Annotated in this window: 107 protein-coding genes and 1 tRNA gene (1 of these 108 running past the window's edge); 61 read left to right on the plus strand and 47 right to left on the minus strand. The window is 35.5% G+C overall.

Features of this window, described 5'->3' with window-relative positions; all coding sequences use genetic code 11:
* Positions 1-416 precede the first annotated feature (416 nt).
* From EG242_RS00005 to porX, 5 genes are all read right to left on the minus strand, one after another.
* Positions 417-504: transfer RNA gene (locus EG242_RS00005), tRNA-Ser, on the minus strand.
* A gap of 140 nt (positions 505-644) precedes the next feature.
* Complete coding sequence (locus EG242_RS00010; protein WP_124897881.1) at positions 645-1,025, minus strand: DUF4258 domain-containing protein; 381 nt, start codon at positions 1,023-1,025, stop codon at positions 645-647.
* 35 nt (positions 1,026-1,060) lie between these two features.
* On the minus strand, positions 1,061-2,257 hold the full coding sequence (locus EG242_RS00015) for an alanine dehydrogenase (RefSeq protein ID WP_124897882.1): 1,197 nt from the start codon (positions 2,255-2,257) through the stop codon (positions 1,061-1,063).
* Between the two features lie 2 nt (positions 2,258-2,259).
* Positions 2,260-2,664, minus strand: coding sequence for a tRNA (adenosine(37)-N6)-threonylcarbamoyltransferase complex ATPase subunit type 1 TsaE (gene tsaE, locus EG242_RS00020; protein WP_124897883.1), 405 nt, complete (start codon positions 2,662-2,664; stop codon positions 2,260-2,262).
* A gap of 1 nt (position 2,665) precedes the next feature.
* Positions 2,666-4,219, minus strand: coding sequence for a T9SS response regulator signal transducer PorX (porX, locus tag EG242_RS00025; protein ID WP_124897884.1), 1,554 nt, complete (start codon positions 4,217-4,219; stop codon positions 2,666-2,668).
* A 209-nt stretch (positions 4,220-4,428) separates the two neighbouring features.
* Between porX and EG242_RS00030 the strand changes: the two genes are divergently transcribed.
* The 10 genes from EG242_RS00030 (at position 4,429) to EG242_RS00075 (ending at position 12,941) form a co-directional block, all read left to right on the plus strand.
* Positions 4,429-5,424 carry a glycosyltransferase gene (locus tag EG242_RS00030; protein WP_124897885.1) on the plus strand — a complete coding sequence of 332 codons (996 nt, stop codon included), beginning with the start codon at positions 4,429-4,431 and terminating at the stop codon, positions 5,422-5,424.
* 2 nt (positions 5,425-5,426) lie between these two features.
* Positions 5,427-6,011, plus strand: coding sequence for a dephospho-CoA kinase (gene coaE, locus EG242_RS00035; RefSeq protein ID WP_235831836.1), 585 nt, complete (start codon positions 5,427-5,429; stop codon positions 6,009-6,011).
* A gap of 77 nt (positions 6,012-6,088) precedes the next feature.
* Positions 6,089-7,708 (plus strand): sensor histidine kinase, encoded by a 1,620-nt coding sequence (locus tag EG242_RS00040; protein WP_124897887.1) that lies wholly within the window; start codon positions 6,089-6,091, stop codon positions 7,706-7,708.
* Between the two features lie 28 nt (positions 7,709-7,736).
* The gene (locus EG242_RS00045) at positions 7,737-8,453 is read left to right on the plus strand and encodes a response regulator transcription factor (RefSeq protein WP_124898065.1); all 717 of its coding nucleotides are present in this window, start codon (positions 7,737-7,739) and stop codon (positions 8,451-8,453) included.
* 254 nt (positions 8,454-8,707) lie between these two features.
* Complete coding sequence (locus EG242_RS00050) at positions 8,708-9,118, plus strand: Rrf2 family transcriptional regulator (protein WP_124897888.1); 411 nt, start codon at positions 8,708-8,710, stop codon at positions 9,116-9,118.
* Positions 9,119-9,173: 55 nt separating this feature from the next.
* The gene (locus EG242_RS00055) at positions 9,174-9,821 is read left to right on the plus strand and encodes an NAD(P)-dependent oxidoreductase (protein ID WP_124897889.1); all 648 of its coding nucleotides are present in this window, start codon (positions 9,174-9,176) and stop codon (positions 9,819-9,821) included.
* Positions 9,822-9,839: 18 nt separating this feature from the next.
* A complete protein-coding gene (locus EG242_RS00060; protein ID WP_124897890.1) occupies positions 9,840-10,241 on the plus strand; it encodes a DoxX family protein in 402 nt (133 codons plus the stop codon).
* A 206-nt stretch (positions 10,242-10,447) separates the two neighbouring features.
* The gene (locus EG242_RS00065; RefSeq protein WP_124897891.1) at positions 10,448-11,395 is read left to right on the plus strand and encodes an aldo/keto reductase; all 948 of its coding nucleotides are present in this window, start codon (positions 10,448-10,450) and stop codon (positions 11,393-11,395) included.
* 168 nt (positions 11,396-11,563) lie between these two features.
* A complete protein-coding gene (locus EG242_RS00070) occupies positions 11,564-12,358 on the plus strand; it encodes a glucose 1-dehydrogenase (RefSeq protein WP_124897892.1) in 795 nt (264 codons plus the stop codon).
* A 25-nt stretch (positions 12,359-12,383) separates the two neighbouring features.
* Entirely contained in the window at positions 12,384-12,941 is a 558-nt protein-coding gene (locus EG242_RS00075; protein WP_124897893.1) for an NADPH-dependent FMN reductase, read from the plus strand.
* 265 nt (positions 12,942-13,206) lie between these two features.
* Here the strand turns inward: EG242_RS00075 and EG242_RS00080 are convergent, their stop codons facing one another.
* Positions 13,207-14,301 carry a M42 family metallopeptidase gene (locus EG242_RS00080; RefSeq protein ID WP_124897894.1) on the minus strand — a complete coding sequence of 365 codons (1,095 nt, stop codon included), beginning with the start codon at positions 14,299-14,301 and terminating at the stop codon, positions 13,207-13,209.
* A 71-nt stretch (positions 14,302-14,372) separates the two neighbouring features.
* On the opposite strand from EG242_RS00080, the gene EG242_RS00085 reads away from it, so the two are divergent.
* The 3 genes from EG242_RS00085 to EG242_RS00095 all read left to right on the plus strand — a co-directional run bounded on the left by EG242_RS00085 (position 14,373) and on the right by EG242_RS00095 (position 16,825).
* On the plus strand, positions 14,373-15,065 hold the full coding sequence (locus EG242_RS00085; RefSeq protein WP_124897895.1) for a DUF4294 domain-containing protein: 693 nt from the start codon (positions 14,373-14,375) through the stop codon (positions 15,063-15,065).
* A 39-nt stretch (positions 15,066-15,104) separates the two neighbouring features.
* On the plus strand, positions 15,105-16,187 hold the full coding sequence (gene dnaX / locus EG242_RS00090) for a DNA polymerase III subunit gamma/tau (RefSeq protein ID WP_124897896.1): 1,083 nt from the start codon (positions 15,105-15,107) through the stop codon (positions 16,185-16,187).
* A gap of 188 nt (positions 16,188-16,375) precedes the next feature.
* Entirely contained in the window at positions 16,376-16,825 is a 450-nt protein-coding gene (locus EG242_RS00095) for a DNA polymerase III (RefSeq protein ID WP_124897897.1), read from the plus strand.
* Positions 16,826-16,835: 10 nt separating this feature from the next.
* Here the strand turns inward: EG242_RS00095 and EG242_RS00100 are convergent, their stop codons facing one another.
* A complete protein-coding gene (locus EG242_RS00100; RefSeq protein WP_124897898.1) occupies positions 16,836-17,147 on the minus strand; it encodes a hypothetical protein in 312 nt (103 codons plus the stop codon).
* Positions 17,148-17,256: 109 nt separating this feature from the next.
* On the opposite strand from EG242_RS00100, the gene EG242_RS00105 reads away from it, so the two are divergent.
* From EG242_RS00105 to EG242_RS00115, 3 genes are all read left to right on the plus strand, one after another.
* On the plus strand, positions 17,257-18,084 hold the full coding sequence (locus tag EG242_RS00105) for a CvfB family protein (RefSeq protein ID WP_124897899.1): 828 nt from the start codon (positions 17,257-17,259) through the stop codon (positions 18,082-18,084).
* 68 nt (positions 18,085-18,152) lie between these two features.
* Positions 18,153-18,515, plus strand: coding sequence for a KTSC domain-containing protein (locus tag EG242_RS00110; protein WP_124897900.1), 363 nt, complete (start codon positions 18,153-18,155; stop codon positions 18,513-18,515).
* Between the two features lie 92 nt (positions 18,516-18,607).
* Complete coding sequence (locus EG242_RS00115) at positions 18,608-19,435, plus strand: hypothetical protein (protein ID WP_124897901.1); 828 nt, start codon at positions 18,608-18,610, stop codon at positions 19,433-19,435.
* A gap of 42 nt (positions 19,436-19,477) precedes the next feature.
* Here the strand turns inward: EG242_RS00115 and glmM are convergent, their stop codons facing one another.
* Both glmM and EG242_RS00125 read right to left on the minus strand, forming a co-directional pair.
* Complete coding sequence (gene glmM, locus EG242_RS00120; RefSeq protein ID WP_124897902.1) at positions 19,478-20,863, minus strand: phosphoglucosamine mutase; 1,386 nt, start codon at positions 20,861-20,863, stop codon at positions 19,478-19,480.
* Positions 20,864-20,984: 121 nt separating this feature from the next.
* Positions 20,985-21,239, minus strand: a complete 255-nt coding sequence (locus EG242_RS00125) for a hypothetical protein (protein ID WP_203227662.1) — start codon at positions 21,237-21,239, stop codon at positions 20,985-20,987.
* A 727-nt stretch (positions 21,240-21,966) separates the two neighbouring features.
* On the opposite strand from EG242_RS00125, the gene EG242_RS00130 reads away from it, so the two are divergent.
* The 11 genes from EG242_RS00130 to EG242_RS00180 all read left to right on the plus strand — a co-directional run bounded on the left by EG242_RS00130 (position 21,967) and on the right by EG242_RS00180 (position 36,493).
* Positions 21,967-22,569, plus strand: a complete 603-nt coding sequence (locus EG242_RS00130; protein WP_124897903.1) for an acyl carrier protein phosphodiesterase — start codon at positions 21,967-21,969, stop codon at positions 22,567-22,569.
* A gap of 35 nt (positions 22,570-22,604) precedes the next feature.
* Entirely contained in the window at positions 22,605-24,413 is a 1,809-nt protein-coding gene (locus EG242_RS00135) for a chloride channel protein (RefSeq protein WP_124897904.1), read from the plus strand.
* 475 nt (positions 24,414-24,888) lie between these two features.
* The gene (uvrA, locus tag EG242_RS00140; RefSeq protein WP_124897905.1) at positions 24,889-27,720 is read left to right on the plus strand and encodes an excinuclease ABC subunit UvrA; all 2,832 of its coding nucleotides are present in this window, start codon (positions 24,889-24,891) and stop codon (positions 27,718-27,720) included.
* A 68-nt stretch (positions 27,721-27,788) separates the two neighbouring features.
* Complete coding sequence (locus EG242_RS00145) at positions 27,789-28,511, plus strand: LOG family protein (RefSeq protein ID WP_124897906.1); 723 nt, start codon at positions 27,789-27,791, stop codon at positions 28,509-28,511.
* 88 nt (positions 28,512-28,599) lie between these two features.
* Positions 28,600-29,112: a hypothetical protein gene (locus EG242_RS00150; protein WP_124897907.1), complete on the plus strand. Its 513-nt coding sequence runs from the start codon at positions 28,600-28,602 to the stop codon at positions 29,110-29,112.
* A 76-nt stretch (positions 29,113-29,188) separates the two neighbouring features.
* Entirely contained in the window at positions 29,189-29,761 is a 573-nt protein-coding gene (locus EG242_RS00155; protein WP_124897908.1) for a hypothetical protein, read from the plus strand.
* A gap of 73 nt (positions 29,762-29,834) precedes the next feature.
* Complete coding sequence (hutI, locus tag EG242_RS00160; protein WP_124897909.1) at positions 29,835-31,067, plus strand: imidazolonepropionase; 1,233 nt, start codon at positions 29,835-29,837, stop codon at positions 31,065-31,067.
* Between the two features lie 211 nt (positions 31,068-31,278).
* Entirely contained in the window at positions 31,279-32,322 is a 1,044-nt protein-coding gene (locus EG242_RS00165; RefSeq protein ID WP_124897910.1) for an arginase family protein, read from the plus strand.
* 3 nt (positions 32,323-32,325) lie between these two features.
* Positions 32,326-33,474, plus strand: a complete 1,149-nt coding sequence (locus tag EG242_RS00170; protein WP_124897911.1) for a glycosyltransferase family 2 protein — start codon at positions 32,326-32,328, stop codon at positions 33,472-33,474.
* Positions 33,475-33,564: 90 nt separating this feature from the next.
* Positions 33,565-34,869 (plus strand): dihydrolipoamide acetyltransferase family protein, encoded by a 1,305-nt coding sequence (locus tag EG242_RS00175; RefSeq protein WP_124897912.1) that lies wholly within the window; start codon positions 33,565-33,567, stop codon positions 34,867-34,869.
* 163 nt (positions 34,870-35,032) lie between these two features.
* Positions 35,033-36,493: a J domain-containing protein gene (locus EG242_RS00180; RefSeq protein WP_124897913.1), complete on the plus strand. Its 1,461-nt coding sequence runs from the start codon at positions 35,033-35,035 to the stop codon at positions 36,491-36,493.
* A 23-nt stretch (positions 36,494-36,516) separates the two neighbouring features.
* On the opposite strand, the gene EG242_RS00185 is transcribed toward EG242_RS00180, so the two are convergent.
* From EG242_RS00185 to rlmD, 3 genes are all read right to left on the minus strand, one after another.
* Positions 36,517-37,197 carry a DUF6048 family protein gene (locus EG242_RS00185; protein WP_124897914.1) on the minus strand — a complete coding sequence of 227 codons (681 nt, stop codon included), beginning with the start codon at positions 37,195-37,197 and terminating at the stop codon, positions 36,517-36,519.
* On the minus strand, positions 37,172-37,666 hold the full coding sequence (locus EG242_RS00190) for a DUF6452 family protein (protein ID WP_124897915.1): 495 nt from the start codon (positions 37,664-37,666) through the stop codon (positions 37,172-37,174). The genes EG242_RS00185 and EG242_RS00190 overlap by 26 nt, the downstream gene beginning before the upstream one ends.
* A gap of 76 nt (positions 37,667-37,742) precedes the next feature.
* On the minus strand, positions 37,743-39,155 hold the full coding sequence (gene rlmD / locus EG242_RS00195) for a 23S rRNA (uracil(1939)-C(5))-methyltransferase RlmD (RefSeq protein WP_124897916.1): 1,413 nt from the start codon (positions 39,153-39,155) through the stop codon (positions 37,743-37,745).
* A gap of 174 nt (positions 39,156-39,329) precedes the next feature.
* On the opposite strand from rlmD, the gene rocD reads away from it, so the two are divergent.
* Complete coding sequence (gene rocD / locus EG242_RS00200; protein WP_124897917.1) at positions 39,330-40,565, plus strand: ornithine--oxo-acid transaminase; 1,236 nt, start codon at positions 39,330-39,332, stop codon at positions 40,563-40,565.
* A 34-nt stretch (positions 40,566-40,599) separates the two neighbouring features.
* Here the strand turns inward: rocD and EG242_RS00205 are convergent, their stop codons facing one another.
* Together EG242_RS00205 and EG242_RS00210 are read right to left on the minus strand one after the other, a co-directional pair.
* Entirely contained in the window at positions 40,600-41,757 is a 1,158-nt protein-coding gene (locus EG242_RS00205; RefSeq protein WP_124897918.1) for a hypothetical protein, read from the minus strand.
* Positions 41,758-41,808: 51 nt separating this feature from the next.
* Positions 41,809-43,500 (minus strand): RluA family pseudouridine synthase, encoded by a 1,692-nt coding sequence (locus EG242_RS00210; protein WP_124897919.1) that lies wholly within the window; start codon positions 43,498-43,500, stop codon positions 41,809-41,811.
* A 100-nt stretch (positions 43,501-43,600) separates the two neighbouring features.
* Between EG242_RS00210 and EG242_RS00215 the strand changes: the two genes are divergently transcribed.
* Positions 43,601-43,960, plus strand: coding sequence for a DUF983 domain-containing protein (locus tag EG242_RS00215; RefSeq protein ID WP_124897920.1), 360 nt, complete (start codon positions 43,601-43,603; stop codon positions 43,958-43,960).
* A 3-nt stretch (positions 43,961-43,963) separates the two neighbouring features.
* Here the strand turns inward: EG242_RS00215 and EG242_RS00220 are convergent, their stop codons facing one another.
* Positions 43,964-44,848: an AraC family transcriptional regulator gene (locus EG242_RS00220; protein ID WP_124897921.1), complete on the minus strand. Its 885-nt coding sequence runs from the start codon at positions 44,846-44,848 to the stop codon at positions 43,964-43,966.
* 131 nt (positions 44,849-44,979) lie between these two features.
* Here EG242_RS00220 and EG242_RS00225 point away from each other — a divergent pair, with 131 nt between their 5' ends.
* The 4 genes from EG242_RS00225 to EG242_RS00240 are packed head-to-tail and all read left to right on the plus strand — an operon-like array spanning position 44,980 to position 50,528.
* On the plus strand, positions 44,980-46,761 hold the full coding sequence (locus EG242_RS00225; RefSeq protein WP_124897922.1) for an ABC transporter ATP-binding protein: 1,782 nt from the start codon (positions 44,980-44,982) through the stop codon (positions 46,759-46,761).
* A 52-nt stretch (positions 46,762-46,813) separates the two neighbouring features.
* A complete protein-coding gene (locus EG242_RS00230) occupies positions 46,814-49,099 on the plus strand; it encodes a hypothetical protein (RefSeq protein WP_124897923.1) in 2,286 nt (761 codons plus the stop codon).
* A 37-nt stretch (positions 49,100-49,136) separates the two neighbouring features.
* Entirely contained in the window at positions 49,137-49,880 is a 744-nt protein-coding gene (locus EG242_RS00235; RefSeq protein WP_124897924.1) for an SDR family NAD(P)-dependent oxidoreductase, read from the plus strand.
* A gap of 45 nt (positions 49,881-49,925) precedes the next feature.
* The gene (locus EG242_RS00240) at positions 49,926-50,528 is read left to right on the plus strand and encodes a DUF2238 domain-containing protein (protein WP_124897925.1); all 603 of its coding nucleotides are present in this window, start codon (positions 49,926-49,928) and stop codon (positions 50,526-50,528) included.
* 4 nt (positions 50,529-50,532) lie between these two features.
* Here the strand turns inward: EG242_RS00240 and smpB are convergent, their stop codons facing one another.
* The 4 genes from smpB to EG242_RS00260 form a co-directional block, all read right to left on the minus strand.
* On the minus strand, positions 50,533-50,985 hold the full coding sequence (smpB, locus tag EG242_RS00245; protein WP_091519086.1) for an SsrA-binding protein SmpB: 453 nt from the start codon (positions 50,983-50,985) through the stop codon (positions 50,533-50,535).
* A gap of 35 nt (positions 50,986-51,020) precedes the next feature.
* Positions 51,021-52,676, minus strand: a complete 1,656-nt coding sequence (locus tag EG242_RS00250; protein WP_124897926.1) for an ABC1 kinase family protein — start codon at positions 52,674-52,676, stop codon at positions 51,021-51,023.
* A gap of 197 nt (positions 52,677-52,873) precedes the next feature.
* A complete protein-coding gene (locus EG242_RS00255) occupies positions 52,874-55,414 on the minus strand; it encodes an ATP-dependent Clp protease ATP-binding subunit (protein WP_124897927.1) in 2,541 nt (846 codons plus the stop codon).
* Positions 55,415-55,708: 294 nt separating this feature from the next.
* Positions 55,709-56,320, minus strand: a complete 612-nt coding sequence (locus EG242_RS00260) for a hypothetical protein (protein ID WP_124897928.1) — start codon at positions 56,318-56,320, stop codon at positions 55,709-55,711.
* Between the two features lie 280 nt (positions 56,321-56,600).
* Between EG242_RS00260 and EG242_RS00265 the strand changes: the two genes are divergently transcribed.
* The 12 genes from EG242_RS00265 to EG242_RS00325 all read left to right on the plus strand — a co-directional run bounded on the left by EG242_RS00265 (position 56,601) and on the right by EG242_RS00325 (position 65,967).
* Entirely contained in the window at positions 56,601-57,851 is a 1,251-nt protein-coding gene (locus EG242_RS00265; protein ID WP_124897929.1) for a site-specific integrase, read from the plus strand.
* Positions 57,852-58,499: 648 nt separating this feature from the next.
* Positions 58,500-58,877, plus strand: a complete 378-nt coding sequence (locus EG242_RS00275) for a single-stranded DNA-binding protein (protein ID WP_124897930.1) — start codon at positions 58,500-58,502, stop codon at positions 58,875-58,877.
* A 44-nt stretch (positions 58,878-58,921) separates the two neighbouring features.
* A complete protein-coding gene (locus tag EG242_RS00280) occupies positions 58,922-59,995 on the plus strand; it encodes a DUF932 domain-containing protein (protein WP_124897931.1) in 1,074 nt (357 codons plus the stop codon).
* A gap of 52 nt (positions 59,996-60,047) precedes the next feature.
* Positions 60,048-60,530 carry a DUF1281 family ferredoxin-like fold protein gene (locus tag EG242_RS00285; RefSeq protein WP_124897932.1) on the plus strand — a complete coding sequence of 161 codons (483 nt, stop codon included), beginning with the start codon at positions 60,048-60,050 and terminating at the stop codon, positions 60,528-60,530.
* Positions 60,531-60,542: 12 nt separating this feature from the next.
* Positions 60,543-60,797, plus strand: coding sequence for a molybdenum ABC transporter ATP-binding protein (locus EG242_RS00290; RefSeq protein WP_235831837.1), 255 nt, complete (start codon positions 60,543-60,545; stop codon positions 60,795-60,797).
* 102 nt (positions 60,798-60,899) lie between these two features.
* The gene (locus EG242_RS00295) at positions 60,900-61,082 is read left to right on the plus strand and encodes a 3-isopropylmalate dehydratase (protein ID WP_124897933.1); all 183 of its coding nucleotides are present in this window, start codon (positions 60,900-60,902) and stop codon (positions 61,080-61,082) included.
* Between the two features lie 12 nt (positions 61,083-61,094).
* The gene (locus tag EG242_RS00300; RefSeq protein ID WP_124897934.1) at positions 61,095-61,700 is read left to right on the plus strand and encodes a PRTRC system protein E; all 606 of its coding nucleotides are present in this window, start codon (positions 61,095-61,097) and stop codon (positions 61,698-61,700) included.
* A gap of 21 nt (positions 61,701-61,721) precedes the next feature.
* Entirely contained in the window at positions 61,722-61,940 is a 219-nt protein-coding gene (locus tag EG242_RS00305; RefSeq protein WP_124897935.1) for a PRTRC system protein C, read from the plus strand.
* A gap of 17 nt (positions 61,941-61,957) precedes the next feature.
* Positions 61,958-63,124: a hypothetical protein gene (locus EG242_RS00310; RefSeq protein WP_124897936.1), complete on the plus strand. Its 1,167-nt coding sequence runs from the start codon at positions 61,958-61,960 to the stop codon at positions 63,122-63,124.
* Positions 63,121-63,843, plus strand: a complete 723-nt coding sequence (locus EG242_RS00315; protein ID WP_124897937.1) for a PRTRC system protein B — start codon at positions 63,121-63,123, stop codon at positions 63,841-63,843. Before EG242_RS00310 ends, EG242_RS00315 begins: the two co-directional genes overlap by 4 nt.
* Positions 63,843-64,649 carry a PRTRC system ThiF family protein gene (locus EG242_RS00320; protein ID WP_124897938.1) on the plus strand — a complete coding sequence of 269 codons (807 nt, stop codon included), beginning with the start codon at positions 63,843-63,845 and terminating at the stop codon, positions 64,647-64,649. Before EG242_RS00315 ends, EG242_RS00320 begins: the two co-directional genes overlap by 1 nt.
* Before the next feature lie 328 nt (positions 64,650-64,977).
* Entirely contained in the window at positions 64,978-65,967 is a 990-nt protein-coding gene (locus EG242_RS00325; RefSeq protein ID WP_124897939.1) for a hypothetical protein, read from the plus strand.
* 27 nt (positions 65,968-65,994) lie between these two features.
* Here the strand turns inward: EG242_RS00325 and EG242_RS00330 are convergent, their stop codons facing one another.
* The 3 genes from EG242_RS00330 to EG242_RS00340 form a co-directional block, all read right to left on the minus strand.
* Positions 65,995-66,402, minus strand: coding sequence for a response regulator (locus EG242_RS00330; RefSeq protein ID WP_124897940.1), 408 nt, complete (start codon positions 66,400-66,402; stop codon positions 65,995-65,997).
* 273 nt (positions 66,403-66,675) lie between these two features.
* Positions 66,676-66,975 (minus strand): helix-turn-helix domain-containing protein, encoded by a 300-nt coding sequence (locus EG242_RS00335; RefSeq protein ID WP_124897941.1) that lies wholly within the window; start codon positions 66,973-66,975, stop codon positions 66,676-66,678.
* Entirely contained in the window at positions 66,956-67,267 is a 312-nt protein-coding gene (locus tag EG242_RS00340) for a helix-turn-helix domain-containing protein (protein WP_124897942.1), read from the minus strand. Before EG242_RS00340 ends, EG242_RS00335 begins: the two co-directional genes overlap by 20 nt.
* 174 nt (positions 67,268-67,441) lie before the next feature.
* Here EG242_RS00340 and EG242_RS00345 point away from each other — a divergent pair, with 174 nt between their 5' ends.
* Positions 67,442-69,043 (plus strand): hypothetical protein, encoded by a 1,602-nt coding sequence (locus tag EG242_RS00345; protein WP_124897943.1) that lies wholly within the window; start codon positions 67,442-67,444, stop codon positions 69,041-69,043.
* Positions 69,043-71,694, plus strand: coding sequence for a phospholipase D-like domain-containing protein (locus tag EG242_RS00350; protein ID WP_124897944.1), 2,652 nt, complete (start codon positions 69,043-69,045; stop codon positions 71,692-71,694). The genes EG242_RS00345 and EG242_RS00350 overlap by 1 nt, the downstream gene beginning before the upstream one ends.
* 49 nt (positions 71,695-71,743) lie before the next feature.
* On the opposite strand, the gene EG242_RS00355 is transcribed toward EG242_RS00350, so the two are convergent.
* The 14 genes from EG242_RS00355 to EG242_RS00420 form a co-directional block, all read right to left on the minus strand.
* Entirely contained in the window at positions 71,744-73,033 is a 1,290-nt protein-coding gene (locus EG242_RS00355) for a hypothetical protein (protein ID WP_124897945.1), read from the minus strand.
* Positions 73,034-73,117: 84 nt separating this feature from the next.
* Complete coding sequence (locus tag EG242_RS00360; protein WP_124897946.1) at positions 73,118-73,390, minus strand: molybdenum ABC transporter permease; 273 nt, start codon at positions 73,388-73,390, stop codon at positions 73,118-73,120.
* Positions 73,391-73,489: 99 nt separating this feature from the next.
* The gene (locus EG242_RS00365) at positions 73,490-73,939 is read right to left on the minus strand and encodes a DUF3872 domain-containing protein (protein WP_124897947.1); all 450 of its coding nucleotides are present in this window, start codon (positions 73,937-73,939) and stop codon (positions 73,490-73,492) included.
* A 12-nt stretch (positions 73,940-73,951) separates the two neighbouring features.
* On the minus strand, positions 73,952-74,512 hold the full coding sequence (locus EG242_RS00370; protein WP_124897948.1) for a conjugal transfer protein TraO: 561 nt from the start codon (positions 74,510-74,512) through the stop codon (positions 73,952-73,954).
* Between the two features lie 21 nt (positions 74,513-74,533).
* Positions 74,534-75,427 carry a conjugative transposon protein TraN gene (traN, locus tag EG242_RS00375; protein ID WP_124897949.1) on the minus strand — a complete coding sequence of 298 codons (894 nt, stop codon included), beginning with the start codon at positions 75,425-75,427 and terminating at the stop codon, positions 74,534-74,536.
* A gap of 25 nt (positions 75,428-75,452) precedes the next feature.
* Entirely contained in the window at positions 75,453-76,790 is a 1,338-nt protein-coding gene (gene traM, locus EG242_RS00380) for a conjugative transposon protein TraM (protein ID WP_124897950.1), read from the minus strand.
* Complete coding sequence (locus EG242_RS00385; RefSeq protein WP_124897951.1) at positions 76,777-77,064, minus strand: nitrogen regulatory IIA protein; 288 nt, start codon at positions 77,062-77,064, stop codon at positions 76,777-76,779. Before EG242_RS00385 ends, traM begins: the two co-directional genes overlap by 14 nt.
* A 19-nt stretch (positions 77,065-77,083) precedes the next feature.
* Positions 77,084-77,512, minus strand: coding sequence for a hypothetical protein (locus EG242_RS00390; RefSeq protein ID WP_124897952.1), 429 nt, complete (start codon positions 77,510-77,512; stop codon positions 77,084-77,086).
* A gap of 10 nt (positions 77,513-77,522) precedes the next feature.
* Positions 77,523-78,146 (minus strand): conjugative transposon protein TraK, encoded by a 624-nt coding sequence (gene traK / locus EG242_RS00395; protein WP_002978256.1) that lies wholly within the window; start codon positions 78,144-78,146, stop codon positions 77,523-77,525.
* Between the two features lie 18 nt (positions 78,147-78,164).
* Positions 78,165-79,160, minus strand: a complete 996-nt coding sequence (gene traJ, locus EG242_RS00400; protein WP_124897953.1) for a conjugative transposon protein TraJ — start codon at positions 79,158-79,160, stop codon at positions 78,165-78,167.
* A 1-nt stretch (position 79,161) separates the two neighbouring features.
* Entirely contained in the window at positions 79,162-79,794 is a 633-nt protein-coding gene (locus tag EG242_RS00405) for a DUF4141 domain-containing protein (protein ID WP_124897954.1), read from the minus strand.
* Between the two features lie 28 nt (positions 79,795-79,822).
* Positions 79,823-82,327 carry a TraG family conjugative transposon ATPase gene (locus EG242_RS00410; RefSeq protein WP_124897955.1) on the minus strand — a complete coding sequence of 835 codons (2,505 nt, stop codon included), beginning with the start codon at positions 82,325-82,327 and terminating at the stop codon, positions 79,823-79,825.
* Entirely contained in the window at positions 82,324-82,656 is a 333-nt protein-coding gene (locus EG242_RS00415) for a DUF4133 domain-containing protein (RefSeq protein WP_124897956.1), read from the minus strand. Before EG242_RS00415 ends, EG242_RS00410 begins: the two co-directional genes overlap by 4 nt.
* An 11-nt stretch (positions 82,657-82,667) precedes the next feature.
* Positions 82,668-82,973 (minus strand): DUF4134 domain-containing protein, encoded by a 306-nt coding sequence (locus EG242_RS00420; protein ID WP_050378370.1) that lies wholly within the window; start codon positions 82,971-82,973, stop codon positions 82,668-82,670.
* Positions 82,974-83,154: 181 nt separating this feature from the next.
* Here EG242_RS00420 and EG242_RS00425 point away from each other — a divergent pair, with 181 nt between their 5' ends.
* Entirely contained in the window at positions 83,155-84,291 is a 1,137-nt protein-coding gene (locus EG242_RS00425) for a DUF3800 domain-containing protein (RefSeq protein ID WP_124897957.1), read from the plus strand.
* 86 nt (positions 84,292-84,377) lie between these two features.
* On the opposite strand, the gene EG242_RS00430 is transcribed toward EG242_RS00425, so the two are convergent.
* From EG242_RS00430 to EG242_RS00475, 10 genes are all read right to left on the minus strand, one after another.
* A complete protein-coding gene (locus EG242_RS00430) occupies positions 84,378-84,860 on the minus strand; it encodes a DUF6527 family protein (RefSeq protein WP_317124934.1) in 483 nt (160 codons plus the stop codon).
* Positions 84,781-85,959, minus strand: coding sequence for a ThiF family adenylyltransferase (locus tag EG242_RS00435; RefSeq protein WP_124897958.1), 1,179 nt, complete (start codon positions 85,957-85,959; stop codon positions 84,781-84,783). Before EG242_RS00435 ends, EG242_RS00430 begins: the two co-directional genes overlap by 80 nt.
* Positions 85,934-86,635, minus strand: coding sequence for a multiubiquitin domain-containing protein (locus tag EG242_RS00440; RefSeq protein WP_124897959.1), 702 nt, complete (start codon positions 86,633-86,635; stop codon positions 85,934-85,936). Before EG242_RS00440 ends, EG242_RS00435 begins: the two co-directional genes overlap by 26 nt.
* 316 nt (positions 86,636-86,951) lie before the next feature.
* Positions 86,952-87,197: a DUF2188 domain-containing protein gene (locus tag EG242_RS00445; protein WP_078704232.1), complete on the minus strand. Its 246-nt coding sequence runs from the start codon at positions 87,195-87,197 to the stop codon at positions 86,952-86,954.
* Between the two features lie 27 nt (positions 87,198-87,224).
* Entirely contained in the window at positions 87,225-89,705 is a 2,481-nt protein-coding gene (locus EG242_RS00450; RefSeq protein ID WP_124897960.1) for a S8 family peptidase, read from the minus strand.
* Positions 89,706-89,708: 3 nt separating this feature from the next.
* Positions 89,709-90,845: an AAA family ATPase gene (locus tag EG242_RS00455; protein WP_203227665.1), complete on the minus strand. Its 1,137-nt coding sequence runs from the start codon at positions 90,843-90,845 to the stop codon at positions 89,709-89,711.
* A 375-nt stretch (positions 90,846-91,220) separates the two neighbouring features.
* Complete coding sequence (locus EG242_RS00460) at positions 91,221-92,573, minus strand: hypothetical protein (RefSeq protein ID WP_124897962.1); 1,353 nt, start codon at positions 92,571-92,573, stop codon at positions 91,221-91,223.
* A 30-nt stretch (positions 92,574-92,603) separates the two neighbouring features.
* Positions 92,604-93,239 (minus strand): conjugal transfer protein TraD, encoded by a 636-nt coding sequence (locus tag EG242_RS00465; RefSeq protein ID WP_124897963.1) that lies wholly within the window; start codon positions 93,237-93,239, stop codon positions 92,604-92,606.
* A gap of 3 nt (positions 93,240-93,242) precedes the next feature.
* Positions 93,243-93,647 carry a DUF3408 domain-containing protein gene (locus EG242_RS00470; RefSeq protein ID WP_124897964.1) on the minus strand — a complete coding sequence of 135 codons (405 nt, stop codon included), beginning with the start codon at positions 93,645-93,647 and terminating at the stop codon, positions 93,243-93,245.
* Between the two features lie 12 nt (positions 93,648-93,659).
* Positions 93,660-94,427 (minus strand): ParA family protein, encoded by a 768-nt coding sequence (locus EG242_RS00475; RefSeq protein ID WP_124897965.1) that lies wholly within the window; start codon positions 94,425-94,427, stop codon positions 93,660-93,662.
* A gap of 700 nt (positions 94,428-95,127) precedes the next feature.
* On the opposite strand from EG242_RS00475, the gene mobA reads away from it, so the two are divergent.
* The 13 genes from mobA to EG242_RS00540 all read left to right on the plus strand — a co-directional run bounded on the left by mobA (position 95,128) and on the right by EG242_RS00540 (position 112,747).
* Positions 95,128-95,559, plus strand: a complete 432-nt coding sequence (gene mobA / locus EG242_RS00480) for a conjugal transfer protein MobA (protein WP_124897966.1) — start codon at positions 95,128-95,130, stop codon at positions 95,557-95,559.
* Between the two features lie 8 nt (positions 95,560-95,567).
* Positions 95,568-96,854, plus strand: coding sequence for a conjugal transfer protein MobB (gene mobB / locus EG242_RS00485; RefSeq protein WP_124897967.1), 1,287 nt, complete (start codon positions 95,568-95,570; stop codon positions 96,852-96,854).
* Between the two features lie 101 nt (positions 96,855-96,955).
* Positions 96,956-98,959, plus strand: coding sequence for a conjugal transfer protein MobC (gene mobC / locus EG242_RS00490; RefSeq protein WP_124897968.1), 2,004 nt, complete (start codon positions 96,956-96,958; stop codon positions 98,957-98,959).
* A 154-nt stretch (positions 98,960-99,113) separates the two neighbouring features.
* The gene (locus tag EG242_RS00495) at positions 99,114-99,497 is read left to right on the plus strand and encodes a DUF6660 family protein (protein WP_124897969.1); all 384 of its coding nucleotides are present in this window, start codon (positions 99,114-99,116) and stop codon (positions 99,495-99,497) included.
* 129 nt (positions 99,498-99,626) lie between these two features.
* A complete protein-coding gene (locus EG242_RS00500; RefSeq protein ID WP_124897970.1) occupies positions 99,627-103,985 on the plus strand; it encodes a CusA/CzcA family heavy metal efflux RND transporter in 4,359 nt (1,452 codons plus the stop codon).
* An 8-nt stretch (positions 103,986-103,993) separates the two neighbouring features.
* Positions 103,994-105,268, plus strand: a complete 1,275-nt coding sequence (locus EG242_RS00505) for an efflux RND transporter periplasmic adaptor subunit (RefSeq protein WP_124897971.1) — start codon at positions 103,994-103,996, stop codon at positions 105,266-105,268.
* Between the two features lie 11 nt (positions 105,269-105,279).
* Complete coding sequence (locus tag EG242_RS00510) at positions 105,280-105,702, plus strand: Fur family transcriptional regulator (RefSeq protein WP_026711843.1); 423 nt, start codon at positions 105,280-105,282, stop codon at positions 105,700-105,702.
* A 47-nt stretch (positions 105,703-105,749) separates the two neighbouring features.
* Positions 105,750-106,469: a transglutaminase-like domain-containing protein gene (locus tag EG242_RS00515; RefSeq protein ID WP_026711842.1), complete on the plus strand. Its 720-nt coding sequence runs from the start codon at positions 105,750-105,752 to the stop codon at positions 106,467-106,469.
* Positions 106,470-106,474: 5 nt separating this feature from the next.
* Positions 106,475-108,511 carry a heavy metal translocating P-type ATPase gene (locus EG242_RS00520; protein ID WP_124897972.1) on the plus strand — a complete coding sequence of 679 codons (2,037 nt, stop codon included), beginning with the start codon at positions 106,475-106,477 and terminating at the stop codon, positions 108,509-108,511.
* A gap of 160 nt (positions 108,512-108,671) precedes the next feature.
* Positions 108,672-109,010 (plus strand): hypothetical protein, encoded by a 339-nt coding sequence (locus EG242_RS00525; RefSeq protein WP_124897973.1) that lies wholly within the window; start codon positions 108,672-108,674, stop codon positions 109,008-109,010.
* A 76-nt stretch (positions 109,011-109,086) separates the two neighbouring features.
* Positions 109,087-109,461: a heavy-metal-associated domain-containing protein gene (locus tag EG242_RS00530; protein ID WP_124897974.1), complete on the plus strand. Its 375-nt coding sequence runs from the start codon at positions 109,087-109,089 to the stop codon at positions 109,459-109,461.
* A 54-nt stretch (positions 109,462-109,515) separates the two neighbouring features.
* Positions 109,516-111,744, plus strand: coding sequence for a TonB-dependent receptor (locus tag EG242_RS00535; RefSeq protein ID WP_124897975.1), 2,229 nt, complete (start codon positions 109,516-109,518; stop codon positions 111,742-111,744).
* A 175-nt stretch (positions 111,745-111,919) separates the two neighbouring features.
* Positions 111,920-112,747: an RteC domain-containing protein gene (locus tag EG242_RS00540; protein WP_124897976.1), complete on the plus strand. Its 828-nt coding sequence runs from the start codon at positions 111,920-111,922 to the stop codon at positions 112,745-112,747.
* A gap of 16 nt (positions 112,748-112,763) precedes the next feature.
* Here EG242_RS00540 and EG242_RS00545 read toward each other — a convergent pair whose 3' ends face one another.
* Positions 112,764-115,343, minus strand: partial view of an N-6 DNA methylase gene (locus EG242_RS00545; RefSeq protein ID WP_124897977.1) — the 3' portion only. It continues 2,829 nt past the right edge of the window; only the last 2,580 of its 5,409 coding nucleotides appear in the window; its start codon lies off the right edge, out of view; it ends in the stop codon at positions 112,764-112,766.

A 115,343-nucleotide genomic window follows, 5' to 3' on the forward strand; every position in this document is an offset into this window, starting at 1 on the left:
TTCATACGTCAAAAATAAGATTTTATGCTTAACTTTAACTAGAAGCTAAGTTAGTATATCCAGTAATCCGTAGATAAATATATCGCAAGTCAGATCCTTTGTGATGGGTTTTTAAATAAAAATTTAACCCGTAGCTTGATTCTATCATAATGTAATTTTTAATATTTATAAATATCGTATTACAATATCTTTAATTCAAGTCGTTAAAGTATTTTACATGTTGATAATCAGTGTTTTAACTATCTATTCGTGGCAATTTTTTTTTGACTTCAAAATTGCCACGAATTTGCCACAGAATTATGAGCGTTTTTGAAAATTTTAGTGGTTCTTTTACCAATAAAAAAAACCTGCAAATCTATTAGATCGCAGGTTTTATAAGCCTTTAAGCAAAATTATAAAGTGATATGCTTAATAACTGGCGGAGAAAGAGGGATTCGAACCCCCGGACCTGTTACAGTCAACAGTTTTCAAGACTGCCGCATTCGACCACTCTGCCATTTCTCCTTGGTCTTACAATTAACGTTCTTTACGTTCCTTAATTGTGATGCAAATATAGAGTGAAATTCTTATTCTGCAAGGGCTTTTAGATGTTTTTTTTTACTTTTTTTATAACTGTTTCATTTTCAGAAATAAAAAAAATGAAATTATTTTTTAGTTGGATAAACGTCTTTAATAAGCACTTTTTCGCCGTAATTAATCATTTCTACCGTAATTGCTTCTTTCTTAGTGTTTTGTCCTTCAATTACATATAATTTACCGCCTTGTTCCATAACATTGCTTTTATCAAAGTCAACATCGCCATGTGTTAAACACATACGTATATCGTTCATGTTTATTAAAGAATCATTAAAACTAATTTGAGCTTTATCGGAAATAGTAATTGGTTTTGTACGCAGGTCTTTTAAAACTCTACAATTAGGTAGGTAACAAAATTGAGTGTCTTTGGCATCAAAAAAATAAAAAACAATAATTCCGCCAATTAATAATCCTAATAAATAATATGCTAAACGCTGTGAAAATTTCATGAAAATAATTTTGTGCAAAAATACACTATTATTAGTTATAGAAATATTAAATTAAGATCTTTAAACGGAAGATTAAACCATTTTGCGATGGGTTCATTAACTAAAATTCCTTTATACATATAAATTCCCGATCTTATGGTGTTATCGTAGCTAATGGCATCGTCTATAGAACCGTTCTCTGTTAAATCTAACAAATAGGGCGATATAATGTTGCTTATGGCTAACGATGCGGTTTTAGAATATTTTGCTGTAATATTTGGCACGCCGTAATGAATAACGCCGTATTTGGTAATGACAGGATTTTCGTGTGTAGTTACTTCAGAGGTTTCAAAACAGCCGCCATTATCAATACAAACATCAATAATAACTGAACCGGGTTTCATTCGCTGAACCATTTCCTCAGAAATCACAATAGGGGAGCGGTTGCAACCTTTAATGGCACCAATAGCAACATCGCAACGCATTAATGCTTTGGTTAGCACTCTTTCTTGTATGGTTGATGTGAATATTTGTGTAGGCAATGATTTTTGTAAACGTTTTAGTTTATGAATATTGTTATCGAACACTTTTACGTTTACGCCTAATGCCAATGCGGTTTTTACTGCAGCTTCGCCTACCAAACCAGCTCCGATTATAACGACTTCGGTTGGTGGAACGCCCGTGATGTTTCCAAAAAGCAAACCTTTACCGCCATTCATTCTACACATATAATCACTGGCAATTTGTATAGATGCTATGCCCGCAATTTCGCTAATGGCGTGTAAGAAAGGATAAGCGCCGTAACGATCTTTTATAAATTCGTAACAAAGTGCTGTTATTTTTTTCTTTTCTAACGCTTCAAAATATTCTTTTTTTTGGGTTTTAAGCTGTAATGCCGAAAAAAGATACGTCTTAGGTTTCATCAACCTTATTTCGTTGATCGTTGGTGGATCAACCTTTAAAATAATAGGGCAACCAAAAACTTTTTCTTTATCATGTGTTATGGTTGCGCCGGCTTCGCTGTATTTTTTATCGTCATAACTGGCTTCTGTACCCGCACCGGCTTCCATCAATACTTTGTGACCTGCTTTTACCAACATATTTACCGATTCTGGTGTAAGACAGATTCTTTTCTCTATTTTAAAATCTTCTTTTGGAATACCAATAAAAAGTTGTCCGCGTTTTCTACGAATTTCTAATTTTTCCTCTTGCGGAATTAATTGCGATTTTGAAAAAGGGCTTGTAATATCCATAATTAATCAAAATTTAATTCACGTGTGTTTTCATCGATAATTGTAATGGTAAGCTTATGCACTTTTTCTGGTAAAATACTTGTTGCCATTTCGGGCCATTCTACAAAACACCATGCGTTTTCATCAAAATATTCGTCTAAACCCATATCGTATGCTTCTGCTTCATTTTTTAATCGATACAAATCAAAATGATACACTTTATCTTTCGTTCCTAAATATTCATTCACAATTGAAAAAGTAGGACTGCTTGCCATTTCGCTAACACCTAATTCTTTAGCCAGCGCTTTAATTAAAGTGGTTTTACCTGCGCCCATAGGTGCATAAAAAAGCCACGTTTTATAAGTACTATTTTTAATTAATTGCTGCGCAATATTGTTTAATTCGCCAATAGAATAGGTCACTGTCATTTTACTTCTTTGGTGTTAAGGTTATAAGTGGAACAATCATTTCTTCTAACGAAATACCGCCGTGCTGGTACGTATTTTTAAAATAACTTACATAATAATTGTAATTGTTAATATACGCTAAAAAATAATCACTTTTAGCAAAAATATACGAACTACTCATATTTATTGCAGGAAGTTGCACTTTTTTAGGGTCTTTAACCACATAAACATCTTTTGGTTCGTAAGTTAACGACTTTCCTGTTTTGTATCTAAGGTTTAAACTGGTATTTTTATCGCCAATTACCTGCGACGGATTTTTACAGTTTATAGTTCCATGATCTGTAGTAATTATTAATTTAAAACCTGCTGTTTGTGCTTGTTGGATAATTTCTAATAAAGGCGAGTTTTTAAACCAACTTTGTGTTAGTGATCTGTAAGCTTTATCGGTTGATGCCAGTTCTTTTATAACTTCCATTTCGGTTTTTGCATGCGAAATCATATCAACAAAATTATAAACCAATGCAATTAATTTGTTGCTTTTTAATGATTTGAAATTTTCGGCAAGCTTTTTACCGTCTTTTAAATTGGTAATTTTATGATATTCGTATTTAATATTTAAACGCAAACGTTTTAATTGATCTTCTAGAAATTCGGCTTCAAAAAGATTTTTACCGCCATCATCCACATCATTTTTCCAATATTGAGGCAGTTGTTTTTCCATTTGTAGTGGCGTTAAACCTGAAAAAATAGCGTTTCTAGCGTATTGAGTTGCCGTTGGAAGTATGGAATAATAATAATCTTCCTTATCTACCTTATAATGCTGGTTTACAATAGCTTCGAATGCTTTCCATTGGTCGTATCGCAAATTATCAATTACTACGAAAAGCACGTTTTCCTCGCCGCGTAATTCTGGTACAACCTTACGCACAAACAGTTTATGAGAGAAAAGAGGGGCGTCGTCATCGTTATTAATCCAATCTTCGTAATTTTTTTCTACAAATTTTCCGAATTGAATGTTTGCTTCTTCTTTTTGTTTTTCTAGAATTTCGGCTACATTTTGATCTTCAATTGTTTCTAATTGCATTTCCCAGAAAATCAATCTTTTGTATAAATCGGCCCATTCCTGATGCGAATTTGCTTGCATCATATCCATTGCAATTTTTCTGAATTCTTTCTGATAGTCTAACGACGTTTTTTCTGATACCAATCTAGAATGATCCAAGTTTTTCTTTAAACTCAATAAAATCTGATTTGGATTAACAGGTTTAATCAAATAATCGGCAATTTTAGATCCAATCGCTTCATCCATTATAAATTCTTCCTCACTTTTAGTAATCATTATAATAGGTATGGTCGATTTTTTCTCTTTCAATTCCGCCAAAGTTTCCAAGCCTGTAATTCCCGGCATATTTTCATCCAAAAAAACGGCATCGAAATTTTCTTCACCAAATAAGTCAATCGCATCTTGTCCGTTAGTAGCTGTAGTTACTTTATAGCCTTTCTTTTCTAAAAAAAGTACATGTGGTTTTAGTAAGTCAATTTCATCATCAACCCACAATATTTTTATTTCATTCATAGCAATAATTTTTTACCCCATTTAGTAAAACAGGTAATTAGATTTTAAATTTAGTAAAAACAAGATATAATTTTCTTAAAATAATAATAAGAAATTTAAAAACCTTATTTACTACAAAAATGATATAAATATTTTGTTTTTTAGGTACTTTTGTATGTTTTATTAATTAAAATAACGGCAATTAAGCTGTGGGTTAACTAAATTTTTTAATGTATTTTTCTTTTATAATTCCTGTATACAATAGACCCGATGAAATTAATGAGTTGTTACAAACTTTAACCAAACAAACTTACACAAGTGATTTTGAAGTTGTTGTAATTGAGGATGGATCTACTATTAATTGCCAAAGTGTTGTTGATGAGTATATTAACAAACTTAATATATCTTATTACTTTAAAACTAATTCGGGACCAGGTGATTCACGAAATTACGGAATGCGCGTTGCAAAAGGTGATTATTTTATAATATTAGATTCTGATTGTTTGATTCCCGAAAATTATTTGGTTGAAGTGGATGCCTATTTAAACAATAGTTTTGTTGATTGTTTTGGTGGACCTGATGCAGCGCACGAATCTTTTTCTGATGTACAAAAGGCAATTAACCAAACAATGACATCGGTTTTAACAACAGGTGGAATCCGTGGTGCTAGCGAAAAATTAGGAAAGTTTCAACCACGAAGTTTTAACATGGGAATTTCAAAGGAAGCTTTTGAAGCATCGGGCGGTTTTGGAAAAATTCATCCAGGCGAAGATCCTGATTTATCAATTCGTTTATGGAAAATGAATTTTAAAACGGCTTTAATTCCAAATGCTTATGTTTTCCACAAACGCAGAATAAATTGGGAAAAATTCTACAAACAAGTGAATAAATTTGGTAAAGCGCGTCCAATTTTAAACCAACGCCATCCAGAATATAGTAAACTTACCTATTGGTTTCCTGCTGTTTTTTTAGTTGGCTTTTACATTTCTATTCTATTTCTTATTGTTGGAATTAATGTACTTTTTTACTGCTATGCCTTGTATTTCCTAGCTCTTTTAATAGAAACATTAGTTAAAACCAAGAACTTAAAAATAGCATTTTTAACAATAATTGCAACCTTTATTCAATTTTTTGGATATGGGGCAGGGTTTTTGTATAGCTATTTTTTGTTAAATATTAAGAAACAAGATCCACAAGTAGCAATGCCCGAAATGTTTTTTAAATAATTATGAAAATAATAGGAGTTACAGGCGGAATTGGTAGTGGTAAAACAACCATTATCAATTATATAAAATCGAAAGGTTTTACGGTTTATATTGCAGATAATGCTGGTAAAAATGTCATGCAAAAACCTGAAATTATAAAACAAGTAAATGAATTGTTTAACCATCAAGTTCTTTTGCCTACTGGTTTATTAGATCGATCTAAAATAGCTTCCCTTGTTTTTAACGATACTATTTTGTTACAAAAATTAAACAATATTGTACATCCAGCTGTAGGTTTAGATTTTGAAGAATTTTTAAAAGAAAATGTTTCGCAAAAAATTATTTTTAAAGAAACAGCTGTTTTGTTTGAATCTGATTTGTATCATGATTGTTTTGCAACAATTTTAATTACAGCACCAATTGAAGAACGTATTAATAGGGTTGTTAAAAGAGATGGCATTGCAAGAGAACAAGTTTTAAATAGAATTAAAAATCAGTTATCTGATGAGGAGAAGGCTAAATTAGCCACCTACGTAGTAGAGAACGTTGATATTTTAACTGCATTTAAGAGTATTGACGATATTATCGATAAAATTTTAATTAATTAGTCATGATGTTAACTTTAGGTTAAAAGCATTATTTTTAATTGTTAAAATGTTAAATTTGAACATATTTTAATCATATAATGAATAGATATAGATTTCAGTTTTTAGTTGTTTTAATGAGTTTAGCGCTGTTAGGAATAACTTTAATACAGCTTTACTGGATTAGTACAACGTACGAAAATAAAGACGATCAATTTCAGCACTTAGCCAACCAAACAATAGGTAAGGTTGCCGATAGAATTAAAGAAAAAGAACGTTATGAGTTTGATAAAAAGCTTTACGAATACCGTACAAAAACGGGTAAGGTTCCAGATAAAACAACAATAAAAGAAATTTTTTATATTGAAAAAGACAACAGAACAAACGAAGAAATTGTTTATTCTAGCATTATTTCTGTTGAAAATTTAGCCGACTTTAATGTTGGTAAAACGTTCATTGACAGTGCAAGTGGTTATAAAAAAGATTATAAAAACTACGTTAGTAGTAGGAAAACCGAGGTTTACCACGGTAAAAAAAATATTACCGATGGTTTAGAAACACAACATAGATCCTTAAATAATCAAACACAACCAGATTTGGTAATTGAGAAAAAAGGAACTTTAAGCGATTTAGAAGACCGTATTGGTAATGAGTGGACTTATAACGATATAGTGTCGGTTTATCCTATAGAAGATCGTTTAGATAACAAAGTTTTGTCTAATCTTTTAAAACAAGAATTAAACATTAATAAAGTTTCTACCGATTTTGAATATGCTGTTTTTAACAATGGATTAGCAACCACAATTAAATCGGGAAATTTCATTTATAATGAAAAAAATACGTATGCGGTTCCTATATTAACAGATATCGAAAACAATTCAAAATATCAATTATACGTTAGTTTTCCTCAGAAATCTAAGTTTATCGTATCAGATTTGTTGCCGTTTATTTTAATATCATTGCTGTTTACAGTAGTAATTATCGCAGCATATTACAGCGCTATTCGTCAGTTAATAACACAACGACAAATTTCTGAAATAAAAAACGATTTCATTAATAACATGACGCATGAATTTAAAACCCCTATTGCAACAATAAACCTTGCTTTAGATGCTATAAAAAACCCTAAAATCATTAATGACGAAGAAAAGGTTTTAAGATATGCACAAATGATTCGCGATGAAAACAAACGAATGCATGCGCAAATTGAAAACATCTTAAGAATATCAAAATTAGAAAAGAAAGAGCTAGATATTCCTAAAGAAAAAATTGAATTAACAGATGTGTTAGAAGCTGCAATTGATCACGTTTCATTACTTATTGAAGACCGCAAAGGAACATTAAATATGCACTTTAATACAACAAGAGACACCGTGTTAATTAATCCAACACATTTTACAAGTGTTTTTGTGAATATTTTAGACAATGCCATAAAATACTCGCCAAGTGCACCAATAATAGACATATATACAGAAAATGTTAAAGACACTATAATTGTTAAAATAAAAGATAAAGGCAGTGGAATGAGTAAAACTGCTACAAAGAAAATATTTGATAAATTTTACAGAGAACATACCGGCGACTTGCACAACGTAAAAGGTCATGGTTTAGGTTTGGCGTATGTAAAACAAATTGTAGACGACCATAATGCCCAAGTGTATGTAGAAAGCGAAAAAGGTAAAGGAAGTACCTTTATTATAAAAATACCCCTAATTAATTAATTTAAACAAACAACAAATAATTAAAATGATGGAAGTAAGTAATAACAAAAAGATTTTACTGGTAGAAGATGACCCAAACTTTGGATCAATCTTAAAAGATTATTTAATGATGAATGATTTCGATGTAACTCTTGCCAAGAATGGAATGGAAGGTTTCGAAAAATTCAAAAAAGATACATTTGACCTATGTATTTTAGATGTAATGATGCCTTATAAAGATGGTTTTACGTTAGCACGTGAAATACGCGACAAAAATAAAGAAATTCCTATTATTTTCTTAACTGCTAAAACAATGAAAGAAGATGTATTGAAAGGATATAAAGTAGGTGCCGATGATTATTTAAACAAACCTTTTGATTCTGAAGTTTTGTTAATGAAAATTAAGGCAATCATGCAGCGCAAATCTTCTGAAGTTAAGGCAGAGAATACGAAATTTGAATTCCAAATTGGTAAATTCAATTTAAACTCAAAACTTCGATTCTTAACTTTTGAAAACGATGAGCCTATTAAATTGTCGCCAAAAGAAAACGAATTATTAAAGATGTTAGCACTTTACGAAAACGATTTAATGCCGCGTGAAGTAGCTTTAACTAAAATTTGGAGAGATGATAATTACTTTACCTCTCGTAGTATGGACGTTTACATTGCTAAACTTAGAAAATACCTAAAACCAGATGAAAACGTTGAGATTTTAAACATTCACGGCGAAGGTTTTAGATTGGTTATTAAAAATAAAGATAAATAACATAAAAGCTTGAGAATTTTCTCAAGCTTTTTGTTTAAAAAAAATCAGTAACCAACCAATTTATAAAGAATAGTTTACTACAGAAGGAAACACCATAACTAACAATTAAGTAATGGTATTTTTCACATTTATTTTTAAATCAATAAGGCAAAGACGTTAAAAAAGCGTAATAAAAATCCATTTTCCAAAAGATTAAAAGTTAATTGTAATAAAAATAGTTACAATTAAAAAAATATTCTTACCTTTGTACCATTATGAACAACACAAGATTTGCAACCATCATTCATATTCTTACGCTTTTGGCGAAGTATCCCGACCAATGGATGAGTTCGGAATGGATTGCCGAAAGCATCAATATCAATCCGGTGATTGTTCGGAAAGAGCTTGCTGTTCTGCACAAAAATGGTTGGGTGCAAAGTAAAAAAGGAAAAGAAGGCGGTACGATGTTACAAGTGTCGAGCTGTGAAATTTCGATGGCAGATATTTTTAATACCGTTAAAAATTCCAATGTATTGGGCAAGAAAAATAGTTGTACAAATACGAAATGTCCAATCGGAAAAGAGATAAATACAGAATTGGAAAAGTTGTTTGATCACACGGATGAAATCGTTGTGAATTATTTGAAAACTAAATCCTTAAAAGATTTTGTAGATCCATTCAAATAAAAAAATTTATCCATAAATGTAACAAAAGTTATTACAAATTAAATAAATATAAAAAATGAAAGTAGCCATTATTGGAGCCACAGGATTTGTAGGTTCAAAATTAGTAAACGAAGCCCTTAACAGAGGTTTGGAAGTAACGGCAATCGCCAGAAAAACTGAAAACATCTCGGCTGAGAACATCAACAAAGTTGCTGTGGATGTGAACAATGTAAACCAGCTTTCGGAGGCTCTAAAAGGTCACGATGCCGTGATCAGTGCGTTCAACGCAGGCTGGACCAATCCTAATCTATACAATGATTTCTTGGCAGGTTCAAAATCCATTCAGCAAGCGGTAAAACAAGCCAGCGTACAAAGAATGATTGTAGTGGGTGGTGCCGGAAGTTTGTATGCTAATGAAGAGCAGCAATTGGTGGATACTCCAGATTTCCCCGCCGAAATCAAACCCGGAGCAACTGCTGCAAGAGATTACCTGAATATGTTGAAAGAAGAGACAACCTTGGATTGGGCGTTTTTTAGTCCGGCTATCGAAATGCACCCTGGAGTAACCGAAGGGAGAACGGGCAAATATCGCTTAGGAAAAGACCAGCCTGTTTTTGATGAAAATAACATTTCTAAACTTTCACCGGAAGATGTAGCGGTGGTTTTATTGGACGAAGTACAAGAGCCAAAACACCACCAAGAACGTTTTACAGCAGCATATTAAAATTTTAAATTAAGAAAAATGAAAAGAAATATAGATGCAGGCTTATTGATCTTTCGCTTAACATTAGGCATATTAATGCTGATGCACGGCATCCACAAATTGATTAATGGTGTGGATGGCATCAAAGGAATGCTGGCAGAAGTGGGACTTCCCGGATTTCTGGCTTATGGTGTGCATTTGTGCGAAACCATCGCCGCTCTGCTGCTGATTGTCGGCTTCAGAACGCGGTTGGCAGCGGTTGCGTACACAGGTGTCATGGTGGTTGCCTTTCTAATGGCACATATAGACCCACTTTTTGCCCTCGGAAAATCGGGTGCATGGCTACACGAAGGCATCGCATTATTCTTATTCGGTGGCTTGGGCTTGATTTTTACAGGTGGTGGTAAATACGCATTATCTACTAACAATCAGTGGGATTAAATCAATAAAATTTAACCAGGCTCTTAGAACACGATAATTTTTTGGGCATTCCCCGCTGAGGCGGGTCGGGCTTTCCGCTACAATCTTTTTGTGCCGTTAGCACTCCACAAAAAGAATTTTCGCTGCAATCCCTAATGCAAACAAGCAGCCCAACAGTTGCTATTTCAAATTTTATCGTATCGCAAACAACAATTAAATATTTTATCATGAAAAAAATAAAAATCGGACAGACCAATTTAGAAATAGCACCATTTAATTTAGGTGGAAATGTTTTTGGCTGGACCATAGACGAGCAAAAATCTTTTGAAATATTGGATGCTTTCGTAGCAGCAGGATATAATTTTATCGACACCGCCGATATGTATTCTTACTGGATAGATGGTGGTACAGGCGGACAATCCGAAGCTATTATTGGAAAATGGATGAAAGCAAGAGGCAATCGTGAACAGCTGATTATTGCCACAAAGGTAGGTGGACCAACTGGCGAACACGGTATTGATACCAGCCGCAAACATATTTTGGAAACTGTAGAAAAATCTTTAGAAAGACTACAAACAGACTACATTGATTTGTATTACCTACATTACGACGACGAAAATACACCGGTCGAAGAAACATTAAGAACCTTCGATGAATTGGTGAAATCCGGAAAAGTAAAACACATTGCTGTTTCCAACATTTCAGCAGAACGATTAAAAGAATCCTTGGAGTTTTCGGACAAAAATAACATGGCAAAATACCAAGCTTTACAACCGTTGTATAATTTGGTAGAGCGTGAAAATTATGAAACAAACTATGCTCCCATTGTAAAAGAGCATGGCTTAACCGTGTTCCCATACTCTGCTTTGGCATCCGGATTTCTTAGCGGCAAATACAGATCAGAAGCCGATTTTCAAAAAAGTCCACGTGGACAAGATGCGGCAAATTATTTGAACGAAAAAGGATTGAATATTTTAAATGCTTTAGACCAAATTGCCGAAAAACACCATACCGTTCCAGCAGCTGTTTCCTTAGCTTGGTTATCGGCTCAGCCCAGCATTGGTGGTCCTGTAGCCAGTGCTACTTCTGCCAATCAGTTAGCTGAAATTCTATCCAGTACATCTTTGACTTTAGACAAAGCTGATTTGGAATTATTGGATAAGGTAAGTAAATAAATGTCTTAACGTATTCCTAAAAAATGAGGAGAACAACGCAATAATAACAATAATATAATGTAGGAATTGCAATAGAAAAATCGTAACTTAACAACATCATTTCATTGACTATTAATCGCTTAGAATAGATATAAAGCATGTTATTAATAATTAATAAAATTAGAAATTATGAACAAAAGATTTGAAAATAAAGCAATCATCATCACAGGTGCCGGAATGGGACTTGGATTAGCTACAGCAAAAGAATTGGCTTCAGAAGGTGCAAACCTTGTATTGGTTGACTACAACGAAAAAAGTTTGGCAGATGCCAAAGCGGAAATCTCTAAAAAATTTCCTGATGTAAAAATAATCCATGTAGTAGCTGATGTATCGAAAGAAGAAGCCGTAAAAAACTATGTAAATGAAGCAGTAAAAACGTTTGGTAGCATTGACGGACTTTACAACAATGCAGGCATAGAAGGCAAGCAGGCAAGCATTACGGAATATGACGTGGATATGTTCAAAAAAGTAATCGACATTAACCTAATGGGGGTTTACTACGGATTGCGATATGTGATTCCTGTGATGCAGCAACAAAAATTTGGTCGTATTGTGAACGTAGCTTCTGTAGGTGGTATCCGTGGCGTACTGAATCAAATGCCTTATGTGGCGAGTAAACATGCGGTTTCGGGTATGACCAAAAATACGGCTTTAGAGTACGGTAGAGATGGAATTTTAACCAATGCCATTGCTCCGGGAGCTATTCTTACTCCCATGGTTGCAGAAGCATTTAAGCAAGTAAACCCAACAGATCCTAAAGCGGCGGAATCAGAATATGCACAACGCAATCCGACTAAACGCTTGGGATTACCACATGAAGTAGCCAAAGTAGTGGCATTTCTTTTAAGTGAGGAAAACGGATATGTAAACGGACAAACCATCGCCATTGACGGAGGCGAATCTAACATTTACGGAAATTCTTAATATTAAGCCCAATAAAAAGTCAAAAATGAGAAAATTTAAAATAGCAGCCTTAGTAGGCTCATTACGCAAAGATTCGTTCAATAAAAAAGTAGCGGAAACATTAATTGGTTTAGCACCAGATAATTTAGAAATGGAAATCGTTGAAATTGGACAGTTAACCCATTACAACGAAGATTTAGACACAGATACACCACCAAAAGAATGGACTGATTTTCGTGAAAAAATCAAAGGATATGACGGCGTATTTTTGTTTACACCAGAGTATAACCGTTCTGTTTCGGGCGTATTGAAAAACGCATTGGATGTAGGTTCACGTCCTTATGGCAAAAGCGTTTGGAATGGTAAACCTGCTGCTGTAGCAAGTATATCGATGAGTCCGCTTGCTGGTAGTCTTGCCAACCATACAGTACGTCAATCGTTGGTCTTTTTAAATATGCCGGTGATGCAACAGCCCGAAATATACATAGGCAGTGCCCACGAATTGTTTGATGAAAACGGGAAAGTATTAGAAAGTTCTGCTACTTTCTTAAAACAAGTGATCGGTGCTTATGCTGCTTGGGTGGAAAAAAATCTTGGAAACTAAAATAAGTTTCACCAAAGTAGAAAGAATTATCAATAGTTCAATACATCGGCATTCCTGACGATATAATATTTTAAGAACAACAAACCAAAAGCTATTTTATATAATAAAGACACCTCTGAGTAAATCGGAGGTGTCTAATACTTAATAGCCTAAATTTATTATTTTAAACCCAAGATCTATAAATACTTACCTAAAAACTTTGATAAGTTTTAATTAAAAAAAAAGCGGTAATTATTTGGCTTATTTTTGCCTTTTAATAATCTATTTATTTAAAGTAATTAAAATTGTGGTTGTTATCAATTCTTAATAAGGTTTCGTAAATTAATTTAATAACGTTTTCAACATCGTTTTTATGAACCATTTCTACGGTGGTATGCATGTATCTTAAAGGTAATGAGATTAATGCCGAAGCTACACCACCATTACTATACGCAAATGCATCAGTATCTGTTCCGGTAACGCGAGACGATGCCAGTCTTTGAAAAGGAATTGCATTATTTTCTGCCGTATCAATAATTAAATTACGTAGGTTGTTTTGCACAGCAGGGGCGTAGGTAATCACCGGACCTAAACCAATTTTTGTTTCACCTTCAATTTTTTTGTCAATCATAGGTGTAGTGCTGTCGTGACAAACATCTGTTACAATAGCAACATTGGGTTTAATGCTTTGTGTAATCATTTCGGCACCTCTTAAACCAACTTCTTCCTGAACAGAATTTGTAATATATAAACCAAACGGAAGTTTTACATTGTTTTCTTTTAACAAACGTGCAACTTCGGCAATCATAAATCCGCCCATTCGGTTATCTAACGCACGACAAACAAATTTTGTATCATTTAAAATTTCAAAACTGTCAGGATATGTTATTACGCAACCAACATGAATGCCTAAAGCCTCAACTTCTTCCTTAGAATCGCATCCGCAATCAATAAAAATATTCTCTAATTTTGGTGTCGGTTCGTCTTTACCAGCTCGCAAGCGTGTATGGATAGCAGGCCATCCAAAAACACCTTTAACAATTCCTTTTTTTGTATGAATGTTCACTCGTTTAGATGGGGCGATCATTTGATCGCTTCCGCCGTTTCTAATTACGTAAATCATTCCATTTTCATCAATATAATTTACATACCACGAAATTTCATCTGCATGCCCTTCAATAACAACCTTAAATTCCGCATCTGGATTAATTACCCCAACGCAAGTGCCATAGGTATCGGTAAAAACGGTATCTACATAAGGTTTTATGTAATCCATCCATAACTTTTGTCCTTCTTTTTCAAAACCTGTTGGCGATGCATTGTTTAAATAATTCTCTAAAAACCTTAGTGAATCATTATTTAGTATGGTTTTTGTAATCATATTTTTTGTATTAATTTTAGACGAAATTACTAATAATTTTGTTCTATATTTACTTTAAAATTTAGAAACTAATGAGAACATTTTTTATAATCTTTTTTTCTGTTTGTGCACTTCAAATAAACGCACAAGTAAATGATTGGGAGAAATATGCCGATTCTTTACGCACAAATGTTTTAGACGATGGTGAAATTGAAAAAGAATTTGTGCTTCCAGAACTTCATATTAATTTTTCGAAGGAAGAATTAGAACGTATGAAAATTCAAAGTGTTTTAAAGCGCAGAATTATCAGAGTGTACGGTTATGCAGTTCAAACCAGTGATAATTTGACAAATTTGAATGAAAATATGGCGAAGATGGAATCAAATTCGCAGAAAAGAAAATATTTACGTCAAACCGAAAAGTACCTTAAAAATCAGTTTGAAGAACCTTTAAAAAAATTGTCGAGAAAAGACGGGCAAATTTTATTAAAGTTAATTAACAGACAAACCGACCGTACTACTTTTGAATTAGTAAAAGATTTAAAAAGCGGTTGGAGTGCGTTTTGGAATCAACAAGCAGCAAAAATGTTCGATTTAAACCTAAAGTCTAAATACGTTCCTGCCGATGTATTAGAAGATTTTTACATAGAAATGTTGATTCACGAATTGGCTGCCGAAGGAAGAATAGAATACAGACAACCTGCTAGAAATCTTAAAATGGAGCAGGTGAAAGCTAAATGGAAATCTAAATTAGGTAATTCTGGATATTATCCAGAAGAAAATTAATCAAACATTTTTGGTATATTTGCAACAAGCAGTTAATTCATGGAACAATTTATAGTATCGGCACGTAAATACCGCCCGCAAACGTTTAAAGACGTTGTTGGTCAGCAAACAATTACAAGCACTTTAGTTAATGCTATAGAAAACAATCATTTAGCACAAGCATTATTATTTACGGGTCCGCGTGGTGTTGGTAAAACAACATGTGCACGTATTTTGGCTCGAAAAATAAATCAAATTGGTTACGATGATCCAAACGAAGATTTTGCTTTTAATGTGTTTGAATTAGATGCTGCTTCGAACAACTCTGTAGAAGATATTCGTAATTTAATTGACCAAGTACGTATACCACCACAAACAGGAATTTACAAAGTTTATATTATAGACGAGGTGCACATGTTGTCATCGGCAGCTTTTAACGCATTCCTTAAAACGTTAGAAGAGCCGCCAAAACATGCCATTTTTATTTTGGCTACAACCGAAAAACACAAGATCATTCCAACAATATTATCTCGTTGTCAGATATTTGATTTTAAAAGAATTACGGTTAACGATGCAAAGGAATACTTAAAGGAAGTTGCTGTTAGCCAAAACATTACTTTTGAAGAAGATGCACTGCAAATTATTGCTCAAAAAGCAGATGGTGCCATGCGTGATGCATTGTCAATTTTTGATCGTGTTGTTTCATTTTGTGGAACAAATTTAACCAGACAGGCAGTTGCTGAAAACCTAAATGTTTTAGATTACGATTATTATTTGCGTGTTACCGATTTAATTCTTTCAAGTGATATTCCTAAATTACTATTAACTTTTGATACTGTTTTAGCGAAAGGATTTGACGGAAATCATTTTGTAACTGGATTAGCATCGCACTTTAGAAATTTACTGGTATGCAGAAATCCGGAAACTTTAAATTTATTGGATGTAAGTGATGAAAACAAAAACTTGTTTTATCAACAAGCCCAAAAATGTTCACAAGAATTATTAATTGAAGCAATTAATATTGCAAATACCTGCGATTTAAAGTACAAAACATCGGTAAATCAACGGTTATTGGTTGAGTTGTGCCTAATGCAATTGGCAACGTTGATGCATCCTGAAAAAAAAAATTCAAATCTGAACTAATTCCGGCAGCATTTTTTATAAATGTTAGTAAAAATAGCAATCATTCTATTGTTGTAGAAGAATCAAAAGAGGTTATTGTAAAGCCTATCAGTAAAGAAGACGATGTTGCAACTGTTTCTGATAATACGGAGTTAAATACCCAAAAAGTTACCATATCAAAAGAAACGGGTGATCATCAAATTTCTGCATTGTCATTAAAAAGTATCAAGAAAAAAAGAGAGTTAGAAGCTTCTATAAATCCAGTTCAAATAAATCAGGAAGACCTACCTAAAGATGATTTTACTTTTGAAGAACTTAAAAAACATTGGGATTATTGTTCGGCTCAATACTATGCTACAGGTAGAATGCTTATGTCGTCTACCATGAATATGGCAAATTTAACGTTAAATGATACCTTACTAACAGTTGAATTTCCAAATGAAGGAAGCAAATTAAGCTTTGAAGAGAATTTATACGATTTAGTATCTTACATTCATAAAAAATTAAACAATTACCATTTAAAAATTGATGTTAAGGTAAATGAGGAAGTTCAAATTAAAAAAGCTTATACCATACACGATAAATTAGATTATTTAAAAGAAATTAACCCAGCATTAGATGTTTTAATTAAAACGTTTGATTTAGAGGTGAAACCATAAAAAATGAAGACTAAAAGTCTTCATTTTTTCTATCGTCAATTTCTAATTTCATTAAAATTTTAGCAACATCATTTTCTGCAAAAGATAAATTTCCAGCTACAAAAACACCACGATCTCCTGTTGTAAAATCCTGAATTCCATATACAGTAGCTTCATCGTCTGGGTTACTCATGCCTTCATATCGGTAAATTTCAACAATTCCAAAATTTACTGGTGCACTAAGTATTTTATCTTCTTCAATATTGTAATCAATAGAAAATCCTTTTTCTTTTAATTCTTCTAACGCTTTTTCAACAGTTGCGTAGTGATACATTTTCTTCATAGTTTTAATTTTTTACTTAAAGTTAATAAAATTTGATTTAGAAGCCTTAAAAATTATCATAAAATCTAATAACTACTTTTTTGTTTGTACTTTTGTAAAAAATGTAATTATGATATCAATAGGAAACTTCAATACGTTAAAAATAGCAAGAAGAACTAATGTTGGACTTTTTTTGACCGATGGAACTGAAGATGTGCTTTTACCTAAAAAGTATCTTCCTGAAAATTTTGAAATTAACGATGATATCGAAGTTTTTGTTTATTTAGATCAAGAAGAACGCCCTATTGCAACAACTTTAGAACCTTATATTATTTTAAATGAATTTGCACTTTTAAAAGTAAATTACATGAACGATTTTGGAGCTTTTATGGATTGGGGCTTAGAAAAAGATTTGTTTGTACCTTTTAGAGAGCAAGCAAGACCAATGACTGTAGGCAATTATTACATTATTTACATGCATTTAGACGAGAAAACCAATAGGTTAATGGGGTCATCTAAACTAAATCAATTTTTAGATAATAATAACCTAACCGTTGAAGTAGGCGAAGAGGTTGATTTAATTGTAACGCATATTACCGATGCCGGAATTAATGTTATTATTAATGAAAAACATAAAGGTTTAATGTACCAAAACGAGGTGTTTGAAGATCTTAGAACGGGAGACCGTATCATTGGATATATAAAAAACATAAGACCAGATGGTAAAATTGATGTTTCGCGCACTAAAATTGGTTTTGAAAAAGTTACGGATAGCGCAAGTAAAATTTTAAGTGAATTAGAATTTAACGACGGCTTTTTAGGATTGAACGATAAAAGTCATCCAGACGAAATTAAAACCATACTTGAAATGAGTAAAAAAACGTTTAAACAAACCATTGGGGTTTTATATAAGGAAAAAAAGATTTTAATTAAACAAGATGGGATTTATTTAGTTTAGTGTTAAATATTTCATAATGCCAATTAATTTGGTTATATTTATTTTGAATTATTAAATAGATATGTATTATGAAAAACAGTTTACTTTTAATTTTGGCTATTACAGGTTTAATATCTTGTAACAGTAAAACAGATTGTCAAAGTCTATCAGGTAACTACACTACTTTTGTAGAAGCTAGAAAAGAAATTACAAAGGCAAATTTTCCTGTAAAAAATATACAGCTAACCCCAGAAAGTTCATGGATAAAACGTATTGAGTTTTACAGCTGTAATGAAAAAGATGGCTATTTAATAATTTATACTACTCGTGCAGAAGAATACATTCATGCAGAAGTTCCTTTAAAAATCTGGGAAGAATTTTCTACATCAAAATCAAAAGGATCTTATTATAACACCAATATTGTAAACCGTTATCCGTTTAATTTAAAATAAATTAAAAAAATGGTATGTTAGTTGTATATTAAAATGTATTAATATTCGTTTAGATAAATATTACATTAAATTTGCACAGCAATAATATACAAATGAAAAAATACCTATATATACTTTTTGTTTTTCTTTTCTTAACATCATGGAATGCCCGGGCACAAATTGATGATACAGATTTAGAAGAAATAGTAATTGATAAATTATCGCGTACAAGTATCATTGATATTATTAAAAAAGTACGTAATCAAATGTATAATAATTACGATAATAACAATTATAATTATCTGGTAAATCATAAAGCATCTATTAACGATACTGCTCAGTTATTGCAGTCGCAAACGGTATTTGATGTTTCTATAAACCTTAAAAGTAAAAAAATTAATAAAAGCATTGTAAAAGATTCTAGAAATACGGTTGCAATGGATACTGTTTTTTTTAATAGATATTCGGGTAACGATTCACCTATGTATTGGCTTACCGAAGTTGTTATTAGAAAATATGTGAATGTTCCGGAACTAGATTTCTTTAATAATTTCAAAGATTATTCTTTTGAACGTAAAAGAACAGCAGACGGACAGTATATCATTGAATTTTATTCGGAACAATTTTATGAAGGATATTTTCAGTACGATAAAAATTTCAATTTAAAGAAAATGGAATTTGTTTTGCTAAAGCCTTACATTATAGATCATAGTCAGTCTAAAAACGGTAAGTTTATGTTTGAAAAAAACTGGATCTATAAAAAAGAAAATGTTTCTATAACTTTTGATACAAGTAAAGACGGAAAGAATTTTGTTGATGAACTTAAAGCATCAGAAGAAATTCAAGATTACAACTTTACCAGATTCGATTCTAAAGGAGGAGTAGTGATAAAAGATATTGATTTAGATTTTAAATCGAATTTAATATTTAAGAAGTTATAAAAAAGTCGAGTTCTACAACTCGACTTTTTTATGATTATTTTATTACTGCACAATACTTTCTATTTCGTTAAGTATTTTTTGCGCTAAATTATCAGCATCATTTTGTGTCGGTGCTTCGGTATAAATGCGGATGATAGGTTCTGTATTCGATTTTCGCAAATGCACCCAAGAATCTGCAAAATCTATTTTAACGCCATCTACAGTGCTTATTTTTTCTGTTGCATAATGTTTTTGCATTTCTTCTAAAATAGCATCAACATTAATTTCAGGCGTTAGTTCAATTTTATTTTTACTCATGTAATAAGCAGGATAGGTGGCTCTTAGACTCGCAACGTCCAAATCTTGATTTGCTAAGTGTGTTAAAAATAAAGCAACACCAACAAGCGAATCTCTACCGTAATGCGTTTCAGGGTAAATAATACCGCCATTGCCTTCGCCGCCAATTACAGCGTTGTTCTTTTTCATTAATTCTACCACATTTACTTCGCCCACTGCCGATGCTTCGTATATGCCACCATGTTTTTCGGTAATATCTCTCAAAGCACGTGAAGACGACATGTTTGAAACCGTGTTACCAGGAGTTTTGCTCAATACATAATCGGCAACAGCCACTAAAGTATATTCTTCACCAAACATTTCACCATCGTTACTAATAAAAGCCAAACGGTCTACATCTGGGTCAACCACAATACCAAAATCGGCTTTTTCCTTAACTACCAACTCACAAATATCTGTTAAATGCTCTTTTAAAGGTTCGGGATTGTGTGGGAAATGACCGTTTGGTTCGCAATATAACTCTACTACTTCAACGCCCATTTTCTTTAACAACGCAGGAATTATAATACCGCCAGACGAATTAACGCCGTCAACAACTACTTTAAACTTTTTTGTTTTAACTTTTTCTGCATCAACTAATTTCAAATTTAAAACTTCGTCGATATGTCGGTCCATGTAATCGGTAATTTCGGTAATCGTTCCCAACGAATCTACATCGGCAAAATCAAAACTGTCTGATTCTGCAATTTCCAAAATCAAAGCACCTTCGGCTCCGCTTAAAAATTCGCCTTTATTATTCAGTAATTTCAGTGCATTCCATTGTTTTGGATTGTGCGATGCTGTTAGAATAATACCTCCATCGGCTTTTTCCATTGGTACAGCTACTTCAACCGTTGGAGTAGTAGACAAGCCTAAATCAATCACGTTAATTCCTAAACCAATTAATGTTTGCATGACCAATTGATGAATCATCGGACCAGAAATACGAGCATCACGACCAATCACAACGGTTAATTTATCTTTTTGTAAACTGTTTTTTAGAAAAGTTCCGTAAGCAGCGGCAAATTTTACGGCATCAATCGGGGTAAGGTTATCGCCCACATTTCCGCCGATAGTACCACGAATACCAGATATTGATTTTATTAAAGTCATTTTATTTGTTTTAATATGGAAAACAAATATAAAGATTCCTTTGTAAATTTAAGTAGAGGGAAGGTGAAAAGTATAAGGAATAAAGTCGATTGATTGATGTTTTTAAGCAGATTTTGCACTGTCATAGTGCAAAAAATGCCAAAAGTTGCACTGTGATAGTGCAAAATTTCATACTTTTGAACAAAGTAAAATAGAATAAGTTAAGTTTGTTCTTTATTTCTGTCAGCATTTCTTCTGCGCTCTGTTTCTCAGCCCAACCACTTTCCTCTTCTTTCTTAATCTTCATTCGAACATAATCATAGTATTCGTCACGTTCGCGTGCCTGCTTAATTAAATAATTAATTAATCGCTTTGCTTTTGTTGCTAAACTCTTCATTTTTAATCTGGTTTTTTAGCCACTCGTCTTTTTTTTGGGTTAATGTTATGCTTTGACGTGTCATAATTTAATCTTCTTTTGATGTACATTATACATCAAAAGAACTAAAAAAGAACTAAAAAAGAACTAAAAAAGAACTAAAAAAGAACTAAAAAAGAACTAAAAAAGAACTAAAAAAGAACTAAAAAAGAACTAAAAAAGAACTAAAAAAGAACTAAAAAAGAACTAAAAAAGAACTAAAAAAGAACTAAAAAAGAACTAAAAAAGAACTAAAAAAGAACTAAAAAAGAACTAAAAAAGAACTAAAAAAGAACTAAAAAAGAACTAAAAAAGAACTAAAAAAGAACTAAAAAAGAACTAAAAAAGAACTAAAAAAGAACTAAAAAAGAACTAAAAAAGAACTAAAAAAGAACTAAAAAAGAACTAAAAAAGAACTAAAAAAGAACTAAAAAAGAACTAAAAAAGAACTAAAAAAGAACTAAAAAAGAACTAAAAAAGAACTAAAAAAGAACTAAAAAAGAACTAAAAAAGAACTAAAAAAGAACTAAAAAAGAACTAAAAAAGAACTAAAAAAGAACTAAAAAAGAACTAAAAAAGAACTAAAAAAGAACTAAAAAAGAACTAAAAAAGAACTATTAATAACTAAAAAAATCAATATAATTTCTTAGACATTGTCCTCAATCTTAGTTACTTTTGACTATAAGACTTTTAAACTATCAACTTAACTATGAATTTTCTAGCACATATATATTTATCGGGAAACAACGAGCGCATACAGATTGGCAATTTTATGGGCGATGGAATCCGTGGTAAAGATTATAAAAATTATCATACCGACATTCAGATAGGTGTTTTGTTGCATAGATCTATTGATAGCTTTACCGATTTTCATTCAATTTTTAGGAAATCAAAATATAGGTTAGTACCAAAGTTCAATCATTTTTCGGGAATTATTATTGATATGTTTTACGATCATTTTCTGGCAAAAGAATGGAAACTATATCATCATGAAGATTTAGAGGTTTTTACACAAAAATTTTATCAAAACTTAGAAAAGCATTATTCAGAATTAAATCAAAAAACGCGTAATCTATTACCTTACTTAACAAAACAGAATTGGCTGCAACGCTACGCTAACTTAACAGATTTACAACAAATTTTAAAACAAATGGATAATCGTTTCGCAATGAAATCAAATATGAATGAAGCGGTAGAAGATTTGTACCAACATTACGATGATTTTCAAAGAGAATTTCATTTGTTCTTTAAAGATTTAATGATTCATGCAAACGCTGAAAAAGTGCGATTAGAACAAGAGTTTAAAAAATGATTGGGTTTTAATTTTAAGTAAGCTACTTTTGCAGTATGGATGCACCCCAAAACAAAAAAAACCGAATAAAAAAAACGTTTCGATACCTTGAAGGAATATTGTATTTGCTTAAAACAATAATTTCCGATCGTCAGTTTTTATATATTTCATGTGTTCTGGTGGGTATTTCATCTGCATTGGCGGTTATTCTTTTAAAATCTTTTGCCCATTGGGTTTATCAATTTGTCACTTATTTAGATGCTCTTTACAAACTGCCATATTTTAATAGTATTTTGCCTGTTGTTGGTATTTTACTTACGGTGTTAGTGGTTAGAAAGTTTTTAGACGGATCTATAGAAAAAGGCACAAGCCAAATTATGATTGCTGTTGCTAAAAGATCGGGCTATATACCACGTAAACAAATGTATGCGCAAATTATAACCAGTTCGTTAACGGTAGGTATGGGTGGATCTGCCGGACTGGAATCTCCTATTACCATTACAGGTGCCGCATTTGGATCAAACTTTGCACAAAATTTCCGTTTTAATTATAAAGATAGAACCTTGTTATTGGCTTGCGGCGTTGCATCGGGTATTGCAGCTGCGTTTAACGCACCAATTGCCGGAGTGCTTTTTGCTATTGAAGTTATTATTGCCGATATGAGCGTAACTGCGTTTATTCCGCTAATGATTTCGTCTGCAACTGGTGCTATAGTTTCGGCAGTGGTTTTAAAAGAAAGTATTTTACTTAATTTTAAAGAACAGTTTGTTTTTGATTATTCTAATACCTTTTATTACGTTGTATTAGGAATTATCGCAGGTTTGTTTTCATTGTATCATGCACGTATGTTTCGTAGAATAGAAACATTTACAGCAAAAATGCCTTACAAACCTTATAAAAAAGCATTGATAGGCGCTGGCTTGCTCGCTATTTTAATCTTCCTTTTTCCAACGCTTTTTGGTGAAGGTTATGAAAGTATTAAAGTTTTAGCACATGATAAAGCTGCGGGAATCTTAGATAACTCGCTCATAGAAAAATTCAATGAAAATAAATGGGTAGTTTTTACCTTTGTAATTTTAACATTGTTTGTAAAAAGTATTGCAACCGGTTTAACATTAGGTTCAGGTGGAAACGGGGGTAATTTTGCGCCGTCTTTATTTGTGGGATCTTATTTAGGTTATAGTTTTGCTAAGTTTTTTGAATTAATCGGCTTTAAAGAATTGCCTATTACCAATTTTACAGTCGTAGGCATGGCAGGTGTTTTAAGTGGTTTGTTTCATGCGCCTTTAACAGCTATTTTCTTAATTGCCGAAATTACGGGTGGTTACGGTTTAATGGTTCCATTGTTAATTGTATCGTCTATAAGCTTTGCTATTTCAAAACATTACGACAAATATTCAATGGATATTTTTACAATTGCTGATAAGGGATTGGTGTTTACATCAGACAAAGACAAAAATATTCTGAATAAAATTGAACTGCATAACATATACAGTAACGATGCCGAAGTTTTAACAACAGAGAACTCTATGTACGATGTTAAAAATCTGTTTTTAACTAGCAGTCAAACATTTATTCCTATAATTAATGAAGAACGAAATGTATTGGGAATTATTTATTTGAACGATGTTCGATCTATATTGTTCAATAATTACAAATTAAGTTCCACATTTATAGAAACCGAAATGAAGCCCGCTTTTTCGGTATCGCTTTCAGAAAATACAGGAAATGCACTTCAACTGATTGACGAAAACCATCTGTCTGAAATATTGGTTACGCAGCAAGACAAATTAATTGGCTATGTTACCAAAGTGAAAATTTTAGAAGTATATCGGGAAAATTTAAAGAATTTAAGGATTGAATAGTTTATGAATGTGCCATTAGTTATTTTAATATTTTTTGGATTATCAATATTTTTCATTTTTTTATTCAAAAGAGAACTTTTGGTTCATAAGAAATTTACTACTTATTTTATAATTTACTGCTTGATATTAGGTATATTAGGTTTGTTTCTATATTATGATAGTGTGAAAGGTGGAGATATTCTGATATTACCCATTTTTCAATTTATTATTTATAGAATTTTTTATAAAATTTTTGTTTCGATTTATAAAAGAGAACCTAAAGATACTTTTTGGAGTATGGATTTATCTTTAATGAAAGACGGAATCTTTAATTTCTTATATGTCATTTCTTCACTTTGTATTCCTTTATTTTTAGAGCATTATTTTTTAAAATAAATCAAAATCTGTATATCTGTAGTAGAAATAAAAACTTTTTACCAAAGCTTTAATATCTTAAGAACAAAGCAATTTGTATATTTGCACTTTGAATTTTTCTATGCAAAACTCCGATGATAATATACAGGTTTTGGGCGCACGCGTTCATAACTTAAAAAATATAGATGTTACCATTCCCCGCGAAAAACTGGTGGTTATTACGGGCTTGTCGGGATCCGGAAAATCCTCTTTAGCCTTTGATACCATTTATGCCGAAGGGCAGCGCCGTTATATTGAAACATTTGCTTCGTATGCGCGTCAGTTTCTTGGTGGATTGGAGCGTCCCGATGTTGATAAAATCGACGGACTTTCGCCGGTTATTGCCATCGAACAGAAAACGGTAAACAAAAATCCGCGTTCAACCGTTGGAACCATTACCGAAATTTACGATTTCATTCGTTTACTTTTTGCTCGCGCTTCCGATGCTTATTCCTACGAAACGGGTGAAAAAATGGTCAGTTATTCCGATGAGCAAATTCAGCAGCTAATTATCGAAAATTATTCCGGACAGCGAATCAATATCCTTTCACCTGTAATACGTTCTCGTAAAGGTCATTATCGTGAATTGTTCGATCAAATAGCAAAACAAGGGTTTGTAAAAGTTCGTGTCGATGGTGAAATTCGCGATATTGTTCCAGGAATGCGATTAGATCGTTACAAAACACACGATATTGAAATTGTGATTGATCGTTTGGCTGTTGATGATACTGAAGATACGCAGAAACGACTGGCAGAAAGTATAAAAACGGCAATGTATCACGGTGAAGACATCATGGTTGTTCTTCCTCATGAAAGTGAAACACCACGTTTTTTCAGCAGACATTTAATGTGTCCAACTTCGGGAATTTCATATCCAATTCCAGAGCCAAACAGCTTTTCGTTCAATTCGCCAAAAGGCGCGTGTCCGGTTTGTAATGGTTTGGGAACAATCAATGAAATCAACCTTAAAAAAATTATTCCAAATAACGAACTGTCTATAAAAGCAGGTGGAATAGAGCCTATTGGCGAGCAAAAAAGCACTTGGATTTTTAAGCAGTTGGAAATTATTGCACAGCGTTACGAATTTAAATTGACCGACCCTATAAAGGATATTCCTGCGGAAGCGTTGGATATTATTTTAAATGGCGGCAAGGAAAGTTTTTCGGTTGCATCGAAAATTTTAGGTATTACCAAAGATTATAAAATTGATTTTGAAGGAATATCAAACTTTATAAAAAATCAGTTTAACGATGCGCCAACAGCTGCTATTAAACGTTGGGCTGGCGATTTTATGGATGAGATTGTTTGTACTGAATGCCACGGATCTCGATTACGTAAAGAATCGCTTTATTTTAAAGTAGGCGAAAGAAATATTGCCGATTTGGCAACCATGGATTTAGATCAATTATCTGATTGGTTTGGCGGATTGCACGAAAATTTAAGTTCTAAACAACAAGTTATTGCAGGCGAAGTTGTCAAAGAAATATCAAGCCGATTATCTTTTTTGTTAGATGTAGGTTTGAATTATCTTACTTTAAACCGATCTTCTAAAACGCTTTCGGGTGGTGAAGCACAGCGTATTCGTTTGGCAACACAAATTGGTTCGCAATTAGTCGGCGTTTTGTATATTTTAGATGAACCGAGTATTGGTTTGCATCAGCGTGATAACGAAAAACTGATTACTTCGTTAAAACAATTGCGCGATGTAGGAAATTCGATTTTAGTGGTAGAACACGACAAAGACATGATAGAAGAAGCCGATTATGTAATTGATATTGGTCCGAAAGCCGGTTTAAACGGCGGACAGATTATCAGTGCAGGCACACCGGCAGAATTGTTAAAAGAAAATACCATTACCGCGCAATTTTTAAACGGCAAATTAAGTATTCCTTTACCCGAAGAACGCAGAATAGGAAACGGTAAAACATTGAAACTTTTTGGTGCAAAAGGCAATAATCTTAAAAATGTAACGGTTGAGTTTCCTTTAGGAACCTTAATTTGTGTTTCTGGAGTTTCAGGTTCGGGTAAATCAACATTAATCAATGAAACGCTGTATCCGATACTAAACGAACATTTTTTCAATGCGATTAAAGTTCCACAGGCTTTTGATAAAATTGAAGGATTAGAAAATATTGACAAGGTTATAGGTATCGATCAAAGCCCGATTGGTAGAACACCTCGTTCTAATCCGGCAACCTATACCGAAGTTTTTTCTGAAATTAGAACGTTGTTTACAAAAACTCCCGAAGCTAGCATTCGTGGTTATAAACCCGGTCGTTTTAGCTTTAATGTGAAAGGCGGTCGTTGTGAAACCTGTGAAGGATCGGGTTTACGTACCATAGAAATGGGCTTTTTACCTGATGTTTATGTAGAATGTGAAACCTGTCAAGGCAAACGTTTTAATCGCGAAACTTTGGAAATTCGTTATAAAGGAAAATCTATTGCTGATATTTTAAACATGACCATTGATGAAAGTGTACCGTTTTTTGAAAATATTCCTAAAATTTATCGTAAATTAAAGACCATTCAAGACGTTGGTTTGGGTTACATTACGTTGGGTCAGCAAAGTACTACATTATCAGGTGGCGAAGCACAGCGTATTAAACTAGCAACAGAATTGTCTAAAAAAGATACTGGAAATACGTTTTATATATTAGACGAACCTACTACTGGTTTGCATTTTGAAGACATAAGGGTGTTAATGGAAGTTTTACAAAGATTAGTAGATAAAGGTAACACGGTTTTAGTAATTGAACACAATTTAGATGTTATTAAAATGGCAGATTACATTATAGATATTGGTCCGGAAGGGGGAAAAAATGGGGGTGAAGTAGTAGCGTTTGGTACACCAGAAAAAGTATCTAAAAGTAAAAAAAGTCATACAGCACGCTTTTTAAAGAAAGAATTAATTTAGAAAATATAATAGTTTCAGGTTTTTAAAACAATTAAACCTAAAACACATCAACAATTAAACAAAAAAATATGGAAGAAAATTTATCAGAAGACGATATCAGAATTCAAGATAAATTGACACAAAAATCTTGGAACGAGATTAAAACCAATGATTCTTGGGCAATATTTAAAATTATGTCTGAATTTGTAAACGGATACGAAAAAATGGGTCGTATTGGTCCGTGTGTATCTATTTTTGGTTCGGCACGTACAAAAAACGACAATCAGTATTACAAACTGGCAGAAGAAATCGCTTTTAAAATAAGTAAAGCAGGTTACGGAGTAATTTCTGGCGGTGGTCCCGGAATTATGGAAGCTGCTAATAAAGGAGCACATTTGGGCGGTGGCGCATCGGTTGGATTAAACATAGATCTGCCATTTGAACAACATTTCAATCCGTATATTGATCACGATAAAAACCTACAGTTCGATTATTTTTTCGTTCGTAAAGTAATGTTCGTAAAATATTCGCAAGGTTTTGTGGTTATGCCGGGCGGTTTTGGAACTTTAGATGAGTTGTTTGAAGCAATTACCTTAATTCAAACTAAGAAAATCGGTAAATTTCCTATTATTTTAGTCGGATCAGAATTTTGGTCAGGCTTGATTGATTGGGTAAAAACGGTAATGTTAGAAAAATATTTCAACGCATCACCAGAAGATATGAACCTGATAAAAATTGTAGATACATCAGACGAAGTTGTTACAATTATCGATAACTTCTATAAAAAATACAATTTAAGTCCGAACTTTTAATACATCAATCCGTTTTCAAAAGAAACGGATTTTTTTATATAAAAGATTTAATTATATTTGATATAATTAACTCTTAAAACAAACTATTATGATGAAAATACTTGTGTTAGGTTGTTTATTACTAACAATAAATAGTTATTCGCAAACATCAGAAGAAATTAAGTTTTTGGAACAAGCAGAGGCTGCAATGAATGATGATGTATATACAGATTTTCTTGATGAAGTAATAAAATTCAGATTGTCAGAAGATAGTTTGTACGAAATATATTATACGAATAGTTTTACTGAAAAAATTAATTCTGTTGAAAATAGTAGAGAAACGTGTAGTTTAAGTGATTTTGAATTTGAAAAGTGGGCAGAGCAGAATCTAAATAAAACAAAATTTTCTTCTGTTAAAGAAGCTGTTGATTTATTTATAAATCTTAAAAAATATACTCGCTTAAATGAGTCGAAAAATAATGAAATTAATCTAAAACTACAGGATTATAAAGAGAAATACGGCTTGTTGTTACATAATGAATTTACGAACGGTTTAGCAAGGGCAGAAATGAATGCTTACAATAAACTTTTTCAAAGTACTAATAATCTTACAAGCATTTAGTAAGATAAATCAACATACAAATCCGTTTTCAAAAGAAACGGATTTTTTTATATATTACATCTAAAAAATAGTGCTTATGAGAAACTTCTTCACAAGTTTAATTTTATTTTTTACAAATATTTTGTTTGCTCAATCAATTGAAGAGCAAAAAATGTTTGTAAACACTATTTCTAATCACAATCAAAATAGAGAAATCCCTTATGTTATAGAAAGATATAATTATGATTTAGCAAGTATCCTTAAATATAATCCATTAAATTTATCTAAAAAGAACATCAGAGAAATCATTAGAAAAAACAAACGAATTACTTTAGATACCATTCATTTTTCTCGAATTGATTCTTTTACTTTTATACGGTTAAAACAAGAAGAAATTTTTAACTACTTACAATCAATAAAGATAAAAAAATTAGAAAAAAGACGATATTTCAACGAACAAAATGATATAGAGTCTATTAAAAAATTAGATCAAAATCTGTATCATTATGTGTATTATTTTGGAATGCCTATATATTTCGATAACAATCAATCGTGTTTAATAGAAAGTGCCGAATATTGTGGCGGTTGCGGAGTAACAAAAATATCTGTATTTAGTAATATTGATAACGGTTGGGAATTGATAAAATCTGAAACTATAGGAGAATTTTAGAAATAAGAAAAATCATTTTTGTTAATAATTCTAATTCGATTTCCTAAATTAGCATCAAAATTAACCATCAACAATGAAAATCCTATTTTACAATATAAAAGAACTTTTTCAGGTTCGCGAAAACAATACTTCCATTTTAAAAGGAAGTGAAATGAAAGAACTTCCATCTATTAAAAATGCTTTTTTAGTGGTTGAAAATGATCTCATTGCAGATTATGGATCAATGGAAAATGCACCGACAGACTTTGATGAATCGGTTGATGTTTCGGACAAAATGATTATGCCAAGTTATATTGACAGTCATACGCATATTGTTTATGCTTGCAACCGCGAACAAGAATTTGTTGATAGAATTAATGGTTTAAGTTATGATGAAATTTACAAACGTGGTGGCGGAATTTTAAATTCGGTAGAAAAACTGCGAAAAACTTCAGAAAACGAATTATATAAAGATGCAGCAAACCGTTTAGAAGAATTAATTGCTTTAGGAACCGGAGTTATCGAAATTAAATCGGGTTACGGTTTAAGCTTGGAAGCCGAATTAAAAATGTTGCGTGTTATAAAGAAATTGCAAGAAAATTATCCTGTAAAAATAAAAGCCACTTTTTTGGGTGCACATGCTGTTCCACCAGAATTTAAAGACAATCAGACTGCTTTTGTAGATGAAATTTGTAATGTAATGATTCCTGAAATTGCAAAATCGGGCTTGGCAGATTATGTAGATGCTTTCTTGGAAACCGGATATTTTACCGTTGATGAAACTCGAAAAATAATTAAAGCAGCCACAAATAACGGCTTAAAATCTAAAATACACCTTAATCAATTTACCGCTATTAACGGAATTGAAATGTGTGTGGAAGAAAACGTGCTAACGGTAGATCATTTAGAAATTGTAACAGACGAAGATATTGAAGCTTTGAAAAAAGGAAAAACCATTCCGGTAGCATTGCCAACGTGTTCGTACTTTATATCGATTCCCTATACACCCGCACGTAAATTGTTAGACGCTAACTTACCATTGGTAATAGCATCAGATTATAACCCGGGTACCACACCAAGCGGCAATATGAATTTTGTAGTAGCTACTTCGTGCATAAAAATAAAATTAACACCAGAAGAAGCGTTTAATGCCGCAACTTTAAATGCTGCCTATGCTTTAGAAGTTCAAAACGAATACGGAAGTATTACCAAAGGTAAAAAAGCATCATTTTTTATTACAAAACCACTGCATTCTATCTATGCAATTCCTTATAATTTTGGAAGTAATTTAATTGAAACAGTATATTTACACGGAATTAAACAGTAAAAAACACAGCGTCAATTGTGAATTGACGCTGTGAAAAAAAATAGTTATGAAAAAGATTTTTATATAATCGATTTAATATCGATTTATATTTACCTATTACAAAGTTAGTAATAATTCGCTAATTTTTAATAAGATACAACATGTTAAATTTTAAAAAATTACTAATTATTCTCAAAACTGTTGGTTTTACTAAGATTATCATACGCAACAAATGGAAAATTTTGAATACTTTAACACCACAATCTTATCTCAACATTTAATTTTAAGAAATGAAGAGACCAAATTTGGTGAAAAAATTAAATATCCTGCTAATGAAACAATTAGCTTAGCAGATTTTATAAATGAAACTAAAGCATCGTTTATAATTTTTGGTATAAAAGAATTTGCCGGAATCAAAGCAAATCATGGTCGGGTAGGAGCTACACACAGTTGGGATATTTTTTTAGCATCGTTTTTAAATATTCAAAACAACAAATACCTTAAAGGATCAAAAGTAGCGGTTATTGGTTGTTTAAATTATGATGCTTACAACACAGAAATAACTAATTTAGATACAAATAAACCAGCAGATTTAGAACGTTTGTACGAAATTGTTGCTGAAATTGATAAAGATGTTACCTACTTAAATACGTTGATTCATAGAGCCGGAAAAAAAGCAATTGTAATTGGCGGCGGACACAATAATGCCTACGGAAACATTAAAGGTTTGGCTTTAGCAACGGGATCAAGCATAAATGTAGTAAATTTTGATGCCCACACCGATTTTCGTTTATTAGAAGGTCGTCACAGTGGCAACGGGTTTTCGTATGCTTTTAATGAAGGTTTTTTAGATACTTATTGCGTGTTTGGTGCACATGAAAACTATTTAAACAAGCACATGATTCATCAGTTTAAAAATAATACAGATAAGTTGCATTTATTTACTTTTGAAGATATTAAGGTGCGTTTTGAAAAAGACTTTTTTACAAGTATCAACAATATAAATAAACTCATAAAAAACAAACCTTACGGTATTGAAATTGATGTTGATGCAGTTGAAAATATTTCAAGCAGCGCCATGTCATCAAGTGGTTTTACAGTTACAGAAACTCGTCAGTTTGTGAATTTAACGGCTAATAATGCACACGCAAGTTATCTGCATTTGTGTGAAGGATCTGCAAGTTTAGGCACATCGCCTGCTAATATGTTGGGTAAATTGTTAACTTATTTGGTAACAGACTTTGTTAAAGCACAATTACCTTATGTAAAAAGTTAAAGCATGCAGTTATCAGTCATAATTTTAAATTATAACGTAAAACACTTTTTAGAAATTTGTGTAAAAAGTGTTCAAAAGGCAATAGTAAATCTAGATGCCGAAATTATTGTGGTTGATAATGCTTCTACCGATGGATCTAAAGAGGTAATGCAAAACATTTTTCCTGATATTACTTATTTGTATCAAACAGAAAATTCAGGTTTTCCCAAAGGAAATAATATTGGCGTTCATGTGGCTAAAGGCGAATTCATTTGTATTTTAAATCCGGATACCATTGTGGCAGAAGATACTTTTGAAATTTATTTGAAGGAATATCAAGTACTGAAAAATCCTGGGATTTTAGGTTGCAGATTGATCGATGGATCGGGCAAATTTCTTCCCGAAAGTAAACGTGGAGTACCTACGCCTTGGGTTGCTTTTACAAAAGTAGCATCGTTATATAAAATCTTTCCAAAAACAAAATGGTTTAATAAATACTATGCGCAACATATTTCTGAAAACGAAACAGGAAAAGTAGATATTTTGGTGGGAGCTTTTATGTTTATGAAACGTGATTTATATTTAAAGCTTGGTGGTTTTGATGAAGGATGTTTTATGTATGCCGATGATATTGATTTAAGTTACATGGTATCAAAAACAGGTTTGCAGAATTATTACGTTCCAAAAACTACGGCGATTCATTTTAAAGGCGAAAGTACGTTGAAAGACGGAAAATACATGATGCGCTTTAAAGAAGCCATGCAGTTTTTTTATCAAAAACATTTTAAAACGTCGTGGTGGTTTAACAGCATTATGAATATTGGTATTGCCGTTTTTGCCTTTAAAAAAACCACCGAAACAAGCAATTCGCAAAACGTAATAGACCATTACATATTGGTAACTAACAATGCAGAACTTTACCAAAAAGTGAGCACAAGCGTTAATAAACCGATAGATTGGGTTTACTTTTTAGAAGATATAGAAGAAATTAATCAACCCGATAAAAATATCGAGGTTTTAATTGATAGCGAATCAGTTAGTTATAAAAATTACATCCATTATATCAGCGAAAACAAAAACACGAATAAATCGTTTAAAATTCAAGCTTTAAAATCAAATTTTTTTATTGGAAGCAACGATAAAAACGATAGAGGAGAAATTTTATCTATTTAAACAGTAAAAATTTTTAATAAATAGGAAAATACACTTAAAAATTATTATTTTTGTAATACTTTAATCTAAATACAACTCTTTACTAAAAATATGGCAAAGTTTGAATTAAAATTACCTAAAATGGGCGAAAGCGTTGCAGAAGCAACCATTACAAATTGGGTAAAAAATGTTGGAGATACTGTTGAACAAGACGAAACTATTGTTGAAGTAGCTACCGATAAAGTTGATAGTGAAGTACCTACGGAAGTTAGTGGTAAAATAATTGAAATTTTATTTCAGAAAGATGATGTTGTTCAAGTAGGACAAACCATTGCTATAATTGAAACTGAAGGCGGTGATGCTGCGCAACCAACAACTGCATCTGCACCACAAGAAGCATCAGTTGCAAAAGTTGAAAATACAGTAACAGCTGCCAAAGAAACGGTTGAAGTTGCAGATTTTAATGCATCGGAAAAGTTTTTCTCTCCTTTAGTTAAAAACATTGCTAAAGAAGAAGGCATTTCTATTGATGAATTAGAAAAATTAAACGGCACAGGAAAAGACGGTAGAATTACCAAAACAGATATATTAGATTACGTTAAAAACAGAGGTTCGCAACCAGCTGCAGCACCTGTTCAACAAACATCAGCTCCGGCAAAAATAGTTCAACCAGTTGCAAGTAAAGCAGCACCAGTTTCTGTTAACGGTCAAGACGAAATTGTAGAAATGGATCGTATGCGTAAAATGATTGCGCACCACATGGTTCAATCTATTCAAACTTCGGCTCACGTACAATCGTTTATTGAAGTTGATGTTACGAATATCGTAAACTGGAGAAATAAAAATAAATCTGTTTTTGAAAAGAGAGAAGGCGAGAAGCTTACTTTTACACCAATCTTTATGGAAGCTGTTGCAAAAGCGTTGAAAGATCTTCCAATGATGAATATTTCGGTTGATGGTGATTACATTATCAAACGTAAAAATATTAATTTAGGTATGGCTGCTGCATTACCAAACGGAAACTTAATTGTTCCGGTAATTAAAAATGCAGATCAGTTGAATTTGGTGGGAATGGCAAAAGCAGTGAACGATTTAGCAGATCGCGCAAGAAAAGGAAAACTAAAACCAGACGATACACAAGGTGCAACTTACACCGTTACAAACGTTGGTACTTTTGGCTCTGTTTTTGGAACACCAATCATCAGTCAGCCACAAGTAGGTATTTTAGCTTTGGGTGCTATTAGAAAAGTACCTGCGGTTATTGAAACTCCTGAAGGCGATTTCATTGGAATCCGTCAAAAAATGTTCTTATCACATTCTTATGACCACAGAGTTGTAGACGGATCTTTAGGTGGACAATTTGTACAAAGAGTAGCTCAGTATTTAGAAGCTTTTGATCCAAATAGAGATATTTAATATTCTTTATATATTATAAAAAAGTTCGGTAATTAAACCGAACTTTTTGTTTTATAGGTAGTTGTAATTTATTACTTTTTTTTAGTGATACAAACAGTAACAATTTATAATAAGTAGTATCTTGTTCACTTAAATAAAAAACCAAAAAAGAACATTTAACTTAATGATTAACTATTATATTGTTTTAGAGATTCCTAACTTTTCTAACGAAACGGTCATAAAAAAGGCATATAGAACAATGTCTAAAAAATACCATCCCGATGTAAATAGTGATCCATTTGCAAGTGCTTACTTTCAAAAAATAAACGAAGCGTATAATTTTTTAATGGATGATAACAAACGGATGTTGTTACATCAATTTTTAACGTATCAGCAACCTAATCAACCTAAAACAAATACGCATCAACCACAATACCAACAAAAAACAGAACCTGAAACAGTTAATTTAAAACCTAATATCGAAGTATTTTATTGCGATCGTAAAAGTTTCTCATTGAACGATTATATTTCTGTGCATTGGCAAGTTAGTAATTGTAAATCTGTAAAAATAAATGTGTTTGGTGATGTTTTGTTGCAAGGATCGCAATATTATCAAGTTACAAAATTTGTTAACGAATTAAAGATTGAGCTGGAAGTTTTAGGTTTTGATGACAAAATTTATACAAGTACAATTGTTCTACCTTATTTTAATGAAATTCCTGCTCGCAAAGCATATCACCAAATGGTATCAAATGATCCAAAAACAAAAGAAATTCATTTTAGAAGCGAACGTATTTTTCATTCACATTCGCGCATTAGTAGGTTAACATTTGTAAATAGAATAATTGTTTTAACCGTTTTGCTGTTGCTTTCTTTTATTGGTTTTATGCATGCCGATTTTCCGCACTTTTACTTTATTATTGTTTGTGCTTTAATTGCAGGTATGTGGGTGCAATTTGTTAAACGCTATCACGATTTAATTCCTATAAATAAAACCAATTACAGTTCAATTTTTGGTGTTGCAAAAGATTTATTCTTTACAGATAGTGTAAAAACCATTAATAAGTTCGGGATGTATCCAGAACAAGAACAACTCAGTTTTTTTCGTTGGGTAAAATCTTACTTTGTGAAATTTAACAAGGAACGAACAATTATTGAAAAAGCTTCGGTATTATTTTTTGGTCTTGTAATGTTGTGTTACAGCTACCAAAGCATAAGGAATTATAATGAGTTTGAAATTTATTTAACCAATAACCGTGTGGATGTTAACCGCGTTCAAAGTAAAAGTTCATCATACGATGTTTACCAACTACAATTTGATAACAGTATATGGATTGATGTTACCCAAAACGAGTATTATGCGGTTGTTGAAAAACAATTTGATTCATTTTTAATTGGTGTTACTAATGATAATGAAATTAAATATGTAAAGGCTATTAATGCTGAAAAGAAAAGTTCACAAAAGTTAGGAACAGGTCTTATGAGCAATGCCAATCCGTTAATACTTATTTTAGCTTTAATGTTTTTAGGACAAATTTATGTATTAACCCAATTTAAACAAGCAGACGAAAAGTTTTATGGCTCCATTTATTTAGGCTTTACCATTTTTGTTTACATTGTTATTCTTGTAGGATACTTAATGTAATAGACAACGGATAGCTTTATAAATTAAAATTTCTTTTTAAAAGGAATCATGTAACTAACGGTGTAACCAAAACCAACACCAATATTTCCGCTGTATTTTTGATCGAAACCTGGGTAGTAAAGATTTTCAAAACCTTCTGGTTGTGTTTGATAAACCAATCCTTTTAAACGAACATTCATACCAATGTACAAATTGTTAGCAACTTCGGCTTTAATTCCCACCACAAGTTCTAACCAATGTGCCATTAATCCGGTAGTTTTTAAGTTAGGATACTGCATTTCTTCATCAAAATACGCATTTCCGGTATTCACTCGATAACTGTGAAGGGTTTGGTTATGATAACTTAAGCCATAACGTCCGCCAACGTAAATTAAATTATCCATGTCTAACCAATTTTGATGAAAGTTTTTATCGGCACCAATTTTTAAAAACATTCCGCTGGTTGTATAAGTAAGCTGATCGTCTTCTTTAAAACGATCTTCAAAACCGGCTTCAGCAGCTATATACCATTTTTTGTTGTAGCGGTAATCAGCATTAATTTCAAAACCTGTATAATTTTTATCCCAAAAATTGCGCGATGCTTTTACCAAATCGGTTCCTATGCGAAGTACGTAAACATCGGGATAAATTTTCTGAGGTACATCTTGGGCAAATACATTTGTACAGCCTAAAATTAAACTAATAATAAAGCTGAATGTGCGCATTGTTGGTATTTGAAATTTCGTTTGTAATTTTATAAATACTTTGTATCCACGAAGTAGCTGAAGTATTTGATGTTTTAACCGCATTAAAATCGTGAAAAATAGTTTTATAACCACACGCTTTAGAAACATATAAAGCTTCGGGTGTATAATTAAACTTTAGCTGATCTTTTCTCAAAAGGGTATCATTGTTTGCTGTTGGTATGTATAACACTAAATCCCAAACGGTTTCTGTAGTATTTATTTGTAATGGCAAATCAATTTTAGACCTGTTATAAAAAAACAATGTGTCTTTAAAATCTTGTGCAATAATTGCTATTTTAACAGCCGATTTTAAATTTTCGGTTTCTAAACGATCGTATAAATCAATAACCACATTGGGCGTTACCGATTCACCACCGTCACAAATATCGTCTTTTTCACAAGCCGATAAACTTAATGCAAGCAAGCCTACAAACCAAATTTTCCTCATACCATTTTTAATAGACCGTAAAAGTACAAAATCATTTTGTAAAAAAAGAGCAGCGATAAAGCTGCTCTTGTAAATTTTATTTTTTTTCTAACAAAACCACATTTTCTACGTGGTGCGTTTGCGGAAACATATCAACAGGTCTTACTCGAACCACTTTATACATTTCGTCCATTAAAGCTAAATCGCGTGCTTGCGTTGCCGAATTACAGCTTACATAAACTACACGTTCCGGAGCAATTTTTAAAATTTGCGCTACAACATCTTTATGCATTCCATCACGAGGCGGGTCGGTAATAATTACATCAGGCTGACCGTGTTCTTCAATGAAAGCATCGTTAAAAACGTTTTTCATATCGCCCACAAAGAACTCGCAATTGGTAATATTGTTACGTTCGGCATTTACTTTTGCATCGGCAATTGCTTCAGGAACAGCTTCAACACCAATCACTTTTTTTGCATTTTTCGATACAAACTGCGCAATGGTTCCGGTACCTGTATATAAATCATAAACCAGTTCGTTGCCTGTTAAACCAGCAAAATCTCTAGTAATACTGTATAATTCGTATGCTTGATCTGAATTGGTTTGATAGAACGATTTTGCATTAATACTAAATTTCAATCCTTCCATTTCTTCCAAAATATAATCGCGACCGTGGTAACAAATTACGTTTTGATCGTAAATAGTATCGTTCAATTTGCTGTTAATTACATATTGAAGCGATGTAATTTCTGGGAAACGATTCTTTAAGAACTCAAGCAACAATTCACGTTTTTGCTTATCTTCTTTAAAAAACTGAATCAACACCATAATTTCGCCTGTTGATGCTGTTCTAATCATTAACGTACGCAAGAAACCAGTAGTTTCGCGAGGATTGAAAAATTCTAAACCATTTGCATTCGCAAAATCACGAATTTCATTGCGTATTGCGTTAGAAGGATCTTGTTGAAGATAACATTTTTTGATATCTAAAATTTTATCCCACATTTTAGGAATATGAAAACCAAGTGCATTTTCTTTACCTAATTCTTCGCCCGATTTAATTTCATCATCAGTTAACCAACGAGCGTTAGAGAAGGAAAATTCCATTTTATTGCGGTAGAAAAATTGTTCTTTCGATCCTAAAATAGGTTCAAATTCAGGAAGATCAATCTTTCCAATTCTCTTTAAATTATTTTCAACCTCTTGGTGTTTGTATCCCAATTGAAATTCATAACCCATGTTCTGCCATTTGCAGCCACCACAAGATCCAAAATGCTCACAAACAGGTTCTACGCGTTGTGCAGATAATTTGTGAAAAGCAACTGCTTTACCTTCAAAATAAGCCTTACGCTTTTTAAAAGTTTGAACATCTACCACATCACCCGGAACAACATTCGGAATAAAAATTATTTTACCATCGGGAGCTTTTGCTACCGATACGCCTTTTGCGCCTGCATCAAGGACTTCTACGTTTTCGAATACGATTTTATCAGTTTTTTTTCGTGCCATGCTGCAAAAATACTAATTGTTTGTCTAAAATTTTAATGTAGCTGTTATTTAGATTGTTTATAAAATTAACTCTTAATGTTTTTATAAAATTTCTATTTTTAGTACCTTGCACCTTTGGATGATTTCTCTCCGTTAAGAAGGAATTGCTTATTTTAAATTTATAAACTAATAATAATGAGTAGTTTATTAACAAGTAACGATGCAATTGCATTAGAAGAAAAATACGGAGCACATAATTACCATCCGCTTCCGGTAGTACTAACAAAAGGAGAAGGTGTTTATGTTTGGGATGTTGAAGGTAAGAAATACTATGATTTTTTGTCGGCATATTCGGCAGTAAACCAAGGACATTGTCATCCAAAATTGGTTGCAGCTTTAACAAATCAGGCACAACAGCTTACACTTACTTCACGTGCATTTTATAATGATAAATTAGGCGTTTACGAAGAAAAAATCACCAAATTATTTGGTTTTGATAAAGTTTTACCAATGAATTCTGGTGCAGAAGCTGTGGAAACAGCTATTAAATTAACCAGAAAATGGGCTTACGAAGTAAAAAAAATTAAGGAAGAAGAAGCGGTAATCGTTGTTTGTGAAAATAATTTTCACGGACGTACAACTACAATTATTTCTTTTTCAAACGATCAGGACGCTCGTAAAAACTATGGTCCTTATACCGAAGGATTTGCGCGTATTCCTTATAATGATATCAATGCTTTAAAAAGTGTTTTAGCTAATAAAAACGTTGCAGGATTTTTAGTTGAACCTATTCAGGGCGAAGCTGGTGTATTTGTTCCGGATAGCGGATATTTATCGGCAGCGTTTGAATTGTGTAAGCAAAATAATGTGTTGTTTATTGCAGATGAAGTACAAACAGGAATTGCACGTACAGGTAGAATGTTGGCAGTTGATCACGAGAACATTAAACCAGATGTATTGATTTTAGGTAAAGCATTATCTGGTGGAATGTATCCGGTTTCGGCTGTTTTGGCAGACGATGAAATAATGAATGTAATTAAACCGGGGCAACATGGATCTACTTTCGGAGGAAATCCTTTAGCAGCCGCAGTTGCAATGGCAGCTTTAGATATTGTACTTGATGAAAAATTGGCTGAAAATGCCGAAAGGTTAGGAGCAATGTTCAGAGAGCGTTTAAATGATTTCATTCAAACATCGAACATTTGTTCGCTTGTACGTGGAAAAGGATTGTTAAATGCGATTTTAATTAACGATACCGAAGACAGCGATACCGCTTGGAATATTTGTTTACGCTTACGCGATAAAGGATTGCTTGCAAAACCAACACATGGTAACATTATTCGTTTTGCACCACCCTTGGTTATGAACGAAGAACAATTATTAGATTGTGTTAGAATTATTACAGAAACGTTGAAAGAGTTTGAAAAATAAGATAAAATAAGAAAAGAGGCGAAAGCCTCTTTTTTTATTTTAATATCTTATGTAATTCTACTGGTTTTGAAGTATCGAAATGATATCGGTAGGTTCTTAATTTCCTGCTTAAATCTGCTCCTAAGCTTTTAGCTACATTAATCATTTTTGGATTAAAATCGCCAATCCATTGCATTTCATAATCGGTGTAAGACAATTCTTTATCCATTATTTTTTGACCTTCAATCATCATATAATTATCTACGCCTTTACCTTGCCATTCAGGAACCACTCCAAAAGCAATGCCTATAATACGTTTGCTTTTATTGAAGGTTTTGTGCCACATAAATTTAAGTTTGTGAAAAATATCAAATTTTCCGTTCAAGTGCTTAAAGTACTGGTTTAAATCGGGTAAGTTCAACCAAAAAGCAACAGGTTCATCTTTATAGTACACAAACCATACAATTTTTGGGTCAATAACGGGTTTCATTGTTTTAAAAATCAATTTTCCTTGTGATAACGAAATATCTTTACCACCACCATGGCTTGCCCATGCTTTATTATAGATCGAAACAAAATCTGCAACATATTTATCTAAATTTTTAAGGTTTAAATATTCGGCTCTGAAATTTTTGTCTTGCGCAATATGTTCGTGACGTTCATGCAATTTAGGTGTTAACTGGTGATTTATAGCAACCGAAAAGCATTCCTGATTAAAATAGGTTTTAAAACCATATTTTTCGAACAAATCAATATAATACGGGAAATTATAGTTCATATTGTACAAAGGTTCATAAAAACCTTCAATCAGCAAGCCCCACCATTGGTCACGTTCACCAAAATTTATCGGTCCGTCCATGGTTTCCATATTATGCTGTTTCAACCATTCTTTTGCTTGATCAAACAAATAATTTGCTGCAGTTTGATCATTAATACATTCAAAAAAACCAATACCACCAACAGCCGCTTTTCCTTCGTATTTAGGATTTACAAAAGCAGCAATTCTTCCAATCATTTCATTGTTTGCGTTAAACAAATTCCAGCGAATGGCTTTACCGCCGCGTTTAAAAAGCTTGTTCTTTTCTAGATCGAAAACTTTCTCAATGTCCTGATTTAAAGGTTGAATCCAATTTTTATCATCTTGATATAATTTTACCGGAAAATCTAAAAATTGTTTGCGCGTTTTATTGTTTTTAACTTCTACTGTGTACATAACCGTGAATAAGCAAAGCAAATGTACAAAAAGTTTGCGAGGTTGATTTGCTTAAAAAGCAGGATCTACCTGAAAAGAAACCCATTCTTTTGTTATTGGATGAAAAAATTCCAGTGTATGTGCGTGCAAATGTAAACGGTTTGCTTTTGTTCCATACAAATCATCGCCTTTAATAGGTGCGTTTAACCCTAAATTATGTGCAGAATGTACACGTAATTGATGCGTTCTGCCTGTTATTGGAAAATATTGAATTCGGGTTGAATTTTCGGTTTTCGATAATACTTTAAATTCTGTAATGCCCATTTTTCCATAGTCATAACATACAACTTGTCGTGGACGATCGTCTAAATCAACACGTAAAGGCAGTTCAATTTTTCCAGAATCTAATTCAATTACACCATCTAACAAAGCAATATAACTTTTTTTAACCTTGCGTTTTATAAACTGTTTTTGAAGATTTTCGTGCGTATCTTTATTTTTGGCAAGAACCATTAACCCGGAAGTGGACATATCTAACCTGTGTACAATTAACGGACCTGTTGCCTGCGGATACCTATTTTTTATACGCTCATACACCGAATCGGTGATATTGATGCCCGGAACCGATAAAAATTCGGCAGGTTTGTTGATAACCACAAGATAAGCATCGTCGTAAACAATTTCCAGTTCTTTATCTTTTGCCGGATTTTGTAAAAACGGATTTTCATCTACCTGCAATCCTTTCAACATGTGACTTAAAATTGGCTCGCATTTTCCCCAGCACGACGGATAAAACTGCTTGTGTTTGCGTACTTCGGATTTTGGCGATTGTCCCCACCAGAATTCAGCCAAAGCAATGGGTTTTAAATTATTTTTGTACGCATACTGAAATAATTTTGGCGCGCAACATTCGCCAGCACCAGCAGGAGGTTGGGAGTGAAGTGCTGTTTTAAAAATATCGAGCAATGATTTTTCTTCACTTTCGGCATTTAAAAAAGTGTAATTTGTAAATAGCCAGTTTTGTAATGCGTTCGACTTTGTTTTGCGAAGATTTTTTAATATTTCTATTTGATCTGTTAAGATTGAAATTTCTTTTTTGATCGAATTTATTTCTGTTTCAAAAGTATTGGTTAATTCCTTCAGCAAATGTTTGTCATACAAACTCTGTTTGATTAAATCAGCTTCAAATTTTTGGTATTCTTCAATTGAAAGTATTTCCTTTTTTAAGGCACGATCTTGTTTTCGTAATTGTTTATTGATTTTTATTTTTTCTTTAAAAGAATCAATTTCTAATCCCGCAATTATTTTTAAATCAGTAAGTTTTTTTTGATCATTTTTTAAATCAGAATTATTTTCCAATGTTTCAATTTCACGGTTTATGGCATTTAACTCATCTTCTTTCCGTAAAAAATAACTGTTATCTGTAAGCATATCAAAAACAGGCGGAACAAAAAATGCAACCGAATTACTATTTGCTAGTTTGCCAGAGTAAGCAGCTAAAAAACCTATTTTGCCTTTATTTTCAACAACTAAAACTCCAAACATTTTACCAATTGGTGCTAAATTATTCGTTGTATGTAAACCGAAATTATGTTGTAAATCATCTGTTTTTTCTAAGAAATACTGTACTTGTTCAGCAGCAATTTCACACAAAGGATGCACATCATAATAAAACGGAAAATTTAATTTTGCAGGTAATTTTATCTGTGATACATCTTTTTTAAAAGAAATAAAACAAGGTGATTCTGCTGAATTTATATTCATGTAAAAATTAGTTAAATGTCTGAATTGTGCAATTATTTGCGTTTTTTTGAAACTGTTTACAACGGTAAATAGCCGTATATTTGTACAAAATTAATAAGAAATGTCTTACGTAAGTAAAGTTTTAGATGGTACTTGTCCTAAATGTGGCGGAACAAAAGTTTTTAAAGCAAAAGGGAATCCGTTTTTGTTTAAAATGCCGGTTATGAATGAGCGATGTTCAAAATGCAATTACTCATTTCATCGTGAACCTGGGTTTTACTTTGGCGGTATGTACATGAGTTATGCTTTAACGGTTGCAGAAATGGTAGCAGTTTTTGTTTTGGGATTATTGTTCAACGTAGGTTTTTTAAGTATTTTCTTAGCGGTTGTTTTAGTTGTACTGTTATTATCTACATTTAATTACCGTATGTCGCGCTTAATGTGGTTAAATTTATTTTTTAAAGAAGAAGATGAACTTTAAAAGTTATGATTCTTTCCTATAGCTTTTTCTAAAATCGGAAGCAGTAATAGTAACGTATTTTTTAAACAATCGCGAAAAATAAGTATAATCTGTAAAACCTAAATCTAAAGCAATTTCATTTAAGGTTTTATCGGTATAAAGTAACTGTCGTTTAGCTTCTAAAACAATTCGTTCGGTTATAATTTCGGTAGTTGTTTTATGGGTGATAGACTTAACTATTCTGTTTAAGTGTTTTTGTGTAATATTCAATAAATCAGCATATTCGGTTGCTGATTTTTTTCTAGTAAAATGTTCTTCTAACAGTTTTATGAATTTAGAGAAGACAGATTGATAATGTCTTAATTCGGTATAATTTATAATACTTTCATGTTCTATAAATCTATTTAAATAAATATAAATTTGAGTGATATATGATAAAATTAATTGCTTCTGTTTCCATTCATTTTTGTTTGATTCAATTAAAAGCTTCTTAAAAAGATCTTCTATTATTTCACGATTTTCCGTATTCAAATAAATACATTTATCAGAATAACTCGATTCAAAAAAAGGAAAATCTTTAATAGAATTTGTTACATAAGCCATTTCATAAAAATCTTCGGTATGAAAAAAAATATAGCCCTCAATATCGTCTGAAAGTTCCCAAGAATGTGTTTGTCCAGGATACAAGAAAAAGACCGATCCTGGTTTAACATCGTATTTTTTAAAATCAATTTCGTGTTTTCCAGATCCATTTATAAACAAAAAAACAGCATAAAAATTATGTTTGTGAGGCTTTTCAATACGTGTGTGATGTAATTGCAAATGACTGTTAATTGTATTAGTATAAAAAGATACTTCGGACTCTTTATTTTTAAAATCATTAATCTTTAACAGTTTTATATCAGACATTTTTAAAAAATATTTGTGTAATTAATTAATTATCAATACATTTGGTGTATTACAAAATTAAACTTTGTATTTCATATTTATTTAAAGATTGCCGAGGTTACTTGGCAATCTTTTCTTATTTTTAAATAAAAATGAAAATTTCAACTTTATTTAAAAATTTACAACCCTATGTAAAACCTTACCGAACCTTAGTTACAGCTACTTTATTGTTAACTTTAATTGGTTCACTTACGGCACAAATTAACGCTTGGGTTTTACGTTACACGGTTGATGAGCTTACTTTAATTATTCCACAACAAAATGCGTTACAGTTAGGCTTAAAATTACTGCTTTTTATTTCTATTGTATTAATTAGTAAAGAAATTTTAAATGCTTTTATAACTTTTGGACAAAAATATTACGGTGAAAAACTACGAATATATATTTCTAAAGATTTAGCACAAAAAATTATTGAAAAAATATTAACTTATCGTTTATCATTCTTTACAGCTAACGATAATGAAGCCGGTAGGTTACAAACCCGTATAGATCGAGGAATAGAAAGCTTAACACGCTTGGTTCAAAACTTTTTTATTGATATTTTACCGCTTTTTGCAAATGCCATTGTTGCCTTATTTTTTATGTTTCAGGCAAATTTTTATGTTGGTTTGGTAGGTTTGTGTATTGTGCCAATTTATTTTATAGTTACAAAAAAACAAGCACAGAAATTAAGTGGTTGGCGTAGAAATTTACGTGGCTTTCGTGAATCTAAATCGCAAGGAATTATTAGTATTATTGATTCTATTACGGTAATTAAATCGTTTAACAGAGAAGATATCGAATCAAAAAAGCAGTTGCAACTTCAAAACGAATTAACTAACAACCAATTACAAACACGCAAAACCAGTTTCTTTTTTGACGGATTGAAATCGTTTATTGAACAATTCGGCGTGGTAATCATTATTATTTTAACAGCTTATTTTGTACTTAATGGTAGCATGACTATTGGTACTATTATGTTTCATATTTTATTGTTTAACAATGTATCGGCACCAATTAGGCAGTTACACCGAATTTACGATGAAATGAACGATGCCATGATTTATTCTGAAAGTTATTTTGAAATTTTAGAAGCAAATCAAGAAAAAGAAGCATCGGGTATCGTTAAAAATACCGACTTAAAAGGTCATTTTAAATTGAATAATGTATCATTTGCTTATCCAAACGGAACTAAAGCACTTTTTGATATTAATATTGATATTCAACCAAATAAAATTACAGCATTAGCAGGTTTGTCGGGTGCTGGAAAAAGTACCATTATTAATCTGTTAGATAAATTTTATGTTCCATCTTCAGGTGAAATTCTTTTAGATGGAATTCCGTTAGAAGATTATGATACCCATTTTTTACGGGAGAATATTGGTTTGGTACTTCAAAAGAATCATATTTTTAATGGATCAATTGCAGATAATATCCGCTATGGAAAAGTAAATGCCACAGACGAGGAAGTAATTGAAGCCGCAAAACAAACTTATATACACGAACAAATTACAAAATTACCAGATCAGTATCAAACCAAAGCAACAGCATTATCGGGCGGGCAACAACAACGCATTGCCATTGCACGAATGTTTTTAAAAAATCCGCCAATAATTTTCTTAGATGAGCCCACAGCAAGTTTAGACGCTATTGCTACCGAACAAATTAAAAATAGTTTAGATGCTATCAAGAAAAATAGAACGGTTGTTATTATCTCGCACAGTATTTCACAGATCATAGATGCCGATATTATTTACGCAATGAAAGAGGGTAAGATAACCGAAGTAGGTAAACATGAAGAAATTTACAAGCAAAACGGTGTGTACAAAGAAATTTTTGATGCTAGTGCAAGAAGCATGAATATTGAAAAAATTGCAAAAACATATGATAGTTAAATTTCTTTAAAGTCAGATTTTTTTTCCTACATTTAATAAAAAATGTACGTTTATGAAAATCACCAAACCTGTAAAAATCATAGGTATTATTGCCTTGTCGGTATTATTGTTGGCAGTTTTAGTAAACGTTGCAATAAATGTTATCATTAAAAACCAGGTTCCTAAAATATTAGAAGATAAAAACGATACCGCATATAATCTTGTTTATAACGATATAAATTTTTCTATCTTCAGCAACAGTTTGTCTATAGAAAATGTAGAATTAACCCCTAAGAAAGATACAGATATTAAAAAAGATATTGACTTTTTTGGAAAAATAGGTCGTGTAAGTGTATCGGGGGTAAATTTCTACGAACTTATAAAAAATAAAAATCTAAAAGCTTTTACAATTTCTATAGTAGATCCCGATATTACTGTTTTAAAACCTGCAGTACGCGATACTTTGAAAAGTGCGTCCAAATTATCATCAATAATTGATATTGATAAAATAAGCGTTAAAAATGCGCATTTAAAAATGATGACTACCGGTAACGATACCTTATTGCATGAAGTTTTTAATTTTAACGCAGAGGTTAACGGAATTCACATGGGTGAATATACTGCTAAAAAAGATATTCCGTTTACGTATACCGATTATCATTTTAAAATTGATTCTCTTTACAGCTTGGTAAACGATTTACAAATTATAAAATCTAAGGAAATTGAAATTGATAAAGACAATATTTCGGTAACTAATTTTAGAATGCTTCCTTATAAAACATCTAAAGAATTTAAACAAAATAGTACCGAAACAAACACTCGAATTTTAGTTGATGTACCTAAATTAACATTGAAAAATACCGATTGGGGTTATCATAACTCGGATTTATTTGTTAAAATAGAAACAATTTCTATAGATTCTATAAACGTAAATATATTAGATCAAAAAGAACAAACCGTTTTACAACAAGTGCAAAAAGATGCCGAAAAGGTTATTAAACCTTTAATCCCATTTCAACTAGATATTAATGAAATTGACATTAAAAAATCGACGTTTAATTCATTGGGAATTTTAAATGTAAATAATGTAAATATCAAGATCAAAAAAATATCGAACAAAGTAAAAAAACACTTGCTAATAGATGAATTTCAGTTGAATAATCCGCAGTTTGTCCATGTTCCAAAGAAAAACCCTACTAAAAAAACGAATCAAAGAAGTAAATTAAACGATCTTATTATAATCAATAAAGTATCGGTAAATAATGCAGATTATACCTTAAAAGATAAATTAAACAAGTACAATAAATTAACGGTTTCTAACTTTAATCTTACATTAAACGACATTAAAGCAGATGATCAATCGGTTTTAGAAAATGTTCCATTTAAATACAAAAATCCTCATTTATCAACAGGAAAAATAAAATACGATACAGGTAAAGATTATGTTATTGATGCAGGTGGAATTGTGCTAAAAGAATATAATGCATCTGTAAAAAGTTTTAAAATGACACCAAAAATGAGTCGAAAACAACATGCTGCTAAATTAAAATACGCACAAGATTACTACAATTTATCGGCAGATATTATTAATTTTAATGACTATAATTGGGGTTTTACAGCTCAAAACGATTTCTTCATCAAATTTAAAGAAGTAGCGTTAAATAATTTAAACGCACATATTTACCGCGATATAACTGTTCCACTAAACCCGAAAGAAAACCATTTGTACAGTTACAGATTGCGTAATGTAGATTTTCCGTTTGAAGTGCAAACGCTTAAAATTAAAAACTCTAAACTTACTTATGAAGAAGATACTGCAACCACAACGCAACCGGGTAAACTTACTTTTGTAAATTTTAATTTAACGGCTTTAAATATTTACAGTGGATATAAACGTAATAGCGGACCAAAAACTCAAATTCTTGTAAACACTAAATTTATGCAACAAGGTGATTTGGTTGCTAGTTGGCAGTTTGATATTATGGATAAATCTGAAAAATTTAATATTAATGGCGAATTAAAGAATTTCCCGGCTCCGGCAATGAATCCGTTTTTAAAACCTTATCTTAAAGTACAAGCAACCGGAACAATAGACCGTATGTCGTTTAATTTCAGTGGTAATAACAACACAGCAACCGGGCAATATGCCATGGATTTTAAAAATCTTAAAATGACGTTGTTTAATAAAGAAAATAAAAAACGTAAATTGTTAACGGCAGCGGCAAATATGGTGGTTAGATCTGATACAGACGGATTTAAAAAAGTAGATATAAAGCCGGTTGATCGTACCATAGAAAAATCGTTCTTTAATTATTTGTGGTCATGTATTATGCAGGGCTTAAAACAAACCGTAATTTAAAAATGTGTTTTACCTTTGCTAAAAAATTTCGTTAAAAATGAAAACAATACTTATTACAGGTGCCAGTTCGGGAATTGGTTATGCAACTGCAAAAATTTTAGCCGAAGGAAACAGATTAATTTTGTGTGGAAGAAGGGCAGAGAGGTTACAAGAACTTCAATTGCAGTTAAAAGATACACCAACATTGTTATTACAGTTTGATGTTGCAAAGAAAGAAGAAGTTTTTGCGGCATTTGACTCGATACCTGTTGAATGGCAAAATATCGACGTATTGGTTAACAACGCGGGCAATGCGCATGGTTTGGCTAGTTTTCAAGATGCAGACTTAGATGATTTGGATGCAATGATTGACATTAACGTAAAAGGGCTAATTTACGTTACAAAAGCATGTTTGCCTTTTATAAAAAATTCTAAAAACGCTCATATAATTAATCTTTCATCAATTGCTGGTAAGCAGGCGTACACCAACGGAACTACCTATTGCGCATCAAAATGGGCGGTTGAGGCACTAACAAAAGGTATGCGTTTAGATTTTCTTCCTTTAGGAATTAAAGTTACAGGTATAGCTCCGGGTGCTGTTGAAACCGAGTTTTCTTTGGTTCGATTTAAAGGAAATGAAACGTTAGCCGAAAATGTTTACAAAGGATACGAACCTTTAAAAGCAGAAGATATTGCAGCCAATATTGCCTTTGCAATAAATCAGCCTAAACATGTACAAATAGCCGATATTACAATTCTGCCACAAGCACAAGCCGATGCTACAACTATTTTACGTTCATAAGAATAAATTAAGGTTAGTGCGAACTACATAACATTATAACGAATTATGAAACTATCATTTAATAAATCACTACTTTTATTTACAATTATTTTTTGTGTAGTTTGGGTTGATTCTTTTATTGGAACGAACGATTACGCAAATTGGTGGATTGAAAATATATTAACATTCGTTTCTGTTTTAGCATTAATTGTTACATACAGATATTATCGTTTTACAACCTGTAGTTATTTTTTAATAATGCTGTTTATGTGTTTGCATGTATATGGTTCAAAATATACTTATGCCGATAATATATTGGGCTATTGGCTTAAAGATACTTTAGATTTGAGTAGAAATCCATATGACAGAATAGTTCATTTTTCGTTTGGTTTACTATTATACCTCCCTTTAAAAGAGTTTTTTAATGAGTGGTTGAAATACCCAAAAAGTCTTTCGATTTATCTTCCAGTTGTGTTTGTTCTTGCATTAAGTGGAGGTTTTGAAGTTATTGAATGGCTTGTTGCCGACATATTTTTTACAGAACACGGTGATACCTATTTAGGAACACAAGGCGATGTTTGGGATGCACAAAAAGATATAGCATTAGCGTTTGTTGGTTCTATTATTAGTTTTGTAATTATGATCTTTAAATCAGAAAAAGCTTATTAGTTTCCTAATAAGCTTTCTTTAATCGGGCTAAATCAATTTTGTTGTCACGGTCCTTAATGGTTTCGCGTTTATCGTACAGTTTTTTACCTTTTGCCAAAGCAATTTCAACTTTTGCCAAGCCTTTTTCGTTTGTAAACAAACGCAGTGGCACAATGGTTAAACCCTTATTCTGCACACTTTTATTTAACGATTTTAATTCTTTTTTATTTAAAAGCAGTTTACGCTCGCTTTTTGCTTTATGATTGTAATGAGTTCCAAACGAATATTCTTCTACATGCGAATTAATCATGAATAATTCGCCGTTTTGAAACTCGCAAAAACTATCTGCAATAGAAGCTTTCCCTAAACGTATCGATTTTATTTCGGTTCCAGCCAAAACAATTCCTGCCGTATATTTTTCAATAAACTCAAATTCAAATTTGGCGCGCTTGTTTAATATGTTTATACTTTTCTGCATAATGCAAATGTACTAAAAGTTGGTGTTTTGTAAAACTATTTGTCTTTTTTCCAGATAGAATAAATAATGACGATGCCTAAAATTCCCGAAATTAAAAAACCTACTAATCCTAAAAACGAATTGCCAAAGAAAAGCGGCGGAATTTTCGCCATCATTAAAATAGACGACCCAATAGATAAAGCCGCAATAATAATGGCGTAAGTTAAACGGTTTGAAGCATTTTGAAGGGTTTTGCGCATATCTTCCAAGCCTTCTACTTCAAAATTAACTTTTAACTTGTCGTCTTTAATTTTTTCTAATAAAACCGTTAAATCATCTGGTAAATTTTGCAGGTTTGCTGCAAGAATTTTTAAATGTTTTAATGACTTTTGCGCAATCTTTTTTGGACCATATTTTTTTAAAGCTAATTCATTTGCATACGGTCTAATGCTTTCCATAACATTTAATTCAGGATCTAACTGCTTCCCAATTCCTTCAATAATAGATATTCCGCGTAATAATAAATAAATAAATTCGGGCATTAAAACATGGTTGTTTGCCATAATAGACTTTATTTTGGCAACAATATCTGCAACATTTATTTCGTTTAATGCGGTATGTTCCAACATGTGGAAAATATCATAAATGTCGCGTTCTAATGTTTTTTCATCTTCAATATGGTAATCAATTGCTAAGCGTTTCGTTAGGCGAATAATTTTTTTAGCGTCTTGTAATAAAAAGTTTTCAATGATTTCTTCTAGTAATTCCATATCGCCTTTCATGATCTGACCCATAGATCCGAAATCAATAAAGCAAAACTTTTGATCGTTCATGATAAAAACATTTCCCGGATGCGGATCTGCATGAAAAAAGCCGTCTTCTAAAACCATTTTCATAAACAAAACAATACCCGTTTGCGCAACATCTTTAGGTTGCATACCTATTTCTAAAATTTTATCTTTATTATTAACCTTAAAACCATCGATAAATTCCATGGTTAAAATGTTATTGTTTGATAGCTCTTTAAACGTTTTTGGAACGTAAACTTCTGGTCTTTCTTTAAAGTTTTTTCGGAATTTTTCTATATTATGCAGTTCGTTTGTAAGCGATAATTCTCGATACATATTGTTTTCAAACGAATTTATCAGCTGCGTTAAACTCATTTTTCTGGCAGCATCATAATTTTTTTCAAGAATTTTAGCCAGATCCTTCATAATCATGATGTCTGATTTGATGATTTCATCAATTGTAGACCTCTTGACTTTAATTACTACTTTTTCACCATTTATTAAGCGCGCAACATATACTTGGGATATAGAAGCAGAAGCAATAGGAGTGGGGTTGATGTATTCAAAATGATCTGTTGGGTTAATAAGTAGTTCATCGGCTATTTTTTGGTCAATGTCTAATTCTTCTGGCGGAACATTATCTTGTAATTCAGCTAATTCGGCAATCATTTCGGGTGGTAAAATATCTTCGCGATTGCTGAACATTTGCCCCAGTTTTACGTACGTTGGTCCTAATTCTTCTAATACTAAACGAACACGTTTGTATACGCTTAATTTAAAAATTTCTTCGCCACGTTTAGATCGAACAAAACCTTTAGGTAAATATTTCTGTGCGCTTGTTCTAGCAATAATATCATCGAATCCGTATTTTGATAAAATACTGATTACATTACCAATACGCTTAATTTTTCTGATTTGATTCATAGCCTTTTTCTTGATTAAAAGGTATAAAAAAGCTGTTTAAAAAACATTATATTCTGCCATTACGGACTTGATCCGTAATCTCATTATTCTGAAACCAAAATTATGAGAAGCCAACTAGAGTTTACGAATTCATCGCAGTTTATCAAGTTCAGCTCGACCAATAATTGCTATTTAAACAGCTTTTAAAATAAATTGTTTTATTTTTTTAACGATGAATTAGCGTTTTTAATAGTAACCTTTAAAGCTTCATCGTCTTTAATTTTATCCATTAATAAAACATCGTTCTCCTGAATATTTCCATTGATGATTTCTTCTGCCAATAAATCTTCTACATATTTTTGGATGGCACGTTTTAACGGACGCGCTCCATATTGTTTGTCAAAACCTTTATCTGCAATGAAATCTAATGCTTCTTGCGTTAATTCTAACTGATAGCCTAAAGCCATCACACGCAGGTACAGTTTTTCAATTTCAATGTTGATGATCTTGTGAATATGTTCTTTTTCTAATGCATTGAACACAACCACATCATCAATTCTGTTTAAAAATTCAGGAGCGAAAGCTTTTTTCAGTGCGTTTTCAATAACCGATTTTGTTAAATCATCTTGTTGATCTTGTTTAGATTTGGTTCCGAAACCAACGCCTGTTCCAAAATCTTTCAACTGACGAGCACCAACATTCGATGTCATGATAATAATCGTATTTCTAAAATCGATCTTTCTACCCAAACTGTCTGTTAAATGTCCGTCGTCTAAAACCTGTAACAACATATTGAAAACATCGGGATGTGCTTTTTCAACCTCGTCTAACAAAATAACCGAATATGGTTTTCTGCGCACTTTCTCTGTTAACTGACCGCCTTCTTCGTATCCAACGTAACCCGGAGGTGCACCAACTAATCGTGAAATAGCAAATTTTTCCATGTATTCGCTCATGTCTATACGGATCAAAGCATCTTCAGAATCGAAAATTTCTTTTGCGATAACTTTAGCCAACTGTGTTTTACCAACACCCGTTTGACCCAAGAAAATAAACGAACCAATTGGCTTGTTAGGATCTTTTAAGCCCGCACGGTTTCTTTGAATTGATTTTGCAATTTTTGCCACCGCTTCATCCTGACCAATAACTTTTCCTTTAATAGCATCTGGTAACTTCGCCAGTTTTTTACTTTCGGCTTGCGCAATTTTATTTACCGGGATGCCTGTCATCATTGAAACTACATCAGCAACATGCTCTTCGGTAACGGTGATTTTATTGTTTTTAGAATCTTCTTCCCAACGTTCTTGTGCAACTGCTAAATCTTTTTCAATGCGTTTTTCATCGTCACGTAAAGCCGCAGCTTCTTCGTATTTCTGACGTTTAACAGCATCTGATTTTTTATCACGAACTTCTTCTAATTCTTTTTCAAGATTTAAAATATCATCTGGAACATCAATATTTGTAATATGTACACGCGATCCTGCTTCATCCAACGCATCAATAGCCTTGTCTGGTAAGAAACGCTCGCTCATATATCTGCTTGTTAATTTTACACAGGCATCAATAGCTTCTGGCGTATAAATTACATTGTGGTGATCTTCGTATTTAGGTTTAATGTTGTTTAAAATAGTAATTGTTTCCTCTTCTGTTGTAGGTTCTACAATTACTTTTTGAAAACGACGTTCCAATGCACCATCTTTTTCAATGTACTGACGGTATTCGTCTAACGTTGTTGCACCAACACATTGAATTTCTCCACGAGCTAATGCAGGTTTAAACATATTTGAAGCATCTAATGAACCTGTTGCACCGCCGGCACCAACAATGGTATGAATTTCATCGATAAAAAGAATAATATCGTCGTTCTTTTCCAATTCGTTCATAACGGCTTTCATACGCTCTTCAAACTGACCGCGGTATTTTGTACCAGCAACCAAACTTGCCAAATCTAAAGTTACCACACGTTTGTTGAACAAAATGCGAGATACTTTCTTTTGAATAATGCGCAACGCCAAACCTTCGGCAATCGCAGATTTACCCACACCAGGCTCACCAATTAACAACGGATTGTTCTTTTTACGGCGCGATAAGATTTGCGAAACACGCTCTATTTCTTTTTCACGACCCACAACAGGATCCAATTTTCCTTGTTCAGCTAGTTCCGTTAAATCGCGACCAAAATTATCTAATACTGGAGTTTTAGATTTTTTGCCTGCTTTGTTCTGTGCTGACGGATTGTTGAAGTTGTCTGACATACTGTCACCTCCTTCATCGTCAAATGCACTGTTACGTGGCTGTTCACTTAAAGATTCTGAACTAGACAATAAACTTACAAACTCTTCTTTTGAGTTATCATAATCTACCTTACAACGATTCAAAAGAATGGTTGTAGGATCTTCGGTATTTCTAAGTATCGACATTAGAATATGTCCCGTATTTATTACATCGGTTTTGTAAAGTTTTTTCTCAAGAAACGCTCTCTTTAAAGCGTTTTCGGCTTGTTTTGTAAGATGAATGTTCTTTTTATCTGTGTTGATAAGCTTATTAGGGTTTTCTGGAATCAATGCCTCAAATCGATTTCTAAGAAATTCCAAATCAATTGATAAGTTTTGTAATATCGTGATAGCTTCGCCTTGGCTTTCGCGCAAAATACCAAGCATGATATGCTCTGTACCAATATAATCGTGCCCTAAACGTAAAGCTTCATCTCTACTAAAGGTAATTACTTCCTTTACTCTTGGTGAAAAATTGTCGTCCATTTTATAATATTTAGGGTTCTTTTATTTTAACATATCAAAATCTGTACCTTTATTTAGTGGCAGTGTCTTTTTGATATTAACTAATGTAATAAAGTAATTTCTATTTTCCTACAATGTTAAAAGAAAAAAGATAGCTTAATTGCTATCTTGATTTATAGAGTTGATGATTGATGCTTCTGATGCAGCCTCAGTAGTTTCTTCTTCGTAACCTTCGTCATAATATTCTTCAGGTTCGTTCATCGACCTGATATCATCTTCGGTATATTGATAATGCGAATTGAATTTCTTTGTTTTTTAGTTATAAACTAAGGCTTCTTTTCTATAATCAGTTTTAATTATTAAACCTCCGCAAGAAGCAGGTGTAAGTTTGGCTTCGTTTTCGTAGATTTTTGCACCTACTTTAAAGGAATTAATCACCGGAAGTTCGCCTTCAAAATGTTTAATATACAAACCTTCGCCTTTGTGATTGAAAATAACCAGCATACTGCTCGTATAGTCATTCTTTTCAAATAAGACCGCTAAATCGTCTTCGTCATTATCGTCATCGGTGAAATCACCAAAAGCATAAACCGATTTTGCTCGATCGGCTATTTTGGTTAAAAAGTATGTGCCGTCTAAGTAGCTGTTATATTCTAAAAAATTGTAAATATGTTCGCGGTAGTTTTCCGGAATGTTTTCATACTGAGCTACAGAGAAAATACCGTTGATGGCATCTATGCGGTTTTGTGAATATTCTAATTCAGAATTATTATTTTCTTTATATTTTTGATATCCTAGATAAAAAATTATTCCAGATATTAAAACAAGTATACTTAAAATCGTTAATATAATATATAAGCCTTTATTAGATTTCTTTGGTTTAATTTCTGTTTTGCTTTTCTGAAAATCTTCATTATTTGTTTCCATGTCTTTTATAATTTTAAAGAAAAAAGATTAGTAAAAAGCAAAGTTAAGCAAAACGATTAAAACCGTTACTATACAATGCTTTGTAAAAGATTAGTCCTAGTTTGGAACTCGGTGTCTGATAGATTTTGGTCTTGAAATGACAAGCTTAGGTTACTAATCCGTTACCGATTGATAAAGGTAACTATATAGCTTAACTGGTTTTATTTCAGTGTTTTGCACCCTTTTTTATATTCCCTTGTAACTCATTGTAAATTAATTTTAAACATTAAACATTTGAGTTATGACGCAGACAAAAAAATCAACGTTCAAACTGCTTTTCTATTTGAAAAAGAACGAACCAAAAAAGAACGGTAATTCCCCGATTATGGCGCGTATTACTATTGACGGAACACCTAAAACTTTCGGGACAAAGTTAGAAATTAACTCCAATAATTGGGATTTAAAACACGGAAGAGTTTTGGGCAAGAGTGCCATCGCATTGAACATCAACCAAAAATTGGATAACATACGGGGGCGTATCGACAAGATTTATGAAGATATGCTGAAGCACGAGGGCTTTGCTACGTCCCAAAAAGTAAAGCTCTCATTCTTGGGTGTTGGTGTAATGGATGATGCAATACTAAAAGTCTTCAATGATCAAAATGAGGGTTTTAAAAAATTGGTTGATAAGGAAGAACGTTCACAAAGCACCTACAAAAAGTACATCACAGTTTACAATCATCTTACCACTTTTATAAAAGAACGCTATCATCGTGATGATATGGCTTTTAGGGAACTGACTGGAGATTTTATTAGGGAGTTTGACTTTTATCTCCGGTACAATTTGCAGTCTACACATAATACGGTTTGGGTTTACACAATGCCTATATTAAGTTTAGTGGAATTGGCTATTAAAAAGGGGTTAATACGTTATAATCCGTTTCAAGATTATGAAATTAATATGGAAGAAACCGACAGGGGTTATATTCTTAAAGAAGACGTAGAAAAACTTATGATGTGTGTACCGCCACACCCAAGGTATGAACTAGTAAAAGACCTTTTTATTTTCAGTTGTTTTACCGGACTTGCCTATGCAGATATTAAAAAACTGACAATGAACAACATTCAATCTTTCTTTGACGGTCATCAATGGATCATCAGCAGAAGAAAGAAATCAGATATTGCTTCCAATGTTCGGTTAATGGAAATCCCTAAACGCATCATTGAGAAATATCAAGGTACTACAAGGAATGAATTTATCTTCCCGGTTCCAACTAATGTAACCTGTAATACCCACATCAGTAAATTGATTGAAAAAGCGGAAATAATTACAGAGCAAAAAGTAACCTTTCACACCGCAAGACATACATTTGGAACAATGTTTTTGACCGAAGGTGTACCACTGGAGAGCCTTAGCAAAATGATGGGGCATAAAAACATTTCTACTACACAGATATATGCTAAGATTACCAGCCAAAAGATTAGTAAGGATATGGATTTGGTAGCTCCTAAATTTAAGGAGATTGAAGAAGCGTTTTTACAGGTCATATAGTCGATCACAATTTGATAATAACGAGCAGAACTTACTGGTTCTGCTTTTTTTATGTCCATACTTTTTATAGCCAAAGCACATTTACTTTTCTTTCCTATTCCCCTTCTGTAAAAGAGCTTTTGGCTAATTCTGGAACAGAAGATTAAAAAATGTTGCCATCTACTCCTTCCACACAAAAACAATATTTTAATCCTCTGTTAGTGTGGCTTTGATAGCCCCAAAGCTTTAAAAAAGTGTTTTAAAAATTCAGCGAATTGGAAGTGTTATTTCAATTCACTCTGAACCATTTCTCAATGCCATCTTCTTGGCTTCCACAGTCATTTTATCCAAAGACCCGTATGCTTTTTTGTCCCATTTCAAGAGCAAAGGTATTTCCGTGTTCTTAACGCATCACAAAGGTCAAGCAAGTTTGGAAAATAATCTCCACCCGTTGGGTAGTATTTTTTTCCAAAACCTTGGTACTGCTAAACACGAACCTTTTATGCTCGTGAAACGAAACATAGCATACTCCGGCTCTTTAAACGAATAAAAAAAATGTCAGATATGAAGATTAAAAACATTGGAAATGGTAATGAAACGAAACAGTACCTCCTCTCATTGCCGAATAAATCTAAAAAAATCAAAATCAATAACTAAAAATTAAAGAATATGAACATCACAGGAAGATTGACAAGGGATGCGGAAGTACGTACAACGTCACAGGACAAACAAGTAGTAAACTTTTCAGTAGCGACCAACGACAGCTACCGTAACAAACAGGGCGAACGCATAGAGCAAACAACCTATTTCGATTGCTCCTATTGGATAACCCCGAATGTAGCCAAGCTACTCACAAAAGGTGCTTTGGTAGAACTATCGGGACGAGTAAGCACAAGGGCGTGGACAGGTAATGATGGAGAACCAAGAGCAGGACTGAATTTCCATACCTCTCAAATCAAATTGCACGGAGGTGGCAAAAAATCGGAAACAGCACAAGCTACCACAAGCACAAACAATAACAAGGCAGAAGATGACCTCCCATTTTAATCAAGAAAATTCAATCATTTTTTAACATCAAAATTTCTAACATTATGGCACATAATATCAATTTCAACGAGAGAACAGGACGTTATTCATTTTTTAGCGTACAACAAAAATCGTGGCACAACTTGGGGCAAATCGTGGAGCAATACCCGACAAGCGAGGAAGCTATCAAACACGCAGGGTTAGATTACGAAGTCGTAAAATCCCCACTATTTACCAAAGGTTCGGGCATTATCGAAACCAGCAACGGCATAGAGATAGGTAGTAGTGAATTGGAAGTACCCAACTATTTCGCCAACATACGCACCGATAACAATAAAGTATTGGGTGTAGTCGGCAAGGATTACCATATCGTACAAAACCGTGAAGCCTTTAATTTTTTTGATGCCATTGTAGGTGGTGGCGAGGGCATTCTGTACGAAACCGCAGGAGCATTAGGCAACGGAGAACGTATTTTTATCACAGCCAAACTGCCTGACTATATCCGTGTAGGCAATGGCGATGATGTAACGGAAAAATACATTTTCCTAACGACTTCGCACGATGGTAGCGGAAGTATCACAGCCGCATTTACACCAATCCGTATCGTTTGCCAAAACACCTTAAACGCTTCGTTACGCAGTATGACCAACGTTGTCCGCATCAAACACACTTCGGGAGCAAAACAACGTATTGAGAACGCTCACAAGATTATGGGACTTGCAAACACATTGAGCAACCAATTAGAGGGCATTTTTAATGAGTGGGCAAAAGTAAAGGTAACAGACCGAGAGGTTAAAAAGCTAATCCAATTGGCACTTTGCCCGAACAAAGAAACGCTTGACCTAATCAAAAAAGATGCAGAAGATGAAATCTCCACCGTATTCAAAAACACCGTTGAAGATGCTTTTGCGTATGCGATGATAAGCGACACCCAACAAATGAACACTACTAAAGGTACATTGTTCGGAGCATATAATGCGGTTACAGGCTACTATCAGAATGTACGGAATTACAAAAACGATGAAGCCAAGTTGCAGAGCATTGTATTGGGTGGTACTGCCCAACTCAAATCTCAGAAAGCATTTGAATTGTGTAATGATTTTGCATTGGACGGTGCCGAAATTCTAAACCTTAACTAATTAACAATTGGCTACCGCTTTAATCGGTGGTAGCCTACTAAAAATATTCATTATGGCAAATTGGTGCAGTAACACGGTTGTATTCGAGGGAACTCCCGAAGCAATCACAGCGATACAGGAACTCTTTCAATCAATGAAGGAAAAGGAAGAAAAAACCGAAGAGGGACAATTACCCGAATTTATTTCTAAAGATAGTGGAGGTTATTTCTTCAATATCTATTGGAACGAAGGCGATGAAGGACAATTTCAGTATGAAACAAAGTGGTCGCCAAATATGGAAATCATTCAAAAGATAGCGGAGCATTACGAAGTGAATTTCACACACGACTATGAAGAAATGGGCAATCTTGTATATGGCAGGGCAACATTTTATGACAAGCTACTCACAGATGTTTATTTGGAAGACGTGGATTTTGAGCAATACGAGTTTGATGAAGAAACCGATACCTACCATTTTGAGGGTAATGCTTACGAAAGCGATTACGAGATATTAGAAAACTTGTTGGAGCGGAAAATTAAAATTCAAGAAACTTAAAAACCAAAGGCAATGGAAACAAAAACAATAGCCACAAAGTTTGTACGCCAAGATGTACCCAAATTGGCAACCCTGCAAAATGCAAAGATTTACCAATTAAGGGAAAAGCTGAACAAAGGCGACAAGTTGAACCGAGCCGAAAAAAATTGGCTTGCCGAAGCAGTAAACCGAAACGCCTATTTCAAAAGAGCCGTACCGCTTATGGGTTATCGCTTTGGATTTGAGGATGTTTTAAAATCCTATATCGTAAAGCAATACGGCAGTTGAGCAGAATACAACGCTCCCGATAAAACAAGTCTTAGAAGTATCATTTATGGTAGGATTGACCAAATAGCGGAAATCAGCAAATAACACTTAAAGCCAAGTACGATGAAAATCATAGATAAAAAAGGGAATTGGATTGAAGTTACCGACCTCATAAAAGCTATCCAACAAACAGGTTGGTATAAAGAATATCAGCACGACCCACCAACAGAAACAGACAAGGAAAGACAGGAATATTGGGCAGATATGCACGAGAAACTTAAAAAAGAAAAAAGTAATAACAATTAAAATTTAAGAACGATGAATACAAATTTTTTCAATCAGATACAGCAGTTGGACTTTACGGGAGTATTGCAACTGAACATTTCAAAAGGAATAGAAAGCAACCTAATTGTAACGGTATTGCTCAACAACGAAGCGTGTGGAGATAGTGCAAAAAATCTAATTCCCCCATTGACATTTAACGCCACGCCCCAGGAGTTTGACGAGGGATTTTTTGAGCAGATAACTACACCCATACAAAAGGTATCGGGCTTAATGGTGGATATGGAAAAATTCCAAAAGCAATTGGACGAAGCCAAAGCACAATCGGCAATAGAAAAGGAAAAAACCGAGAAAGCGATAAAGGACAAAGAAGCCAAAGACAAGAACTTTAAAGATGCTATGGCAAAGGCGGACGAGTTGGAAAAAGAAGGCAAATTCCGTGAAGCGTGGATAAAAGTACCCGATTTAACGGAGTTTCCCGAAAAAGCGGACGAGATACGCAAACGCAAAACGTCATTATCCGACAAGTTTGCCACACCGAGCCTTTTCGGAGCAATGGACGAAGCAAAACCCGAACCACCAATAGAGCAAATTACTGCCGATTATCCTATTGATGGAACGGACGAAGATGAAGACGAATAGTAATCATTAAAACAGAACATTATGTTATTAGCAACGCAATTAGAAAGAGTTTTTATACTCAAAGATAAAGGACAGGACATAAGACTGACCGACCCTGAACCACGTTGGAGCGTGGAAGCCGTAATGAGTTTTTACGCCAATATGTACCCGATTTTGACAACCGCAAAAGTATCTGCACCACAAATAAAAGATGATACAGTCGAGTATAAATTTGAGAGCGTAATGGGTACAAAAGGTTAAACCAAAATAATAAAACGATGAATTATGCAACGCAACATTATATCGGGATTTATCACAATACCCGAACAGAAACGGCAACAGCAATTGCACCGACAGTTGGGCGAGTTCGCGAATTGGCTACAAAGACCAAAGGACGCAAACCAAGTACAGAAAGACAAACAGAAATCCGTACCCATAGCAATGCTACCAATGGTATTCTAAAGTGTACGTTTCTGCCTAAACTGAAAACAGCACCATCCGCACAGGCTTGTCAGAAAACGGAGGGGGATTTTTACAAGTCCCTTTCCAAACTTGCCGAGCATTACAGCATTGAACCAATGGAGACACAAGATTTTGATTTTCCCTACAATATGGCATTGGCTATGTGGGATATGAAAACCAAAGTGAAACGTACCAATAGCAATTGGGATGGCTTCAAAGTGGTTCAGGACAGTGAGAAAACCTACTTCACAAGTGAGGAACGATACAATACAGGTACAACCTTTTATTATATTCCCGTTGCACCGCTCTTTAAAATGCTCAAAGACCCGAAGCGTAAAAAGACGGCACAGCTTTTACTATCGGTATGCAGTTATCTGTGCCACATCGCCCAAATTCCATATTACAGACAGGAAGAAAGTTACTTGTATTGGCTTTACGAAATGATGAACGATTGGGTGGAACAGGACGAGGAAACGGAAGAAACGGAAAGCTACAAACGTGAGTTAAGAAATGCCGAATACATTGGAGACAAGATTGAACAAAAGCTATTCAACCGTAGCAATCTAAAGGTATTTGAACAGCGTTTGAATCGATTTAAAAGTGTTGATACGTTCGACAAGGAATGTTGGCAAGTGGCTCACAATGCGTTTGCACTTCTTAAAAATTATCCGAACGTAACCATTTTCACAAACGCCACATTGCCCGAAAAAGACCCTTATAATGATGATGACGAAAATGAAATAATCGGAATGGAAAAATACATTTCATTTATTGCAGACACCAAAGGTTGGTTATACGAAAGCCTTTCAGATACCATCAACAATGAATTTAACGAGTACGGAGCAATGGAAGAACCTACTATTTCCAAGCGGTTTGACGGAAGCGAAATACCAACAGCCAATCTTGATTTTGAGAACCGTTTGTTTGGTTTATTGAATGATTTGAGTGGATTATTATACGAATACAAAACGATAGAAAAATGAACACAACAACAGACATAACAGACCACTTTGGCACATTGTATTATCCGAAATCCGCATTGGTTTTCTATGAAGCCAAAGGTACTGAAACCGATGTGTATGTGGAGCATTTCGATATGGACAGCAACGGAACGCCTATCAATGCCCATCCATTAACGGTAAAAGAAGCCAATATTTTGGCTAAGTCCTTACAGACCGATGAAGAAAAGAACCAAGCCTTTTTAAAACCAAAGGGGATTTTGCCAACCAATATCCTGCATATCAATCCAAATGCTGAAAAAGGCACAGTATTATGGTACACCAAAACACAACAACGGAAACTGTATTTTTTGGATAGTTTGGGCATACCTAACGGAATGGCACAAGTACCGCCAATGCTATGGTTAGCGAGCAAAAGCAGTCTTACCGTATTTGCTTTGGCAAATGACAGAAGACCCACCGAGAAAACGCCATTGCATTATCCACCTTTCTTCAATATCTACGAAAAGGGCAATGTATGTATGGGTACTGTGGGTATTGACATTAAAAATTCGGCTTCGGTTGAGGAATTTATACAGGCGTGGGAACATTATTTTTTCAATTCCTATTTCAGCCATTCATTATCCGAAAACTTGACTAAAACAAACATTGTAAACCTTTGGAAAGACCTTATCAATACTGATAAACCCTTTCCGAAAGAAGTATTGAAAAAGAATAACAAAATCCTTAAAAATCTATTGTGATGAATACAGAAAAAACAGCAGTCCATTTTACGGACAACTATTTACTCAATCCAACAAACCCGATTTCGGTAAACCTTATCGGAGCAGGTGGCACAGGCTCAAAAGTACTGACCGCTTTAATGGAAATAAACGAAAGTTTGATAGCCTTGGGACACGCAGGAATGCAAGTCCGCCTTTGGGATGATGATGTTATCACGAGTGCTAATTTAGGCAGACAGCGATTTGCAGATAGTGAAACAGGATTGTACAAATCCGTTGCTTTAATCAACCGTTGCAACCGTTGGGCAGGAACAAATTGGAAAGCTGAAACTGTAAAATTTAAAAAAGACAATTTTGGCAAATTGCCCGAAAAATCAAGGGCAACTATTACCATTACGTGTGTGGATAATATACAGGCGAGGTTTGGCGTTGCTGAAATTCTTAAAGTAACAAGCTACCGCAGACACTACCAAGACGAGCCAAAATATTGGCTGGACTTTGGCAACAGCCAAGATACAGGACAAGTGCTACTATCTACTATCGGAGAGATAAAGCAACCCAATTCAGAGAAATACCAAACGGTGGCAAGCCTGCCATTTGTTACCGATGAATTTGGTGAATTGTTGAAGCAATCGGAACAAGAAGATAATACTCCAAGCTGCTCACTTGCCGAAGCATTGGAACACCAAGATTTGTTTATCAATTCATCATTGACACAAATGGGTTGTTCTTTACTGTGGAACTTGTTTCGCAAAGGAATGACCGAATACAGAGGATTTTTTCACAATCTGAAAGATTTCCGCACCCACCCGATAAAAGTCGCCTAAAAGCCGAAATCGGCGGGCAAAAATGCAATTCCTCGCTTCGGTCGGAAACGCATTTTTGCATTTAAAATTGGTGCAACCCCTTTCTCAAAATGCACCGCTACACATTGCCCTTCCCTTACATTTTGCCAAACAGATTGCGGTATTTTTCGTGGGATATTCTTTATCCCTTTTGTTGTATTTACCCCTGACTTCTTTTCTTTCCAGACTGCGACCAAAGAAAAGAAGCAAAAGAACGTCGCTTTATTGATTTGGATTTTGTCTTTTTGAAAGTTACATAACCTCTTAATTTGAGTAAATTTGAAGTCTGTTAGTAACTATAAATTTCAAAATGATTGAAACAGAAATCTCAATAACCGTAAACAGGAAATCCGATATTACTTTATTAGAGCAAACAATTGTCGGGAACAAGTTCCAATTTCCGGTTTACATTCGGGAATATGAATTTAGCTATCAAATAAATTTTACAAGTGATTATGAGGAATGGGAATTAGACACGGCTATTCTCAATTCTTTTCCTGGATATGAATTTACCACCGACCTTGAAAAAGGACGAAAAGAAATACGAGTTCAATTATCCCGATACCAATCTGAATTATCGACTGATGGCTGGGGAAGACGGATTGAAAATCCTTTAGATGAAACGAAATATCTTGTAAAAACATCGGTAAATAAGCCGGAAAAATTCAACTCTAAAATCAAAGTTTTGTTTGAAGATAAAGAGCAATACTACTTTGTAAATATTGTGGACGGTGTTAACAATGCTACTGAAGAAAAAGGTTTTTTGCTTCTGGATCATTTTAAAACCAATGAAAATAATGAAGCAACATTTTTTAAAGATAGACTGTATAAATCTCCTTTAGAAGCCTTTCATTCAGGATACTATAAATTATCTGAATTAGTGGACAAGGATTTTAGCACTTACCTTGAAAACAAAAAGAAAGAAATCAGGGAAATTCAAAAGTACCCACGAAAAATCATCAGAGATTTTATAAAGGCCTGTAACAGTTCCGATGAAAGTAGTATTCTGAAAAATCTTGACAAAAATATCGGTTTTGAAGTACGCAAAAACTGGAAAACTTTATTTGAAACCGAAAATATTTCAAAATTCAAAGAATATCTGAACTCATCCGAACAACAATTATGCAGTAAGAATTTTAAAATTCGGTCATCTTGGAGTTTTAGTTTACCAAACGTGACTATCGGTGTAAAATATTTTCCACCAGCTACAGAACAGGATATGCACCCTACTCAAAAATATGAGCAGATAAGGTTTGTACTAAATGATAAAAAAATCGTCAGTATTCTGTATGAATGCTAGTCAAGTATAGCTAAAGTCCGAAATTATTTAATATTTCTCTTGTCCTAAATTGAAAACGGCTACAATTACTTTTCTAAAATCTTCGGCATCACTCCCAATGAGTAAATAGTTAGAAAAACCAATATCTAAAAGATCTTTACTAACTTTTTTATCATCATTTTCACTATGGGCAATCAGTTTTATCGTTGGATATTGTGTTCTTAATCTCTGAAGTTGTACCAGAATGTTGTTATCGTAAAAATCAAGGTCGATAATACAAATTTTTGGGAGTTCATTTAATGAAAATAATTGTGATAGTCCATCTTCAATGCTTTCCGAACGAAATAAGACTTCAGTTCCTGAAGCAATGAGGTCTTTGCAAATGAAATCTAAAATAAGGCTTTTGTCGTTGATAAATGCGAGAGTAATTTTTTGTTGTGCTGTACCAGTTTCCATAATATTGTCAGATTTTGAGTTAATGGAGTTTCCTGCACAAAAAAGAAAGCGCAGGCAACTACACTTACCGCACATTGAGGTACTGGTATACCCGACAACGAATAAGCGAGCGCCCACGCCTATGGCATGAGCGTTCTTCCTTATCGTCCCGTTGTCTAAAAATTACCAGTTTTCAATGTGGGACTTAAAGTAAAAACACTTTAAGATTTCTATATTTTACATAGCAAAGATACTAAACTCGTTGCTATTGGATGTATTAATGCTACAAAAAAGCTAGCCTGAATTTGTTTTGTGATTGATATAATTCTGCTCCAGTACCTTCATCAAATCTGTTTCTTTATAAATAATTTTACCACCAATTTGAATGTACGGCAGGATATTGTCATCACGGTATTGCTGTAAAGTCCGTTTGCTGATATGTAGCAGTTTGCATACATCTTCACCCGACAAGTAAATTTCACCATTCATTACAGGACGATAGTTTTTTAATATGTTTTCAATACGGTTTCTCAACTGCATCATCATTTGCTGTTGTTCGATTACTTCTTCCGTTTCATTCGTCAGTAAATCCATTATTATTTGTATTGTACGGTTGTCCGGCTTCGAGCAAAGCCTGTATATCCGAAAGTTTATAATAATTCTTGCGGTTCAGTTTGGAATATGGCAGTAGCCCTTTGTCCTTATAGGTCTGCAAAGTCCGTTTGGTAATGTTCATCATCAAACACACTTCCTGGTTATCGAGCCATTTTTCTTCTTTGAAAATTGAAGTGTATTTTTTCGTGGCGTTTTCGGTCATTTCTAAAAGTGCTTTCAGTTCCTTTTTCATTCCGTCCAATGCGGATTTTTGTATTGCGATAACTTCCATAGATGCTCAATTTTTCTGTGGAAGTCTAATTTATAAAGGATTATTGTAGTGTTAGGAGTTTTGGTATTAGTTGGCGTTGAGAGGTAGTATTTGTCGCCACGATATAAATTTCAAGATAGTTTATTTTGTAAATTTGAAAAATATAGGTTACTAATAAATCAATAGGAATTTTTAATGGCAGTATTACAAAAAGGCAAATCAAATTATCCATTTTGGGGAGCATCCATAAATCTAATCACTGGACTAGATCCTTTAGGACTGCAAACTACATCAGAGGCTACCTATGCCACTATGTTGCCAGGTATTTCTAACTTGACAAACCGACTTCGTTATTATGGTTTTTATTGCTGGCTATTAGATTTCTATTTCAAAAAGGAAAAGGAAGGAAACTCAAAACAACAATACCGTTTTATCCGCAGAGCTGAATTGATGATTGCCATAATTATGCAAAGCGAGCGTAAAGGAGTTCAACAGATAACAGGAAGCAACTTTGCTTCAAACCTAATTAATACAACTGAGGAAACTTATTTTGACTTAGCAGAAGGAGCAGACAAAGACAACACCGACAAAACTGTTTATTGGAAATATCCGTCTGGTGCATTCGGACAATATTATTACGGAGCAATGCAGGCACTTTCCTTAATTATTACAGCAATAAATGATGATGGCGATGTTATTTACAACATTAGTAAACCACACCCAAGACAAAAAGTTTCTGGGAAACAATTAGCCGAGGCTTTTGAAGTTTCATTATCACCACAAATAAAAGAATTGTTTTACAGTAACATCAAAAAAGGGAAACTTTACCAATCTGATATTTCAGAACTGATAAAATATTTTGCGATTGAGACGATAGAAACAGGAAATGCTGAATGGCAACTATATGTGGAAATGCTTTTGGACAAAGACGAACCAAGTCAAGAAATGGAAGAACGTTTTACTTTTCACAGAAAAGAAACAATTTTGTCGCTCTTAAATACAGCTGTTGAAAATGAAAATAATTACGACTGGTATAGATTTCTATTGGAAAGTTACCGAAAGAAATTGGGCAAAAGTAGTAATCCAGAAACGGAAACTAATATTGGTTGGTACTGCTACCAATTAAATGAGTATTGGCAATACAGTTGCGGAACAATATTTTGGGCTGTATTACAACATCTTTACGATTTTCAACAAGATCAATATCTGCCATTGTTTGTAAAGAATTTTTCAAGCAGTATTACAAATGAAATATGCAAAGAGATAAATCAAGCAATAGCGCCAACAAGTTCACTTGCAGAAATTTTGGTGTTGATCAGTGACACAGAAAACGAGGAAAACATCAAAGGGGAAATTGATGCAACAAACGACCCTGTTATGGTCGCAAAATATGGCTTTATGCTTTTGCTTCAAATATTCAAAAACAATAGGGAGCAACTTCATCCATTGAAAGAATTTATGAGCAGAAAAAAGATAGAAAGGGATGGGAATATGGTTGATGGCATCTTGACAGTTCACACGGCAGAAAACGAAACGCTTCAAGATTTTGTTGAACAATTTATTTTACGCAAAATTATTTACAGGCACTCAATGGTTGCACTCAGAAAAATGGGCAACGGCTCACAGGCTACCCACAAATTTTTTATTGAGGAACAATACATCCGTTTCATAGATACATTTCCACCAAGAAACACATCGCCAAGAATGAACGCCTTGCAAAACATAATGTTTGATTTACAGGTAATCAACAACCAAAGGATTTTATCACCATTACATAAAAAACTTTTGGTTGACTGATGATACTAGAAAGAGAAAACATACTAACATTGATAGGAAGCAGAAGATATCATTCTGCAATTCTTACTACCTTCAGCTTTGACTTTTATTTTTTTGAAATGAAAGCAATGAAATGGTTGCGTTCTTGTGGCGTGAGAAACATCAACGTCTTTATTGACGGACATTATTATTCAGAGTTAATGCAACAAGCCACTGGAGAAGAAATGCAACTTTCTGCTGGCTATTCACTTTACCCCGTTTTCCAAAAATCAGTATTCCATCCAAAAATTTGGATGTTGTTTGGTGAAAAAGAAGGATTGCTTATTGTTGGTTCCGGAAACCTTACAAATTCTGGAAATGGTAACAATGATGAGATTTGGGGAGCGTTTCATTTTGATATTCGTTCAACCGAAAATGCATCAATCTTTTCGTCAGCTTGGGATTATCTATCAACTCTTTCATCGTCAGTTAAGGGACAGATGAATGAAAAAACTACAAAATGGATACTTGAACATTCTAAATGGCTGAATGAATTACCAAAAACAAAGCCATTTCAATTTTTTGAAACGTCGCAAAAAGAGAAAGTTGCTTTTCTGTTTAATACAGAAACAACTTCTATTTGGAACGAACTTTCAAAACATCTTAGCAGTGAGAAAGTAGTAGAAATAACTACCATTTCTCCATATTATGACAAGAAAGGAAAAGTATTGCAAGAACTCAATTCTCTTTTTCCTTCAGCAGTAGTATATGTAATATTGGATGAAAGCGGTTTAATTCCTTCTTCAATGCAGGTTAGCAAAGCATTTACATTCTACGATTGGTGTGATGCAGGCGTAAGCAAAGTGCAGTATGTAAAATCCGGAAACTCAAAATCAAAACTTCATGGGAAGATTATTCATTTCAAGACAAAAAATGGAAAAGAATTTTGCTTGTTCGGTAGTGCCAATATTACACCTGCAGGGTTGGGATTATTGGGCAAAAATTCAAATGCAGAAGTTTCACTTCTTATTCAGTCAGAAAAAGGTGGATTATTAAATCAATTAGGCATAAAACTGAAAACAAGCAATAGTAAAAGCCTTGATGAATTTGCAATAACTACAAATAAATCAGTTTATGAAACTATAATCGAGAATAATCAATTCAAACTGCAACTGCTATCGGCAGAGTTGATTTATGATGAATTTATACTTCATTCTAATGGCACTTATACCGATGAATTTAAGGTTGTTTTCTTCGATAAGCAAAACCGATTTTTACATACCCAAACATTCTCGAATTATGAGAAAGAGCTAAAAATAAAAGTCAATTTAGAATTAGGCAGTTTCAAATATGTGCAATTGACAAATGTTAATGATTGGATTATCTCAAATAAACTATTGATTTCAGATTACTTCCTTTTGGTGAAAACGCATCCTAACCCAAAGACAGAGGAAATTGAAAAAATTTATAGCGAAATTCAAAATGGAGAGCTGAGCAAAGTTCTCGACTTGTTACATTATGCAATCTTTGATGAAACAGAAAATGAGACAGGAGCCAGTTTTTTAGATAGTAGAAGAAACCTGGTTACAAAGCTGAATGACGACAAAGAACTTGAAAAACTTTACGATCTCTCTTCTTATAAACCAATCGAAAATTCTGGATTTGAAAAAAACCTCTTACTCTCTTCTCTTTCCCTACGTGTTTTAGATGTTTTAAAGTTCATCAATTTAAATGGAATTTCAACAAATAAGCAAGCTGATATAAGTATTGATGAGCAAGAAGAAAATTTAGGTAACATAAATGGAAATGAGGAAGGAGAAGTAGCAACGGTTCGTAACCTCTCTTTTGCTGTGCTTAAGACTGAAAAAAGAAAATTGATGAGTTACTTTGATAATCTTTACAATTACCAACAAGAAATTCTTTACGGGAATAATCGACCAAAAACATATAGGCCTACACTTACAGATTTGACTAAATATCTAATCGCTCTTGAGTTGATAACTGAATATGGTGGGAAATTTGCAAAGTATGACGAACAAGACACACAGCATTTTTTTAGTTATTTGCCTTTTGTAGATAACTATGATAATAACAATATAAAAGGTTGTTGTTTAAACTTAATTGGCGACTTTTTGATGCTGGCAAGAAGCGGATTTAAAGCGTATGAATTTGACTATACCAAAAAGAAAATTGAGGAACTAAAAAAAGAGGCGCTCATAAGCACAATTGTTTGCTTGGTAAACAATCGCTGGAAAGATGATGAATTGCATTACTTTTTTACGATGGTTTTAAATGCACTTCATTATTTAGGTTGCAAAAATGCAGATGATTTCATTGCCAACTTCGAAGAGTTGAAAACCAAAATTAACGGTAGAATTTCTGAGTTGAAAAACAGGACAAAGGGATTTGAAAAAAACTTAGAGATATTTTACGGAAAACTTTGTCCATCGTTTATAAAAGTAATTAAACAGATTGAAGATAAGACCTTTTATACCTCCGCAGTTCAGGGTCAAATTATTTATAAATCGCCTTGGGGCTATAGCTACGTTCAGTCTGTAACAAAAACGAACGATTTCAGTTTAATCAGGCCAGGCTTTATGTGGGATGATAATAAGGAAGATTACATAAAGCATAGCCCAGACGAAATTTATTTACCTCTAAAGCTTACATCTTTTATATGTACTGATTTATGACCCCATAAAAAAAACGGATAGCGATTTGGGCTATCCGATTTGATATTTATTAATTAAAAAAAATCTTTAATTTCTCTGGGATCTCTACATTTTCAGTTTGTAAAATGTTCTTATAATCATCGGTAATGGCACTCCCATTTACAAAGACATTATTAAGTCTTCCTATCAACCATTCAGAATTATTCTGTTGCTGATAGTGTTCAACTAACCTCATAATTATGTCCTTATCGGCAGGATAATTTTTAATAATTCCTGCAATAATGTCAACTTTTTCATTTACATATAAGTATGATTTATTTCCGATAAAACTGCTGTTATTTAGAATATCTTGTTTAAAAGTATTTAAGAAACCATTTCCAGATAAAATTTGATGCTCATTGTTAGTCGGAGAATATTCTCGAATGGCACTCAAAATAGTTTTATTTGCTTCTGCTATTTCATTTGGAGGAATTAGACCGTTTCTTAAAAAAGAAGTGTATAATCCTAAAATATTGTTGCCAGTGATTAATTGTGTTTTCCAAAATCTTCTAACTTCTTCATCATTGAAATTAAAACTCAAAACTTTATCTGGATGGTTCGAGAGAAAATCTTTTAAATGGTACTTGTTAGCTTTGACAATCGCAATCAAACTATCATTTACGAAATCTCTATTTACCTCTAAGCTCTTATTAATTAGTTCTTGTTTTCTTTGAGATAAATCAAAATCAAAATCACCACTATGCAACAATGCTTCCCAGAAATTTTTCAGTTTCGACCTTTCTACCGAAAATTCAACCTCTTTAATTAGTGGAGTAATGTCTTTATTTGGAGGCGTAATTGTAGGATCAAAGTGTCTATAAATCTTATTAATTAAAGATTGCATCCCGCCCTCTATTGTTATTTTAGACATATTACTTTCTATAAATGCCCAAAAAGCATCTGTATGGAAGGTTTCAATAATATTATCTTTGTAGTGAGCACAATCATTTCGTCTATCTTTCCAATATTTTATTTGAGATCTCAGATCCTCATTGATATTAAAGATTGGATCTCTCGTACGTTGTTTCGTAGCCTGATCTATTTTTTCTCGTTGTTGAGTTGCTTCAAAGACATTAGCTTCCCACAAATTCTCGTTTTGCAATTTTGTAATTAAACTGTTCCAGTTTCCTTGTTCAAATGTGTTCGGTTTGGTTCCTCCAATTATTCTTTCCTTCAATATCGTCAAAAAGGCCAAGTATGAAAATAATAAAGAGGCTCTATTTGCTCCAGCTTTATAGCAAGTAACAGCATCTGTAAATAACACTTTTACATCTTCTGAAAAATTATTATTATCAATCCAATTTTCAATTCGTAATTTCATTTTAAAATATATTTAGCACAATGCTGTTTAGATGTTACGAAATTATGCAAATATTCTAATTGAAAATTTGAAATAGCATATTGTTTATCGAGGATTTTGTATTTCAACTTCAGGTCTTTCCTTATCATTTTTCTCACGAGAATAAACCCAAAGCGACAATAGTCCAAAAATAATCAGTGCATAAGCTACCCATTTACCAAACTTTTCAAGCAATTTAATAATAACCGAACTTTCATAAGATGAAAAGCCTTCTGCTCCCATAGGGCTACGTCTGTAAAACTTTCTGCGGTTAATCCAGTAGCGAAGTCCCAAACCGGCAACCAAAAATATTATTCCTATAACCAATGATGCAACCATAACAAAAACATTTAAAATCCATTTTAAATTTACAAAAAAATAGCTTTAACACACCTTAAAAAGAGAAATCCTGCTTTTTATGGCAGGATTTCTTTCTTTTTAATCAGCACTATTAAACTGAAAACTTATCTGTTTTTCATTTCCGAAGCTGTCTGAAATCCAAACCTCAAAAGATTGTGATACGGTAGATGTTGAAGTGTAGTACAATCTAAACTGCTCTGTCGGTAACGGGTATAAATCGTTCGGTAAATATGGTTGTTCATCGTAATACCGCAACGTGCCTTGTCCGTCAAATTGGAAATAGCGAAGAAAATACTGTGTATTGCTGTAATAGCCTGTTCGCTCTATGGCAATGCGTATTTCAACGGTCTGCCCGTTGGATACATCTTTTGGAACAGGCATCAGTTTTACCTCAAAAGGAAAATCGTTCTGTATTTCCAGTTCATCATCTTTACTACAAGACACCATAGAAACCGAAACTGTGAGGATTGCCAACATTACATATATCGAGCTTAATCCTATTCTGAATTTATTGAATATTGCTATCATTGTTTTTAAGTTTTAAAAGTTAAACCTTAATCCCGCACCTGCGGATGGTCGGAATTGCTCTAAGTCCGTACCCCAAAATACCTTTGTACGCCCTTGCAGGACGAGTACAAAACGGTCTGACAGGTACGTTTCAAAAGTGAGACGACCGCCTGTTCCGTAGATAAAATTATCCTCGCTCAAAATCTTTGCTCCGTCATATAACATAGTTTCGCCACGGTTGATGCTTTCATAACCGACCACACCTGTTATCCCGAAGTTGAGTGTGATGTTTTTACGGGCATCGCCCAACAGAAAGAAACTGTAACCGCCTTCGGCAGTATAGGTTTCCTGCGGTATGCTGAGGTCTTTATAATTGTGGTATTGGTGCGTGTATTCCAATGCCCAAAGTTGGTAATTGCCGTTTTTACTGTTCACGGTCATTCCGATGTTGAGGTAATAATCATTACCGATCTTGTCATCGGATAATATACCTGCACTTATTTCCAATCCTTTCTGTTTTGGGAGCATTCTTTGTGCCCGTGTAACCGTGATGGCCATCAAAATGAGCATCACGGTATAGATATACTTTTTCATATAATTATTTTAAAATGGTTATTAAAATTTCAGGTGCATATCGTTAATCAAACGAGCTTTGATTAAGTCTGAATTTTCGACCTGCAAAGTTTGATGTCTGCCACCGTTCTTCTCGAAAATCTCAATCAACAGCACCTTGTCATCGGCAATGGTAAATTGGTCTAACAGAAAAACGTTTTGTTCGGTTAGTTTTCCGCCAATCTCGTCCAAAGGTTTGTAAGTTCTAAGCGGTATCATCGGGTGTTCCTGAACTACGGTACGTTTTGCCACCTTTTTATCTACCACCTTGAAATTGATAAAATCAATTTGAAAAGGTACATTGGTTTTATTTCTCAATTCCGTATGGAAATAGTATTTGCCATTGTGGATATAAATGCCTTTGAGAATAAACTGAATACCGAAACTCTTTGACCCGATATGCTTTACAATCCGCTTATCATTTTTGTAAATTGTTTCTAATAGCAAGCCTGCTAGTGAAGGCGAATTATTGCCCAATTCTTCAAAAAGCACATCGTTTCCGTTGGCTTTATCCACTGCCTTTTGCATTGTGAGTAGGTCGTAACTCATTGCCTCCGGGTAAGAACTGTAATACACATTAAAGCTGTAAAAACGTCCGTCATTCGTAATGACTGAAAAATTGGTTTCAGGTTCAAAATCCCTTACTGTTGCTTTTACACGTAACACATTTTCTGCATCTTCTGCTTTTCCTGCAATCAGGTATTCGCTTCCCAAATCCACGTAACGGATAGCAGTCGGAAAAATCAGATGTGAAGTCTTATCATAGGTAACTTCCATTCTATACGGTTCTATCTTGCCCAATGCAAGCGGTGTTCTGATGCTGTCCTGTGCATAAGATTGTACGGCAAAGCCGAGTATCAGGACAATAGCCCAAAAGGTTTTTAAATTATTTTTCATTGTTTTATTTACTTGAATTCAACATTTATTGTTTAGATACAAGAAAGACCTGATGTCCTGCTTTCAGCGTAACTTTTGGGGTTCTTACCTTTTTGGCGAAGTAGCCCGAAATTCCCTGTACCACGCCACGGCTAAGGTCTGCTGCAACCTGCTGTCCGGCATTCTGTGTAAGCATTACGCTCGTTCCGCCAGTCTGGCTCATATTACCTGCCATTTCAGTAAGGGCATTCATTTCGGGCGAATAAGGAACGTACAAGCCTTGCTGTCCGTCCAAATCGTAAATGGTTATATCTACCGGGATGATATTGCCCTCCAGTTCTATCGAGGTAACTTTTAGTTGTAAACGCCCTCCCTGAAATTTCGCATTAGCCGTTAAAATCGTTCCTTTTGGAATGGTACGGCTCGGTGTTTTTGCAGGCTCTAATAATCGTAAACGCACACCTGTTTCGCCAACTACTGTTTGGGCATCGTGTACACAGGCTTTGATACTGTTTTTGGGTTGTGCCATTTGTTCCACAGAACCAGCAGTATAAAATTCACGGTTCTTTGTTTCGCTCCAATCTGCTAAAAAAGCACTGTCCGATGGTTCACGGTAAAGGGCTGATACTGTATTTTTTCTTGCAGACGTGAACGATACAAAATGCTCTTTCTGATTAGCACCAGCAGCAGGAGTTGTACCATTGGCAGGAGTACCGTTCTCGGCATTTTCATTCTTCGGAAGATATTTTGCTGCCATTTCATAAGATTTCTCCATTAGCTTCAATTGGTCATCAACTGTGGCCACAGGTGGCACATCCTTTTCTGATAATTTTTCTTTCAATTCGTCCACCTGCTTACGCAGTTCCATTGTCTCAGCGTTATCATCTTGATAAAAGGAACTCAATGCGCTTTGGCTATTTCGATAGCTGTTCAAAGCAGGATTACTGCTTCTTCCCGAATTTCTCCCACTACCGCCAAAGCTGTCGTTTTCCTCATCTTCAGAAAACGGTTCGTCGGTTGGCTCTTCTTTGTCTTCGGTATTCCAGTAGTCTGAAAGTATAGCCAATGCATTGCGTTTTTCTTGCTCTTTACGTTCTAGCATTTCCTGCTCGTATGCCTTGGCTTTGTCGTCTGGCATTCCTGCTCCCGTAGCTTGGGGTACTGCATCGTTCAGACCGACATTTTCAATTGCCTTTTTATCTTCAGATGGTTTAAATATGAGGTACATACAACTCAGAAAGACAATTGCCATTAAACCAAATATGAGCGGTTTTTTCAGCTTTTCAGCTTTGTTCTGTGTACCGTCTTGCAGTACATCAGTATTTGCGGACGGGTTACCTTCAGTTACCCGAACAACCGATTTTTTATTCTCATTTTCTTTCATAAATCTGATTTTTTAAAATTGTTGATACACTATCCTGCAACATTGCAGGACTTCCATTTTTTTTGAGAACTGGATTTTCGATATGCTCAATGACCATATCGTTACCTGACTTTGAGGTGTCATACATCACTTTCCCAATGACGGCTACAGTTAGCAGCAAGTAACACACAAAAAAGTAGAGGGTATATTGGTGCTGTTTGCGTACTGGTAACGTCTGCCAACGTTCATCAAGCTTGTCAAAATACCTGTCCATATTTGCTCTTAGTTTTTTCATATTCTTATTATTTCTGATGTTAGAGCTTGAACCGCTTTGAACTTGAGCCCAGATTTTGTTTCTGTTCATCATTGACCAGTGCGATCGCTTCCGTTAATTTGGGTGCAGATATGACTGACAGGTTTGTCAATTCCGATTTTTTAAGCAGTTGCCCAAAGCTGTCTTTCTTGGCTATTTCCATTCGGCTCAATGAGAATTTGCCGTTCAGGTACTTTACCCACATACTGCATTCTACACGGGGCTTGTCTTCTCCCGACCATTGCAGATAGCCTGTCAACAATAAATCCTGTTTGGGTAAACTGTCTGTACCTTTTTGGTAACTTTCAAGGTAATCGCTGATACTTTCTTTCAACTTTCCTGCATACGCTCCCTGCGTATGGAAATAGCCGTTATATCCTTTATCGTTAAGGATTTTTGCAAACGTGTTTAAATCTGATAATGCTTCCATAAGATTGTTTTTAGCGTTCGATGACTTCGATATCCCTGTTTTCCACGACTGCAAATTTTTCAATATTGAAGCCTTGCGGGTTGTTGTCAGAACGAACGGAGTTGACGAGATAGCAGGAGGTAATCAGGTTACGCCTGGTTACATTGCTTGAACGGATGATGAATTGTTTGGCATAAGTTCGTACCGCATAAGGGTGGGTGTCGAAATTGCAGACCACGCTGTCCACTTCTATACGTTGCTGTACGTTTCCTGATATAATACGGCTGTAATAGCCTTTTTCAGAAAGGTCTTTGTAGTAATCAAAGGCACTTTTATCAGCAAGGTTGAATGCCCTGCTCATATTGCTTTCTATAGCATTCTTATCAGGAGCGAGTGTAAAGAACAGCTCGTGAAAACGTCTGACGTGTTCCCTTGCTTCTACAGGTCGGTTGATGCTAGCATCCTGCGATAAGGCAAGCATCAAAGATTTGCCGTTATCCAGCACATATATTTTTTGGCGTTGTTCTTCTGCAAAACGGTAGGACTGCCATACGGCATATCCTACCACGCCAATGCAGAGAACCGCAAACACAATAGCATACAAACGTATCTGCCTAAAGCTGTTTTCGATATTTCTTAGCGTTTTAAATTCCATTTTTTTAATGATTTATTGTTATTTATTCATCAGTTTACCGCCGATGTTACCTACTGTAGATCCTGTACCTGCTCCAGCAAGATTTCCGGCTTTCATTGCTGTTTGGTTTACATTTCGGGTAAAATTCCCTGCACCTCCGGCTTGGATTACCCAACCTGTTACTGTTGGAATTGTGAAGTAGCCAACGATACCGATAATCATAAAGATGATGTAAACCGTATTGCTCGTATCGGGTATGTAGGTCGGATCAGCAAGCATTGCTATATCCCTTTCTAAAATGAGGGATTGTATTCTTGCCAGCATCGAGCTGAACAAATCTGAAACAGGAAGCCACAGGTAAACACTGACATACCTTGTAATCCATTGCGTGAGTGTGGACTGAAAACCGTCCCACACAGAAATAGCAAAAGCTATTGGTCCCAGTATGGAAAGAACTATCAGGAAAAACGTTCGTATGGTATCAATGACCAAAGCTGCCGCCTGAAAGAGTATCTCCAGTAGATTACGAAACCAATCCTTTATAGCTTTTTCAATCTTGTAAGCTTGTCTATCCATATACATTCCCGCCATTGTACCAACGTCGGATGGCGACCATCCCAATTCGTCCAGCTTTTTATCAAAATCTTCGTCTGATACCATATAGGCTGTTTCTGGATTTCGTACCATTGCTTCGTATTCCAATTGGTCTTTCTGTTGTTGGAGTTGGTTGAGGTCAAGCACTTGGCCTTCCAGTATTTGGTGGGTTCCTGTAACCACAGGGCTTAATACTGCATTAATGGTTCCCAACACGATGGTTGGGAAAAACATTATACAAAGCCCCAAAGCGAACGGACGCAGCAACGGAAACACATCAATAGGCTCGGCTCGGCTTAAAGCCTGCCAAACCTTTAATGCCACATAGAACAGCGCTCCCAATCCTGCCAAACCTTTAGCTACTGCCGCCATATCGCCTGCAAGCGGCATCATATCGTCGTAAAGCGAACGCAGGAGTTCGTGAAGATTATCCCATTCCATTTTACCAGTATTTTTGGTTAGAGGTTCCGTAGAGATCAAGCACTCTTTGTGCATCGTTTTTCTTTTTTGCTCTTAGGTAGCTTACAGAAATGTTCTTATTGGTATAGTAGCGAACAAGGCTGTGGTAGTCCTTAACCTCTTTGTACACACGGTCAATTACATCCATACGTTCTTTGTCGTTCAGCGAGAGACTTGATGATGTTATAATCTGCTTTAACTCTTTCAAAAGCTCGGTACTTTCATTGAGTAGTGCTGAATAACCATTGCCGATAGCAACCAATTCCTGTGGTGTGAAATTTGGGTCGTTCATCATTTTTCCAAAGTTTTGCACATATATTTCGGACACATCGCCCACCAACAAAACCGTTTGCTGTACTTTACGGGCATCTTTCACAAGGTTGTTGATGGCTTTCAGCTTATCGTAATATTCCTTGCCCTGATCGTACACTTTCTTCACTTCGTTGAAGTTCTTTACGACATTGCTTACGGTGGAAGAAGTCTGTATGATTTCGTTCGCACTGTTGATAATTCCTGATGCCAGATTTGCAGGGTCAGTTACTACAAATTGAGCTTTCGCTGACGGTGCTACGGCGAGCATTAGTGCCGTACACACCAGATACAATACTTTTTTCATTGTTTCTAAATTTTAAAATGTTAATTGATTATTGATTTACTTTGTCACGCCTTTGCATTGCGATATGCTTAATGGCGAGTTCTACATTGCCGTCGAGTTCAGCAGCAAGCTGCATCACTTCCATTTTTTCGGTTTCTTCAGTGGTGTAAGCAAGGTATTCTTCCAAACTAACTTCGGTGGCATAGACTGCCGAGTGCGTACCACCTAAGCCAATCCAAACCTCCTTGTAAAGTCGGCTTGCATCGTTGTTCATATTAATTGAAAGTACCTGTCCTTTTTCTTTATCCGTAAGCCCCAACATTGCCTGTATGTCATCGAATTTGTTCATATACTTGCGTTGGTCTAAAAGGATTTTACAGTCGGAATTGTTGATGATACTTTCTTTCACAATAGGTGACTGGATAATATCATCTACCTCTTGCGTTACGACGATTGCTTCTCCAAAAAATTTTCTGACGGTCTTAAACAAATACTTAATGTATTCCGCCATTCCTTCTTTGGCAATTGCTTTCCAGGCTTCTTCAATCAGGATGAGCTTACGGATGCCTTTCAATCGGCGCATCTTGTTGATGAACACCTCCATAATGATGATGGTCACAATAGGAAAAAGGATTTTGTGGTCTTTAATCGCATCAATTTCAAACACGATAAAGCGTTTGGAAAGTAGGTCTAACTGTTTATCGGAATTGAGTAAATAATCATATTCGCCACCTTTGTAATAAGGTTCGAGTACGTTCAGGAAATTGGCAATATCAAAGTCTTTTTCCCTTACTTGTTTTTCTTCGAGTACCTTGCGGTAATCGCCTTTTACATACTCATAGAAGCCGTTGAATGATGGGTAAACATCTTCTTGTTTGATGCGTTCGATATAGCCTGATACAGCATTTGATAATGCTACTTCTTCTGAGCGAGTTGGTGGTTCATCATCACGTTTCCAAAGCGTCAATATCAAAGTCTTGACACTTTCACGCTTCTCAATATCGAACACACCATCATCGGTATAGAAAGGATTAAAAGCAATCGGATTATCTTCGGTATAGGTGAAGTAAACACCGTCTTCGCCTTTGGTTTTACCTTTAATGAGTTCGCATAATCCTTGATAAGAATTACCAGTGTCAACAAGCAAAACGTGAGCGCCTTGCTCGTAATACTGCCGTACCATATGGTTTGTGAAGAAAGATTTACCAGAACCTGATGGACCGAGTATGAACTTGTTACGATTGGTAATAATTCCACGTTTCATCGGCAAATCTGAAATATCCAAATGGATAGGCTTCCCGGTTAATCGGTCAGCCATTTTTATCCCGAATGGCGATGGCGAATTGTGGTAATTGGTTTCTTCTGTAAAAAAGCACAAAGCTGGCTCTATGAACGTGTAAAAGCTTTCCTCACTCGGAAAATCGCCCGCATTGCCCGGCATTCCTGCCCAATACAAAGTGGCTACGTCCGTAGTGTTATGACGTGGCTTGCATTCCATTAAAGCCAAAGCACTACCGCAATCATTCTTCAACTGTTTCAGTTCAGCAGGGTCTTCCGACCACGCCATAATGTTGAAGTGTGCCCTTACGGAAGATAGACCAAACGAATGTGCTTCATTGAGGTACCTTTCTATCCACTCTTTATTGATTTGGTTGGCACGGCTGTAACGAGCCAGTGAGTGCATATTCCTTGCGGACTTCTCAAACTTTTGTAGATTGGCTTCGCTGTTATCCAAAAACAAATATTGGTTGTAAATGTGGTTGCAGTTTAACAACAAGCCCACAGGTGCGGCGAATGACAAACGGCAATCGCTACGGTCGGTAGATAGCTTTTCAAAACGGGTATCAGCCGATACCGTTCCGGGTAAATCGTCAGTATCGGACAAGGTGTGCAGGCTTAGCTTTTTGTTCCCGATACGGACTTCTTCCGTTCCGAGAGCGATGTCCTGCATCGGTGTTCCGGCTTCCCTTGATAGCGTAAGGTACTGTTCCAGTAGTCCCTGTGTATCTTCTGTGCCGATGATTTCATCTTCGGTCATTCGTTTCAGGGTTATGAAACCGCTATCGTTTACGATACGTTCAAACTGTGCCACCGCTTCCATAAAGCGATGTATCGTTTCCTTGTTCCTGATTTCCTTTGGTATCAGTGAACCTTTGCAAAGCGATGAAAAATTACTTTGGATACGCATACGCTCTTTGGTTGTCTTGGTTAAAAAGAGGTAGCAGTAATGGTTTAGGAACGGTCGCTCATTAAAATGACGTTGATAGGATTTTGCCAAAAAACTCTGGTCTTCCTTTTCCAAATTGGGAGCGTAGCTTTCCTTGATGTACCAATCCTGTTTGTGTACGACCGTAAAATCAGGCAAAGTTTTAATAGCCTTATGCCAGGCGGAATGAATGGCTTCATATTCCGCAGAAGCTACAGTAAAAAGTTCCGGCAAACGCACTTCAAAGCAGGCGGTAATATCTGCATCTTTAGATAGGATACAGTTGTTTTCTACCGCCAACAAAGGAAATTTGTTCTCCAGCGTTGTTGTTTTAGATATATTTCTCATACTGCATTCTGTTTAGATGTGAATTTTAAATAGCGGTGTACAGGCTTGCGACAGATGATGTATCGAGGATGCCTTTTATTAGCGGCTATCTTCATTAATCCGTGTTCGCCGTATTTTCTGTTCAGCGAAAAGGTCTGCCACACAATCAGCGAAGCACCGCCTGCTCCGAGCAGCAGGCAGATATAAGAGTTTACGCCTGCCATATATAAGATCATGACTAGGATAAGTGTTCCAAGCAGTCCGCCTGCGAAAATGAACAGATATTGCGCTTTCAAACCTTTAAATTCCACCGTTCTTCCGACACCTTTGTTTATGTTGTAATTGTTCATAAGGCACAGGATTAAAGGAAGAATGAACGCAGGATGGTAGCCGCAACAATCAAGAAGATACATGCACCGAACCACGAAGCCGCAGTTTTCGATGTATCGGGGTCGCCCGAACTGAATTTGTTGTACACCTTAACACCTCCGATTAACCCGACGACCGCACCGATGGCGTAAATTAATTGAGTTGCGGGGTCGAAATAAGAAGTTACCATTTGGGTAGCCTCGTTGATACCTGCTGTACCGTTTCCCTGTGCGAAAGCACCAATTCCTGACAGCATAGCAACGGCTGCCAGCAATACTTTTTTTCTTTGTTTTTTCATAATTGAAACACATTTTTTGTTACTATTTTCCCGCACCTTGCGGACTTTCAGGACAAAGGTGTTTCAGAAATGAAGGCGTTATAACAAAGTGGCAGTCAGAGGAATTGTTTGGCGGTGAGTGGAAGTATTAGGAGGTGTTTTTATAACTTAGCCACATATTTATTTTTAATAAGCTAACACTATGATTGATTTTGAAATAGCCGAAATTGAGGCCGCTAATCAATTTGCCCGATTGCTAAATCCAAGGGTAGATTTTACAACACCATATACATTCTATTATGATGAGACTAATAATATAAAAACATTCTATGTAAGGGAAAACGATTTCAATTATACTTTTACGGCAAACTTCGTTTTGGGAGGACTTCTACATCAAGGAGCAATACCCGATGTACAGCCATTGATGGATAGTTTTAAATTGCAGAAAACAGCCAAGGAAGTTAAATTCAAACATATCGCATTTGGAGATTTTCTTGATTGTCTCAAATCCCAGAAGTTAAATCTCTTCTTTCGCTTTTTAAAAGATAGCGATCTTTATGTCCATTATTCAAGCTTAAATATTCTGTACTGGTCTGTAGTGGATATTGTAGATTCTGCGATAATGAATTCGGACGCAGCTATGCAATTAGGACCTGGACTTGACAATCGAATGAAGAATGACCTTTACAAACTCTGTCGTCTTGAAATAGATGCTGTCGTTCAACTTTTTTATTCTTTCGAATATCCTAATGTTAAACCTGAAAAAATTGGTGATTTCATAGAAGCATTGAGTAATCTTTTTGAAGCATATCTTGAGTTACCTGAATTTCATTTTGGGTTGGAATCGTTACGGCAGATATTGAAAGAGTCTAAAAAGAAAGGCGAACTAGCTTTTGTTATGGATGAAAAAGATTATGTTCTGCTGGCAGATCTGACACATTTTTATCTTAGACCCATCTACACTTTCAAGAATTCAACTCATATATTCGATAATGAGGATTCCATCCGAGAAGCTTTGAACGAGTATAGAATGGTAGATAAAGGAGTAGAGTTTAAAAACTATTCTTTTGTTGATTCTCAGGATAGCCATTTGACACAACTATCTGATATTTTCGTTGGTTTCATGGGTAAATATACCAATTACAGGAATACACACAATATGGAAGAAATTAAAGCAGATATCGACTCTTTCTCAGCTTTGCAATTAGAAAATATGAAGTTATTTATAGATATTATTAATAAATCAGACCATAAAAACCCTGCCTTTCTACACGCAACAGATAGTTATGAAGAGGTAATGAAATTTGGGGAGTTGTGCGAGATTATTGCTGGAAAATAACCTAATTAATATCAGATAACCTAAAAACAATTATATAAATAAAGCCGAAGAATTACCCTCGGCTTTATAGAGATAAAATTAAAGTTCTACAATCGGAAGAGTTTGGAGATTTTCTGCCAAATAGTAGGTTTAGGGATTTCTTGAACAACAGGTTCTTCTTTTGGAATATCTGGCATTTCAAAATATTCTTCTTTATGTTTTAGATCATTTTCTCTACCTAAGTGGATTTCTCTTTCTGTCCAACGACCAGCAAACTCAATTTTATTGTTCCTTATCCAGTAGTGGGACTGACATTCAAAATTCCAATTGCCTATAGAGGGGTGAAGCGTAACTGCTTTACCATTAAAAGTCAGTTTCCAATCTGTAGGAGATAACGGGGTCACCACTTCATTACCGCATCCGCATACACATTTGTGTATTGCAGTACAGTATTCTATTGAGACATACAAAACGCCTTCCTCAACCTTTTCAGGAATGAACTCAACAAATTTATGGTGTAACATCCTCATTGAAAATTTTAGACACACTAATGGAATATGAGCTGTGATGTTCATTTTCCAGATCAACATAAATTCCAGATAACTTCTTCCATTTCAGGATAGCAAAAACAGCATTTAATGCATTCAGTTCAGCTATCTGAATGTTGGTAGCGTATTCATTATTATCAGAGTCTTCCGAAAAAATGCGGAGGGGCAGATGATCATTTTTATCACGAGAAGCAGAAGTAACCCTTACAGCACCTGTAAGTTTATCATCAACTACATTAACTCCTAGACCTACATCGGAAAAAGCGACATCTACACTTACCAAATGATCCGTTATTATCTTCCTTACGGCATTCTTGTCTACACATACAAATACATAATCCATTTGATCCAACTCTTGTAAGTTCTCTTTCTTTACATAGTAGTTATGCCCATGGATATACTTGCGCATGTTTGAATACAACTTTTGATAATAAGACACCTTTCTCGGGTTTTCGTACAGATCATTCATTGACGCTGCACCAGGAGAACGGAAAGCATTGTGCTGGTCAAAGGTATCCCCATCGTATATATGGATTTCTTTTACCGGAGTTTTAGCTACCAAATCCAAAATATATGCTCCAGTACCGCCCAGCCCAATAATTGCTATTTTCTGCCTTTCTAACTTTGCATTAATCATTTCGATGTTTGCGCGGCTGGAATTGGTATCAATGTATTCAAATACTGTTTCATTAGCACTGTCTGGTATGACCTTAAAAGTCTTTTCCGCAACTGAAGGGTCGAGATATTTCGCAGGTGCGGAAATGATGTCTGCGTACCTCTTGACTTTTTCATAGTAGTTCGGATATCCGGAAGCAGGCTTATTTGAAAAAGATCTATTTACCGTAACCTGATGGTTTAGTACAGAAGTAGTATTACTATGCTGGATTGCTGTAATGACTGTACCATCAATTTCACAGGGGTTATCCCCGATAAAATGTATAACATGGTTATCTGGAGTTCCCGTTCGTTCATTACAACTTAATGTAAGCGTAGTTACCAATATTCCATATTGGATTTGATTGTTTTGATCTACAAAGGGTATATGGTGGATAAGTAAATATCCACCACGTACCTCGATCTCATAACCTTCGTCTCTTAGACGTTTAAGGTCAGGACTATGATTTATCAGTTGCTGTGACATCGAAGATCATTTTATTTTTTACACGAACAATTGAACCTTTAACCATAGTACCTTCCGGTTTTGGTTCCCAACCTCTGCTATAAGTAACCGTATAACCCTTGTTTGGGTTATTATCGTATGATCCGAAAGCCAACACAACCAACTGCTCAAAAGAGATGTATGCTTCTTTCCAAATATGTGGACGAGCATTCACAATGATTGTAAACTCCGTTGGTTTAGGCTTAGAGAAAAACTTCTCTTTACCCGGACGAGCTAAATCAACGACTTCATCATCTAATATTTGATCGTCTTGCCAACCTTCCTTGACATCAAGGAAGATATCATCTTCAACAGGTATATTACCCAGTTCTCTGATTTGAGCACCTCTGATGTATTGCTTATACCAGGTAAAGGGCTTGTCATTAATGAAGAACTGAAGCTTTTTCTTTACAAAGAAATACTCGGTTTCAGGTCGAGCCAAGTTAACTTGTTTCTCATTTTCAATAAGCTCATCCTGATAAGGTTTGCTAATAGACAAAAACAACTCGGTATCTAAAGGTATCCCAGCAAGCTGTTTTAATTCTGCACCTGTTTTGTACTGGTCAAAAGCTTCATACTCTTTACCTTCTATTACAAATGTTAGAGGTACTTTTGGATTTTGGGAATGTGATTCCCCTTCATGTTTATTTGAATTCATCTTGAATTTAAATTGATATTAATTAATATTTAATTGCTTATTGCTTATCATTTCGGCAATAAATAAGGCGTACCCTACGATAGTTTAATTCTGATGCAATTGAAATTTTATACTATTAATACCAAGCCCCACTACCTGAATTGTACTGGCAGGAGGTTTAAAATCACGAAAAGCTTGTTTATTTCAAATAAAGGAGGTAGTTTTGAAGTGCAAAAACATTACTACCAAGAGCCTTGCAAGGGCTTTTGTTTCCTTTAAGGAATCAAGCCAGGTGATTTTCGCCTGGTTTTTTATTTTCTTACCTGCCTCTTTCTCATTAAAATTTTGTGTCTTTTACTGATTTTGGATCGTTTCCGGGTTTAACAGTGTCACTATCTCTAATTGGTCCACCATTTGGTCGATGTATTCTAACTTCTCCTCCGCCATTATTTGATGAAAACTGTTTTGCTAGTTGTTCAGCTTGTTTTTGAGTACTGGCAATTGCTGAAGCTTTCTTGCCGCCTTCCTTCTGGACATTCCATCCGTCTTGCCCTTTCTTTTGTGTTACATGGTAATTTGCCATAATTATATGTTTTTTTAAATTCTTAAATTAAACTCTTGGTACAATTCGAGCTGCAGTTTTGATGTCAACCGACTGGACTCCAAGCGACTGTAGCATTTGTCGCATGTCATTAAATACTGGTTTCTCACTACTAGGATCTGAAATTGTTAGTATTGCTGTAAATGGTACACCCGCAGCTGGTATAGTTACACCATCTCTTGACAAGTACTCTACATCTAGTTTCCATTCTGTCGATGGTCCAACTCCTCGGGGGAAAGTTTTTTCATAAACTTTCACTGGACTCCATTTGAAAGAATGTTCAATCTGATCTTTCTCATATAAACTTCCGTCACCATCTTCTGGCGTATAAATTGCATTCAACCTTCCTTTATAGTTACCATTATTTTGTAGCTGTCTCAGAGCTGCGTCGATATTTATTCTGACAAACTCAGATCCAAATCTGTAATCAAATCTTGGAGTGCTTACAATAGTGAGTTTTGCGTGCCCAAAGCATTTACCATCCCTTACTAAACTTGACGGCCATGAAAATTTAAAACTCATTTTATGGCCACTTATGGCTCGGTTTGCAAATACTAATGTTATTGCAGATGAATTTCCGTTCAAAAAGTCTTCAGAACCATCCGGCATACCGAATCCAACCAAGTGTTTGGAGACATTTCTCAAATTTTTGTCGTTGAGGGACTCTGGCAATACAGCATGATGGATTCCAAGAGCGATTAGTGTTTCCCTTGAAACTATACCTTCAATCGAATGATCAAGACTTGCTAAAGTCTTTGCTACATTAGGAGCTGCGTAACTAGTTCCGCAACCATCTACAATATTACTCGTTGGGTCTAAAGATAGAAGACCATGTCCTAAAGTTGGGTGACTAGTCCCAGAACCACCAATATGAGCAAAATCAGGTTTGAGTCCTACTCGTAGTCCAGGTCCTCGACAACTGTAACTGCTTAGAGCATAAGGAACAACACCTTCAAGATGCGGAGGGTTTAAAGCTGAAACACTAATATTACGACAGCTTTCAGCTGGTTTTTTAATAGCGTCATTTCTCGAAGAAGCTAATATTTTTAATGCATCAAAATGATCCACAGGCCATTCTTTTCTAATATCTCTAGGATGCGTATTACCCGCCGAAATAACAAAAACGACATCGTTTTCTTCTGCAATTTTGTCCAAAATTTGTGCAGGAACGCTATAGCCTGTAGTGGATGCATGCTCTTCTATATTCAGGCTGAAATTAAATATTCGAACTCCAGTTCTAGCTTTTAATTCCTGAACAGCAGTTTCAAGTTCATTAAAAAATTCTAGAGGTTTTGAATAGTACGAGCTATATCTATCAGCACGAGGTAATATATCAAGATCTATAATTTTACAACCATCAATTTCCCGGCAAATAGCGTTCCCATTTAATTGTTGGCCAAATATTGCTAATCCAGCTATAAAAGTACCGTGATTTTCGTCTTTGTCCATGCTGCTAATTAATCCCCAACGATCTTCTATCCAGTCGCCATAAACATCTGAAACACCTCCGTCTACAACGCATATTTTTGGATATGACCCTTTATGATCAGGAGCAAGAACAATAAAGTTTTCACCTTTGACCTGAGACTTGACAGTTGAGCTTTGTGTAATGATGGGAGGAAGAGTAACTTTTTTTACCAATGGATGATTTCCCAAATATTCTAATAATTCGTTATGTCTCTCCAAGTTTAGGTCAATAGATTTTTTCTCTCCTGATTTGCCTGCTGTTGATGATGAGTAAAGCTGTATTACGGGAGTTGAATCGGTTTTTTCTAATTTGACACCAAACACAACAGATGAGCCCTGACCGGTAGTAATTCTTGACACAAATAAGCCTGTGCCTAAAATGGTTAACCCGCCAAAAAAGCTATCAAACAAATCGAATTTGTATTTACTTAGTAAATCCCAATCTTGCCTCGCCGGAGGAGCTTCAAACAATTCTACCATATACGAACCGCCAGTTTGGGGATTAGATAGCCATTTTACGGCTTCTTTAACAGAAAAATTCCTTTTGTCACTTGCAGTATATGGGCTAATTCCTTCAATTGCACCGACTTCACTTCTTAATCTTGAAGGATTAGGTTCATTCTTCCCATTCTTTTCTTTATATCTTGTTTCAGGTTCAGCCTGTCCAACTTTAGTATTTATTTTATCAATACTTTCTGGCGTCAGTTCGACAAATAATTCTCCCAAATCTCCAGCTCCAATTATAGGAGCAACATCCCTTTTAAACACTTGTGAAGTTGGGCGATGACTTTTTGCTAATGCCGTTTGCTTTAATGTAACTTTCGCATAAGAAACCTTAGCAAAACTATTTACCAATTGCATGCTCTTTATCTCACTAAGCTGATTTTGAATATTATCTCGATGCTCGATGAATTCAGTATCATTTCCGGCAAAAAAGTCTTTAGAACCACCGCCTCCATTATTTTCTAATGCCTCGATAAAAGCATCGCTATTTAATACTATTTGAACAGGACTATTTGCCATAACTTATATTTTTTCAGAATCTTTAAATTTCGATAGCTGCTTACTCAAAGTTGACGGGGTCATTCCGAACAATGATGCTAGATCTTTCTGTTTAAAAGAGTAAACCTTATCGTTTAATAGCATGTTGATAAAATCTTCATCATTGTGAACCATAACATTTCTCTTTTTTGTGTCTACCCTTCCAGAGTTAAGTACAGCAAATTGCTTCATTACTTCTACTATATTGCTTTTCTTTTCTAAGACAAAAGCTCTCTTTAGCCATTTTGAAAGCATTTCTGCATCAGCACCTGATGAACCATCTAGGCACCATGCTAAAAATTTAATCTCACTTTCGTTAAATTCTAAAGGTGTAATAAAATTCTTGAGTAATTGGATCATTACTTCGGGGGAAGGTTTAGGAATTTCAACCTGTATATCAAACCTTCTCCAAATAGCGGGATCAAGAAGACTTTCATGGTTGGTTACACCAATGGTAAAACCTTTTTCATGACGTGAATCTAGACTTTGCAACAACGTATTGACGACTCTTTTTACTTCACCAACCTCCTGCGGATCGTTACGGAGTTTAGCTATTGCATCAAACTCATCAAGAAGTAAGATGCATTTATACCTATTAGCAAAAGCGAACAGATTACCAATATTTCGAGATGTAGTTCCTAAATACGAAGACATAAGCCCTTCTAACCTTGCCAGTACTACAGGTAATCCAATTTGTTTTGCAATCCATTTTGCTAAATGTGTTTTACCAGTTCCTGGCGCACCATAAATTAAGCAGGAGCTAGCAGGAGTAGCATTAATTTCTAAAAGTTGATCGAATTTACTCCATTCATTTACAATTGAGTGAATAGCAAGCTGGATATTACCATCAAACATTGGGGCTTTTTCTGGTAGATCATCAGGGAAAAAAATCTCTGCCAATGGTGTTGATGTCTCCTTATCTACAGGAATCGATGTCTTAGGAGTTACTTCCTCGCCTTTTAAAACAACGAAAGATCTTTGGATTTTACTTGGAGACATGTCAAGCGATGATTCAGAAGCAGTCAACAAAGCCTCCAATGATTTTGCCTCTTTAGCAAACCCATCTTTTTCCAGACTTTCTTTTAATCTTCTAATTTGATGCGTGACAGCTTCATTCGGCATTGCCAATGCGGATCTGCTTAGAGCTTGTACTATACTGAAATATTTGAGCATTTGCTTATTTGTTTCTTAAGTTATAAATGCAAATATAATAATAAATTTCCAAAACGAGGTTTTTATTTCCGTTTTTTGATATAAATTTCCAAAAAAAGATTTTAGTTTCTATTTTCTCTTAAAAACAAGTTTAACAACATGAAAGTGAGTATGTTTCATGAATATTAATAAATGGGGAGCATTGCAAATAGAAAAGGGAGCTTGCTATCAAACAAACTCCCAATATCAAAATTCTCCAAAATCATTTTCCACAAAACAAAAGAATAAACTTCAGTTTCAAAGAAAAGGTAACTACCCAATAGCTGGCTTTTTAGCATGCTGAATTCACATTCTGCGACCTTTTCTTTTGCTGAATTCACTTTCCTCTGGCTTTGGACTAGTGGATTTTTTTTGCCCTACCTTTACTTCTTGTCCATTGTTTTGCTTTACGGTTTCCGCAAAACGGGTCTGATGCCACGGTATTACTTTGGCGTCAAATTTCAGTTGCACTCCATGTTTTTTTAAATAGTCTGAACTATTTAAGTCATCCGCTTTGTTTTGGCAAATTGGATCAAGGGTACGTTTGCCTGGAATTTGTACAACAATTAGGTCTTTGGGGATCTCCTTGACATTGAGGCTCACTTCTTGAAAAGTATGCGTCCTTTGATTGTAAGGAATGGTATAGGTGTCGTCTTTGTGCGAATAATAATGTTTGAGTTCGGAAAAGATGATGCCCCGTGACCAGATATCATCTGTTGGGTGCAATTTGTCATTAAATAAGTCAATATGAAAAGTGTGTCCCGCAATATCTATCGTTGGGATAATACCTTTGTAAGCAATTTTATCGAACGCATCCTGATCAACCATCAGTTTGAAATCGTCCATTCCCGCCATAATATCTTCGGAAATATTATGTTTCTTTGACATCCCAGTTGGGTCGAGTTTTACAAAGTCGGGTATCTCTGCTAATTTTGCTCCTGGTTCGGCGTATGTCGTCAAGTCCTTTGTGTTTAGGCTGTACCAAAATCTGTAGCCCTGTACTGCTTTTTCTTCCTTATCGGATAGAGAAATTACATTTTTCGGATTGGCTTTTTGACGGAGTTCCAACTGATTGACATCGACGATAAATTCTGTTCCGAATACTTTATATGTCGGAAGTACTCTTTGTGTGTCGGTGGGTATCTTATACAAATTGTTCTTTGGTCCGCTAACAATATATTCTTTTTTTGGCTGTAGCTGTTCGGCAACATTACGTTTTATATGCTCAATCACATTGGTGTCTACCCACGGAAGGGTACGGGCTTCAAAGTGCATTTGCTTCACATCCTGATCAGTAATGCTATTGCCATGCTTTCTATTCCATCCCACTATATCCAATTCATAATGATTTGGAAACTGCACTATGATAATATCCGTAGGCAGTTCGGTCATTTTAGAAACATCGTCCTGCTGAAATTCGCGTTTTGTTGGATTATAGGGAATAACAAATGCCCGTCTGTCACGATCATAGTAGTCTTTTATTTCAGTAAAGTCTATGCCTTTGGATATAAAGTCGTCCTTTGGCCGTAGTTTGTTCATGCGTAAATCCACATAGAATGTATGACCTGCAATATCAAGTGTAGGTAGTATGCCTTTATTCAAACGCAGGTCAAGCAAACTGCCCGGTTCTATATTAGTATTTGGCAATCCATTTTCCATATTTTCTTATTTTAAAAGACAAAGGGAAGTCTATACAAACTCCCCAATGTCAAAATCATTCAAATCATTTTTCCGCAAAGTGGAAGAACCGGCTTCCGTTTCAGATGAGAGTGTGCTATCCAAAAGCTCGGCAATTTTTAGGGAGGCACCCTCGATGGAATTTTCCAGCAGGCTGAATAATTCAGTCCCCTGTAATCTTTGAACTATATCTACCGCTGTTTCCTTTTGTAATTGTTCCAAATTCTCTTTTTGGAGCAATGCACCTACGGAGCTTAGTTCTTCAAATGTAACCCCTTGGGCAAGACTGTTATCGCCACCAAATATTCCGTACCTGTTCCATTCTTCTTCCTCTTCCTCCAAATCAGGCATATTTCTGAAAACTTCGTCCAGCTCTTCCTTGCGGATTTGAATGCCGACGTTTTCATTATCGTCGTATTCAATGTCTAAATTAGCAGGGTTTATCTCGGGTTCCTCAATTTGGCGTTCATTGGCAGTGTTTGGCACTGAAAGGCGTTCTACGGGTTTAGGTTGTCCCATAATATCGGGCAGGTTCGGATTGACTTTCTTCTGCGAAGGTTCTTGCTTTGAACTTTTCTTTATGACAATCTTATCCTGCAAAAGGAGGGCTATGACTATCAGCAGGCATATCACAATTACTGTTTCCATAGCTTATAAAATGGGTTTAAAATGTTCATTGAAATAATCTGTAATATCGTCCCCGTACTCCCTGAAATGATGTTCAAGAATGTTGTCAATGTAAGAGTAGAGCGTTGTTCTTTCTTCCCTTGTCAGTTGAACGATGCGTAGCAATCTTTCGTGATATTCAGGGCGTATGTAAACCACCTTACCATTACGTCCCGATGGAAACCGATTGACCAAAAATGTTTCCTCGTAGTCCACTTTCTTTGATGAACTGTTCCTGGCTTTTTCTCTGGGCTTTGTTTCCTTTGGTACATCCTGCTGTTTATTATTACTCGGTGGGGCAACAGGCTCGTCGCCGCTTATGATGTTCATAAGGTATTCCTCATCAACATTGGGCTTTTCAAAATCGTTATTTTTATTATCTGAAGCCATACTTTACTGTTTTTATAGATGCGTGATTTTTAAAAATTCCTCGACAAACAAATCCATTTTGGTTGCTTTCATCAACTGTGGTTCAGCAGGCAACAAACTTGATCGGAATACATAGCTGCCCGTATCATCTGTTTCCTTTCGGAAACGTTTGCTATCCATTATCCTTGTTTCCATTATGGGCAGGTTTAGTTCCTTGATGACACTTTGATACGCATCATACAAACCTGTTTTTTCCCTGCCGTCCACTTGGTTCCAGAACAGCCACATCTCTTGTTCCATATTGCCATCGTCTGTTTTTGGAAGTCCGAGAAAGGCTTTGGTAAATCCCAATGTACTTTCCACTACCAAACGGTCGGCAGTAATAGGCGAAAAGATAAAGTCCATTTTTTTTAAGGTCGTCAGTACGCCTTTGGTATTGGCTGTTCCCGGCAGGTCGAAGAATATTACATCTGGCACAACCGCCGATTGGCTTCTGTATTCCGATGCTTTCTCAAGAGCTGTTTCAGCCTTGCATTTAATAATCGGGTACGCTTTTTTGTTGATGGTCTGGAACTGCTTCATTGCTGCCTTTTTATGGTAGTCGTTCTGCATTATGGTTCTCTTATCCCTTTCACGCATATTGTTTAGGCTGTGTTGTGGAAAGTCGCAGTCCATTACAAGCACATTAAAACCTAAACGGTAGTGAAGCACACTTGCCAGCAAAGTGGTCATCGTAGATTTTCCAACACCACCCTTTTGGGTGGAGAAGCTGATTTTTAAAGTTTTCTTTGTTGTTTCCATTATTTAAAAATTTATTGTTACACACTTTATTTGTTTTGCAGGATTGAATATTTGTTTATCTGATTATAACTTCATTACTATATTCCTGCATTCTCTTTTGGGTACTTTCCTGCACAGGTATTTGCTTTCATTTTTGCCTTGTCAGGCACATTCTTTGGCAAGTGACAAAACTTGCAACAGGTAAATTACTTTACCGCTTTTATGCTTTTACACTTTTATTATTTTATGCTTTTAAAACCTTATGCTTTTATTCTAAACTGTCTGTTTGCAAACCTAATTTTCTTCTTTGTTTAGATACATTTTTTACTACCTGCACTAAAATTATACGGCAAATAAAGTGATTGATTTGTCCGCTGATTGTGGTGTGGCAGTTTTTGGCGTTCAAAGGCAGTGTTTGGCACTGCTATACAATACACTGCTTTCGTAAACAGGGCTTTACTTTGTATTGTGATTTTTATTAACAGATTTATGCAAAAGTCTTTTGACAAATCGGAGGGTAATGGGAACGGCATCGAGCCGTTTTTCCCTGTTACATTCAATCCGTCCCGCAGGGCGGATTTTTGTGTTCAACAGAACACGGCAAGTTGTGTTTTGAGCATCTCGGAATGATTTCCGATGCTCAAAACAACTTGCCCTTTGCAGGGGGCAGAAAACACCTTCCGAAGTCAGGGTTTTGTATGGATTTTAAAATGGATTAGTGATGAACGATAACAACAAAAAGCAATTGAAAAAGACCGGACGCCGCCCCAAAGAAAACCCGGCGACCATCCGCTATACAATTTCCTTTAACGAGCAGGAACACGCCCGCTTTCTTGCCCTGTTTGACAAATCAGGTATGCAGGTAAAGGCGCATTTCATAACGTCCTGCATCTTTGACAAGACCATAAAGACCATTCAGATTGACAAGGGAACGGTTGATTTTTATATGCGGCTGACCTCATTTCACAGCCAGTTCCGTTCCATCGGTGTGAACTATAACCAAATTGTAAAACTGCTGTACAAGAATTTTTCCGAGAAAAAAGCCGCAGCGTTCCTGTACAAACTGGAAAAACAGACGGCTGAAATGGCAATGCTGTGTAAGAAAATCATCCAAATAAGCGAGGAATTTGAAGCCAAATACCTGAAAAAATAGCGGTAGAAATGATAGCAAAAATTGGAAGAAGCGCAAATTTATACGGGGCATTGGCGTACAATCAGCTTAAAGTAGAGAATGAAAACGGGCAGATTTTGTTTGCCAATAAGATGATTGAAACGGCAAGCGGTCATTATTCCGTGGCACAATTAGCCCAGTCTTTTGCCCCTTACCTGATAGCCAACCGCAATACCGAGAAACATACGCTTCATATTTCGCTCAATCCTGACCCGAACGACAAGGTAAGCGATGATAAGTTTAGGGAAATGGCAGAACAGTATATGCGGGAAATGGGTTACGGCGAACAGCCTTTTGTGGTGTTCAAACATACCGATATTGACCGCAGCCATATACACATTGTATCGGTTTGCGTGGATGAGCAGGGCAAAAAGATTTCGGATAAATTCGAGAAAATGCGGTCTATGAATGTGTGCCGTGAACTGGAAAGACAACACGGATTGATACCAGCAACCGACAAAGAGCGCAATCAAACGGATAAGGTTTTCCGTCCGGTAGATTATCGGGCAGGCGATGTTAAGAGCCAAATCGCTTCGGTCGTTCGTCACCTGCCGAACTACTACCAGTACCAAACATTAGGCGAATACAATGCCCTGCTTTCCCTGTTCAATATTACCGCCGAGAAAATCGAGGGCGAATTGCAGGGAAAGGTGCAGCAGGGCTTAATATATATTCCGCTAAATGAAAAAGGCGAAAGAGCCGGGCATCCGTTCAAGGCTTCGCTGTTCGGAAAGAGCGCAGGGCTTCCGGCTTTGGAACTGCATTTTGCGAAATGCAAAACGGCTTTGAAAGATAGCCCCACCAAACAGACCCTAAAATCTGCCGGTACCATTGCCCTGAAAACCACGAGCGATGAACAGGCATTTAAAAAGCAGTTGGCGGAACAGGGTATTAACGTTGTGGTGCGCCGAAATGATACAGGGCGTATTTATGGCATCACATTTATAGACCACAATTCCAAAGCAGTTTGGAACGGTTCACGTTTGGCAACAGAACTTTCTGCCAACACCTTTAATGATTATTGGAACAATAACATCAAACCGAATATTAAAGAACCTGCCGTTTTACAACCCAAATTATCCACATCAAATGATGCGGATCTTCCTGCGGAAGAACCACACCATTTGTTCGACTTCTTACATACTGAAAAACACGAAGACGGTTTGATTGAAGCACTGGGCGGCTTGCTTCCCGAAGCCCAGGGCGAAGATTACGAAGAACAGGACTTTGCCAATAAAATGAAGAAGAAAAGAAAACGCCAAAGAGGTCAGAAGTAATATTCAGCCAAACACTGCCACAGAACGCCACTGGCTGCCACATTCTTAGAGCCACTCCATAGAGCCTTTAAATTCACGCCCGAACATTAAAACTTTAGATAATGCAGGGAGAAGACGATTTAAGAGGGCTTGCCAAGATAATGGCTTTTATGCGGGCAGTCAGTATTCTTTTGGTGCTGATGCACCTTTATTGGTTCTGCTACGGTTTCTTTTTAGAACGTGGTTGGACGTTGGAAGTAATCAACAAGATATTAGGCAATTTCGACCGAACGGCGGGTTTGTTTTCACACACTCTTTACACCAAAGTATTCGCTTTGGTCTTACTGGCTTTAAGCTGTTTAGGGACAAAGGGCGTAAAGAACGAAAAGATAACCTGGACTAAAATTTACGTGGCGTTGGGCGTTGGCTTTGTGCTGTTCTTCCTGAACACACCTTTGTTAAAGCTATCTCCGGCAACAGGCACATTCCTGTATATGCTTACTATCTCATTAGGTTATATCGCCTTGCTGATGGCGGGCGTATGGATGAGCCGCCTGCTTCGTACCAACCTGATGGACGACGTATTTAATAATGAGAATGAGAGCTTTCAGCAGGAAACCAAACTGATGGAAAACGAGTATTCCGTTAACCTGCCCACCAAATTTTACTACAAAGGCAAATGGAACAACGGTTGGATAAACATTGTAAATCCATTCAGGGCATCAATAGTGTTGGGTACTCCCGGTTCCGGTAAATCTTATGCCATCGTAAACAACTACATCAAGCAGCAGATTGAAAAAGGCTTTAGTATGTATATCTACGATTTCAAGTTTGACGACCTTTCTACTATTGCCTATAATCACTTACTGAAGCATCGGGATAAATACAAAGTTCAGCCGAAATTTTACGTGATAAATTTCGACGACCCACGCAAGAGCCACCGTTGCAACCCACTCAATCCCGATTTTATGACGGACATTTCTGATGCTTACGAAGCGGCATATACTATAATGCTAAACCTTAACAGGTCGTGGATACAGAAGCAAGGGGATTTTTTCGTGGAAAGCCCAATTATTCTTTTGGCTGCGATTATTTGGTATCTGAAAATCTACGAAGATGGTAAGTATTGTACGTTCCCTCACGCCATTGAATTACTGAATAAAAAGTATTCGGATGTATTCACGATTTTAACTTCATACCCGGATTTGGAAAATTATTTGTCGCCCTTTATGGATGCGTGGCAAGGTGGAGCGCAAGACCAGTTACAAGGACAAATCGCATCGGCTAAAATCCCATTGTCAAGAATGATTAGCCCGCAATTGTATTGGGTAATGACGGGCGATGATTTTACGCTTGACATCAACAACCCGAAAGAACCTAAAATTTTGTGCGTGGGTAACAATCCCGACCGTCAAAATATTTATTCCGCAGCTTTGGGTTTATACAATTCGAGGATTGTAAAGCTGATAAACAAAAAGGGACAGCTAAAGAGTTCCGTTATCATAGATGAGTTGCCCACAATTTATTTCAGGGGACTGGACAATCTTATCGCAACGGCGAGAAGTAATAAGGTAGCGGTATGTTTGGGCTTTCAGGATTTTTCGCAATTAACAAGGGATTACGGCGACAAGGAAAGCAAGGTAATACAGAATACTGTCGGTAATATATTCAGTGGTCAGGTGGTTGGCGAAACAGCAAAAAGCCTTTCGGAACGTTTCGGTAAAGTATTACAGAAACGCCAAAGTATGACCATTAACCGCAACGATAAATCTACCTCTATTTCCACACAATTAGACAGTCTTATTCCAGCTTCTAAAATTTCAACGCTTACGCAGGGTATGTTTGTCGGTTCTGTATCGGATAACTTTGACGAACGTATTGAACAAAAAATATTTCACGCTGAAATCGTAGTAGATAATGAAAAGGTAGCCGCCGAAACCAAAGCGTATCAAAATATACCGCAAATTTTATCTTTTGTTGATGAAAATGGCGAAGAACAAATGAAACAGCAGATTGAAAGCAATTACCGTCAGATAAAATCAGATATTCTGCATATCGTTGAAAACGAAATGCAGCGTATCAAGAACGACCCGAACTTACAGCATTTGATACAACAAGAGCAATAAAGTCACAAGTGGGAGTTTTTAATATAGACTAAGAATATTGGCGATACTTCTTCTTAAATTTAGATGGAGTGTTGCCAATATTTTTTTTGAACAGTCTGTAAAACAAATATTCAGAATGAAAAGAATGCTTATAAAACAATAATTAATCAAAACAATGCAATGGCATTGCATTACTTTTTTACTAACTTTGCGAAAGAATATGAAAGTCTTTTTTTCCATATTGGCAATTTATATGATGGCGGTGTTTTTAATGCCGTGTACCGATATGTATGAAAAGGAGAGTTTTCAAAACCATAACCATTCAGAAGAATTAGCCCATAAAGCAAGCCACGACCATCAGGAAAAGCCTGATATGTGCAGCCCGTTTTGTTTATGCGGCTGTTGTGGAGTTGTATCAGGCATAGTGCTTCAATGGAATGTTTATAACTTAGTTAAGGCGAAGACTTTTGAACTGTCTAAGCCTGAAATATATTACAAATCTATCTTTATCCCTCGCTACTTCGGGAAAATTTGGCAACCGCCAAAGGTTAATGCTTAATTTTTAATGTTTTAGTGATTACAGCTTAACGCAAACAGCGTTAGCTCGGCTTTTAGGCTATTTATATTGCCTAAAAACATAATCATTATGATTTTATCATTATTAATTCATCATTAATCGTAACAAAAAGTGTTAGATAATATTATAAAATTCTCCATAAAGAATAAGTTCATCATAGGATTGATGACCTTGTTACTTATCATTTGGGGGGTGTGGAGTGCCACCAAAATCCCTATTGATGCCCAACCTGATATTACCAATAATCAGGTTCAGATTATTACACTCTGTCCTACATTGGCAGGACAGGAAGTAGAGCAATTGGTTACTTTTCCCGTTGAGCAAAGCATCGTCAATCTTCCCAAAGTGGAAGAAATAAGAAGTATTTCGAGGTTTGGACTTTCCGTTGTCACCGTTGTATTTCAAGATGATGTAGATATTTATTTTGCCCGGCAATTGGTCAATGAAAAACTGAAAGAAGCAGAGGAACAGATACCGGAAGGCATCGGAACACCTGAACTTTCCCCTGTCAGTACAGGTCTTGGCGAAGTGTACCAATATATTCTCCACCCCAAAAAAGGCAGCGAGGATAAATATTCCGCAATGGATTTGCGTACAATGCAGGACTGGATTGTTGCCCGACAGCTTTATGGTACACCCGGGGTTGCGGAAGTCAATAGTTTTGGCGGTTTGCTCAAACAGTATGAGGTATCTGTTGACCCTAACCGTATCAAGGCAATGGGCGTTAGTATCTCCGACATTTTTACCGCACTCGAAACCAACAACCAAAATACCGGAGGTGCTTATATAGACAAAAAGCCCAATGCGTACTTTATTCGTGGAGTTGGTCTGGTCACTTCATTGGAAGATGTCGGAAATATTGTTATTAAAAGTACAGGGAGTGTTCCGGTATATATAAAAGATGTAGCTGAAGTAAAATTCGGGAACGCTACCCGATACGGTGCAATGACCTATAATGGCGAGGTAGATGCCGTTGGGGGAATTGTAATGATGCTTAAAGGTGACAATAGTGCCGCCGTTGTGAACCGTATCAAAGAGAAGCTCCCTGTTATCCAACAATCTTTACCAGAAGATGTTGTGATTGAGGCTTATTTGGATAGAACTGATTTGGTTGATCGGGCAATCAGTACTGTACAAAAAAATCTAATAGAGGGTGCCTTAATAGTTATTTTTGTGCTTATACTTTTCCTTGGAAATGTAAGGGCTGGTTTAATCGTAGCATCAGCCATACCGCTGTCAATGCTATTTGCATTAGCGATGATGCGGTTGTTCGGTGTTAGTGCCAACCTGATGAGTTTGGGAGCTATTGATTTCGGATTGATAGTAGATGGTTCCCTGATTGTCGTTGAAGCGACAATGCACCATTTGGGATTGCGGAAAACCACGCATAGATTAACCCAAAACGAAATGGACGAGGAAGTTTTTGACTCAGCAAGAAAAATCCGTACGAGTGCCGCATTTGGAGAAATTATCATTCTTATCGTATATATTCCTATCCTTACATTAGTAGGTATAGAAGGTAAAATGTTTACACCGATGGCACAGACCGTAGGTTTTGCCATTTTGGGAGCATTAATTTTATCCTTTACCTATATCCCGATGATGAGTGCTTTATGTCTGTCTAAAAAGCCGATTATCAAAAAGAATTTTTCAGATAAAATGATGGATTATCTGCAAGGCATCTATAAGCCTTTGTTAGAAAAAGCCATTCGGATAAAATATGTGGTGATAGCGGTTGCCGTTGGTCTTTTTACCATCAGCTTATTCTTTTTTTCACGAATGGGCGGAGAGTTCCTGCCAAAATTAGGCGAGGGCGATTTTGCTTTCCACTGTATCCTGCCACAAGGAACATCCTTAAGTCAAAGTCTGGAAACTTCTATGCAGGCATCTAAGATAATCAAAGAGTTCGACGAAGTGAAAATGGTCGTAGGTAAGACAGGTGCAGGAGAAATACCGACAGACCCGATGCCTCCGGAAGCTACCGACCTGATGATTATCCTGAAACCACAGGACGAATGGAAAACAGATAAATCCTATGACGAGCTTGCCAATGAAATGATGGAGAAGCTCGAAGTTATTCCCGGCGTGTTTTTTGAAGCGAACCAGCCGATACAGATGAGGTTCAATGAGCTGATGACAGGTATCAGGCAAGATGTCGCCGTGAAGATATTCGGGGAGAACCTTGACAGTTTGTTGATTTATGCCAATAAAGCCAATGCCATTATTCAAACGGTAGAGGGTGCGACCGCTCCGCAGGTAGAACGGGTAGCGGGTCTTCCCCAAATCAATATCGAATACGACCGTACCCGAATAGCCAACTATGGCTTGAATGTACAACAGGTAAACGATATTGTAAGTACAGCCTTCGCAGGCAAATCAGCAGGCGTAGTATATGAAAACGAACGTAAGTTTGATTTGGTGGTACGGCTTGATGAAGCACACCGCAGTTCCATCGAGGACGTAAGTAATCTGTTTATTCCGCTTCCAAACGGAGAGCAGGTTCCGCTTTCGCAGGTAGCCAACATCGACTACAAATTAGGTCCTGCACAAATCAGCCGTGAAGACGGAAAGCGCAGGATATATGTCGGCTTCAATGTGCAGGGACGGGATATAGCAAGCGTCGTCAATGAAATTCAGGATAAATTGGCGGAACAAGTCAAGCTTCCGACAGGGTATTATTTTACCTATGGCGGTCAGTTTGAGAACTTGCAAAAAGCGACCGACAGATTATTGATTGCAGTGCCTATTGCACTACTTCTGATTTTTATCCTACTGTATTTCACGTTCCATTCGTTCAAGGAAGCCATTTTGGTATATACGGCTATTCCAATGAGTGCTATCGGAGGTGTGTTTGCACTTATGATAAGGGATATGCCATTCAGCATATCGGCAGGTGTCGGGTTCATCGCCCTGTTCGGTGTTGCCGTTCTGAACGGGATTGTATTGATTGCCACGTTTAACAGGTTGGAAAAAGAGGGTTGGAACGAGATTGTTCCGAGAATTATCGAGGGAGCTAAAACAAGGCTAAGACCCGTATTGATGACAGCATCGGTAGCAAGTTTAGGTTTTTTACCAATGGCGTTAAGCACAAGTGCTGGTGCAGAAGTACAAAAACCGTTGGCAACGGTAGTTATCGGCGGATTGATTTCAGCAACGGCATTAACGTTGTTCGTACTGCCTTTGCTATACCTTGTATTTATGAGAAATCATAAGCCTACAAAAAATAATAAAATGAAAGCCATAACACCTGTATTATTGCTGTTTACGTTCTTAGGCTTTTCTCAAAACAGTAATGCACAAAATCCGGTAAATGTAGATAGAGCTATTGAGATAGCTGTGGAGAATAACCCTCAGCTTCGTTCCAAAAATTTGGATATTCAATCTGCCCAAAGCCTAAGTAAGACAGCATTTGAACTGCCGAAGACCAATGCAAATTTCCAATATGGGAATAACGAGGGCTTTGAGTACAACGACGGCTTCCAAATTTCGCAGACCATACCCTTTCCAACACTTTTTGGGGTAAAGAAAAACCTTGTCAAAGAGCAGGTCAAAGGTCAGGAATGGTCAAAGGCTCTTACAGAAAATGAGCTAAAAAAGCAGGTAAGAACATATTATTATCAGTTAGAGTATTTGGAACATAATGCTTCGGTATTGAAGTATTTGGATAATATTTATTCAGACTTTATCCGTGTGGCGGAACTGCGTTATAAAACCGGAGATATAGGACGTATTGAAGTCAGTACGGCTGTTACCAAACAGGGGGAAATCAATTTATTGCTCCAGCAAAATGAGGTTTTCAGGCAAAATGCCTATCAGAACCTTAAAAACCTGATGCAGACACAGGAGGATTTTGCCATTGAACCCCAATCCGACTATGTACCATTACTATTAACTTCTTTCATCGACAGTTCAGCTATTGAAAACCACCCAAGCATCCAGCTATTGTATCAGGAGGCTAAAATAGCTGAACAGAACAAGAAATTGGAACGGGCGAACAGCCTGCCTGATTTTACGTTCGGTTATAATAATATATCGCTGATAGGAATGCACAGTAGAAACGGCGTGGAGCAATTTTACGGCAGAGGACAGCGATTCAGTTTTGTTGATGTAGGTATAACCATTCCACTCTTTACAACAACCAGAGCAAAAATCCGTTCCCTTGACTATCAGAAACAATCATTGGAACTGAATGCCCAATGGCAGCAGGAGCAGCTAAAAACGGAGCTGGCAAATGCCCTGAAACAATACGAACAGAATGTTTCACAGTTTACCTATTTCAAGGAGCAGGCACTTCCGAATGCTGATGAAATCATCAATGCGGCAAAGTTAGGGTACAGTACCGGAGATATTTCTTATGTGGAATACCTCTTTGCATTGCAGACAACAACCGATATTCAGCTTAATTTTTTAAAGAGCATACAGCAAATCAATGAGGCTGTAACGCTTATCCATTCATTAATCAGCAAATAATACAATATATGAAACGTATCATAAATAATATAGTTTTCAGCGTTTTTGTCCTCGTAGCAATCTTTGCTTTGAACGCTTGTACAAATAAACATTCGGAGGGCGACGGACATAATCACGGTGCGGAAGCAGCAACAACAACGGACGAACACGAAGAAGAAGAAAACGTTGCCATACTGACCGATGAACAAATGAAAGCCGTAGGTATAGAAATCGGGATGATTAAACAGAAACAATTGTCCGCAACATTGAAAGCCAACGGTGGATTGAGAGTACCCAACAGCAACAAAGCAAATGCAACTTCAATGTTTGGTGGCGTTATCAAATCCCTCAATGTGGAGATAGGCGATTTCGTGAAGAAAGGTCAGGTCATCGCCACTATTTCCAATCCGCAATTCATACAGTTGCAGGAAGAATACCTAAGCATCAATAGCCGTATAGAATTTGCAGAGCAGGAAGTGGCAAGACAAAGAGAGCTAAACGAGGGAAATGCAGGTGCAAAGAAAAACCTTCAAAGTGCCACTACCGAATTGAACACGTTGAGAACACGAAAAGCATCGTTACAACAACAAATCCAAATGATGGGCATTAATCCGGCTTCCTTGTCAAATTCCAGCCTTAAATCCTCGTTGGTCGTTACAAGTCCGATAAGCGGTACGGTAAGTAACGTTTTCGCCAAAATCGGAAGCTATGTAGATGTGTCTTCGCCTATTGCCGAAATAATAGAAAACACAGCATTGCACTTGGACTTACAAGTTTATGAAAAAGATATTCCCCTAATCAAAATAGGTCAGAAAATAGATTTTGTCGTAACCAACAATCCCAATAAGACCTATTCTGCCGAAGTGTACAGTATTGGTTCATCTTTTAGCGGAGAGAGTAAGACCATTGCCGTTCACAGCAGAATTACAGGCGATAAAACAGGATTGATTGACGGAATGAGCATAACCGGAACTGTCAGTTTAGATAATGTACTAAGTACGGCTGTACCCAATGAAGCGATTGTCAATGCAGACGGGAAGTATTACATCTTTTTGGTCAAGGAGCAGGAAGAAGAACCACACGACCATAAGGAGGGCGAAGAACACGACCATAACCACGACCACGGTTCGGAAAAAGGAACTCAATTTGTAAGAATGGAAATAGTTAAAGGTGCTTCTCAATTGGGTTACACGGCGATAACGCCTGTAAATGAAATTCCACACGGTACGCATATCGTGATAAAAGGTGCGTTTTTTGTGAATGCAAAAATGAATGATACCGGAGAACACGGTCACGCTCACTAAAATAGTATATAATGAAAAAGAGCATTGAACAAAAGCTGTTGTCAAAGAACACCAATCCGACCAGTATGCGGATATTGGTGTACGATTTCTTGGAGCAACAGCAAACAGCGATGTCCTTATCTGAAATCGAAAGCCATTTTTATAAAGCAGACAGGGTTACGATTTACAGGACTTTGAAAACTTTTGAGGAAAAAGGTATTGTACACAGTATTCAGGAGAACACTACGGTTAAGTATATTTTGTGCCACGACGGGTGTGATGAAGAAACGCACAAGGATTGGCACTTACATTTCTATTGTAAGATTTGTAAACAGACAACCTGTAAGGAGGATTTTATTATACCGCAGAATGGAAGTCAAAATTACCGTATTGACGAAATAAAATTATTTGGTAAAGGTATTTGTGAGAACTGTTTAAAGGAGAGTTTGCAATAGCATTGCAAGCTCTCCCTGTGTACCTTTGTTATAAATATAAATGTGTTATGGACAACTATCTTAAAGAAACAAAAATCCTTGACTACTCAAACGTTTCTATACAAGAGCTATTGGAACAAAGAGGGTGGAAAGATTTGGACACTGTTTCAAGAGTTAAAGCCATTTACAATTTTGTCAGGGATGAAATAAAATTTGGCTACAATGTTTCGGACGATATACCTGCATCAGAAATTCTGAAAGACGGTTACGGACAGTGCAATACCAAAGCAACTTTGCTAATGGCGTTATTAAGAGCAACGGGAATACCTAATCGCATTCACGGTTTTACCATTGATAAAGCCTTGCAAAAGGGAGCTATTACGGGTATTTGGTACAAACTTTCGCCGAAAAACATCTTACATAGCTGGGTTGAGGTATTGGTAAATGAACAGTGGTATTTTTTAGAGGGCGTGATTTTGGATAAACCTTATCTCACAAAATTGCAGGAGCAGAACAGCGATTGCAAAACCACGTTTTGTGGTTTCGGGGTTTATACAGATAATTTTGAGAACCCACCGATTGAATGGAACCTCAACAATACGTTTATTCAGGATAAAGGCATCAATCAGGACTTTGGTGTTTTTGATACGCCAGATGCGTTCTATGCAAAACATCAGCAAAAGCTGAACGCTTTCAAGAAGTTTATTTTTCAGCATATTGTGAGGCATATAATGAATAATAACGTGGAAAGAATAAGAAATAAAAGTGTAACGAACCTAAAAAATTAAAGGCTATGATAAATACAGACAAAAATCACAAGCATACTTACGATGCACAAGGCAAAATGACTTGTTGCACACAGGAAGAAAAAATTTACACCCAAGCAGGTGCAAAAGAGCTGGTAAATGAAAAGCATCAACACGACCACAGCGATGATGACGGACACGACCACAGCCATAGTGAGAGTAGTCCAATTAAAATGTTTTTGCCGAGTATAATATCATTGGTATTGTTGCTTGTTGCCATAGCATTTGATAATTGGCTTCCACAGCAATGGTTTACGGGTTGGGTAAGGATTATTTGGTATGTGGTTGCGTATGCCCCCGTTGGGTTTCCCGTATTGACAGATGCCGTGAAAAGCATCAGAAAAGGGGAAATCTTTTCAGAGTTCTTTTTAATGGGCATTGCCACCATTGGGGCATTTACCATTGGCGAATACCCGGAGGGTGTTGCCGTGATGTTATTCTATGCTGTTGGAGAAGTTTTTCAGACAATGGCTGTTTCGAGGGCAAAAGCAAACATCAAATCATTGCTCGACCAAAGACCTGATGAGGTAACGGTTTTAAGAAACAATCAGCCGGAAACCGTAAAGGCTGAAACTGTAAACATCGGCGAAATCATACAACTGAAACCGGGCGAAAAATTAGGTTTGGACGGAGAACTGTTATCTGAAACGGCATCGTTCAACACCGCAGCACTCACAGGCGAAAGCAAGCCCGACACCAAAGCCAAAGGCGAAACGGTTTTGGCGGGTATGATAAACCTTAATACCGTTGCACAAGTGCAGGTTACAACCGCATATACGGATAGCAAGTTGAGCAAAATTTTGGAATTGGTACAAAATGCTACTTCACAAAAAGCACCAACGGAATTATTTATCCGCAAGTTTGCGAATATATATACCCCTATCGTGGTACTGTTAGCGGTCGCTATTTGTGTGCTGCCTTACTTTTTCGTAGCTGATTATGAGTTTAAGGATTGGTTGTACAGAGCTTTGGTATTCCTGGTTATTTCTTGTCCTTGTGCATTGGTTATAAGTATTCCATTGGGTTATTTCGGAGGAATTGGAGCAGCTTCAAGAAATGGAATATTGTTTAAAGGAAGCAACTTTTTAGATGCCCTTTCCAATATTCAAAACGTGGTAATGGATAAAACAGGTACAATGACGGAGGGTGTTTTCAAGGTTCAGGAAGTGGTATTTGACAAAGCGTTCAATCAAGACGAAATCCTGCAATTGGTCAATATATTGGAAAGCCACAGTACGCACCCCGTAGCGACGGCTATTCACGAATACGTGGGCAAACCGGATAATACAATCCGCTTGGAAAACACGGAGGAAATTGCAGGACACGGGTTGAAATCAACCGTAAATGGTAAAGACTTATTGGTCGGGAATTTCAAGCTGATGAACAAGTTCGGGATACAATACGATTTAGACCAGAACAGCATCGTTTATACGACTATTGCCGTTGCTTACGATAACAAATTTGTCGGTTACATCACTATTGCCGACAGTATCAAAGAAGACGCACAGGAAACCATAAATCTATTGCATAAGCTCAATGTGAAAGCTACTATGCTTAGTGGAGATAAAAATACAGTGGTAAAGTATGTAGCGGAACAGTTGGGGATAGACAATGCTTTCGGGGATTTACTGCCCGAAGATAAAGTGAACAGGGTTAAAGAAATCAAAGCCAAAGGCGAAAGCGTTGCTTTCGTCGGCGACGGTGTGAATGATGCTCCCGTTGTGGCATTGAGTGACGTAGGTATTGCAATGGGCGGTTTGGGAAGCGATGCCACTATTGAAACGGCGGATGTGGTCATACAAGACGATAAACCAAGCAAAATTCCTTTGGCAATCAATATCGGGAAACAGACAAAGAAAATAGTTTGGCAAAATATCACATTGGCATTTGTAGTAAAAGGTATTGTATTGGTGCTTGGTGCAGGTGGATTGGCTACAATGTGGGAAGCCGTTTTTGCAGATGTAGGCGTAGCATTATTAGCAATTCTAAATGCAGTACGAATACAACGAATGAAATTTGTTTAGGTGGCAATAAAATTGAAGCATTAGTAATAAAACAAACATAACAAGTTAAAAATTATAGATAAACTTCGGGAAGATGAGATATTTATCACAAATTAGATTATAACGTTTTATAACTCGATAGGAAAAGATTATCCAAAATAAAGTGTATTTTTGCAAAGCAATGAAATTTTTGGCATACATATTAGCGACATATATTTTATTCCTTGCGATTAAGCCGGGAATAGAAGCTATCTCATTGCAAACAGGGACAGAACAAGGTTGTTGTGGTGGAGAATGTTCCCCAGTTAAATCAAACGACCATAATCAAAAGAAAGAAAATAGCGAGAAAAGCTGTAATCCTTTTCAAGTCTGTAGCTCTTGTCTTTTACAAGTCGCTTCAGTCCCTTTTTTCAAAATATTGCCTAAGCCCGAAATATCAACAAAACAGTATTTCTCTTATAAATCTGTATTCTCTTCACAGTTTTCTTCTGATTTTTGGCAACCGCCAAAGTTTATTTAATAATCCTTTACAATAATAATGTTCCAAGATATTTGGGACTTATTCGTATTTGTTAAATAAACTCAAAATCAAAAAAATGAATTTCATAAAATTATTCGTTGTGGCATTGTTATTAACAGCCACAACACAAATTGCATTTGCACAAACATCTTGTTGCAAAGGCTCTGATAATAATAGTCAGTGTACAACAACTGGTTCAACTGATAGTATAAAAACTGCTTCTGTTAAAGTTAAGGGTGTTACCTGTTCAATGGACGTGAAAATGATTTCTTCCAACGTAGAAAAGCTAAATGGAGTGAACAGTTGTAAATCAGGAAAACAAGGAACAACAACAACTTTTGATGTGAAATTTAATCCTGCATTGGTAACTGAAAAAGAAATTTTTGCAGTCATTGAAAGCACAGGAAGTTGTGAAAATCCCAAAGAAAAACCTTATAAAGTAAAACAGTAAACAATACAGGGCAAAGCAAGTTTGCTTTGCCCTGTATTTAAAAAAAATTAAACAATGAAAAAATACATCTTCATTGTTGGTTTACTGTTTCCTTTTAGCATTTCAGCACAAACTATTTTAGGAAAGGTAATCAACGATAAAAAAGAACCGTTAGTCGGTGCTAATGTTTACTGGCTTGGTACAACTACAGGTACATTAACAGGCAATAAAGGGGAGTTTGAAATATCAATTAAAGATGTTTCCGATAAACAACTCATTGCTACTTATGTAGGACATTCTCCCGACACGATTAAAATTAATAATCAAACATTTGTTGAGTTCGTATTAGAAGAAACCCAAACTCTTGATGAAATTATTATTTCAAGAAAACGTGATGGAGTAATAATTTCGGATATTAAGCCGATTAAAACAGAACAGATTACAAAAACAGAGCTTGGGAAAGCTGCTTGTTGTGATTTGGCAGGTTGCTTTGAAACACAGACAACCGTACAACCGCAAACAACCAATGTAATAACAAACTCAAAAGAACTTCGCATTTTGGGTTTATCAGGTGTTTACAATCAGGTGTTGATTGACGGTTTCCCGATGATACAAGGTTTGTCATACACTTATGGTATAAGCAGTATTCCGGGTACGTTAGTTGATAATATTTATGTTTCAAAAGGAGCTAACAGCGTTATTCAGGGGTATGAGAGCATAAGCGGACAAGTCAATGTAGAAACAAAAGACCCTGACAATACAGACAAATTGTTGCTCAACCTGTATGTGAACAATTTTATGGAAAAGCATTTAAACGCCAACTATGCTTTCAAACAAGGCAAATGGAGCAATCTTACAGCTTTTCATACTGTGCAGCCTGCTAATAAAATAGACAAGGATAATGACAACTTTTTAGACCTACCGTTGCTCACTCGCTATATGATTTTTAACAAATGGAAGTATGGTAATGAAAAAGATTGGGGTTGGAACAGTAGAATTGGTTTACGCTTCTTTAATGAACAACGAATTGGCGGACAAACCTCTTTCAATGCAAAAAGTGACAAAGGAAGCACTAATGTTTATGGGCAATCTGTAAGCATCAATCAACCGGAGTTTTGGACAAAAACAGGATATCGCTTTAACGATAAACACAATATTGTATTTTTTGCTTCGGCTTTTCATCAAGAACAAAATTCGTATTTCGGAACGGTAAAATACAACGCTCAACAAACCAATTTTTATGGTAATATTCAGTATGAGTTAAATTACGACCGAAATGATTTAAAAGCAGGTATTAGTTATCGTCATCTGAATTTAAATGAAGACATAGGCTTTACCGATACTTTTTTACATCGAACTTATGCCGGAAAATATCAGAGATTAGAAAATATTCCCGGACTGTTTGTTGAAAATACAATGAGGTTTTTTGATGACAAGCTAACTTGGATTGCAGGAGTTCGTAGCGACCATCACAACCAATTTGGCTTTCAGTTTACGCCACGAACACTTGTAAAGTATGACATAACACCAAAAACCATTATTCGAGCAAATGTTGGTACTGGTTGGCGAACAGTAAACTTATTTAGCGAAAACATCGGATTACTTGTAAGTTCAAGGGATATCATTTTTGCAGAACAACTACAACCGGAAAAAGCCGTAAATCTTGGACTTAATCTTACTCAAAAGTTTGATTTGAAAGATGGAGATTTAACCGGTTATTTTAGTGCCGATTATTACAGAACCAATTTTCAAAATCAAATCTTCCCTGATTACGATACTGACCCTACAAAAGCAATCATTAAAAACTTTACCGGAACAAGTGTTAGTAACGGGTTCCAGGCGGAGTTATATTTAAAAATATGGAAGAGGTTTGAATTTAAAACAGGATATAATTACTTAGATGTTTACCGCGAAGTTGGAGAAGCAAAACAGCTTTTGCCTTTCAATCCAAAGCATAAGGTAATTACAACATTTAGCTATAAGCCAATGTCCAACAAGTTTCATTTTGATATGAATGTACATTGGTTTGGCAAACAGCGTTTACCTGATACCAAAACAAATCCAGTAGAATTTCAGCGACCTGATTTTTCAGAACCATACACAATCGTAAATGCGCAGTTTACCTACAACTTCAAGAAATTTGAATTGTACGCAGGTTGTGAGAATATTTTTGACTTCCGACAAAACCAACCGATAATAAGTTGGCAAAATCCGTTCAGTCCATACTTTGACACATCTTCCGTTTGGGGTCCAACAAGAGGTCGGGAAATGTATATTGGAGTAAGATTTAGAATAGAGAATTAGGAACTATATGAAATAAATTACTATATACATTTATGATTAATAATCATCAAATAACAAGAAGCGTTCAGTTTTCTGAACAAACGACTATTCATAAAAGAATAGTCGTTTGTTCAATATTTGATATTTAGCTACGAATGTTCTTCTTCGTAAGCAAAGATAAAAACAGACTTACTGTATGGATAAATTTTATAAGAAAACACTGTATGAGCTGGAAACAACAATCAACGAATTAGAAATTGAAACCGAATATCCAATCCAAAGAATAGAAGCTGTAATAGTTCTTATTGTAAATTCTTTGTCTAAGTTAAAGGAGTTCGTCTTAAAAAAGGGATTTAAGAATATTGATGAAGAAATCCTATTTTTTAAATGTCAGAAACCTATTATCGTTGCAAAGCTCATTTATTATAATGCCATTTATAAAATTGAAACGAAAAAGCCCTATGGAGCAAAACCTATTAGAAAATTTCTTGATGAAGAATTGAACAAGCTCAAAAGGTTCTTTGACAACAACCTTGAATTTTATAAATACTATCGGACAAATAACTCTTTTATTGATGACAAGCTATTTGTAAGGGACAAGTACGATATAAAACTAAGTTTAGACACCTACTATTTTGAGGCTGACCATCGCTTTTCCACTTCCCACGATTACAAAGTAGCAAAAATTATTGCCAACGACCTGATACAAGTTTATCTCGAAGACCAACTCAATAATATCAATCAGAAAAAGGCATTTGATGGTTCTTCTCTAAATTGGACAGGAAGTAAAACGGCATTAACGGAGTTGATTTATGCACTACACTCACAAGGCGTATTTGACAACGGTAATGCAGACATCAAAGTCATTGCTAAAACATTCGAACTTGCTTTTAATATTAGTTTGGGAGATTTCTACCATACCTATTTGGAATTAAAAAGTCGAAAAATGAACAGAACAAAATTCCTCGACAGCCTGCGTGATGCGCTAATCAGGAAAATGGATGAAAAGGACGAAAGGGAATAGAATAGCTTCTCTTACATTATGCACGAGGTAAGTGAATACCTTTCTTCCGTGCTATATTTTCCGTTTTTTTTGTTATTTGTTGCTCTTCTTTGGTTTCCGGTGTAATAGATAGCTGTATCTTTCTTTCTACGGCAGCCAGTTCCGTTTTAAGCTCACTCAATCGGCTTTCCTTAGACCAAGTACCGTTAACCACTTCCTGAAGTATGGGCAGGTCTTTTTGTATTTCAGCAACTTTCTCCTGTTCCTGCTTCACAAAGCCCGGCAGCTTTTCCAAAGCTCTTAGAAAATTCATTGCAGCAGTTTCGGGGTCTTTTGCCATTAAGCCGTTATTGTAGGTGTATTTTATATTTCCTTCGCCCTGTACCAAAAAGCGGTTTACTCGAATATCTACCCCCTCTTTTTCCGACATTTCAGTTTTAACCAACAGCGTAAAACCATACAAACTGCCTATCTCTTCATACTGACCTGTGGTGCGGGCTTTGTCCGCAATCTCGTTCAGCTTCGCACCGATTTGTTTCGGATTTGCATTGGGGGGCAAGCCATCCAACAGCACAGGATTTGCGATTGTACCGTCCGAATGCTTTTGTAGGCGTTGCTGTAAATTTTCCCAGTCTGTACTCATCCGGTTCAAACGGGATTGAGTGCTTTGCAACATTTCTGTATAATCCTGTACCTTAAATTTAGCACTGGATTTAGAACGGTTGAACGCCTGCTTTTCGCTTTCCAGTCCGGCAATCTGTTTTTCCAGTTTGGCTTTATCCAACAGGTCTGTATTTCCTGACAGGATTGCCACATATTCCGAAAAGTTCATTCCCGATTTTTCGTCCATACTTCCCTCGTCAATCGTTCTTTTGGTCAGATTGTTGGTCTTTAACTGGTCTATGAAAAGTTGCTTATTATACAGCAGATTGAACTTATAACTATCCAAAGATTTTTCAACGGCATAGATAATCACAGCCACTTTATTACCGGCAAAGAATTTGGCAATCTCATTGCCTTTTCTTACAGCCCTGCCATCACGTTGGGCAAGGTCTGACGGTCGCCACGGTGTATCTAAATGATGAACGGCAACGGCTCTTTTCTGTGCGTTCACGCCAGTTCCGAGCATACTCGTAGAACCGAACAGCACACGGATTTTACCCTCGTTCATCCCATTAATAAGGTCTTTACGTTGCTTATCATTTTTTGCTTCCTGAATAAACCTTACTTCGTGGGCAGGTATGCCGTGGTCTTCCACGAGTTTGCGTTTGATTTCGGAGTACACGTTCCATTCGCCCGGCTTGTAGGTTCCCAAATCCGAGAAAACGAACTGCGTTCCTTTCTGTGCGTTGAACTGGCTGTAATACTTGGCTATGTTTGCCGCACAATGCGAAGCCTTGTTGTCGGGATGGTCTTCGTATATACCGCTTACCATACGCATATCGAGCGACATCTTACGGGCGTAATCCGTAGCAATAAGCATCTTTGCTTTTTCTTCCCTTTGTGATAACGGTTCTCTTCCGAGTAAAGTAGCATCGCCCGTTTTGGCAAACTGCATCAGGTTTAGGATAAAATCTTCCTGGTCAGGCGTTGGCGGTATATTGTACAATACCTCGTTCTTGTTGGGGCGGTCAATACCAATATCCTTTGCCGTTCTGTAATCCGTGATTTCAGAATAGAACTGTGCCAGTTCCGGCACTTTGATAAAATAGCGGAAACGCTCTTTGGCGACAATATTGTTAGCTACCGAAAATTCATAATCGGTCGTTTTCCTTGCATAGATAGCTGCCCACGCATCAAATGAATGGATGCCCTGCTTTTCCAATGCACGGGGGCGCAAGTATTTAAACAGCAGGTATAGCTCCGTTAATGAATTGCTGATAGTTGTACCCGAAAGAAAGGTTGCACCCATATCCGCATTGGTACGCTCCTGAATGGTGCGGATTGCAAAAAGTAGGTTCAGTGCCTTTTGACTACCGTCCACGTTGCCCAGTCCGGCTACCCGTGTATGGCGGGTATTGAACATCAGATTTTTAAACTGGTGGCTTTCGTCCACAAACAAATGGTCTATGCCCATCATCTTAAAGTCCACAATATCATCTTTGCGGTTTTCAATATCGTGTTGCAGCGTTTTCAGCTTTACTTCAAGATTTTCTTTCCGCTTGATTACTCCGGCGAGCATTCCTCTTGTCACTTCTTTGCCCTGCGATTTCAGCGCATCAAGGTTACGCTCTACGCTGTCTAATTCTATTTCGAGGATTTCCTTTTGTATTTCGGGCGATTGCGGTATCATTCCGAACTGGTCGTGTGTGAGTATCACACAATCCCAATCGTTATTTTTAATATCCCCGAAAATGCACAGGCGTTTCTTTGGCGTAAAATCATCAATACCTGGATAAAGTATTTTAGCGTGTGGATAGGCTTTACGGTAATCTTCTGCAATGGCAGGTATATTCGCTTTCAGCCCGATTATCATCGGTTTATGAGCTAATCCCAAACGCTTTATTTCCTGCGCTGCGGTACACATTATGAGCGTTTTTCCTGCACCTACTTCGTGGTCGCAGATAGCACCGTTGTTCAGCTTTATCATCCAAACGGTGTCCTTTTGGCTTGAATA

The organism is Paenimyroides viscosum, from assembly GCF_003858535.1.
Classification (GTDB): Bacteria; Bacteroidota; Bacteroidia; order Flavobacteriales; family Flavobacteriaceae; genus Flavobacterium; species Flavobacterium viscosum.

Bases quoted from the DNA above. Each gene is read 5' to 3' on its own strand.
- EG242_RS00155 (WP_124897908.1), top strand. From the start codon at position 29,189: ATGAGAAACTTCTTCACAAGTTTAATTTTATTTTTTACAAATATTTTG.
- EG242_RS00210 (WP_124897919.1), bottom strand. From the start codon at position 43,500: ATGAATATAAATTCAGCAGAATCACCTTGTTTTATTTCTTTTAAAAAA.
- EG242_RS00065 (WP_124897891.1), top strand. From the start codon at position 10,448: ATGAAAAAAATAAAAATCGGACAGACCAATTTAGAAATAGCACCATTT.
- mobB (WP_124897967.1), top strand. From the start codon at position 95,568: ATGATAGCAAAAATTGGAAGAAGCGCAAATTTATACGGGGCATTGGCG.
- porX (WP_124897884.1), bottom strand. From the start codon at position 4,219: ATGAATGAAATAAAAATATTGTGGGTTGATGATGAAATTGACTTACTA.
- EG242_RS00220 (WP_124897921.1), bottom strand. From the start codon at position 44,848: ATGTCTGATATAAAACTGTTAAAGATTAATGATTTTAAAAATAAAGAG.
- EG242_RS00165 (WP_124897910.1), top strand. From the start codon at position 31,279: ATGGAAAATTTTGAATACTTTAACACCACAATCTTATCTCAACATTTA.
- EG242_RS00145 (WP_124897906.1), top strand. From the start codon at position 27,789: ATGGAAGAAAATTTATCAGAAGACGATATCAGAATTCAAGATAAATTG.
- EG242_RS00010 (WP_124897881.1), bottom strand. From the start codon at position 1,025: ATGAAATTTTCACAGCGTTTAGCATATTATTTATTAGGATTATTAATT.
- EG242_RS00320 (WP_124897938.1), top strand. From the start codon at position 63,843: ATGAATACAGAAAAAACAGCAGTCCATTTTACGGACAACTATTTACTC.
- EG242_RS00060 (WP_124897890.1), top strand. From the start codon at position 9,840: ATGAAAAGAAATATAGATGCAGGCTTATTGATCTTTCGCTTAACATTA.
- smpB (WP_091519086.1), bottom strand. From the start codon at position 50,985: ATGCAGAAAAGTATAAACATATTAAACAAGCGCGCCAAATTTGAATTT.
- EG242_RS00330 (WP_124897940.1), bottom strand. From the start codon at position 66,402: ATGGAAACTGGTACAGCACAACAAAAAATTACTCTCGCATTTATCAAC.
- EG242_RS00110 (WP_124897900.1), top strand. From the start codon at position 18,153: ATGAAAAACAGTTTACTTTTAATTTTGGCTATTACAGGTTTAATATCT.
- EG242_RS00325 (WP_124897939.1), top strand. From the start codon at position 64,978: ATGATTGAAACAGAAATCTCAATAACCGTAAACAGGAAATCCGATATT.
- EG242_RS00015 (WP_124897882.1), bottom strand. From the start codon at position 2,257: ATGGATATTACAAGCCCTTTTTCAAAATCGCAATTAATTCCGCAAGAG.
- EG242_RS00080 (WP_124897894.1), bottom strand. From the start codon at position 14,301: ATGATTACAAAAACCATACTAAATAATGATTCACTAAGGTTTTTAGAG.
- traN (WP_124897949.1), bottom strand. From the start codon at position 75,427: ATGAAAAATAATTTAAAAACCTTTTGGGCTATTGTCCTGATACTCGGC.
- EG242_RS00470 (WP_124897964.1), bottom strand. From the start codon at position 93,647: ATGGCTTCAGATAATAAAAATAACGATTTTGAAAAGCCCAATGTTGAT.
- EG242_RS00445 (WP_078704232.1), bottom strand. From the start codon at position 87,197: ATGGCAAATTACCATGTAACACAAAAGAAAGGGCAAGACGGATGGAAT.
- EG242_RS00465 (WP_124897963.1), bottom strand. From the start codon at position 93,239: ATGGAAACAGTAATTGTGATATGCCTGCTGATAGTCATAGCCCTCCTT.
- EG242_RS00125 (WP_203227662.1), bottom strand. From the start codon at position 21,239: ATGAAGAGTTTAGCAACAAAAGCAAAGCGATTAATTAATTATTTAATT.
- mobC (WP_124897968.1), top strand. From the start codon at position 96,956: ATGCAGGGAGAAGACGATTTAAGAGGGCTTGCCAAGATAATGGCTTTT.
- EG242_RS00185 (WP_124897914.1), bottom strand. From the start codon at position 37,197: ATGCGCACATTCAGCTTTATTATTAGTTTAATTTTAGGCTGTACAAAT.
- rocD (WP_124897917.1), top strand. From the start codon at position 39,330: ATGAGTAGTTTATTAACAAGTAACGATGCAATTGCATTAGAAGAAAAA.
- EG242_RS00350 (WP_124897944.1), top strand. From the start codon at position 69,043: ATGATACTAGAAAGAGAAAACATACTAACATTGATAGGAAGCAGAAGA.
- EG242_RS00300 (WP_124897934.1), top strand. From the start codon at position 61,095: ATGAATACAAATTTTTTCAATCAGATACAGCAGTTGGACTTTACGGGA.
- EG242_RS00280 (WP_124897931.1), top strand. From the start codon at position 58,922: ATGGCACATAATATCAATTTCAACGAGAGAACAGGACGTTATTCATTT.
- EG242_RS00430 (WP_317124934.1), bottom strand. From the start codon at position 84,860: ATGTTGATCTGGAAAATGAACATCACAGCTCATATTCCATTAGTGTGT.
- EG242_RS00235 (WP_124897924.1), top strand. From the start codon at position 49,137: ATGAAAACAATACTTATTACAGGTGCCAGTTCGGGAATTGGTTATGCA.
- rlmD (WP_124897916.1), bottom strand. From the start codon at position 39,155: ATGGCACGAAAAAAAACTGATAAAATCGTATTCGAAAACGTAGAAGTC.
- EG242_RS00150 (WP_124897907.1), top strand. From the start codon at position 28,600: ATGATGAAAATACTTGTGTTAGGTTGTTTATTACTAACAATAAATAGT.
- EG242_RS00385 (WP_124897951.1), bottom strand. From the start codon at position 77,064: ATGAAAAAACTAAGAGCAAATATGGACAGGTATTTTGACAAGCTTGAT.
- EG242_RS00290 (WP_235831837.1), top strand. From the start codon at position 60,543: ATGGAAACAAAAACAATAGCCACAAAGTTTGTACGCCAAGATGTACCC.
- EG242_RS00135 (WP_124897904.1), top strand. From the start codon at position 22,605: ATGGATGCACCCCAAAACAAAAAAAACCGAATAAAAAAAACGTTTCGA.
- EG242_RS00365 (WP_124897947.1), bottom strand. From the start codon at position 73,939: ATGATAGCAATATTCAATAAATTCAGAATAGGATTAAGCTCGATATAT.
- EG242_RS00425 (WP_124897957.1), top strand. From the start codon at position 83,155: ATGATTGATTTTGAAATAGCCGAAATTGAGGCCGCTAATCAATTTGCC.
- EG242_RS00040 (WP_124897887.1), top strand. From the start codon at position 6,089: ATGAATAGATATAGATTTCAGTTTTTAGTTGTTTTAATGAGTTTAGCG.
- EG242_RS00535 (WP_124897975.1), top strand. From the start codon at position 109,516: ATGAAAAAATACATCTTCATTGTTGGTTTACTGTTTCCTTTTAGCATT.
- coaE (WP_235831836.1), top strand. From the start codon at position 5,427: ATGAAAATAATAGGAGTTACAGGCGGAATTGGTAGTGGTAAAACAACC.
- EG242_RS00475 (WP_124897965.1), bottom strand. From the start codon at position 94,427: ATGGAAACAACAAAGAAAACTTTAAAAATCAGCTTCTCCACCCAAAAG.
- traM (WP_124897950.1), bottom strand. From the start codon at position 76,790: ATGAAAGAAAATGAGAATAAAAAATCGGTTGTTCGGGTAACTGAAGGT.
- EG242_RS00030 (WP_124897885.1), top strand. From the start codon at position 4,429: ATGTATTTTTCTTTTATAATTCCTGTATACAATAGACCCGATGAAATT.
- EG242_RS00405 (WP_124897954.1), bottom strand. From the start codon at position 79,794: ATGAAAAAAGTATTGTATCTGGTGTGTACGGCACTAATGCTCGCCGTA.
- tsaE (WP_124897883.1), bottom strand. From the start codon at position 2,664: ATGACAGTGACCTATTCTATTGGCGAATTAAACAATATTGCGCAGCAA.
- EG242_RS00530 (WP_124897974.1), top strand. From the start codon at position 109,087: ATGAATTTCATAAAATTATTCGTTGTGGCATTGTTATTAACAGCCACA.
- EG242_RS00370 (WP_124897948.1), bottom strand. From the start codon at position 74,512: ATGAAAAAGTATATCTATACCGTGATGCTCATTTTGATGGCCATCACG.
- hutI (WP_124897909.1), top strand. From the start codon at position 29,835: ATGAAAATCCTATTTTACAATATAAAAGAACTTTTTCAGGTTCGCGAA.
- EG242_RS00520 (WP_124897972.1), top strand. From the start codon at position 106,475: ATGATAAATACAGACAAAAATCACAAGCATACTTACGATGCACAAGGC.
- EG242_RS00225 (WP_124897922.1), top strand. From the start codon at position 44,980: ATGAAAATTTCAACTTTATTTAAAAATTTACAACCCTATGTAAAACCT.
- EG242_RS00295 (WP_124897933.1), top strand. From the start codon at position 60,900: ATGAAAATCATAGATAAAAAAGGGAATTGGATTGAAGTTACCGACCTC.
- EG242_RS00260 (WP_124897928.1), bottom strand. From the start codon at position 56,320: ATGGAAACAAATAATGAAGATTTTCAGAAAAGCAAAACAGAAATTAAA.
- EG242_RS00180 (WP_124897913.1), top strand. From the start codon at position 35,033: ATGATTAACTATTATATTGTTTTAGAGATTCCTAACTTTTCTAACGAA.
- EG242_RS00265 (WP_124897929.1), top strand. From the start codon at position 56,601: ATGACGCAGACAAAAAAATCAACGTTCAAACTGCTTTTCTATTTGAAA.
- traK (WP_002978256.1), bottom strand. From the start codon at position 78,146: ATGGAATTTAAAACGCTAAGAAATATCGAAAACAGCTTTAGGCAGATA.
- EG242_RS00515 (WP_026711842.1), top strand. From the start codon at position 105,750: ATGGACAACTATCTTAAAGAAACAAAAATCCTTGACTACTCAAACGTT.
- EG242_RS00525 (WP_124897973.1), top strand. From the start codon at position 108,672: ATGAAATTTTTGGCATACATATTAGCGACATATATTTTATTCCTTGCG.
- EG242_RS00205 (WP_124897918.1), bottom strand. From the start codon at position 41,757: ATGTACACAGTAGAAGTTAAAAACAATAAAACGCGCAAACAATTTTTA.
- EG242_RS00250 (WP_124897926.1), bottom strand. From the start codon at position 52,676: ATGAATCAAATCAGAAAAATTAAGCGTATTGGTAATGTAATCAGTATT.
- traJ (WP_124897953.1), bottom strand. From the start codon at position 79,160: ATGGAATGGGATAATCTTCACGAACTCCTGCGTTCGCTTTACGACGAT.
- EG242_RS00190 (WP_124897915.1), bottom strand. From the start codon at position 37,666: ATGAGGAAAATTTGGTTTGTAGGCTTGCTTGCATTAAGTTTATCGGCT.
- EG242_RS00070 (WP_124897892.1), top strand. From the start codon at position 11,564: ATGAACAAAAGATTTGAAAATAAAGCAATCATCATCACAGGTGCCGGA.
- EG242_RS00435 (WP_124897958.1), bottom strand. From the start codon at position 85,959: ATGTCACAGCAACTGATAAATCATAGTCCTGACCTTAAACGTCTAAGA.
- EG242_RS00240 (WP_124897925.1), top strand. From the start codon at position 49,926: ATGAAACTATCATTTAATAAATCACTACTTTTATTTACAATTATTTTT.
- EG242_RS00115 (WP_124897901.1), top strand. From the start codon at position 18,608: ATGAAAAAATACCTATATATACTTTTTGTTTTTCTTTTCTTAACATCA.
- EG242_RS00540 (WP_124897976.1), top strand. From the start codon at position 111,920: ATGGATAAATTTTATAAGAAAACACTGTATGAGCTGGAAACAACAATC.
- glmM (WP_124897902.1), bottom strand. From the start codon at position 20,863: ATGACTTTAATAAAATCAATATCTGGTATTCGTGGTACTATCGGCGGA.
- EG242_RS00340 (WP_124897942.1), bottom strand. From the start codon at position 67,267: ATGGAAGTTATCGCAATACAAAAATCCGCATTGGACGGAATGAAAAAG.
- EG242_RS00045 (WP_124898065.1), top strand. From the start codon at position 7,737: ATGGAAGTAAGTAATAACAAAAAGATTTTACTGGTAGAAGATGACCCA.
- EG242_RS00305 (WP_124897935.1), top strand. From the start codon at position 61,722: ATGTTATTAGCAACGCAATTAGAAAGAGTTTTTATACTCAAAGATAAA.
- EG242_RS00415 (WP_124897956.1), bottom strand. From the start codon at position 82,656: ATGAACAATTACAACATAAACAAAGGTGTCGGAAGAACGGTGGAATTT.
- EG242_RS00390 (WP_124897952.1), bottom strand. From the start codon at position 77,512: ATGGAAGCATTATCAGATTTAAACACGTTTGCAAAAATCCTTAACGAT.
- EG242_RS00310 (WP_124897936.1), top strand. From the start codon at position 61,958: ATGAATTATGCAACGCAACATTATATCGGGATTTATCACAATACCCGA.
- EG242_RS00055 (WP_124897889.1), top strand. From the start codon at position 9,174: ATGAAAGTAGCCATTATTGGAGCCACAGGATTTGTAGGTTCAAAATTA.
- EG242_RS00420 (WP_050378370.1), bottom strand. From the start codon at position 82,973: ATGAAAAAACAAAGAAAAAAAGTATTGCTGGCAGCCGTTGCTATGCTG.
- EG242_RS00130 (WP_124897903.1), top strand. From the start codon at position 21,967: ATGAATTTTCTAGCACATATATATTTATCGGGAAACAACGAGCGCATA.
- EG242_RS00215 (WP_124897920.1), top strand. From the start codon at position 43,601: ATGTCTTACGTAAGTAAAGTTTTAGATGGTACTTGTCCTAAATGTGGC.
- EG242_RS00175 (WP_124897912.1), top strand. From the start codon at position 33,565: ATGGCAAAGTTTGAATTAAAATTACCTAAAATGGGCGAAAGCGTTGCA.
- EG242_RS00505 (WP_124897971.1), top strand. From the start codon at position 103,994: ATGAAACGTATCATAAATAATATAGTTTTCAGCGTTTTTGTCCTCGTA.
- EG242_RS00285 (WP_124897932.1), top strand. From the start codon at position 60,048: ATGGCAAATTGGTGCAGTAACACGGTTGTATTCGAGGGAACTCCCGAA.
- EG242_RS00075 (WP_124897893.1), top strand. From the start codon at position 12,384: ATGAGAAAATTTAAAATAGCAGCCTTAGTAGGCTCATTACGCAAAGAT.
- EG242_RS00085 (WP_124897895.1), top strand. From the start codon at position 14,373: ATGAGAACATTTTTTATAATCTTTTTTTCTGTTTGTGCACTTCAAATA.
- EG242_RS00355 (WP_124897945.1), bottom strand. From the start codon at position 73,033: ATGAAATTACGAATTGAAAATTGGATTGATAATAATAATTTTTCAGAA.
- uvrA (WP_124897905.1), top strand. From the start codon at position 24,889: ATGCAAAACTCCGATGATAATATACAGGTTTTGGGCGCACGCGTTCAT.
- EG242_RS00315 (WP_124897937.1), top strand. From the start codon at position 63,121: ATGAACACAACAACAGACATAACAGACCACTTTGGCACATTGTATTAT.
- EG242_RS00440 (WP_124897959.1), bottom strand. From the start codon at position 86,635: ATGAATTCAAATAAACATGAAGGGGAATCACATTCCCAAAATCCAAAA.
- EG242_RS00170 (WP_124897911.1), top strand. From the start codon at position 32,326: ATGCAGTTATCAGTCATAATTTTAAATTATAACGTAAAACACTTTTTA.
- EG242_RS00230 (WP_124897923.1), top strand. From the start codon at position 46,814: ATGAAAATCACCAAACCTGTAAAAATCATAGGTATTATTGCCTTGTCG.
- EG242_RS00050 (WP_124897888.1), top strand. From the start codon at position 8,708: ATGAACAACACAAGATTTGCAACCATCATTCATATTCTTACGCTTTTG.
- EG242_RS00100 (WP_124897898.1), bottom strand. From the start codon at position 17,147: ATGAAGAAAATGTATCACTACGCAACTGTTGAAAAAGCGTTAGAAGAA.
- EG242_RS00255 (WP_124897927.1), bottom strand. From the start codon at position 55,414: ATGGACGACAATTTTTCACCAAGAGTAAAGGAAGTAATTACCTTTAGT.
- mobA (WP_124897966.1), top strand. From the start codon at position 95,128: ATGAACGATAACAACAAAAAGCAATTGAAAAAGACCGGACGCCGCCCC.
- EG242_RS00460 (WP_124897962.1), bottom strand. From the start codon at position 92,573: ATGGAAAATGGATTGCCAAATACTAATATAGAACCGGGCAGTTTGCTT.
- EG242_RS00455 (WP_203227665.1), bottom strand. From the start codon at position 90,845: ATGCCGAATGAAGCTGTCACGCATCAAATTAGAAGATTAAAAGAAAGT.
- EG242_RS00345 (WP_124897943.1), top strand. From the start codon at position 67,442: ATGGCAGTATTACAAAAAGGCAAATCAAATTATCCATTTTGGGGAGCA.
- EG242_RS00275 (WP_124897930.1), top strand. From the start codon at position 58,500: ATGAACATCACAGGAAGATTGACAAGGGATGCGGAAGTACGTACAACG.
- EG242_RS00105 (WP_124897899.1), top strand. From the start codon at position 17,257: ATGATATCAATAGGAAACTTCAATACGTTAAAAATAGCAAGAAGAACT.
- EG242_RS00410 (WP_124897955.1), bottom strand. From the start codon at position 82,327: ATGAGAAATATATCTAAAACAACAACGCTGGAGAACAAATTTCCTTTG.
- EG242_RS00495 (WP_124897969.1), top strand. From the start codon at position 99,114: ATGCAATGGCATTGCATTACTTTTTTACTAACTTTGCGAAAGAATATG.
- EG242_RS00335 (WP_124897941.1), bottom strand. From the start codon at position 66,975: ATGGATTTACTGACGAATGAAACGGAAGAAGTAATCGAACAACAGCAA.
- EG242_RS00450 (WP_124897960.1), bottom strand. From the start codon at position 89,705: ATGGCAAATAGTCCTGTTCAAATAGTATTAAATAGCGATGCTTTTATC.
- EG242_RS00360 (WP_124897946.1), bottom strand. From the start codon at position 73,390: ATGGTTGCATCATTGGTTATAGGAATAATATTTTTGGTTGCCGGTTTG.
- dnaX (WP_124897896.1), top strand. From the start codon at position 15,105: ATGGAACAATTTATAGTATCGGCACGTAAATACCGCCCGCAAACGTTT.
- EG242_RS00510 (WP_026711843.1), top strand. From the start codon at position 105,280: ATGAAAAAGAGCATTGAACAAAAGCTGTTGTCAAAGAACACCAATCCG.